General features: G+C 65.4%; 117 protein-coding genes and 1 pseudogene (1 of these 118 only partly in view). 65 read left to right on the forward strand and 53 right to left on the reverse strand.

The annotated features are described in order from the left end of the window. The first annotated feature begins 91 nt into the window (after positions 1–91). Positions 92–1,468, forward strand: a complete 1,377-nt coding sequence (locus E6C48_RS15510; protein ID WP_136358815.1) for an Nramp family divalent metal transporter — start codon at positions 92–94, stop codon at positions 1,466–1,468. Positions 1,469–1,475: 7 nt separating this feature from the next. Here E6C48_RS15510 and E6C48_RS15515 read toward each other — a convergent pair whose 3' ends face one another. Then, a complete protein-coding gene (locus tag E6C48_RS15515; protein WP_136358817.1) occupies positions 1,476–2,657 on the reverse strand; it encodes an MFS transporter in 1,182 nt (393 codons plus the stop codon). A gap of 208 nt (positions 2,658–2,865) precedes the next feature. On the opposite strand from E6C48_RS15515, the gene E6C48_RS15520 reads away from it, so the two are divergent. From E6C48_RS15520 to carB, 4 genes are all read left to right on the forward strand, one after another. Beyond that, entirely contained in the window at positions 2,866–3,201 is a 336-nt protein-coding gene (locus tag E6C48_RS15520; RefSeq protein WP_136358819.1) for an ArsR/SmtB family transcription factor, read from the forward strand. Between the two features lie 115 nt (positions 3,202–3,316). After that, the gene (locus E6C48_RS15525) at positions 3,317–3,973 is read left to right on the forward strand and encodes a dihydrofolate reductase family protein (RefSeq protein ID WP_136358821.1); all 657 of its coding nucleotides are present in this window, start codon (positions 3,317–3,319) and stop codon (positions 3,971–3,973) included. 215 nt (positions 3,974–4,188) lie between these two features. Further along, positions 4,189–5,139 (forward strand): SH3 domain-containing protein, encoded by a 951-nt coding sequence (locus E6C48_RS22710; RefSeq protein ID WP_206086514.1) that lies wholly within the window; start codon positions 4,189–4,191, stop codon positions 5,137–5,139. Positions 5,140–5,316: 177 nt separating this feature from the next. Continuing rightward, positions 5,317–8,802 carry a carbamoyl-phosphate synthase large subunit gene (carB, locus tag E6C48_RS15535; protein WP_136358823.1) on the forward strand — a complete coding sequence of 1,162 codons (3,486 nt, stop codon included), beginning with the start codon at positions 5,317–5,319 and terminating at the stop codon, positions 8,800–8,802. Positions 8,803–8,904: 102 nt separating this feature from the next. On the opposite strand, the gene E6C48_RS15540 is transcribed toward carB, so the two are convergent. From E6C48_RS15540 to E6C48_RS15550, 3 genes are all read right to left on the reverse strand, one after another. Continuing rightward, positions 8,905–9,675, reverse strand: coding sequence for a type I restriction enzyme HsdR N-terminal domain-containing protein (locus E6C48_RS15540; RefSeq protein ID WP_136358825.1), 771 nt, complete (start codon positions 9,673–9,675; stop codon positions 8,905–8,907). Between the two features lie 772 nt (positions 9,676–10,447). Continuing rightward, positions 10,448–10,966, reverse strand: coding sequence for a hypothetical protein (locus E6C48_RS15545; protein ID WP_136358827.1), 519 nt, complete (start codon positions 10,964–10,966; stop codon positions 10,448–10,450). Positions 10,967–11,096: 130 nt separating this feature from the next. Further along, positions 11,097–12,110, reverse strand: coding sequence for a lytic transglycosylase domain-containing protein (locus E6C48_RS15550; protein WP_230978792.1), 1,014 nt, complete (start codon positions 12,108–12,110; stop codon positions 11,097–11,099). Between the two features lie 160 nt (positions 12,111–12,270). Here E6C48_RS15550 and E6C48_RS15555 point away from each other — a divergent pair, with 160 nt between their 5' ends. Continuing rightward, positions 12,271–12,834 carry a methylated-DNA--[protein]-cysteine S-methyltransferase gene (locus E6C48_RS15555; RefSeq protein WP_168734551.1) on the forward strand — a complete coding sequence of 188 codons (564 nt, stop codon included), beginning with the start codon at positions 12,271–12,273 and terminating at the stop codon, positions 12,832–12,834. 21 nt (positions 12,835–12,855) lie between these two features. Here E6C48_RS15555 and E6C48_RS15560 read toward each other — a convergent pair whose 3' ends face one another. Then, the gene (locus E6C48_RS15560; protein ID WP_230978793.1) at positions 12,856–13,197 is read right to left on the reverse strand and encodes a hypothetical protein; all 342 of its coding nucleotides are present in this window, start codon (positions 13,195–13,197) and stop codon (positions 12,856–12,858) included. Between the two features lie 277 nt (positions 13,198–13,474). On the opposite strand from E6C48_RS15560, the gene E6C48_RS15565 reads away from it, so the two are divergent. Further along, entirely contained in the window at positions 13,475–13,687 is a 213-nt protein-coding gene (locus E6C48_RS15565; RefSeq protein WP_136358829.1) for a cold-shock protein, read from the forward strand. 237 nt (positions 13,688–13,924) lie between these two features. On the opposite strand, the pseudogene E6C48_RS15570 reads toward E6C48_RS15565, so the two are convergent. From E6C48_RS15570 to E6C48_RS15585, 4 genes and pseudogenes are all read right to left on the reverse strand, one after another. Beyond that, a pseudogene (locus E6C48_RS15570) lies at positions 13,925–14,062 on the reverse strand (glutathione S-transferase N-terminal domain-containing protein); the annotation flags it as partial. 43 nt (positions 14,063–14,105) lie between these two features. Then, on the reverse strand, positions 14,106–14,723 hold the full coding sequence (locus E6C48_RS15575; RefSeq protein ID WP_136358831.1) for a glutathione S-transferase family protein: 618 nt from the start codon (positions 14,721–14,723) through the stop codon (positions 14,106–14,108). Between the two features lie 93 nt (positions 14,724–14,816). Further along, the gene (locus tag E6C48_RS15580) at positions 14,817–15,686 is read right to left on the reverse strand and encodes an EAL domain-containing protein (protein ID WP_136358833.1); all 870 of its coding nucleotides are present in this window, start codon (positions 15,684–15,686) and stop codon (positions 14,817–14,819) included. Continuing rightward, entirely contained in the window at positions 15,683–16,582 is a 900-nt protein-coding gene (locus E6C48_RS15585; RefSeq protein WP_136358835.1) for an EAL domain-containing protein, read from the reverse strand. Before E6C48_RS15585 ends, E6C48_RS15580 begins: the two co-directional genes overlap by 4 nt. A 177-nt stretch (positions 16,583–16,759) precedes the next feature. Here E6C48_RS15585 and E6C48_RS15590 point away from each other — a divergent pair, with 177 nt between their 5' ends. Further along, positions 16,760–17,962 (forward strand): pyridoxal phosphate-dependent aminotransferase, encoded by a 1,203-nt coding sequence (locus tag E6C48_RS15590; RefSeq protein WP_136358837.1) that lies wholly within the window; start codon positions 16,760–16,762, stop codon positions 17,960–17,962. 90 nt (positions 17,963–18,052) lie between these two features. Here E6C48_RS15590 and E6C48_RS15595 read toward each other — a convergent pair whose 3' ends face one another. Further along, positions 18,053–18,496 (reverse strand): DUF2127 domain-containing protein, encoded by a 444-nt coding sequence (locus E6C48_RS15595; RefSeq protein WP_230978794.1) that lies wholly within the window; start codon positions 18,494–18,496, stop codon positions 18,053–18,055. 81 nt (positions 18,497–18,577) lie between these two features. Here E6C48_RS15595 and E6C48_RS15600 point away from each other — a divergent pair, with 81 nt between their 5' ends. Beyond that, positions 18,578–19,120, forward strand: coding sequence for a phosphatase PAP2 family protein (locus E6C48_RS15600; protein WP_136358839.1), 543 nt, complete (start codon positions 18,578–18,580; stop codon positions 19,118–19,120). Between the two features lie 51 nt (positions 19,121–19,171). Here the strand turns inward: E6C48_RS15600 and E6C48_RS15605 are convergent, their stop codons facing one another. Further along, a complete protein-coding gene (locus tag E6C48_RS15605) occupies positions 19,172–19,567 on the reverse strand; it encodes a (R)-mandelonitrile lyase (protein WP_136358841.1) in 396 nt (131 codons plus the stop codon). A gap of 234 nt (positions 19,568–19,801) precedes the next feature. Between E6C48_RS15605 and E6C48_RS15610 the strand changes: the two genes are divergently transcribed. Then, positions 19,802–21,853 (forward strand): elongation factor G, encoded by a 2,052-nt coding sequence (locus E6C48_RS15610; protein WP_136358844.1) that lies wholly within the window; start codon positions 19,802–19,804, stop codon positions 21,851–21,853. Between the two features lie 740 nt (positions 21,854–22,593). On the opposite strand, the gene E6C48_RS15615 is transcribed toward E6C48_RS15610, so the two are convergent. Further along, a complete protein-coding gene (locus E6C48_RS15615) occupies positions 22,594–23,490 on the reverse strand; it encodes a LysR family transcriptional regulator (protein ID WP_136358845.1) in 897 nt (298 codons plus the stop codon). A gap of 82 nt (positions 23,491–23,572) precedes the next feature. Continuing rightward, complete coding sequence (gene trxB / locus E6C48_RS15620) at positions 23,573–24,547, reverse strand: thioredoxin-disulfide reductase (protein ID WP_136358847.1); 975 nt, start codon at positions 24,545–24,547, stop codon at positions 23,573–23,575. Between the two features lie 228 nt (positions 24,548–24,775). Here trxB and E6C48_RS15625 point away from each other — a divergent pair, with 228 nt between their 5' ends. Continuing rightward, a complete protein-coding gene (locus tag E6C48_RS15625) occupies positions 24,776–25,252 on the forward strand; it encodes an Lrp/AsnC family transcriptional regulator (RefSeq protein ID WP_136358849.1) in 477 nt (158 codons plus the stop codon). Positions 25,253–25,351: 99 nt separating this feature from the next. Here E6C48_RS15625 and E6C48_RS15630 read toward each other — a convergent pair whose 3' ends face one another. The 4 genes from E6C48_RS15630 to E6C48_RS15645 all read right to left on the reverse strand — a co-directional run bounded on the left by E6C48_RS15630 (position 25,352) and on the right by E6C48_RS15645 (position 28,458). Beyond that, complete coding sequence (locus tag E6C48_RS15630) at positions 25,352–26,017, reverse strand: glycosyltransferase family 25 protein (RefSeq protein WP_136358851.1); 666 nt, start codon at positions 26,015–26,017, stop codon at positions 25,352–25,354. Positions 26,018–26,345: 328 nt separating this feature from the next. After that, complete coding sequence (locus E6C48_RS15635) at positions 26,346–27,416, reverse strand: glycosyltransferase family 4 protein (RefSeq protein ID WP_136358853.1); 1,071 nt, start codon at positions 27,414–27,416, stop codon at positions 26,346–26,348. Positions 27,417–27,450: 34 nt separating this feature from the next. Continuing rightward, positions 27,451–27,924: a transcription elongation factor GreA gene (greA, locus tag E6C48_RS15640; protein WP_136358855.1), complete on the reverse strand. Its 474-nt coding sequence runs from the start codon at positions 27,922–27,924 to the stop codon at positions 27,451–27,453. 183 nt (positions 27,925–28,107) lie between these two features. Beyond that, entirely contained in the window at positions 28,108–28,458 is a 351-nt protein-coding gene (locus E6C48_RS15645; protein WP_136358857.1) for a DMT family protein, read from the reverse strand. Between the two features lie 134 nt (positions 28,459–28,592). Between E6C48_RS15645 and E6C48_RS15650 the strand changes: the two genes are divergently transcribed. From E6C48_RS15650 to E6C48_RS15670, 5 genes are all read left to right on the forward strand, one after another. Then, complete coding sequence (locus tag E6C48_RS15650) at positions 28,593–29,018, forward strand: DUF3775 domain-containing protein (protein ID WP_136358859.1); 426 nt, start codon at positions 28,593–28,595, stop codon at positions 29,016–29,018. Positions 29,019–29,093: 75 nt separating this feature from the next. Then, the gene (locus tag E6C48_RS15655) at positions 29,094–29,990 is read left to right on the forward strand and encodes an extensin-like domain-containing protein (RefSeq protein ID WP_136358861.1); all 897 of its coding nucleotides are present in this window, start codon (positions 29,094–29,096) and stop codon (positions 29,988–29,990) included. Positions 29,991–30,094: 104 nt separating this feature from the next. Continuing rightward, positions 30,095–30,925: an extensin-like domain-containing protein gene (locus E6C48_RS15660; RefSeq protein ID WP_136358863.1), complete on the forward strand. Its 831-nt coding sequence runs from the start codon at positions 30,095–30,097 to the stop codon at positions 30,923–30,925. Positions 30,926–30,961: 36 nt separating this feature from the next. Beyond that, positions 30,962–31,663, forward strand: a complete 702-nt coding sequence (locus tag E6C48_RS15665; protein WP_136358865.1) for an LssY C-terminal domain-containing protein — start codon at positions 30,962–30,964, stop codon at positions 31,661–31,663. Between the two features lie 65 nt (positions 31,664–31,728). After that, positions 31,729–33,039 carry a hemolysin family protein gene (locus E6C48_RS15670; protein ID WP_136358867.1) on the forward strand — a complete coding sequence of 437 codons (1,311 nt, stop codon included), beginning with the start codon at positions 31,729–31,731 and terminating at the stop codon, positions 33,037–33,039. Between the two features lie 77 nt (positions 33,040–33,116). Here E6C48_RS15670 and E6C48_RS15675 read toward each other — a convergent pair whose 3' ends face one another. Next, positions 33,117–33,722, reverse strand: coding sequence for an NADPH-dependent FMN reductase (locus E6C48_RS15675; RefSeq protein WP_136358869.1), 606 nt, complete (start codon positions 33,720–33,722; stop codon positions 33,117–33,119). Between the two features lie 88 nt (positions 33,723–33,810). Between E6C48_RS15675 and E6C48_RS15680 the strand changes: the two genes are divergently transcribed. Further along, positions 33,811–34,182 (forward strand): winged helix-turn-helix transcriptional regulator, encoded by a 372-nt coding sequence (locus tag E6C48_RS15680; RefSeq protein ID WP_230978795.1) that lies wholly within the window; start codon positions 33,811–33,813, stop codon positions 34,180–34,182. A 2-nt stretch (positions 34,183–34,184) separates the two neighbouring features. Here E6C48_RS15680 and E6C48_RS15685 read toward each other — a convergent pair whose 3' ends face one another. After that, positions 34,185–34,583 (reverse strand): acyl-CoA thioesterase, encoded by a 399-nt coding sequence (locus E6C48_RS15685; RefSeq protein WP_136358873.1) that lies wholly within the window; start codon positions 34,581–34,583, stop codon positions 34,185–34,187. Positions 34,584–34,762: 179 nt separating this feature from the next. Between E6C48_RS15685 and E6C48_RS15690 the strand changes: the two genes are divergently transcribed. Further along, positions 34,763–36,379 carry a GMC family oxidoreductase gene (locus E6C48_RS15690; RefSeq protein ID WP_136358875.1) on the forward strand — a complete coding sequence of 539 codons (1,617 nt, stop codon included), beginning with the start codon at positions 34,763–34,765 and terminating at the stop codon, positions 36,377–36,379. Next, positions 36,376–37,587, forward strand: coding sequence for a mandelate racemase/muconate lactonizing enzyme family protein (locus E6C48_RS15695; RefSeq protein ID WP_136358877.1), 1,212 nt, complete (start codon positions 36,376–36,378; stop codon positions 37,585–37,587). Before E6C48_RS15690 ends, E6C48_RS15695 begins: the two co-directional genes overlap by 4 nt. A gap of 58 nt (positions 37,588–37,645) precedes the next feature. On the opposite strand, the gene E6C48_RS15700 is transcribed toward E6C48_RS15695, so the two are convergent. Continuing rightward, on the reverse strand, positions 37,646–38,578 hold the full coding sequence (locus tag E6C48_RS15700; RefSeq protein ID WP_136358879.1) for a diacylglycerol/lipid kinase family protein: 933 nt from the start codon (positions 38,576–38,578) through the stop codon (positions 37,646–37,648). Positions 38,579–39,229: 651 nt separating this feature from the next. On the opposite strand from E6C48_RS15700, the gene E6C48_RS15705 reads away from it, so the two are divergent. The 3 genes from E6C48_RS15705 (at position 39,230) to E6C48_RS15715 (ending at position 42,437) form a co-directional block, all read left to right on the forward strand. Then, on the forward strand, positions 39,230–39,664 hold the full coding sequence (locus E6C48_RS15705) for a DUF4383 domain-containing protein (protein ID WP_136358881.1): 435 nt from the start codon (positions 39,230–39,232) through the stop codon (positions 39,662–39,664). A gap of 6 nt (positions 39,665–39,670) precedes the next feature. Next, on the forward strand, positions 39,671–40,801 hold the full coding sequence (locus E6C48_RS15710; protein WP_136358883.1) for a hypothetical protein: 1,131 nt from the start codon (positions 39,671–39,673) through the stop codon (positions 40,799–40,801). Between the two features lie 262 nt (positions 40,802–41,063). Continuing rightward, positions 41,064–42,437, forward strand: coding sequence for a coiled-coil domain-containing protein (locus tag E6C48_RS15715; RefSeq protein ID WP_136358885.1), 1,374 nt, complete (start codon positions 41,064–41,066; stop codon positions 42,435–42,437). 73 nt (positions 42,438–42,510) lie between these two features. Here the strand turns inward: E6C48_RS15715 and E6C48_RS15720 are convergent, their stop codons facing one another. Further along, positions 42,511–43,137, reverse strand: coding sequence for a hypothetical protein (locus E6C48_RS15720; protein WP_230978796.1), 627 nt, complete (start codon positions 43,135–43,137; stop codon positions 42,511–42,513). Then, the gene (locus E6C48_RS15725) at positions 43,134–44,765 is read right to left on the reverse strand and encodes an FAD-binding oxidoreductase (protein ID WP_136358887.1); all 1,632 of its coding nucleotides are present in this window, start codon (positions 44,763–44,765) and stop codon (positions 43,134–43,136) included. Before E6C48_RS15725 ends, E6C48_RS15720 begins: the two co-directional genes overlap by 4 nt. Before the next feature lie 189 nt (positions 44,766–44,954). On the opposite strand from E6C48_RS15725, the gene E6C48_RS15730 reads away from it, so the two are divergent. Then, on the forward strand, positions 44,955–45,212 hold the full coding sequence (locus E6C48_RS15730; RefSeq protein WP_230978797.1) for a SemiSWEET family sugar transporter: 258 nt from the start codon (positions 44,955–44,957) through the stop codon (positions 45,210–45,212). A gap of 6 nt (positions 45,213–45,218) precedes the next feature. Here E6C48_RS15730 and E6C48_RS15735 read toward each other — a convergent pair whose 3' ends face one another. Continuing rightward, positions 45,219–46,394: a CapA family protein gene (locus E6C48_RS15735; protein WP_136358891.1), complete on the reverse strand. Its 1,176-nt coding sequence runs from the start codon at positions 46,392–46,394 to the stop codon at positions 45,219–45,221. Between the two features lie 190 nt (positions 46,395–46,584). Between E6C48_RS15735 and uvrB the strand changes: the two genes are divergently transcribed. The 4 genes from uvrB to E6C48_RS15755 all read left to right on the forward strand — a co-directional run bounded on the left by uvrB (position 46,585) and on the right by E6C48_RS15755 (position 51,195). Next, positions 46,585–49,638, forward strand: a complete 3,054-nt coding sequence (uvrB, locus tag E6C48_RS15740; protein WP_136358893.1) for an excinuclease ABC subunit UvrB — start codon at positions 46,585–46,587, stop codon at positions 49,636–49,638. A 26-nt stretch (positions 49,639–49,664) separates the two neighbouring features. After that, the gene (locus E6C48_RS15745) at positions 49,665–50,261 is read left to right on the forward strand and encodes a YdeI/OmpD-associated family protein (RefSeq protein ID WP_136358895.1); all 597 of its coding nucleotides are present in this window, start codon (positions 49,665–49,667) and stop codon (positions 50,259–50,261) included. Between the two features lie 146 nt (positions 50,262–50,407). Continuing rightward, on the forward strand, positions 50,408–50,830 hold the full coding sequence (locus E6C48_RS15750) for a VOC family protein (protein ID WP_136358897.1): 423 nt from the start codon (positions 50,408–50,410) through the stop codon (positions 50,828–50,830). Between the two features lie 11 nt (positions 50,831–50,841). Beyond that, positions 50,842–51,195, forward strand: coding sequence for a DUF1428 domain-containing protein (locus tag E6C48_RS15755; protein WP_136358899.1), 354 nt, complete (start codon positions 50,842–50,844; stop codon positions 51,193–51,195). A 34-nt stretch (positions 51,196–51,229) separates the two neighbouring features. On the opposite strand, the gene E6C48_RS15760 is transcribed toward E6C48_RS15755, so the two are convergent. Further along, entirely contained in the window at positions 51,230–52,864 is a 1,635-nt protein-coding gene (locus tag E6C48_RS15760; RefSeq protein ID WP_136358901.1) for a tetratricopeptide repeat-containing sulfotransferase family protein, read from the reverse strand. A gap of 548 nt (positions 52,865–53,412) precedes the next feature. On the opposite strand from E6C48_RS15760, the gene E6C48_RS15765 reads away from it, so the two are divergent. The 3 genes from E6C48_RS15765 to E6C48_RS15775 all read left to right on the forward strand — a co-directional run bounded on the left by E6C48_RS15765 (position 53,413) and on the right by E6C48_RS15775 (position 54,708). Then, the gene (locus E6C48_RS15765) at positions 53,413–53,625 is read left to right on the forward strand and encodes a cold-shock protein (RefSeq protein ID WP_136358903.1); all 213 of its coding nucleotides are present in this window, start codon (positions 53,413–53,415) and stop codon (positions 53,623–53,625) included. Positions 53,626–53,884: 259 nt separating this feature from the next. Beyond that, positions 53,885–54,097, forward strand: a complete 213-nt coding sequence (locus E6C48_RS15770) for a cold-shock protein (RefSeq protein WP_008877668.1) — start codon at positions 53,885–53,887, stop codon at positions 54,095–54,097. A gap of 182 nt (positions 54,098–54,279) precedes the next feature. Next, on the forward strand, positions 54,280–54,708 hold the full coding sequence (locus E6C48_RS15775) for a BA14K family protein (RefSeq protein WP_136358905.1): 429 nt from the start codon (positions 54,280–54,282) through the stop codon (positions 54,706–54,708). A 93-nt stretch (positions 54,709–54,801) separates the two neighbouring features. Here the strand turns inward: E6C48_RS15775 and E6C48_RS15780 are convergent, their stop codons facing one another. The 3 genes from E6C48_RS15780 to E6C48_RS15790 form a co-directional block, all read right to left on the reverse strand. Continuing rightward, positions 54,802–55,440, reverse strand: coding sequence for an MBL fold metallo-hydrolase (locus E6C48_RS15780; RefSeq protein ID WP_136358907.1), 639 nt, complete (start codon positions 55,438–55,440; stop codon positions 54,802–54,804). A 111-nt stretch (positions 55,441–55,551) separates the two neighbouring features. Next, the gene (locus E6C48_RS15785) at positions 55,552–55,854 is read right to left on the reverse strand and encodes a hypothetical protein (RefSeq protein ID WP_136358909.1); all 303 of its coding nucleotides are present in this window, start codon (positions 55,852–55,854) and stop codon (positions 55,552–55,554) included. A 144-nt stretch (positions 55,855–55,998) separates the two neighbouring features. Continuing rightward, entirely contained in the window at positions 55,999–56,889 is an 891-nt protein-coding gene (locus tag E6C48_RS15790; protein WP_136358911.1) for a branched-chain amino acid aminotransferase, read from the reverse strand. Positions 56,890–57,121: 232 nt separating this feature from the next. Here E6C48_RS15790 and E6C48_RS15795 point away from each other — a divergent pair, with 232 nt between their 5' ends. Genes E6C48_RS15795 through E6C48_RS15805 form a run of 3 tightly spaced genes read left to right on the forward strand, consistent with a single transcriptional unit; the run spans position 57,122 to position 59,839 of the window. Next, positions 57,122–57,646 carry a MarR family winged helix-turn-helix transcriptional regulator gene (locus tag E6C48_RS15795; RefSeq protein ID WP_136358913.1) on the forward strand — a complete coding sequence of 175 codons (525 nt, stop codon included), beginning with the start codon at positions 57,122–57,124 and terminating at the stop codon, positions 57,644–57,646. Between the two features lie 17 nt (positions 57,647–57,663). Next, a complete protein-coding gene (locus E6C48_RS15800; protein ID WP_136358915.1) occupies positions 57,664–58,383 on the forward strand; it encodes a response regulator in 720 nt (239 codons plus the stop codon). A 49-nt stretch (positions 58,384–58,432) separates the two neighbouring features. After that, positions 58,433–59,839, forward strand: a complete 1,407-nt coding sequence (locus E6C48_RS15805) for an ATP-binding protein (RefSeq protein ID WP_136358918.1) — start codon at positions 58,433–58,435, stop codon at positions 59,837–59,839. Positions 59,840–59,957: 118 nt separating this feature from the next. On the opposite strand, the gene E6C48_RS15810 is transcribed toward E6C48_RS15805, so the two are convergent. The 4 genes from E6C48_RS15810 to E6C48_RS15825 all read right to left on the reverse strand — a co-directional run bounded on the left by E6C48_RS15810 (position 59,958) and on the right by E6C48_RS15825 (position 62,433). Further along, positions 59,958–60,317, reverse strand: coding sequence for a tRNA-binding protein (locus E6C48_RS15810; protein WP_136358920.1), 360 nt, complete (start codon positions 60,315–60,317; stop codon positions 59,958–59,960). Between the two features lie 11 nt (positions 60,318–60,328). Beyond that, the gene (locus E6C48_RS15815) at positions 60,329–60,829 is read right to left on the reverse strand and encodes a type III secretion system chaperone family protein (RefSeq protein WP_136358922.1); all 501 of its coding nucleotides are present in this window, start codon (positions 60,827–60,829) and stop codon (positions 60,329–60,331) included. A gap of 314 nt (positions 60,830–61,143) precedes the next feature. Next, a complete protein-coding gene (locus E6C48_RS15820) occupies positions 61,144–61,443 on the reverse strand; it encodes an accessory factor UbiK family protein (RefSeq protein WP_136358924.1) in 300 nt (99 codons plus the stop codon). Positions 61,444–61,536: 93 nt separating this feature from the next. Further along, on the reverse strand, positions 61,537–62,433 hold the full coding sequence (locus tag E6C48_RS15825; RefSeq protein WP_136358926.1) for a GNAT family N-acetyltransferase: 897 nt from the start codon (positions 62,431–62,433) through the stop codon (positions 61,537–61,539). Positions 62,434–62,600: 167 nt separating this feature from the next. On the opposite strand from E6C48_RS15825, the gene lgt reads away from it, so the two are divergent. The 6 genes from lgt (at position 62,601) to E6C48_RS15855 (ending at position 68,191) form a co-directional block, all read left to right on the forward strand. After that, a complete protein-coding gene (lgt, locus tag E6C48_RS15830) occupies positions 62,601–63,452 on the forward strand; it encodes a prolipoprotein diacylglyceryl transferase (RefSeq protein ID WP_136358928.1) in 852 nt (283 codons plus the stop codon). Next, positions 63,449–64,528, forward strand: coding sequence for a class I SAM-dependent methyltransferase (locus E6C48_RS15835; RefSeq protein WP_136358930.1), 1,080 nt, complete (start codon positions 63,449–63,451; stop codon positions 64,526–64,528). Before lgt ends, E6C48_RS15835 begins: the two co-directional genes overlap by 4 nt. 72 nt (positions 64,529–64,600) lie before the next feature. Then, entirely contained in the window at positions 64,601–65,395 is a 795-nt protein-coding gene (pgeF, locus tag E6C48_RS15840) for a peptidoglycan editing factor PgeF (protein ID WP_136358932.1), read from the forward strand. Then, a complete protein-coding gene (locus tag E6C48_RS15845) occupies positions 65,395–66,546 on the forward strand; it encodes a M24 family metallopeptidase (RefSeq protein WP_136358934.1) in 1,152 nt (383 codons plus the stop codon). Before pgeF ends, E6C48_RS15845 begins: the two co-directional genes overlap by 1 nt. 44 nt (positions 66,547–66,590) lie before the next feature. Beyond that, positions 66,591–67,151, forward strand: coding sequence for a hypothetical protein (locus tag E6C48_RS15850; protein WP_136358936.1), 561 nt, complete (start codon positions 66,591–66,593; stop codon positions 67,149–67,151). Positions 67,152–67,255: 104 nt separating this feature from the next. Continuing rightward, positions 67,256–68,191: a ribose-phosphate pyrophosphokinase gene (locus E6C48_RS15855; protein ID WP_136358938.1), complete on the forward strand. Its 936-nt coding sequence runs from the start codon at positions 67,256–67,258 to the stop codon at positions 68,189–68,191. A 2-nt stretch (positions 68,192–68,193) separates the two neighbouring features. Here the strand turns inward: E6C48_RS15855 and E6C48_RS15860 are convergent, their stop codons facing one another. After that, positions 68,194–69,039 (reverse strand): AraC family transcriptional regulator, encoded by an 846-nt coding sequence (locus tag E6C48_RS15860; RefSeq protein ID WP_136358940.1) that lies wholly within the window; start codon positions 69,037–69,039, stop codon positions 68,194–68,196. A gap of 124 nt (positions 69,040–69,163) precedes the next feature. Here E6C48_RS15860 and E6C48_RS15865 point away from each other — a divergent pair, with 124 nt between their 5' ends. The 11 genes from E6C48_RS15865 to E6C48_RS15915 all read left to right on the forward strand — a co-directional run bounded on the left by E6C48_RS15865 (position 69,164) and on the right by E6C48_RS15915 (position 76,974). Continuing rightward, entirely contained in the window at positions 69,164–70,408 is a 1,245-nt protein-coding gene (locus E6C48_RS15865; RefSeq protein ID WP_136358942.1) for an MFS transporter, read from the forward strand. Positions 70,409–70,624: 216 nt separating this feature from the next. After that, positions 70,625–71,263: a 50S ribosomal protein L25/general stress protein Ctc gene (locus E6C48_RS15870; protein WP_136358944.1), complete on the forward strand. Its 639-nt coding sequence runs from the start codon at positions 70,625–70,627 to the stop codon at positions 71,261–71,263. Between the two features lie 25 nt (positions 71,264–71,288). Beyond that, positions 71,289–72,017 (forward strand): aminoacyl-tRNA hydrolase, encoded by a 729-nt coding sequence (gene pth, locus E6C48_RS15875; protein ID WP_136358946.1) that lies wholly within the window; start codon positions 71,289–71,291, stop codon positions 72,015–72,017. 79 nt (positions 72,018–72,096) lie between these two features. Next, on the forward strand, positions 72,097–72,351 hold the full coding sequence (locus E6C48_RS15880) for a hypothetical protein (RefSeq protein WP_136358948.1): 255 nt from the start codon (positions 72,097–72,099) through the stop codon (positions 72,349–72,351). After that, complete coding sequence (locus tag E6C48_RS15885) at positions 72,338–72,802, forward strand: PIN domain-containing protein (RefSeq protein ID WP_136358950.1); 465 nt, start codon at positions 72,338–72,340, stop codon at positions 72,800–72,802. The genes E6C48_RS15880 and E6C48_RS15885 overlap by 14 nt, the downstream gene beginning before the upstream one ends. 12 nt (positions 72,803–72,814) lie before the next feature. Continuing rightward, positions 72,815–73,918: a redox-regulated ATPase YchF gene (gene ychF, locus E6C48_RS15890; protein ID WP_136358952.1), complete on the forward strand. Its 1,104-nt coding sequence runs from the start codon at positions 72,815–72,817 to the stop codon at positions 73,916–73,918. 79 nt (positions 73,919–73,997) lie between these two features. Next, positions 73,998–74,246 (forward strand): DUF6074 family protein, encoded by a 249-nt coding sequence (locus E6C48_RS15895; RefSeq protein ID WP_136358954.1) that lies wholly within the window; start codon positions 73,998–74,000, stop codon positions 74,244–74,246. A gap of 148 nt (positions 74,247–74,394) precedes the next feature. Further along, entirely contained in the window at positions 74,395–74,706 is a 312-nt protein-coding gene (locus tag E6C48_RS15900; protein ID WP_136358955.1) for a YMGG-like glycine zipper-containing protein, read from the forward strand. Positions 74,707–74,845: 139 nt separating this feature from the next. After that, positions 74,846–75,307: a MaoC family dehydratase gene (locus E6C48_RS15905; RefSeq protein ID WP_136358957.1), complete on the forward strand. Its 462-nt coding sequence runs from the start codon at positions 74,846–74,848 to the stop codon at positions 75,305–75,307. Then, entirely contained in the window at positions 75,304–75,768 is a 465-nt protein-coding gene (locus E6C48_RS15910) for a MaoC family dehydratase (protein ID WP_136358959.1), read from the forward strand. Before E6C48_RS15905 ends, E6C48_RS15910 begins: the two co-directional genes overlap by 4 nt. A 573-nt stretch (positions 75,769–76,341) precedes the next feature. Beyond that, positions 76,342–76,974, forward strand: coding sequence for a LysE family translocator (locus tag E6C48_RS15915; RefSeq protein WP_136358961.1), 633 nt, complete (start codon positions 76,342–76,344; stop codon positions 76,972–76,974). A gap of 15 nt (positions 76,975–76,989) precedes the next feature. On the opposite strand, the gene E6C48_RS15920 is transcribed toward E6C48_RS15915, so the two are convergent. The 9 genes from E6C48_RS15920 to E6C48_RS15960 form a co-directional block, all read right to left on the reverse strand. Then, positions 76,990–77,535: an adenine phosphoribosyltransferase gene (locus tag E6C48_RS15920; protein WP_136358963.1), complete on the reverse strand. Its 546-nt coding sequence runs from the start codon at positions 77,533–77,535 to the stop codon at positions 76,990–76,992. 191 nt (positions 77,536–77,726) lie between these two features. Further along, positions 77,727–78,605, reverse strand: a complete 879-nt coding sequence (locus E6C48_RS15925; protein ID WP_136358965.1) for a cytochrome c1 — start codon at positions 78,603–78,605, stop codon at positions 77,727–77,729. A 22-nt stretch (positions 78,606–78,627) separates the two neighbouring features. Next, the gene (locus E6C48_RS15930) at positions 78,628–79,932 is read right to left on the reverse strand and encodes a cytochrome b (protein WP_136359119.1); all 1,305 of its coding nucleotides are present in this window, start codon (positions 79,930–79,932) and stop codon (positions 78,628–78,630) included. Positions 79,933–79,946: 14 nt separating this feature from the next. Next, positions 79,947–80,513, reverse strand: a complete 567-nt coding sequence (petA, locus tag E6C48_RS15935; RefSeq protein WP_269142564.1) for a ubiquinol-cytochrome c reductase iron-sulfur subunit — start codon at positions 80,511–80,513, stop codon at positions 79,947–79,949. Between the two features lie 259 nt (positions 80,514–80,772). Next, positions 80,773–81,108 carry a DUF6665 family protein gene (locus E6C48_RS15940; RefSeq protein WP_136358969.1) on the reverse strand — a complete coding sequence of 112 codons (336 nt, stop codon included), beginning with the start codon at positions 81,106–81,108 and terminating at the stop codon, positions 80,773–80,775. Between the two features lie 5 nt (positions 81,109–81,113). Beyond that, a complete protein-coding gene (locus tag E6C48_RS15945) occupies positions 81,114–83,006 on the reverse strand; it encodes an ABC transporter ATP-binding protein (RefSeq protein ID WP_407941004.1) in 1,893 nt (630 codons plus the stop codon). A 4-nt stretch (positions 83,007–83,010) separates the two neighbouring features. Continuing rightward, the gene (locus E6C48_RS15950; protein ID WP_136358971.1) at positions 83,011–83,313 is read right to left on the reverse strand and encodes an alkylphosphonate utilization protein; all 303 of its coding nucleotides are present in this window, start codon (positions 83,311–83,313) and stop codon (positions 83,011–83,013) included. 102 nt (positions 83,314–83,415) lie between these two features. After that, positions 83,416–85,302, reverse strand: coding sequence for an ABC transporter ATP-binding protein (locus E6C48_RS15955; protein WP_136358973.1), 1,887 nt, complete (start codon positions 85,300–85,302; stop codon positions 83,416–83,418). 33 nt (positions 85,303–85,335) lie between these two features. Continuing rightward, positions 85,336–85,830, reverse strand: a complete 495-nt coding sequence (locus E6C48_RS15960; RefSeq protein ID WP_230978798.1) for a hypothetical protein — start codon at positions 85,828–85,830, stop codon at positions 85,336–85,338. A gap of 306 nt (positions 85,831–86,136) precedes the next feature. On the opposite strand from E6C48_RS15960, the gene E6C48_RS15965 reads away from it, so the two are divergent. From E6C48_RS15965 to E6C48_RS15975, 3 genes are all read left to right on the forward strand, one after another. Then, on the forward strand, positions 86,137–86,595 hold the full coding sequence (locus E6C48_RS15965; protein WP_136358975.1) for a tRNA (cytidine(34)-2'-O)-methyltransferase: 459 nt from the start codon (positions 86,137–86,139) through the stop codon (positions 86,593–86,595). A gap of 176 nt (positions 86,596–86,771) precedes the next feature. Further along, the gene (gene soxR, locus E6C48_RS15970; RefSeq protein WP_136358977.1) at positions 86,772–87,224 is read left to right on the forward strand and encodes a redox-sensitive transcriptional activator SoxR; all 453 of its coding nucleotides are present in this window, start codon (positions 86,772–86,774) and stop codon (positions 87,222–87,224) included. Positions 87,225–87,357: 133 nt separating this feature from the next. After that, on the forward strand, positions 87,358–88,119 hold the full coding sequence (locus E6C48_RS15975) for a L,D-transpeptidase (RefSeq protein WP_230978799.1): 762 nt from the start codon (positions 87,358–87,360) through the stop codon (positions 88,117–88,119). A gap of 21 nt (positions 88,120–88,140) precedes the next feature. Here the strand turns inward: E6C48_RS15975 and E6C48_RS15980 are convergent, their stop codons facing one another. Beyond that, positions 88,141–88,398 (reverse strand): hypothetical protein, encoded by a 258-nt coding sequence (locus tag E6C48_RS15980; RefSeq protein ID WP_136358979.1) that lies wholly within the window; start codon positions 88,396–88,398, stop codon positions 88,141–88,143. A gap of 99 nt (positions 88,399–88,497) precedes the next feature. Here E6C48_RS15980 and hemF point away from each other — a divergent pair, with 99 nt between their 5' ends. Beyond that, entirely contained in the window at positions 88,498–89,412 is a 915-nt protein-coding gene (gene hemF / locus E6C48_RS15985; RefSeq protein WP_136358981.1) for an oxygen-dependent coproporphyrinogen oxidase, read from the forward strand. Between the two features lie 90 nt (positions 89,413–89,502). Then, entirely contained in the window at positions 89,503–89,688 is a 186-nt protein-coding gene (locus tag E6C48_RS15990; protein ID WP_136358983.1) for a DUF1059 domain-containing protein, read from the forward strand. 121 nt (positions 89,689–89,809) lie between these two features. Here the strand turns inward: E6C48_RS15990 and E6C48_RS15995 are convergent, their stop codons facing one another. From E6C48_RS15995 to E6C48_RS16005, 3 genes are read right to left on the reverse strand one after another with little or no spacing between them, the layout of a single operon-like run. Beyond that, entirely contained in the window at positions 89,810–91,078 is a 1,269-nt protein-coding gene (locus E6C48_RS15995; protein ID WP_136358985.1) for a CCA tRNA nucleotidyltransferase, read from the reverse strand. Beyond that, on the reverse strand, positions 91,075–91,710 hold the full coding sequence (locus E6C48_RS16000; protein ID WP_136359127.1) for a CoA pyrophosphatase: 636 nt from the start codon (positions 91,708–91,710) through the stop codon (positions 91,075–91,077). Before E6C48_RS16000 ends, E6C48_RS15995 begins: the two co-directional genes overlap by 4 nt. Further along, complete coding sequence (locus tag E6C48_RS16005; protein WP_136358987.1) at positions 91,710–92,333, reverse strand: DUF1285 domain-containing protein; 624 nt, start codon at positions 92,331–92,333, stop codon at positions 91,710–91,712. Before E6C48_RS16005 ends, E6C48_RS16000 begins: the two co-directional genes overlap by 1 nt. 137 nt (positions 92,334–92,470) lie before the next feature. Between E6C48_RS16005 and E6C48_RS16010 the strand changes: the two genes are divergently transcribed. The 4 genes from E6C48_RS16010 (at position 92,471) to E6C48_RS16025 (ending at position 99,427) form a co-directional block, all read left to right on the forward strand. Further along, the gene (locus E6C48_RS16010; RefSeq protein ID WP_136358989.1) at positions 92,471–93,478 is read left to right on the forward strand and encodes an AAA family ATPase; all 1,008 of its coding nucleotides are present in this window, start codon (positions 92,471–92,473) and stop codon (positions 93,476–93,478) included. Next, on the forward strand, positions 93,475–94,392 hold the full coding sequence (locus tag E6C48_RS16015) for a DUF58 domain-containing protein (protein WP_136358991.1): 918 nt from the start codon (positions 93,475–93,477) through the stop codon (positions 94,390–94,392). Before E6C48_RS16010 ends, E6C48_RS16015 begins: the two co-directional genes overlap by 4 nt. Next, positions 94,389–97,202 carry a DUF4159 domain-containing protein gene (locus E6C48_RS16020; RefSeq protein ID WP_136358993.1) on the forward strand — a complete coding sequence of 938 codons (2,814 nt, stop codon included), beginning with the start codon at positions 94,389–94,391 and terminating at the stop codon, positions 97,200–97,202. The genes E6C48_RS16015 and E6C48_RS16020 overlap by 4 nt, the downstream gene beginning before the upstream one ends. Before the next feature lie 146 nt (positions 97,203–97,348). Further along, positions 97,349–99,427: a hypothetical protein gene (locus E6C48_RS16025; protein ID WP_136358995.1), complete on the forward strand. Its 2,079-nt coding sequence runs from the start codon at positions 97,349–97,351 to the stop codon at positions 99,425–99,427. A gap of 190 nt (positions 99,428–99,617) precedes the next feature. On the opposite strand, the gene clpS is transcribed toward E6C48_RS16025, so the two are convergent. From clpS to E6C48_RS16045, 4 genes are all read right to left on the reverse strand, one after another. After that, a complete protein-coding gene (gene clpS / locus E6C48_RS16030) occupies positions 99,618–99,935 on the reverse strand; it encodes an ATP-dependent Clp protease adapter ClpS (RefSeq protein WP_136359129.1) in 318 nt (105 codons plus the stop codon). A 185-nt stretch (positions 99,936–100,120) separates the two neighbouring features. Then, positions 100,121–100,330 carry a hypothetical protein gene (locus E6C48_RS16035; RefSeq protein ID WP_136358997.1) on the reverse strand — a complete coding sequence of 70 codons (210 nt, stop codon included), beginning with the start codon at positions 100,328–100,330 and terminating at the stop codon, positions 100,121–100,123. A 132-nt stretch (positions 100,331–100,462) separates the two neighbouring features. Then, complete coding sequence (locus E6C48_RS16040) at positions 100,463–100,714, reverse strand: hypothetical protein (RefSeq protein ID WP_136358999.1); 252 nt, start codon at positions 100,712–100,714, stop codon at positions 100,463–100,465. A 32-nt stretch (positions 100,715–100,746) separates the two neighbouring features. Continuing rightward, positions 100,747–101,181, reverse strand: coding sequence for a hypothetical protein (locus tag E6C48_RS16045; RefSeq protein ID WP_330998616.1), 435 nt, complete (start codon positions 101,179–101,181; stop codon positions 100,747–100,749). A gap of 78 nt (positions 101,182–101,259) precedes the next feature. Here E6C48_RS16045 and E6C48_RS16050 point away from each other — a divergent pair, with 78 nt between their 5' ends. Continuing rightward, the gene (locus E6C48_RS16050) at positions 101,260–101,979 is read left to right on the forward strand and encodes a response regulator (protein ID WP_136359001.1); all 720 of its coding nucleotides are present in this window, start codon (positions 101,260–101,262) and stop codon (positions 101,977–101,979) included. Next, on the forward strand, positions 101,976–103,385 hold the full coding sequence (locus E6C48_RS16055; protein ID WP_136359004.1) for an ATP-binding protein: 1,410 nt from the start codon (positions 101,976–101,978) through the stop codon (positions 103,383–103,385). Before E6C48_RS16050 ends, E6C48_RS16055 begins: the two co-directional genes overlap by 4 nt. A 43-nt stretch (positions 103,386–103,428) precedes the next feature. Here E6C48_RS16055 and E6C48_RS16060 read toward each other — a convergent pair whose 3' ends face one another. The 4 genes from E6C48_RS16060 to choX all read right to left on the reverse strand — a co-directional run bounded on the left by E6C48_RS16060 (position 103,429) and on the right by choX (position 107,451). After that, complete coding sequence (locus E6C48_RS16060) at positions 103,429–104,052, reverse strand: alpha/beta family hydrolase (RefSeq protein ID WP_230978800.1); 624 nt, start codon at positions 104,050–104,052, stop codon at positions 103,429–103,431. A 142-nt stretch (positions 104,053–104,194) separates the two neighbouring features. After that, positions 104,195–105,376 carry a choline ABC transporter ATP-binding protein gene (gene choV, locus E6C48_RS16065; protein ID WP_136359008.1) on the reverse strand — a complete coding sequence of 394 codons (1,182 nt, stop codon included), beginning with the start codon at positions 105,374–105,376 and terminating at the stop codon, positions 104,195–104,197. After that, positions 105,373–106,227 (reverse strand): choline ABC transporter permease subunit, encoded by an 855-nt coding sequence (gene choW, locus E6C48_RS16070; protein WP_136359010.1) that lies wholly within the window; start codon positions 106,225–106,227, stop codon positions 105,373–105,375. Before choW ends, choV begins: the two co-directional genes overlap by 4 nt. Before the next feature lie 288 nt (positions 106,228–106,515). Then, the gene (gene choX, locus E6C48_RS16075; RefSeq protein WP_136359012.1) at positions 106,516–107,451 is read right to left on the reverse strand and encodes a choline ABC transporter substrate-binding protein; all 936 of its coding nucleotides are present in this window, start codon (positions 107,449–107,451) and stop codon (positions 106,516–106,518) included. A gap of 251 nt (positions 107,452–107,702) precedes the next feature. Between choX and E6C48_RS16080 the strand changes: the two genes are divergently transcribed. The 4 genes from E6C48_RS16080 to E6C48_RS16095 all read left to right on the forward strand — a co-directional run. Then, positions 107,703–108,314, forward strand: coding sequence for a thymidine kinase (locus E6C48_RS16080; protein ID WP_136359015.1), 612 nt, complete (start codon positions 107,703–107,705; stop codon positions 108,312–108,314). A 159-nt stretch (positions 108,315–108,473) separates the two neighbouring features. Beyond that, the gene (rpsU, locus tag E6C48_RS16085; RefSeq protein WP_180375650.1) at positions 108,474–108,755 is read left to right on the forward strand and encodes a 30S ribosomal protein S21; all 282 of its coding nucleotides are present in this window, start codon (positions 108,474–108,476) and stop codon (positions 108,753–108,755) included. Positions 108,756–108,904: 149 nt separating this feature from the next. Continuing rightward, positions 108,905–109,996: a hypothetical protein gene (locus tag E6C48_RS16090; protein WP_136359019.1), complete on the forward strand. Its 1,092-nt coding sequence runs from the start codon at positions 108,905–108,907 to the stop codon at positions 109,994–109,996. 19 nt (positions 109,997–110,015) lie between these two features. Continuing rightward, a protein-coding gene (locus E6C48_RS16095) for a hypothetical protein (protein ID WP_136359021.1) crosses the window boundary here: on the forward strand, positions 110,016–110,292 show its 5' end (the start). 869 nt of this gene lie beyond the right edge of the window; only the first 277 of its 1,146 coding nucleotides appear in the window; the start codon lies at positions 110,016–110,018; its stop codon lies beyond the right edge, outside the window.

The following is a 110,292-nucleotide window of genomic DNA, read 5'->3' on the forward strand; positions in this document are numbered from 1 at the left end:
CCACCAAAGAAGCACAGACAATGAAATATAGCCTATTGCATAATGATGAGCCTTTGCATAAATTGGCGTCGATAAGCCACGAGACGTGACCATGACCCCTCCGCCGTCCGAAGCCGAAGCCACCCTGCCTTCGCAGGAGCAATGGCGCTTCTTCCGCGACACCGGCGAAAACCGCCCCAGCCTGCCGGAGGTGAACGCCTCCGTGGCGGTGCCGAAAGGCGCCACTTGGCTGCGTCGGCTGTTCGCCTTCGCCGGCCCCGGCTACATGGTCTCGGTCGGCTACATGGACCCTGGCAACTGGGCCACCGATCTCGCCGGCGGCGCGCAGTTCGGCTACACGCTCCTGTTCGTTATCATGCTGTCGAACCTGATGGCGATTCTGTTGCAGGCGCTGTCGGCGCGCCTCGGCATCGCCACCGGCCGCGACCTCGCCCAGGCCTGCCGCGCCTACTATCCGCGCCCGGTCAACTTCGCGCTGTGGATCGCCTGCGAACTCGCCATCATCGCCTGCGACCTCGCCGAGGTCATCGGCACGGCCATCGCGCTTAATCTCCTGTTCGGCATCCCGCTGGTCGCCGGCGCCATCATCACGGCGCTCGACGCCTTCCTGCTGCTTTACCTGATGAACAAGGGCTTCCGTTTCCTGGAGGCCTTCGTCGTCGCGCTGCTGATCGTCATCTTCGGCTGCTTCGCCGCGCAGATCATCGCCGCCCAGCCTTCGGTCAGCGGCATTCTCGGCGGCATGTTCGTCCCCTCGCCCGAGATCGTCGCCAATCCGGCGATGCTCTACATCGCCATGGGCATCATCGGCGCCACCGTTATGCCGCACAATCTCTACCTGCACTCCTCCATCGTGCAGACCCGCGCCTATGAGCGCACCGAGGAGGGTCGGCGCGACGCCATCAAATGGGCGACCGCCGATTCCACCATCGCGCTGATGCTGGCGCTGTTCGTCAACGCCTCGATCCTCATCGTCGCCGCCGTCGCCTTCCACGGCACCGGCCATGAGGATGTGGCCGAGATCGGCCAGGCCTACGAACTCCTGTCGCCGCTGCTCGGCCTGTCCGTCGCCTCGATCCTGTTCGCGGTAGCGCTGCTCGCCTCCGGCATGAATTCGACGGTGACGGCGACGCTCGCCGGCCAGATCGTCATGGAAGGCTTCCTCCACCTGCGCATCCCGCAATGGGCGCGCCGGCTGATCACCCGCGGCATCGCCATCGTGCCGGTGGTCGTCGTCACCTGGCTTTATGGCGAGAAGGGCACGGCCGAGCTACTGGTGCTGTCGCAGGTCATCCTGTCGATGCAGCTTCCCTTCGCCGTCATCCCGCTCGTCCACTTCGTCTCGGACAGGAAGAAGATGGGCTCGCTGGCCATCGCGCGCTGGGTCAGCGTGCTTGCCTGGATCGTCGCCACCGTCATCGTCGCGCTCAACGTCAAGCTGCTCTATGACACCTTCGCCGGCCTGTAGGCGGCCGTCACTCGGCCGGCTGTGTGGCCAGCCGCCGCCGCGACAGCCTGCTGGCCAGCATGACGCCGAGTGCGGCCAGCGGCAGCGCGCCCGCCACAAGGCCGAGATCGGACGGCCTGGCGTATTCCAGCACGCGCCCGCCCACCACCGTTCCCAGCGCGACGCCGAAATAGATCGCCGAGGCGTTGAGCGACAGCGTCAGGTGCGCGACATCCGGCGCGTAACTCACCACCCGGCTCGCCTGCGCCGGCGGGAACGCCCAGCCGATGATGCCCCAGGGCAGCATCAGGCCGATCAGCAGCGGGCCGGACAGTTGGTGCGGCAAAAGCTTCAGATCGAGGGCGATCAGCAGGCACATGGTGATCGACAGGAGCAGCGACAGCACCACCACACGGCCGGCGCCGATGCGGTCGGCCAGGAAGCCGCTCGACAGATTGCCGATCACCGCGCCGATGCCGAAGGAAAGCAGCATGCCCGGCAGCGCCATTTTCGGCAGGCCGGCGCCCTGCATGGCGAGCGGCGCTAGATAGGAGATCACGACGAAGGCCCCGGTAAGGTAGAGCAATGTCACGAAAAGCGCGGCCGGCACACCGGGGCGCGTGACCGCAAGAAAACGCTCGCTTAATGTCAGTCGGGCGCCGCGCATGCCGCGCGGCAGCCGCCACCACAGCACCAGCGCCGTCAGGAAGCCGAGGCCGGCAACGGAGAGGAAGGTGCCGCGCCAGCCCCAGAAGGCGGCGATCAGCGAACCGAGCGGGGCGCCGAGCGCGACGGCGAACGTCGTGCCGCCGACGACCACCGAGATCGCCAGCGCCCGGTGCTCCGGCCCGGCCAGCGCCACGGCCGTCGCCTGTGCGGTTGCGGCGAACAGGCCGGCCGCCGCCCCCATCACCAGCTGCGCCGCCAGCAGCATGGCGAAGGACGTGCTGGTTGCCGCAAACGCATTGCCGGCGACGAACAGCAGCATCGCCGCCGTCAGCACCAGACGGCGGTCCATCGCGCCGGCGAAGGCGGAAAGCGTCGGTGCGCCGACCGCATAGGCCAGCGAGAAGGCGGTGATGAGATAGCCGGCGCTGGGGATGGAGATGTGCGTGTCGGCCGCGATCGACGGCAGCAGCGCGGAGAAGACGAAACCGACCGTGCTCATGGCGAACGAGCCGACCGACAGCCACAACAGGCGCTTGTCCATGGAAAATGCCTTTGTTCAAAATTCATTGAACAATTGGACTTCTGTTGGCCTTCTGTCAATTCTATGCCACAACGCTCCTGCCAGCCTCATGTCATGAGGCCATGTCCGCACGCGGCAACTTGCCGGTATCGCCGGGCCACGGCATTGCATCCCGCCCCGCCGCGCGGCAGGAACGGGACCCGACGCGAAAGGAAAGCAAGACCAGGCCATGAACCCGCAGCATCCCGATGTCGACCAGATCAGCCTTTCCAACGTGCTGGCCGCCCTCGGCGACCCGACGCGGCTGGCGATCGTGGCGGAGCTGGCGCGCAAGGGCGACGGGCCGGTGAGCTGCAGCCATTTCCTGATGTTCACGTCCAAGACCAATCTCAGCTACCACCTGGCCAAGCTGCGCGAGGCCGGCGTCACCCGCACGGAAGTCAGCGGCACTAGCCGCTTCACCACGCTGCGCCGCGCCGATCTCGACCAGCGCTTCCCCGACCTTCTGGCGTCGGTCATCACCGGCGCGTCGACCGCAGACGAATCCGAAGCGCAAACGACATAAGCCGCCGCACACGTCATTTTCCGTCTCATCGATGTCGGCATCGCCGCCGGCCGTCCGTCCTTGGCATATCGAGCGCGCCTGACCCTAGGCATGCGCAGGATCAAGGGAGAGTTTTATGAGAAAGATCGTTGCCGCCACCTTCGTCAGCCTCGACGGCGTCATGCAGGCCCCGGGCGGGCCGGAGGAAGACCCGACCGGCGGCTTCGCCTTCGGCGGCTGGACGTTTCCCTTCTGGGACGAGGCCTCGGGCGAGGCCGTGGGCGAGATCTTCGCCGAACCCTTCGACCTGCTGCTCGGCCGCCGCACCTACGATATCTTCGCCGCCTACTGGCCTTACGCGGACAAGGACGATTCGATAGCGAAAGCCTTCAATCCGGCGAGAAAATACGTCGCCACCCACCGTCCCGAAAGCCTGGCCTGGCAAAACAGCGAGGCGCTCGGCGCCGATATCGTCGCCGCCCTGCGCGCGCTGAAAGCGCAGGACGGGCCGCGCCTGCTGATCCAGGGCTCCAGCGACCTGATCCACCAGTTGCTCGCCGCCGAGTTGATCGACGAATTGCGGCTGATGATCTTCCCGCTGGTGCTGGGCAAGGGCAAGCGGCTGTTCGACGGCGGCACCCCGCCCCGGACCTTCCGCGTCGCCGGCGTCAGAACATTTTCGACCGGCGTGATCGCGGCGCGCTACGAGCCCGCCGGTGCGGTGGCCACCGGTTCCTTCGGGCACGAAAACCCGAGCGAGGCCGAAATCGAGCGGCGCCGGACCTTGCGCTGACGTTCCGTCATCTGTGCCGCCGATGCCACGGCCGGGAGCGGAAGCGGCACGGGCTCCGCATAACGAGACTTTCAATCGCCACACTGCTCGTGCAATCTGCGCGCCGGCCCCAAGGCGGAACATACGAGCGGACACGTTGACGATATCGAAACCGATACCAATCCCTTCGGTCGGGGCCCGGTCGCGCCCCGCCTGCCGCTGAAGGGAGCCGGCGGATGCTTCGACGCGCATTTCCTGCGCTGGCAATCCTGCTGCTCGCCGGCCAGGCATCGGCGGCGGCAGAGCCGCAGGCTTCGATGGCTGTCGTGCAAGGGCTTGCCGAAGGCGACATGCTCAACCTGCGCGCCAGCGCCTCCCCCACTGGCCGGGTCGCGGCCCGCGTGCCGAACGGCACGGCCCTGAAGAAATTCGGCTGCGACACCTTCAAGGGTTACGACTGGTGCGAGGTGCAGGACGTCGCCAATCCGCAGATGCGCGGCTGGGCGCCGGCACGCTACCTGCTCGACGCCGGGCCGGTGGACGACGCCGCCCCCGCGATGGCCACCGGCACGACGGGAAACCCGCAGGAAGGACAACTTGCCGTGCCGCCCAACCTCGCGGCTCGCTTCGGCGAGGCGCAACCGGCTCCCGCCGACGATGCCGAGGAAAAGTCGGCGGCGATCCGCAAGGCCATGCAGGACGCCTACGGAACCGCACCGGCTGCGGAAGACGACGATACCTCCTTGCTGGACGACGGGATTGAAGGCGTCGAAGCGGATTCAGACGCCGGCAGCGACGAAGCCACGACCGCCGACGTTCCCGTGCCCACGCCGCGGCCCGGCGAGGCGACCGATGCCGCGACCATGGTTGCGCGGACGGAGGAGCCGGCCCCGTCGGCAACGGGCTCGCCCGCGCCTGCCGGCGGCGACATTCCCTGCGCCCGCTATGTCGGCCAGCCGATGACCCGTTGCACGATCTCCGTGGCGCACAAGGGCGAAGGCGCTGCCGATGTCACCGTGACTTGGCCGGACGGCGGCACGCGCATCATCAATTTCCGTGACCGCAAGCCGGCCGGCTCGGATTCGACCGGCGAATTCCGCTTCACCCGCGAGGGTACGCTGAACATGATCCGGATCGGCCAGTCCGAGCGCTTCGAGATCACCGACACGCTGTCTTTCGGGAAGTGAACGGAGTTCCCGGGCCGGGGGTGAATTTCCAGCGGGAAATCGTGCATTTTCGGGGTTACATAGCCCCTCCTCCTCCCCTATAAGACCCGCCTAGCCACAGATCAGAATCCCCTTGCGCAGCGGCCGGGCCGAACCCCTGTCGTGCTTTTGCGCAGCCTGCCGAACGGACCGCCACACATGCCAAAACGCACCGATATCAAGTCGATCCTGATCATCGGGGCCGGCCCCATCGTCATCGGCCAGGCCTGCGAGTTCGACTACTCCGGCACGCAGGCCTGCAAGGCGCTGCGACAGGAGGGCTTCCGCGTCATCCTGGTCAATTCCAACCCGGCCACCATCATGACCGACCCGGAACTGGCCGACGCCACCTACATCGAGCCGATCACGCCGGAAGTGGTGGCGAAAATCATCGCCAAGGAGCGGCCGGACGCGCTGCTGCCGACCATGGGCGGCCAGACGGCGCTCAACACCGCCCTTTCGCTGCGCCGCATGGGCGTGCTGGAGCGCTACGGCGTCGAGATGATCGGTGCCGACGCGCATGCCATCGACAAGGCCGAGGACCGCGCGCTGTTCCGCGAGGCGATGAAGAAGATCGGCCTCGAAACGCCGAAGTCGATGCTCGCCAACGCGACCTCGGTGAAGGACGAGGACCGCAAGAAGCACGAGGCCGAGCGCGCCGCGCTGAAGGAGGCGAACGCCTCAGACACCGAACTCGACGCGCTCGAAACCCGCTGGAACCTCGGCGAAGGCGACCGCAAGCAGCGCTATATGGGCCACGCCATGGGCGTCGCCGCGACCGCGCTCGACCATGTCGGCCTGCCGGCGATCATCCGCCCGTCGTTTACGCTGGGCGGCACCGGCGGCGGCATCGCCTTCAACCGCGAGGAATTCTTCGCCATCGTCCAGTCCGGCCTCGACGCCTCGCCGACCACCGAAGTCCTCATCGAGGAATCGGTGCTCGGCTGGAAGGAATACGAGATGGAGGTCGTCCGCGATAAGGCGGACAACTGCATCATCGTCTGCTCCATCGAGAACATCGACCCGATGGGCGTGCACACCGGCGATTCCATCACAGTCGCGCCAGCGCTGACGCTGACCGACAAGGAATATCAGATGATGCGCAACGCCTCGATCGCGGTGCTGCGCGAGATCGGCGTGGAGACCGGCGGCTCCAACGTGCAGTTCGCCGTGAACCCGGCGGACGGCCGCCTCGTCGTCATCGAGATGAACCCGCGCGTGTCGCGCTCCTCCGCGCTCGCCTCCAAGGCGACCGGCTTCCCCATCGCCAAGATCGCCGCGAAACTGGCCGTCGGCTACACGCTGGACGAGCTTGAGAACGACATCACCGGCGGCGCCACGCCCGCCTCCTTCGAGCCATCCATCGACTACGTGGTGACGAAGATCCCGCGCTTCGCCTTCGAGAAATTCCCCGGCGCCGAACCGGTGCTGACCACCGCGATGAAGTCGGTCGGCGAAGTGATGGCGATCGGCCGTACCTTCCAGGAATCCTTGCAGAAGGCGCTTCGCGGCCTGGAAACCGGCCTCACCGGCCTCGACGAGATCGAGATTCCGGGGATGGAGGGCGGCGACGACAAGAACGCCATTCGCGCGGCCCTTGGCACGCCGACGCCGGATCGTCTCCGCATGGTGGCGCAGGCGATCCGCCTCGGCACCTCGCTGGAAGACGTGCATGCCATGTGCAAGATCGACCCGTGGTTCCTCGAGCAGATCGCCGGCATCATCGCAACGGAAGCCCGCATCCGCGAGCACGGCCTGCCTCAGGACGCCCAGAACCTGCGCACGTTGAAGGCCATGGGCTTCTCCGACGCCCGTCTCGCCTCGCTGACCGGCAAGACCGCCAAGGAAGTAGCGCATCTGCGCAACGCGCTGGACGTGCGCCCGGTCTACAAGCGCATCGACACCTGCGCGGCCGAATTCGCCTCGCCCACCGCCTACATGTATTCCACCTACGAGGTGCCGTTCGCCGGCCAGACGGCCAACGAGGCCGGCGTCTCGGACCGCAAGAAGGTGGTCATTCTCGGCGGTGGCCCTAACCGCATCGGCCAGGGCATCGAGTTCGACTACTGCTGCTGCCACGCCTGCTTCGCGCTCAACGAGGCCGGCTACGAATCGATCATGATCAACTGCAACCCGGAGACGGTCTCGACCGACTACGACACTTCCGACCGGCTCTATTTCGAGCCGCTGACGGCCGAGGACGTCATCGAGATCCTGAAGATGGAGCAGACGCGCGGCGAGCTGGTCGGCGTCATCGTCCAGTTCGGCGGCCAGACGCCGCTGAAGCTCGCCGAGGCGCTGGAGAAGAACGGCATCTCGATCCTCGGCACCTCGCCGGACGCCATCGACCTCGCCGAGGACCGCGACCGCTTCCAGAAGCTGTTGCAGAAGCTGGATCTCACCCAGCCGAAGAACGGCATCGCCTATTCGGTCGAGCAGGCGCGCACCGTCGCCTCCGAACTCGGCTTCCCGCTGGTGGTGCGTCCGTCCTACGTGCTGGGCGGCCGCGCCATGCAGATCATCCACGACGAGGGCCAGCTCCAGACCTACCTGCTCGACACCGTGCCCGGCCTGGTGCCGGAGGACATCAAGCAGAAATACCCCAACGACAAGACCGGTCAGATCAACACGCTGCTGGGCAAGAACCCGCTGCTGTTCGACACCTATCTGTCGGGCGCCATCGAGGTCGACGTCGACTGCCTGTGCGATGCGGCGGGAGGCGGCAAGGCCGTGTTCGTCTCCGGCATCATGGAGCACATCGAGGAGGCCGGCATCCATTCGGGCGACTCGGCCTGCTCGCTGCCTGTTCATTCGCTGTCGAAGGAGACGGTGGATGAGCTGGAGCGCCAGACCGCCGCCCTCGCCCGCGCGCTGAAAGTCGGCGGCCTGATGAACGTGCAGTACGCCATCAAGGACGGCACCATCTACGTGCTGGAAGTGAACCCACGCGCCAGCCGCACCGTGCCCTTCGTGGCGAAAACCGTCGGCAAGCCGATTGCCAAGGTCGCCGCCCGCATCATGGCAGGCGAGATGCTGGACGGCGCCTTCGCCCATTACGGCGCCAAGCCCGACCCGCGCACGCCCGGCCACATCGCGGTGAAGGAAGCCGTGTTCCCCTTCGCCCGCTTCCCCGGCGTCGACATCCTGCTCGGACCCGAGATGAAATCGACCGGCGAGGTGATGGGGCTGGACCGCGACTACGCCATGGCCTTCGCCAAGAGCCAGCTCGGCGCCGGCATCGACCTGCCGCGCTCGGGAACGCTGTTCGTGTCGGTGCGCGACGAGGACAAGGCCGGCATCCTGCCCGCCGTCAAGCGCCTCGCCGACCTCGGCTTCAGGGTGCTGGCGACCTCGGGCACCGCGCGCTTCCTCAAGGAGAACGGCGTCGAGGCGGAAAAGATCAACAAGGTGCTGGAAGGCCGCCCCCACATCGAGGACGCCATCCGCAACCGCCAGGTGCAGATCGTCTTCAACACCACGGACGGTCAGAAGGCGCTGTCGGACTCCAAATCGCTCCGCCGCGCCACGCTGATGCAGAAAGTGCCGTATTACACCACGCTGGCGGGTGCGGCGGCAGTGGCCGAAGCCATTGCCGCGCTGAAGGCGGGGAGCCTGGAAGTGCGGCCGCTGCAGGAGTATTTTTAAAAGCGCTCTCTATCTCCGCTTTGTGAAAGAGAAAGCGATTTCAGAGCCTGAGCGCAGTGTGCGGCGATAAAAGAATGACAAAACCTGGATTGCAGGTTTTTGTCACACGATCGCTGCCTCTTTCCGCTTCGCCCTCTCCATCTTCTTCAACGCCTTGTTGATCCGCGCAGACGCTTCCTTGGCTTTGTCGCCTTCAACCGCCTCACGCTTGATCACCTCTTCCGCAATCAGGGTAGCGAGATTTTCCGGCGCCACTTTCAAATCAGGAAACAACCTTCGCAATTCCCGCCGCACGACGGAGACAACAGGTTCCGAGCAAACGATTGCGGCAACGGTGAACTTGTTGAAGAGTTGCGCCTGTTGATGGAAGGCGTCCATCGCGTCGGTGGTCAGCCCTTCCTTGGCGAACGGAAACAATTGCTGAAGGTGATCCTGATTTTTGGGGCTGACGCCCGCGAGATCGAACCGGCACACCTCCTCGTGGCTGATCTGGTTCGCGACATAGATGCGGATCAGCCGCCATTCGACAGCATTCGTCAGGATTACCCAGTGAATGCCTTGATGTGCACCGTAATCGATGACCTGCCGCAAATGATTGTCAGCAAGGCTGCTTCCCGCTGACTTCACTTCTATCAACAGCCTCAACTTGCCGCCGATCTTAACCGCCAAGTCGCAATATGTGGCTTTTATCTGATGTTCCGAGGTCAGTTCCTCGTATTTGTCGTATCCGAAGATATCGGCAAGGATGTCCTTCACCAAAGTGACGGTGTCAGCTTCGGCAACATCGGCCTTTTGCTGTGCGGCAGCAATCTTCTGGTATTTTTTGAGATCAGCCATTATCCGCTCAACAAATTTTTTCGGTAGCTTGGTCATGTTACGTCCCCTCCCGGACCAATACTGCGCACGGAGAGGGATTCGGACAAGCTTTTTCGCTGAAGTTCGGGAATCTCGCAGCCGTCATCCCGGAAGCTGATCGCAGCGCAGCGAAGATCTGCTATCCGGGATCCATTCCGGAACATCGGCAAGGTTACGGATTGGATCCCGGCTCTGCGCTCGCAAGCTCGCTTGGCCGGGATGACGAAGTGGTGGTGGCTGCCCGGGCGAAAAATTCTCCGAAACTTATCCACCTCTCCCGCACCTCCCCCATACTCACTCCCAGCTTCCCGCGCGGGAACACCGGTCATGACGGTGATTGCGTGGCGGGGAGCCGGCGCCTCCGGTGGTTGCTCAACGTAAGCAACTGCCCGGGGAGGGTGAGAAGCCGGTTCGAGCGCAGCGAGAAAATCATGATGCCAGTGGCATCATGATAGGCGCCGAACGCCCTGAGCCGTAGCGAAGGGCCGGTGGGAAACCGCGCCGCATTTTTACACTCGGAAGGCACGGCATCCCACGCCCGCTTCCCGACCTTCTCCCCTCGGCGCGAGGGGAGCGTTCTTCGATCAATGGCCAGACGGACGAAAATCCGGGCGTGGCGATGAGGAGTGATGCGCATAGCGCACGAAAAGCCCCTGAATGGGCTTTTCGAACGACGAATGGTGAAAGACCGGTTCGCCCTCGGGTAATCGAAACGTCCGGTGGACGTTTTGAAGATCTTGAACGCCAGAAGGGTTGGGAGCCGTAGCCGAGGGCTGGAAGCGCGCCGCCCTCAATGCGCGGCGGCGGTCTTGCCCTTGTTCTTCGGCAGTTCCATGGCGCGCAGTTCGCCTTCGGTGACTTCCTGGCGCAGGAAGGTGCAGGATTTTTCCGTGGTCGCGGCGGCGCGGCGGGCGGCCGACTGCCACGACAGCGTGGCCAGCATGCCGTCTGCATGCGCCTCGGCGTCGCTCGCCGCCTTCAGCGCCGGCGCGTTCGCCACCCCGCAGCGCGGCGCGATCAGCACCGAAAGCGCATAGGTGTGGGTAAAGGAGGTCTCGGCGGCGAGTTCGGTCGAGATCGAGGACACCTGCATGGCGTCCTTGCCCTGCCCGCCCTCGCCGTCCGCCGCGCGGGCGACCGCGCCGGCCTCGGCGCCGGCCAGCAGCATCCAGCCGGCATAGCCGCCGCCGGCCAGGACGAGCGGCGCCAGCACCAGCAGCGCGAGCTTCAGCCCGGAGCGTTTCTTCGGTCCATCGCCTGCTTTTTTGGAGGGGGCGGGCTTGGCGGATCTGGCAGGCGATTTGGTCATGCGGCCTTCAAGCATACCGGCCGTTAGGAGCAGGTAAGCCGGATCGGTCGCAATTTATGTTTTCGGCTGCCGGCGGGCAGATGGTTAAGGGGTCTTGTCGCGACCGCACCGCCGCCGGTTGCGGCCGGTTTCAGCTCTCGGAGCCGACCGGAACCACCGGCGGATGCACGATTCCCTCGGGATCGAGCGTCACCTCCGCTCCGGCCCGGCGCCGCTTGCGGTCCTTGCCGAGGCCGGTCTCCTCCAGCATGCCCTTGCGCTTGGCCTCATAGTAATAACCGGTCTGGTACAGCCAGTCGGCGCGCTTGGCGTTGCGGCCGGAAACCAGCCAGGCGCCGCGCAGGTATTTCACCGCGTATTTCAGGTTGGTCTCGGCATCGAACAGGCCGCTGGCCGCGCCGCTGTAGCCCATGCCGCGCGCCGTCGCGTGCTTGATCTGCATCAGCCCCCAGTGGCCGTTATTGTAGGCCTTGGGATTGAAAGTGCTCTCGCGGTTGACGACATGGCGCACCAGTTCGACCGGGACTTCGTAGAGGGCGGCGTATTTGGAAATCAGCGTCTCGACGTCGGCGCGGCCGCGCACGGCGGTGCGCGGCAGGTCGCCGGCCGAGGGCTCGGTCTTCAGGACCGCCGGCGCAAGATAGGCCGGCACCGTCCCGCTATAGGCGATCGGCGTCACCGGCAGGCTCGATGCGGCCGAGGCGACGAGCACCGGCGCGGCCGGGAAGGTTTTCGTAAGGTCGGGCTTCGCCGCGTCGCTTGCGAATCGGGCGGTGTCTGGCTGCGCGGCGTCCTGCTTTGCCGCGGTCGTGGCGATCGCCGGCTGGGCCGCATCTGCTGCCGCGGCCTGCGCAGGAGCTGAGGCGACCGCGGGTGTCGCCCCTGCAAAGGCGGCCGGCTGCGTCTCGAGCGCCGCGGTCTGGACCGCCGCCAGCGCGGACGGTTCGGGCAGCACCGCCACCGTCTCCGGCAGGGCCAGCGCGAAGCCGGCGTCCGTCGTCCCCGACACCGTCGTTTCCGTCACCCCCACCGTCGGGCCGGCGAAACCCGGCGCCGGCGCAACGGTCGATGTCGAGGTGCAGCCGCCAAGGGCAGCGCCGCACAGGGCCATACCGATCAGGGTAAAGGGAGCTCTTGCTGGCAAGCCGCGGTCGAAGTCCGTTGGTCTGATTTGTTAACGGAGTCCTTACACCACAGGTTTTGCCGGGGCAACCGGGGCGGGTGGCGGTTTTCGGGTGGCGAGTCGTCCGTGAAAATGCGATATTGTTCGCGGTTTGTACCGAAGATGATTGCGAGGAATCGCCATGACGCACGCTGTCGGCCACATCATATTCGAGACGCAACTGGGCTTCATGGGCCTTGCCTGGAGTTCGGCCGGGCTGACGCGGCTCTGCCTGCCGCAATCGAGCCGCGAGGCGGTGGAGCGCCGGCTGCTGCGGCTGGACGACATTGCCGGCCCCGACAGCGAAACGCCGCCGCAATGGGTGGCTGACCTGATCGCCGCCATCCGCGCCTATGCCCAGGGCGAGACGGTCGACTTCTCCGACGTGCCGGTCGATCTGGCCGGTGTCGACGATTTCCGACTCGCCATCTACGACGCCGCCCGCAAGCTCGCCTTCGGCGAAACCGTCACCTACGGCGAACTGGCCAGCCGCGCCGGCCATACCGGCCTCGCCCGCGAAACCGGCGCAGCACTTGGCGCCAACCCGGTGCCGCTGGTCATTCCCTGCCACCGCATCCTTGCGGCCGGCGGCAAGATCGGCGGCTTCTCAGCACCCGGCGGCTCGGCCACCAAGGAAAAGATGCTCGGGCTGGAAGGCGTGCGCGTCGGCCCGCCGCCGGCGGCGCAAGCCTCGTTCGGTTTCTGAAGGTCCGGCCCGGACAACCCGTCAATCGAAGGGGAAGATGAGGCGGCGACGCCGGTCGTCGAAATCGACCCGCTGGCATTTGTAGACCGGGCAGGATTTCAGGTCCGCGCTCGGCACGTAGCTCCCTGCCCTCACCTCGTCGAAATTGCAAAATCGCCCGGACGCGACATAGCGGTCATAGAGCGTGAGCGAGGGATTGCGCGGCGAGCGGTAGCGCAGGATGACGGCGCCGTTTCTTTCGACGACGGCCTGGACCCGATCGCAACTCATGCGGGTCGGATCGTAGCGCGAGATCGCCCAGGCGTCGGCGGCAAGCAGGCCGAGGCACCCGGCAATCAGAAGGGCTTTCACGAGGATCTTCATGGCGCTTCTCCGCAGGTTCAGCCGTCCATGCCGCCGCAACGCCGGCCGCCGGCAACGGTTCCACAAGATTGAGGCCGCTTTTCGCTCCGGTACGCCACCGCGTTGAAATGGCCTTGTTTTCGACGCATACCGCCTCTATATACGGCACATTGATATTCGGCCGATCGATCCGGGCCTCGCGGTTTTCGCGTTCGCTGACGTCTTTCTGCAAAATCTCGATACCAAGCCGGGCTTCTGGCCCGACACGTCAACGTAAAGTGAACTTAAGGAAAATCGCATGGCTACCGGAACCGTCAAGTGGTTCAACTCGACCAAGGGCTACGGCTTCATCGCTCCCGACAATGGCGGCGCGGACGTTTTCGTCCACATCTCCGCCGTCGAGCGCGCCGGCATGACCTCGCTGGTCGAGGGACAGAAGATCAACTTCGAGATCGAGCAGGACCGCCGTACCGGCAAGTCGTCCGCTGGATCTCTGAGCAAGGCAGCCTGATTTGACGAAGGCGCGCGGCGGATAGCATCCGCAGCGCCCGGCAAGTCACGGATGTACTGGCGGCCGCGCGACAAGCGCGCCGGAGCGGGACGGACCCGACAAGTCGAAGCGGCGGATTGCCGCCGGCCCGGCCGAAACGTTCCCATCAGGCTACCGAGCATGGAAGGCGGGCTTTGTCCCGCCTTTTTTGTTGCCTGCCGCGCCCCGCTGCCCGTAGCGGGCGTATCAGGCCGGAGCGATCGGATTGTGGGCGCGGATCTGCCCGGCATCGCCGAAGGACGACCAGGGCCGGTGCTCGAACGGCAGGCCGTAGAGCGTCAGGGCGATGCCGACGCGCCGAACGAAAGAGGAATCGTATTGACCGATCAGGATCACGCGCGGATTTTCCGATTCATCTCGTCAATCGCCCTGCCGTCGATCAGGCGGCGGGCAGCCACTCGATCGGCACATGGCCCGGATCGGCCTCGACCCGCTTCAGCCATGTCGCGACGGCCGGATAGGCATCGATCTGGAAACCACCCTGCTCGGCCGTGTGGGTGTAGGCATAGAGTGCGATGTCGGCGACGCTGAGGGCCGTGCCGGCGAAGAAAGGGCTCTGCTCCAGCCGCTTGTTCATGACGCCGAGCGCCTTGTTGCCGCGCTCGAGCGTCAGCGCCAGCCGTTCGGGCGTGGCGTCCCTGGCACGCTCGGGGAAAGTCAGCAGCGCCTTGCGCACGGCAATGTAGGGTTCGTGGCTGTACTGCTCGAAAAACAGCCATTGATAGGCGAGAGCCCGTTCGTAGCGGTCGGCCGGCAGGAAGCGGGTCCCTTCGGCCAGATAAAGCAGGATGGCGTTGGATTCGGCGATGCGCCGGCCGTCGTCCAATTCCAGCAGCGGCACCATGGCGTTGGGATTCTTGGCGACATAGTCGGGCTTGCGGGTATCGCCGGTATGCGAGCTCACCTCGATATTGGTGAAGGCGACGCCAAGCTTGGCCATCAGCAGGCGCGGCTTGTAGCAATTGCCGCTGTCGGTCATGCCGTAAAGGATCGTCATCGTTCCACCTGTGTTGCGGCGGCAGCATGCTCCTCGGCCACCGATCCATCCAGTGATTTGTTTTCACCGTTGTCCATCAGCATCGATGATGGATCAGGTTCCGGTCTGGCCGAACAGCGGAATCACCTTGGCGCTTGGCCTGAGCAACGCATCGAGCGCCAGCGGCTTGTCGGGAAAGATCGTGCCGATCAGCGCCGGCTTCGCCATCAGGAAGCCTTGCAGGAGGTCGGCGCCGCCGTCCAGCGCCACGCGCAACTGCTCCGGCTGTTCGATGCCCTCGACAAGAACCTGCGCCCCATGGTCGTGCAGCAGCGAAAGCAGCGGCCTGAACAGCTTCTCGGCGGCGGCGTGACGGCACACTTCCGCGAACCAGCCGCCGTCGATCTTGACAATGTCCGGTTCGAGCAGGCGCAGTCGCTCCTCGGTCGAATGGCCGGCGCCGAAATCGTCGATGGCGATGCGCAATCCGTTGCGCCGCATTTCGGCGACCACGCGCTGCAGGACGGTCTCGTCGCTCGCCGCCTGCTCGGTGATCTCGCACACCAGCATGTCGCCCTTCAGGCCGAAGCTGCCGAGATGGCGGGCCATCATCCGGATCTCGGCCAAGGCCCGGCCCAAATGGTCGTTCACCTGGGGATTGTAATTGAAGAACAGGGTGAGCCCGTCGACGCCGAGGAACTGGAAATTGTGCAGGTGTAGCGCCCGGCAAAGGGACTCGACATAAAGCCTGTCCTTTGCCGGCACGCCTTCCAGGAACGTTCGCGGCGGCACCGGCTGTCCGCCGACCTGCGGCTGGATCAGCGCTTCTATGGCGACCGGCACCAGGCAGCCGCCGCGCGGCGCGAAGATCGGCTGATAGGCGCTGCGCAGCCGGTACTCGCCGTAGATGCCGTACTCCAGGCCGATCTCGTCGGCAAAGATCGATTGGCCGATATCGCGGCGCCGTTCGCGAACTGTAGTCATTGCGCCACCCGCCGGCCAAACGCCCTCGCGCGGCGGCCGTTCGCCGGCGCTGTCGCCGACTGGGCGCGCGGTTCTCCGGCCTCGACGGCTGCCGTCTCGGCCCCGTTCGGGCCGAATGCGCCAAAACTGGTCGGCACGACTTCCGGCCGCGCCAGCGCGTAGCCCTGCACCATCGAGGCGCCGGATTTCTCGGCGAGGTCGAGTTGCCAGCTCTCCTCGATGCCCTCGAAGACAGTGCGGATGTCCTGTTCCTCGAAAGTGCGCACCATGGTCGCCAGCAGCGCGAAACCGGGGCCGGAATCCATCAGCCGCGTCAGCCATTGCGCGTCGAACTTGACGATGTCGGGCTTCAGGTCCTTGATGCGGCCGATGTCGGAATCGTCGGCGCCGTAGTCGTCCACGGCGATGCGGAAGCCGCTGGCGCGCAGCGCGTCGACGAACTGGAAAAGCGTTTCCTGCGAAGTCGACCGTTGCTCGGTGACCTCGCACACCACGCGGCGCGGATCGATCCCCGCTTCGTGCAGCACGAGCCGCATGTCGCGCAGCGCCTGGTCGGAAATGGCGCGATCCACGAACACCGACGGGTCGAAATTGATGAACACCGCCGCCTCGACGGGCAGGCATGCGCCGGCGTTGAGAAGATGCAGCGTGCGCGTCAACGTCTCCACATGCAGCCGGTCCCGCGCCGGGCAGGTGGAGAAGAAATTTTGCGGCGATTGCGGCTCGCCGTCGCGGAACGGCCGGATCAGGCCCTCGAAGGCGGCGATCTCCAGCCTGCCGTCGTTGAAGGCGAAGATCGGCTGGAAGGCGCTCTTCAGTGCATAGACCCCCCACACACCGCTGGAGGTGCCGTCGTCATGGCGGATGATGTGGGCGAGCCCGATGCTGCGCGACAAGGCTCCCTCGCCGGATCGACCGAAACCGCGTCACTTTAGCCGATCAGGTTTTATCGCTCGTTAATGCGGCGCGGCGGCTCGCTGGCTCAGCCGTCCGTGCTTGCACTCGCGTTCCCGATGCGACAATAGAGGCGCGCGGCTGCTCCTGGCCGCGCGATCTTCTGGAGACGAACAGTCATGGCCTTCCTCGCCGACGCCCTTTCGCGCGTAAAGCCCTCCGCGACCATCGCGGTGACGCAGAAGGCGCGCGAGCTGAAAAACGCCGGACGCGACATCATCGGGCTTGGTGCCGGCGAGCCGGATTTCGATACGCCGGACAACGTCAAGAACGCGGCGATCGAAGCGATCCGCCGCGGCGAGACCAAGTATCCGCCGGTCTCCGGCATCGCGCCGCTGCGCGAGGCGATCGCGAAAAAATTCAAGCGCGAGAACAACCTCGACTACCAGCCTGCGCAGACCATCGTCGGCACCGGCGGCAAGCAGATCCTGTTCAACGCCTTCATGGCGACGCTGAACCCCGGCGACGAGGTCGTCATCCCCCGCCCCTACTGGGTCAGCTATCCCGAGATGGTGGCGCTCTGCGGCGGCACGGCGACCTTCGCCGAAACCTCCATCGCCAACGGCTTCAAGCTCACCGCCGAAGCGCTGGAAAAGGCGATCACGCCGAAGACGAAGTGGCTGGTGATGAACTCGCCGTCGAACCCCTCCGGCGCCGCCTACACGGAGGCCGAACTGCGCGCGCTGGCCGACGTGCTTTTGAAGCACCCGAACGTCTGGGTTCTGACCGACGACATGTACGAGCACCTGACCTATGGCGACTTCGTCTTCAAGACCATCGCCGAGGTCGAACCGAAGCTCTACGAACGCACGCTGACGATGAACGGCGTCTCCAAGGCCTATGCCATGACCGGCTGGCGCATCGGCTATGCCGCAGGCCCGCTGCCGCTCATCAAGGCGATGGACATGATCCAGGGCCAGCAGACGTCGGGCGCCTGCACGATCGCGCAATGGGCGGCGGTCGAAGCGCTCAACGGCCCGCAGGATTTCGTCAAGAAGAACAAGGCGATCTTCCAGGCTCGCCGCGACCTCGTCGTCTCCATGTTGAACCAGGCGCGCGGCATCACCTGTCCCTCGCCCGAGGGCGCATTCTACGTCTATCCCTCCTGCGAAGCGCTGATCGGCAAGAAGACGGCCGCCGGCACGGTCATCGACAGCGACGCCACCTTCTGCTCCGAATTGCTGGAAGCCGAGGGTGTGGCGGTGGTCTTCGGCTCGGCCTTCGGCCTCGGCCCCAACTTCCGCATCTCCTACGCGACGTCGGAGGCGCTGCTTGAGGAAGCCTGCACGCGCATCCAGCGCTTCACGGCCGGGCTCAATTGATCCGGCCAAGCGATTCCAAAGATTCGAGAAGCCCGGCCCTGCGCCGGGCTTTTCCGTTTGGAGGGCAAAGTCGAATCGCAACCCCGGCGATCATGGTCTCGCCTTGAGCGGATCGAGGTGCCGGACGACGCGATACTCGTGCCAGATCAGCCAGATCACGACGATGTCGAAGACGCTGAGCACGATCAGTCCCCAACCATGCGTGTAGGAGAAACGGTAGAACTGATAGACGATGAACAGGCCCATGACGACCAGCGATGCCGGAAAGGCCCACAGTCTGTTCCGCAGCAGCCCCGCCACCAGGAAGAGTTTCACCAGGCCGTAGCTCAGCAGATAAAACGCATAAAAATGTTTGGTCTCCACGGAAAAGCCTTGAGCCCAGGCCAACAGATGCGGGGCGAGAAAATCCTTCGGATCTTCGATCAGTTCCTCTTGCGTGAGCGTTTCGACCACCTTTGAGACCGTATCCGTACCAATCAGGCCGATCGCGATGCCGCCGGCGCATTCAAGCAGCGCGTGGAGGCCCTTGAGCACGATACTTACCCGGAAGACCCCGGTGAATCTGACGCTCTTCCATTGCCATTCTCTCGAACAACCCGTTGCGAAGTATTACCGATGGATCAGGAAATCACACGTTGGATCAATGCGCCGGCGGGCAGCCATGCGGCGCTGGACATGGCGATGATCGCTCTGACCCGATATGGCGTGCCGCTTCTCGTCCTGCTGGTCGTGGTGCAATGGTGGGGCCGGCGGGACCGCCTGCGGCTGCGCCATACCTGCATCGCCGCCGGGCTGTCCTTCCTGGCCGGCCTCGGCCTCAACCAGATCGTCCTGCTGTTCGTCCATCGCGTCAGGCCCTATGACGCAGGCGTCAGCCACCTGATCATCGAGCACAGCGCCGACTGGTCGTTTCCTTCCGACCACGCGACGGCTTCCTTCGCGATCGCGGCCGCCTTCCTGCTGCACGGCTTCAAGGGCCGCGGAAGCGCGTTTCTGGTCGCCGCGCTGGCCGTCTGCCTGTCCCGCGTCTATGTCGGAACGCACTACGCGACCGACATTCTGGGCGGCGCCGCGACCGGCATCTTCGCCGCCATTCTCGTGCGCCAGCTCTATCGGGCGGGCACCAGGATGGACAGGCTGGTGACCGGCCTGCTGTAACGCATTCATCCGGCAGGCTCGGCGGCATTCGGGCGCGCCGGCCCTGCCCCATCACTCGCCGTACTGCTCGTCCGAAACCTTCTCCAGCCAGTCGACGGGCGAGCCGTCGAGCGCCTCCTGCATGGCGATATGGGTCATGGCCGTCTTCGGTCCGGCGCCGTGCCAGTGCTTTTCGCCGGGCTCGAACCAGATCGTGTCGCCGGCCCTGATCTCCTGGATCGGCCCGCCCCAGACCTGGACGCGCCCGGCGCCCGAGACGACATGCAGCGTCTGGCCGAGCGGATGGGTGTGCCAGGCGGTGCGCGCGCCCGGCTCGAAGCTCACCGATGCGGCGCGCAGCCTGGCCGGGGCTTCGGTATCGATGATCGGATCGATGCGGACCCTGCCGGTGAAATAGCTGTCGGGTCCGGCAGCGCTCGGCTTGCTGCCGCAGGCAATGATCTTCATGGCGGTTCTCCTTGCTGTCCTCATGATGAGGCCACCACCGCGCTCCGCGCAAGGATGCGCCCGCTATTTCCCTTGCCCTGCCCGCGAACCCGTGTGACGATATCCTTGGCCATGCGCCGAGAGCCGCCTGGCCGCGACGGCCGCAGGCCGGCCGCCGCTCAACAAGAGTGCGGTCGGCGAAGCACGGCCCGTTTTGCTGGCAGCACCGCTGAGAAACGCGAGTGGAGGTCAGCCATGGGTAATCGCGCCGGAGGACGACGCACGGGACCGAAATGCATCGCCATCATCGGTCCCTTCGCAAGCGGTAAGACGACACTTCTAGAAGCCATCCTCGCCCGGACGGGCGCCATTCCCCGCCAGAACCCGGTTTCCTCCGGCAACACCGTATCGGACCATTCGGCCGAAGCGCGCGCCCACGCCATGAGCGTCGAGGCGACCTTCGCTACCACCGAATTCATGGGCGATACGCTGACCTTCGTCGACTGCCCCGGCTCCATCGAATTCGCCTTCGAGGCCGAGCCGGTTCTGGCCGCCTGCGATGTCGCGTTGGTCGTCGCCGAGGCCGACGAGAAGAAGATCCCGGCCCTGCAGCTCATCATGCGCAAGCTGGACGATCTCGGCGTGCCGCGCATCCTCTTCCTCAACAAGGTCGACAAGGCGATTTCGGGCGTTCGTGAGACGCTGAAGATGCTCCAGCACACCAGTTCCGTGCCGTTGCTGCTGCGCCAGATTCCGTTGCGCAAGGACGGCGTCGTCATCGGCTCCATCGACCTCGCGCTGGAGCGCGCCTACGTCTATCGCGAATATGCCGAGAGCGAAGTCATAGACATTCCCGGCGATGACAAGGCGCGCGAGACGGAAGCGCGCTTTTCCATGCTGGAGACGCTGGCCGATCACGACGACCAGCTGATGGAACAGTTGCTGGAGGAGATCGAGCCGCCGAAGGACGCGGTGTTCGACGACCTCTCCGCCGACTTGCGCGACGGCACCGTCACCCCGGTGCTGATCGGCACCGCCGAGAAGGGCAACGGCGTGCTGCGCCTCTTGAAGGCGATCCGCCACGACGCCCCGGATATCGAGGCGACCCGCAAGCGGCTCGGCGTCGCCGAAGACGGCGCCACGGTCGTGCAGGTGATGAAGACCGCCCACACCGCGCATGGCGGCAAGCTTTCGGTGTCGCGCATCCTGTCGGGCGAGGTGGCCGACGGCGCAGAACTTTATCTGTCCGACGGCGAGACCGCCAAGGTTTCCGGCATCTACCGCATGCTTGGCAAGGACCAGGCCAAGGTTTCCTCGGCAGCGGCCGGCGACACTATGGCGCTGGGCAAGCTGGATCGCGTGGCGACCTGCGATACGCTGACCTCGGCCAAGGGCGGCATGAAGCCGCTTGTGAGGCTGGAGCCGCCGGCGCCGGTCTATGCCGTCGCGCTGCGCCCCAAGGAGCGCAAGGACGACGTCAAGATGTCGGCGGCCATCCAGCGGCTGGCCGAGGAGGACCCGTCGCTGACCCTGACGCACAACCAGGACTCGGCCGAGACGGTGCTGTCGGGCCACGGCGAGATGCACCTGCGCGTCGTGCGCGAGCGCCTGGAAGGCAAGAACCAGATCGCCGTGGAGGGCCACGCGCCGGCCGTCCCCTATCGCGAGACCATTCGCAAGCCGGTGGAGCAGCGCGGCCGCCACAAGAAGCAATCGGGCGGCCACGGCCAGTTCGGCGACGTCGTCCTGCAGATCAAGCCGCTGCCACGCGGCTCCGGCTTCGAGTTCACCGACACCATCACCGGCGGCGTCGTGCCCAAGACCTACATCCAGTCCGTCGAGGCAGGCGTGCGCGACTATCTCAAGAACGGTCCGCTGGGCTTTCCCGTCGTCGACGTCGCGGTCAACCTGTCGGACGGTTCCTACCACTCGGTCGATTCCTCCGACATGGCCTTCCAGATGGCGGCCAAGCTCGGCATGAAGGAAGGCATGACGCAGTGCTCGCCGGTGCTATTGGAGCCGGTGATGAAAGTCACGATCGTCACACCCTCCGACGCCACCGCCAGGATCATCGCGCTGGTGCCGCAGCGGCGCGGCCAGATTCTCGGCTACGACGCCCGCGACGGCTGGCCGGGCTGGGACGTGGTGGAGGCGACGATGCCACAGGCCGAGATCGGCGACCTCATCATCGAGTTGCGCTCCGCCACCGCGGGCGTGGCGACCTACCAGGCGGCGTTCGACCACATGGCCGAACTCACCGGCCGGCTGGCCGACGCAGCCACCAACGCCGCCGGCAAGGCTGCGTAACGAATATCGAGTTGATCGAGAAAACGGCGCCCGGAAAAACCGGACGCCGTTCGTCGCGGACCGTTTCCGGGAGGAAAACGGCAGGTCCGCCGCACCGTATCGCCGGGTTCGCCTGAAGGAACCCCCGACAAGAAAAGGCTGGACGCGGTCGCCGCCTGAGCCCGGCTTTCCGAGTGATGCCCCCATCTCCCGGATCGCCACACCGCGTCCTATTTTTTCTTAGCCGGATAGAACGCGCATATGCACGTTACCTGATGTTACACGTCACCGTTACGCGCGGGAAAACCGCGCTCTCCCTGCCAGAAGCGAAAAACGGTGAGGGCGGCTTGTTCGATCTATCGACGAGAAGAAGCGGACGCCGACGGGTTCGCATCGGCCCTAGCGCAGGCAACAAAAAAGCCGGATCCAAGAAGATCCGGCTGAGTTGATGGAGTTGCCTATAAGGCTAAACCTCCAGAGGGGAACACTCGTGAGCGCTAATGGGAGGAGAACGCGCTCAGGAGATGATCTGTATATGGGCTTACCCTGCCCAGGAAACAAGCATCTATTTTGCAACGCACACATGCAAAAAGGCGAGACCTGTGGTCCAATGCACATTTTACGATCAGTAGGCCAGAATCCGGGCACTCAAACCGATTAGTTGTTTCCAGGACAGGCATATTGCATTGCGGGAGCAAGACCGCCCGTATCGCCGCCGGGCGCCAGTGCCGAAGATGCGTGCATGACTCGTGCCGCGACGCTCAGTAAGTCCAGTTGCGCGCCTTGGCGAACATGAAATCGCGGAAGACTTTCAGCTTGGCCTGGTTCTTCATCGCTTCGGGATAGACGAAGAAGGTATCGAAGGACGGTCCCTCGAGCTCGGACAGCACCGGCACCAGGCCGGAATCCTTGCCCGCCATATAATCGGGAAGCATGGCCAGGCCGACGCCGCGCCGCACCGCCCGCATGATCGACATCAGGTCGTTGATCTGCAGCACCGACGTGCGCCTCTGCCCCTCGGACTTGCCGACCGTCTCCAGCGCGTTGAGGCCGGCGAGATAATGCGGAACCGGTTCACCGAAGGTGACGAGGCGGTGATCGTCCAGATCGGCGACCGACTTCGGCGTGCCATGCTTGTCGAGATAGGCCTGTGCGGCGAAGACGTGCAGGTGCACCGTGAACAGCCGCCGCTGGATCAGGTCCGGCTGCGACGGCTCGCGCAGGCGCACCGCGCAGTCCGCCTGCCGCATGGTGAGATCCAGTTCCTCGTTGGTGAACACCAGTTGCAGGTTGATCTCCGGATAGAGGTCGAGGAATTCCTTAGACCGCTCGGTCAGCCAGCCGGTGCCGAGCCCCACCGTCGTCGTCACGCGCAGCACGCCGGACGGCCGGTCCTTGGTCTCGGCCAACCGGCTCTTGATCGATTCCAGCTTCATCAGCACGTCGTGGGCGGTGCGGAACAGCATCTCGCCCTGCTCGGTCAGCACCAGCCCGCGCGCGTGCCGGCTGAACAGCGGCACCCCGACGTCGTGCTCCAGCGCGCTCACCTGCCGCGAGATCGCCGACTGCGACAGATGCAGCGTCTCGGCGGCATGGGTGAACGACCCGGCCTCCGCCGCCGCGTGAAACACGCGCAACTTGTCCCAATCCAACGCCATGGTTTCCCCTCGTTATGGTTTTGGCGTCTTAATGCGGAATCAGGCTTTTACGCGACTTGCCTCGCCGCTTTCATGAGCCGCGTCATTCCGCCGCTTCGCGGTGCACCTCTACTCCCGCCAGATATTTTTCCGCCTCCAGCGCCGCCATGCAGCCCATGCCTGCCGCAGTCACCGCCTGGCGGTAGATGTCGTCGGTGACGTCGCCGGCGGCAAAGACGCCGGGAACGTCCGTGCGCGTCGAATCGGGCGCCGTCCACAGATAGCCGTTGGCCTTCTGCTTCAGCTTGCCGGTGAACAACTCGACCGCCGGCGCATGGCCGATGGCGACAAAGACGCCGTCCACCTTGAGCAGGCTTTCCTGGCCGGTCGCGACATTGCGCAGCTTCAAGCCCTCGACCGAGGGCGGCAGCGGTGCCTTGCCCGGCCGGCCGGTGATCTCGTCCACCACCGTGTCCCAGATGACGCGGACGTTTTCCTTGGCGAGCAGCCGCTCGCGCAGGATGCGCTCGGCGCGGAATTCGCTGCGGCGATGGATGACGGTGACGCTTTTCGCCAGGTTGGCGAGATAAAGCGCTTCCTCGACCGCCGAATTGCCGCCGCCCACCACCGCGACGTCCTTGCCGCGATAGAAAAAGCCGTCGCAGGTGGCGCAGGCCGACACGCCGAAGCCCATGAAGGTCTGCTCGGAGGGAATGCCAAGCCACTTCGCCTGCGCGCCGGTGGCGATGATCAGCGCGTCTGCGGTGTAGACGGTGCCCGAATCGCCGCGCGCCACGAACGGCCGCACGTCGAGGTCGACTTCCGTGATGATGTCGTTGACGATCTCGGTGCCGACATGCTCGGCTTGCTTCTGCATCTCGCCCATCAGCCACGGCCCCTGCACGGGGTCGGCGAAGCCCGGATAGTTCTCGACATCGGTGGTGATCATCAATTGCCCGCCCTGTTGCAGGCCGGCGACCAGCATCGGCTTCAGCATGGCGCGGGCGGCATAGATCGCCGCCGTATAGCCGGCCGGGCCGGAACCGATGATGAGGACTGGCGCGTGCTTGGTGGTCATGGAGCCCCACAGAAAACAACCGCCGGACGCGGCGGAACATGGCATCGGGCGGTAATGTAAGGGCTGCCCGCCACCCCAGCAAGGACGCATGCGCAGTGTCCCCGGAAAGCTGCATCGGGCTGACAGGCCGGACAGACCACAGAATCCCGCATGCCGGGGACTGGCGCGCAGCCAAAAGTCGTTTAATGACTAGGGCGCGAAAGAATCTTGCGCACGGAAAAGGCGCCCATGCTGCAAAAGGCCGATCTCGACGCCATCGACTGGAAAATCCTGCGCGAACTCCAGGAAGATGGCCGCATGACCAATGTCGAACTGTCGCGCCGGGTCGGCATTTCCGCGCCGCCCTGCCTGCGCCGGGTACGGCGGCTGGAGGAGACCGGCATCATCCGCGGCTATCGTGCGCTCCTCAATGCGCCGGCGCTGGGCATGGACGTGGTGGCCTTTTGCCTGATCGGCCTCAAGCACCAGTCGGAAACGGAACTGAAGGTGTTCGCCGACCTCACGCGCGGCTGGCCGATCGTGCGCGGTGCCTGGATGGTATCGGGAGAATCGGACTTCCTCCTGCACTGCGTCGCTTCAGACCTCGCCACCTTCCAGAGCTTCGTCATCGAGGCCCTGACCTCGACGCCCAACGTCGACACGGTGCGCACCGCGCTGACCATCCGCAAGGTCAAGGACGAAGGGCTGGTGGAGATTCCTGCCTGAACCGGCGAGGCGATATGCGCTGAGTCGGGAAATGGCGACGACCTTGTCTTCGAACAACCGTCTATGCTTGGCGAATTGATAGTACCATCTGCGTTCACGCTACCCCCGGCTCCTGCCGGCCGCATAAATCAGACTGCCGAACGCAGCGTCCGTGAACGGCGCCGGCCAGAGCGCATAGCCATGACCATGTCGCGTCAGCCAGTGGCGAAAGAAATTGTCGACCGGCGCGAAAATCTTGTCGTGCCCGGCAAGGAAGGCCTCGGCGCCGCGACGCGACCATAGGATCGCGCGCGTCAACACCGGGAAGTAGTGGGCAGCCTGTAAGGTGCTTGTGAATGTGCCGACCGTGAAGCTCGAAACGCGGGTCCCGAAGAGTGTCCTGTGGGCGCCGAGGTTGGCGAGAATCCACTGTCGGTCGAGCGCATCCAGCACAGGCGCCATCTGCGTAAGCAACTGCCGGGGATCGCATAACGGCACGACGTCGTCCTCGAGCACCAACCCGTAGTCGGCTCCCGATGCGACGAACCGGGCGGCGGCGGCAAGATGGCTGCGGTAGCAGCCAATCTCCGCCCCGATGAGCGCGCGCCCCATATAGCGCTCGGCGCGGCTATCGTCGTAATCCTCCAGCATGGACAGGTCGAGCTTGCGCCCATCGACCGCCGGCACGCGCTCGAACTCGACGCCGAATGCCCCGAGCCGCTCAGCGATTGCGGCAAGGCGATCGGCACTTCCGTCGAGATTGATGACATAGACGCCGAGGCTCATGACTTCAGCATCCTCAGGCCGATATCGAAATCCGCCCTGACAGGCGGAACGACATACGGGCCCTGCGGGGAACAGACGATCAGGTGGTGACCACTCGACAGGCAGGAAAGCGCACTGACCTGCTCGATCGGACCCAGCGCGCGTCCTGTCCAGAACGACGCAAGCGTCCGGCTTACCTCGATGCCCAAAATTCCCCCATTCCGGCAGCCCCCGCTGCCGTCGCCCAAAAGAAGAGCAGATTCGGTTTCCTTGAAACCGAAAACTACTCTATCTCTCTACTTCAAAAATAATCTTGAATGCAATTCTTCTTTATGCGGAAAATCCTCTATTACCCGCCGTTCAGCTGACGATAGATATCGATCAGCTTGCCAGCCTCCCCCTTCAAGGGAAAGGTCTCGCGCACAAGAGTCAGGGCGTCTGCGGACGCTTGCCTGCGTTCCGGTTCGGCATCCATCCATCGCCCCGTCGCATCGATCATCGCGCCAGGATCGTTGCGTGGAATAAGCGTGCCTGTCGCGCCATCCTCGATCAACTCGGAAAAAGCGCCGACATCGGTCGCCACCACCGGAACGCCGCTCGCCATCGCCTCCAGCGGCGTCAGGCCGAAGCCTTCCCAGCGCTGCGGCGCCACGAACAGCGACAGTGCCCGGTACCAGCGCTCGATATCCTTGTGCTCACCGACGAACAGGATGCGGTCGGCAAGCCTTGCCTTCTCAACCCGCTGCTTCAGTTCCGCCTCGAAACCCTTGTGTTCGGCCGTGGCACGACCGGCGACGATCGCCGACCAGCCGGGCCGCGAGGGCAGCAGAGAGATCATCGCGTCGACGAACAGGTCGGTGCCCTTCTGGTGCCGGACCCGGCCGAAGCAGCCGACATAGGTTTGCGCCGGATCGAGGCCGAGGTCCGCCTTCGCCGCCGCGCCGTCGGCCGGCGGATGGAAACGGTCCAGGTCGATGCCGTGCATGATGACGGTGTTGGGCACTTCCAGATAGGCGGCGGTCTTGCGGCTGGTGGCGATGACCGCGTCCATCCGCCGGATGAGGAACTTCGTCCAGCGCTTGTGCCGCCGCTGCGAAGCGGAGGTGAAGACGAGCTTCAGCGGCGCGCGCAGGACGTTGCGCAGCACCACGCCTGCCAGCATCTCGACGTTGCGGCGGGCATGCCAGATCCGGTGGCGGCCGCCGGCCGGCCGGCGCAACAGGCTGGGAACCTGCCACCAGCGCATTTTCGGCAGGCCGTCCGGCAGGCCCGGCCCCAGTGTCGCGATGCCGATCTCCGCCGCCTGCAACGGCACAAGCTGGATGATGGTACTGGTGACGCCGGAGAGGCGGCGCTTGAAATTCGGCGCCACCACCTCGACCTTGCGCATGTCGACGCCGGGGCCTTTGCCAGCGGCCATGCCGCCCTGCTCCTGCGCCCCCACGCCCGGCCCCTTACCGGAACTGCACTTCCACGATCTCGTAGCCGCGCGCGCCGCCCGGCGCGTTGACCTCGATGGCGTCGCCGACTTCCTTGCCGATCAGCGCCCGCGCGATCGGCGAGGAGATGGAGATGCGGCCGGACTTCACGTCGGCCTCCTGGTCGCCGACGATCTGGTAGGTCTTCTGCTCTTCCGTGTCCTCGTCGACGAGGACCACCGTTGCACCGAACTTGACCTTGTCGCCCGACAGCTTGGTGACGTCGATGACCTCGGCGCGCGCGATCAGGTCCTCCAGCTCGGCGACGCGGCCCTCGTTGAGGCTCTGCGCTTCCTTGGCGGCATGGTACTCGGCGTTCTCGGAAAGGTCGCCGTGCGAGCGCGCCTCGGAGATCGCCTCGATGATGCGCGGCCGCTCTTCCTGCTGGCGCCAGCGCAGCTCCTCCTTCAGCGTCGAAAACCCGTTCGCGGTCATCGGGACCTTGTTCATGATCTCAGTCTCGCCTTTCCTGCCGCCCTCCCGGCATTTTGGGGAGGGAAACATCCTCTTTGAGTCAAAAAGAAAACGGCCCGCCAGCCATAGGCTGGTGGAACCGCAGACCTTCCAACTCATGAATATAGCAAGCTTTGCAGGTTTTTCACGCTCAAAAAGCGAAAATCCCCATTCTCCCGGTCAGCCCTTGAAGATGAAAGCCGCGCCGCCGGCGATCAACGCGAAGCCGATGGCGTGGTTCCAGGTCAGCGACTCCTTCAGGTAGAGCACCGAGAAGACGGCAAACACGCTGAGCGTGACCACCTCCTGGATCGTCTTCAGCTCCGCCGCCGAATAGGCCTGGCTGCCGATGCGGTTGGCAGGCACGGCCAGCCAATATTCGAAGAAGGCGATCATCCAGCTGGCGACAACCGCCATCCAGATCGGCGAGGTCTTGAATTTCAGGTGCCCGTACCAAGCGAACGTCATGAAGACGTTGGAGGCGACGAGCATCAGCACGGGCAGGACCCTGGCGGAAAGAAGCGTGTCCATGACGGGAACCGGAACTGGAAGGAACGAGGATGCGGCGGCGACGCCGCCGATTCCATTATCCCGACTGGCGCAAACTGCAAGTGGTGACGAACGGCGCCAATCCGCTATCATCGCCCCAGCAAGGAGGCTCGGCGGTGAAACGGCATCGCGACAAGGAATGGGAACTGGCCATCGGCCCCGACACGGTGCGCCTGTTCATCCTCAAGGCCAAGGCGCTGAGCGCGGCCGTCAACGACGATTACGCCGACGGCACCGAGCATGAGGTCGAGTTCGACGGCGACCGTCACGACCGGCACGGCCACGACGGGCTTGCCGAGGAAAAGACCGAAGACCTGACCGAGAAGGAACTGCGCGAGCTGATCGGCGACCTCAATGTCGACGAGGCGGCCGAACTGGTCGCGCTGGCCTGGATTGGGCGCGGCGACTACGACGCGTCGGAATGGGCCGACGCTCTTGCGGCGGCCCGCGAGCGGCCGCATCGCCGCACCGCGAAATACCTGCTCGGCATGCCGACGCTGGCCGACTGGCTGGAAGAAGGGCTGGAAGCGATCGGCGCGTGACAGTCCCGTAACCGAGATTGATCGGCCGCCGGCCTTGCCGAGGCAACCCGTGCGCTACCCTACCGTTTAGGCGGCATGAGGGAAATCCGTTTCGCAACAATCGCCGTCCTGGCCTTCGCCGCACTGACCTGGTCCGGCGGCCAGCCATGGGCAAAGACACCGAAACTGCCGCCGACCGCCCCGCTGCCCGCTCCGAGCGAAGCCGCGCCGGCCAAGCCGCAGACGCCGGCTGCGCCGCCGGCCGAAGCGCCGGTGCCGGCTCCCCGCCCGGCCGAGGCTCCGGGCACCGACAAGGCAGAGCCTCCAACCGTCGCGCCGGCTCCGCCCGAAAAGCCGGAACTGCCGCCGGACGCGCAGGACAAAGCTGCGGAACCGGAGAAACCGAAGCTCAAGCCCGATCCGCGCTCGGACGAGACGGCCGCCGACACCTTGCCGGCCGGGGAAATCGCCTGCCGCATGAGGCTGCAAGCCCTCGGCGTCGCCTTCGAGAACCGCAAGGCGGAGCATGACGCCGCCATCGGCTGCTCGATGCCCTACCCCGTTGCCGTCAAGAAACTGGACACCGCCGGGCTCTCTCCGGACGCCGAGATGAACTGCGCGATGGCTGAAGCGGCCGCCCGCTTCCTGGCCGACGTGGTTGAGCCCGCAGCCAGGGTCGAGCTCGGCAGCGGGTTGAAATCGGTCGAGCAAGCCTCGGCCTTTGTCTGCCGACCGCGCCACAACGGCCAAAAACTGTCCGAACACGCTTTCGGCAATGCGCTGGACATTTCCGCCTTCGTCCTCGACGACGGCACCCGTATCGAGATCGGCCCTGCCCCGCCAGAAAAGCAGGCGAAATTCCTCGCCAGGGTGCGGCAGGCCGCCTGCGGGCCGTTCAAGACGGTGCTCGGCCCCGGCAGCGATGCCGACCATGCACGGCACTTTCATCTCGACCTCGAACCGCGTCGCAACGGCGGTACCTTCTGCCAGTGAGGCCGCCCTCGCCGCATTTGCGCCGCACGAGTGAACGGCTGTGCTGATCTTTCCTTTACCGATGCATCCTATCCTCGGTCGTTCAAGGGACCGGGACCTTCCAGATGGCAAAATCTCCTGCCGCTGCATCGGCCGCGCGCCGCCCGCGGCGCCTGCGCATCACGGGCTGGCTGCTTGCGCTTTCGGCGGCCGGCGCGATCTCGGCCTGCACCAGCAGCGGCGTGCTCGACCTACAGCCGCCGGTCGATGTCGGCACGCAGACGGCCGCCGTTCCCTCTTATTCCGTCGCCACCGTCGTGCAGCCGCCGATCTCCAGCCCGGCGCCGATCTCCAGCCCGACCATGACGATCGGATATCCGCGCGTGGAAGAACCGGCCTTCGGGCCGGAACCGATGCCGGCCGACGAAGTCGACTGCCGCAAGGAACTGAAGCGCCTCGGCGTCGCCTTCACCGAAGTCGAGCCGATCCATGAAGGCCAATGCGGCATCGACCATCCCGTCAAGGTCTCCGCCATCGGCTCGGTCAGGATGAAGCCGGCCGCGACGCTGACCTGCAACATGGCGGCCACCTTCGCCGCCTGGACCAAAAGCGAACTCGTTCCCGCCGCGCGCTGGCGGTACTGGTCGGGCGTCAAGACCATCCGCCAGGGATCGAGCTATTCCTGCCGCAACATCGCCGGCGAAGGCGTGCTGTCCGAACACGGCAAGGGCAATGCGCTCGACGTCATGAGCATCGAACTCACCAATGGCGAGGAGATCGACGTGCGCAAGCCCGGCCTGTTCGCTTTCCGCACGCGCGGCTTCCTCAACACGGTGCGCGCCGACGGCTGCCAGTATTTCACCACCGTGCTCGGCCCCGGCTACAATTACGACCACCGCAACCATTTCCATTTCGACGTGAAGAACCGCCGCAGCGGCTATCGCGCCTGCCGCTGAAAAGCATAGAATAGCCGGTCTCGCACGGGGGTGCACATGAGCCGGCGAAGGCGCCTGCGACGAGTCTCGAACTGGTTCGCCATCCTATGCGGGCTCTATCTCGGGCTCGCCTACTTCGCCTTGCCAGCCCTTTGGGAATTGCGCGAGCGCGGCGCAGCCGTGCGCGAGATGGTGACGCGCACGCCGCAAGGCATTGCCGGCGACCCCATCAATGTCGGCCTTGTCGGCAGCCGGGCGAACGTCATCCGCGCCTTCGGCCTTGCGAAATGGGATACCGCCGACGCGGTGACGCTGAAGACCGCCGTCGAGATCGGCGAGAGCGTTCTGTTCGACCATCCCTATCCCGACGCACCGGTGAGCACGCTGCTGTTCGATGGACGGCCGCAGGATCTCGCCTTCGAGAAGCCGGTAGGCGGCAGCGCCGACCAGCGCCACCACGTACGCCTTTGGCGGACGGCGGAAACGGACCCGGAAGGCCAGTCGCTCTGGCTGGGCTCGGCGAGCTTCGATCGCGGCGTCGGCCTGAGCCATGACACCGGCGCCATCACCCACCACATCGCGCCCGACATCGATGCCGAGCGCGCCTTCCTGATCGGTGATCTCACCAGGGCGGGCGTCCTCGCCTCCACCGTCGAGATCGACGGCGTCGGCGCAACGCAGAACGGCCGCAACGGCGAAGGCGATCCTTATTTCACCGACGGCAAGGCGGTCGTCGGCCTGCTGCGGGCCACACCCTGACCGCGCATCCGGGATCGCGCATTTGGTCGCTTCCGGGATGGCGGTCCGGATGCTAAGGACTCGCCATGCTTTACATCGAAATCGCCATCGTGGTCGCGCTCATCCTGGTGAACGGTCTTCTGGCGATGTCCGAACTCGCCATCGTCTCGGCACGGCCGGCGCGGCTGAAGACGATGATCGACCGGGGCGTCGGCGGCGCGGCCAAGGCGCTGGCGCTCGGCGCCGATCCAGGAAAATTCCTGTCTTCGGTACAGATCGGCATCACGCTGGTCGGCGTGCTGTCCGGCGCCTTCTCCGGCGCCACGCTGGGCGAGCGGCTGGCCGGATTCCTGGCGACGCAAGGTGTGGCTGACAGCGTCGCCCACCCGCTCGGCGTCGGCATCGTGGTGGCGCTGATCACCTACGGCTCGCTCATCATCGGCGAACTGGTGCCCAAGCAGATCGCCCTGCGCAATCCCGAGAAGGTGGCGGCGCGCGCGGCCCCGTTCATGGCCGCCCTGGCGAAGATCGCGGCGCCGCTGGTCTTCCTGCTCGATTTTTCCGGCCGATTCGTGCTGTGGCTGCTCGGCCAGCGCGGCGAAAGCGAGGAAAAGGTCACCGACGACGAGATCAAGATGCTGGTGGCGGAAGCCGAGCATCACGGCACCATCGAATCGGACGAGCGGCGCATGATCGCCGGCGTCATGCGGCTGGGCGACCGCGCCGTGCGCGCGGTGATGACGCCGCGCACCGACGTCGACTGGATCAACCTGCAGGCCGACGAGGCCGCCAACCGCAGGCTTCTGATGGAAACGCAGCATTCGCGCCTGCCGGCTGGCGACGGCGTCGATGCCATGATCGGCGTTGTCCAGACCCGCGACGTGCTGGCTGCCCTGCTCGCCGGCAAGGCGCTCGACCCGCGCAAATACGTCCGCGCCGCTCCCATCGTCCACGACCAGGCGGACGCGCTCGACGTTTTGGCCAGGCTGAAGGAGGCGGACATGCCGATGGCCCTCGTCCACGACGAGTACGGCCACTTCGAGGGCGTGGTCACTCCGGCGGACATCCTTGAGGCGATCACCGGTGTCTTCCGCTCCGATCTCGATGCCGACGACGAGAAGGACAGCGCCGTGCAGCGCGAGGACGGTTCCTGGCTGCTCGCCGGCTACATGCCGGCCGACGAGATGGCCGACATCCTCGGCATCGAAGTGCCCGAGAACCGCGACTACGAGACGGTGGCGGGCTATGTGCTGTCCCACCTCGCCCATCTGCCCGGCACCGGCGAGACGGTCGACGCGCAAGGATGGCGATTCGAGGTGGTGGACATGGACGGCCGCCGCATCGACAAGGTCATCGCCGCCCGCCTGCCCGCCGGCCATCGCGAGATCGTCCGGTAAAAGCGGAACGATCCGTCGCGACAAAAAAGGGCGACATCGCTGCCGCCCCTTCGTCCTGGGAGGAATCTCTGGACCGCTCAGGCGGCTTCGGCTTCCGCCTCCACCACCTCGGCATCGCGCGCCTTCTTCAGCGCCGAGGCCCACCAGACAATGTCATTGACCAGTGCATGTGCCGCCTGGTTGAGGTGATCGATTTCCTCGAGCTTCTTCTCGCCCTGGCGAACGGCGAGGAAATCGCCCAAGGTGATGTGCACGGCCGACTTCACCGGCGCCATCTGCAATTCGACCGAAATCTGACGCAGTTGCTCGATGGCGCGCGCACCACCAACGCCGCCGTAGCCCACGAAGCCGGCCGGCTTCTTGTTCCATTCGGTATAGGCATAGTCGAGGGCGTTCTTCAGCACGCCGGTCGGCGCATGGTTGTATTCGGCGGCGGTAAAGATGAAACCGTCGAATCCGGCGACTTTCTTCTGCCAGCGCTGCGCCACCTCGTTCTCCGAGGGCACCCATGCGGAAGAGGCGACCTCTTCGAAGAACGGCATCGGGAAATCGCGCAGGTCGACGACCTCGACCTCGATATCGGCATGCTGGCGGGCTATCTTGGCGATCCATTCGACCGGTGCGTCGGCGAAGCGCGCCGCACGCGTCGAGCCGACGACGATGGCGATTCTGGGTTTGGACATTTTGGGCTCTCCTTTAGAAACTCTGGTATCCATCAGATACCGACGCTATATGAGAGACCGGTCCAGCGAATTACAAGGAGGCACTTTTTTGAAATCGGGTCACCTTCATGCAACCGAGGACTGCCGCGCCGTTTCGGAAATCCTCCAGCGTATCGGCGACAAGTGGTCGCTGCTTGTGGTGCGCCGGCTGGGCGACGGGCCGATGCGCTTCAACGAACTGCGCGCCGCCGTCGGCGGCATCTCGCAAAAGATGCTGACTGTCACGCTGCGCACCCTGGAGCGCGACGGCTTCGTCACGCGCACCGTCTTCCCCACCATCCCACCGCGCGTCGACTACGAACTGACCGATCTCGGCCGGGAACTGGAAATACCGGTGCGAGGCCTCGCCGAATGGGCGATCGCCAACAGCGGCCGCATCAACGAGGCGCGGGCACGCTTCGATACGGCCGCGGCTGCCTGAGTTCAGCCTTCTGGCGGCACCGGCGTCGGCTTGCCGCCCTTGTCCAGCGCCACCATGACGAAATCGGCGTCGGTGACCTTTTCCATCAGGTCGGAAAGGTAGCGCTGCGCCCACGCCTCGACCTTGAGCACCATCGAGGTGCGGCCGACATGGGCGATGTGGGAGTAGATGCACAGCGTGTCGCCGATCTTCATCGGCTTGGCGAAGGCCATCTCCTTCACCGCCGCCGTCACCACGCGCCCCTTGGCGCGTTCGGCGGCGCGGATGCCGCAGGCAAGGTCCATCTGCGCCATCACCCAGCCGCCGAAGATGTCGCCTGCGGCATTGGCGTCGGAAGGCATGGCCAGCGTCCTCAGCGTCAGTTCGCCATGCGGCTTCGTGCCGTCCACGTAGTGCACCATACCGCCGAACCTCCCCTGCTGATTGTCTTCATGCCGTAGCCCTGTGACGAGGGGGCGTCAACGCCCGCTTCCTGACAGAAAGATCGTCGTATTTTTCACAAGCGGCGACGCAACCGCCGGTGACGCTGTGCGGCACCGTGTCTAGGCTGGCCGAAACCTCCGGAGCCGCCGTCGCGACCATGCAGACCTATGATTTCATCGTTGTCGGCTCCGGCTCGGCTGGCTCGGTGCTGGCCGAGCGGCTGTCGGCCTCGGGCCGCTTTTCGGTGCTGGTGCTGGAGGCCGGCGGCAGCGACCGGCGCTTCTATGTGCAGATGCCACTCGGCTACGGCAAGTGCTTCTTCGATCCTGCCGTCAACTGGAACTACAAGACCGAACCGGACCCCGGCCTGGCCGGCAACGCCGATCACTGGCCGCGCGGCAAAGTGCTGGGGGGGTCCTCTTCCATCAACGCCATGGTGTGGATCAGAGGCGCGCGCGAGGACTATGACGACTGGGCCGCCGAAGGCAATCCCGGCTGGGGCTGGGCCGACGTTCTGCCCGCCTTCAAGGCGATCGAGGACAATGCGACCGGTGCCGACGCCTGGCGCGGCGCCGGCGGACCGGTTCACGTCAGCCATTGCGAGAGCAATGTCCACCCGCTGACGAAACGCTACCTCGCCGCCGCTGAGCAGGCCGGCCTGCCGCTCAATCCCGATTTCAACGGCGCAGCACAGGAAGGCGTCGGCGTCTACCAGATCAACACCAAGGACGGCCGCCGCATGTCGGCGGCGCGCGCGTTCCTGCGGCCGGCGATGAAGCGCAGGAACGTCCGTGTCGAGACGAACGCGCTGGCGACGAAAATCCTGTTCGAGGGCAAGCGCGCCGTCGGCATCGAATATGAGCAGAACGGCAGGACGCATACCGCCCGAGCCGGCCGCGAGGTCATCCTCGCCGCCGGCTCGATCAACTCGCCGCAACTCCTGCAACTGTCCGGCATCGGGCCCGCCCCTCTCCTGCAAGGGCTGGGCATTCCGATGGTGCATGCCAACGCCAATGTCGGCGCCAATCTACAGGACCATGTCGGCATCAACTACACCTTCAAGGGCCGCACGGCGACGCTGAACCAGATCCTGCGTCCCTGGTGGGGCAAGGCGCTGGTCGGCGCGCAATATCTGCTGCTGCGCTCCGGCCCGTTGTCGCTGTCGATGAACAATGCCGGCGGCTTTTTCCGCACCGATCCGGGTCAGACGCGGCCGAACATGCAGCTCTATTTCCAGGCCTTCTCGACCGTCATCCCGAAGAATGGCGAGCGGCCGATTCTCTCGCCGGACCCGTGGCCGGGCTTCTCCATCGGCCTCTCCAACTGCCGGCCGTCGAGCCGCGGCGAGATCATGATCCGCACGAACAATCCGCGCGATTATCCGAGAATCGTCGCCAACGCGCTCTCCACCAACTCCGATGTCGAGGAGATGCTGGCGGCGGTGAAGTTCGTCCGCAGGATCGCCGCCATGCCGGCCATGGCCGACTACATCGTGGAGGAAATTCTGCCCGGTCCGTCAGTGACTTCCGACGACGACCTGATTCAGGATTTCAGGAAGCGCTCCGGCACCGTCTACCATCCGGTCTCGACCTGCCGCATGGGACCGGACGCCGGGCGCGCGGTGGTGGATGCGCGCCTGCGCGTGCACGGGCTCGAAGGCCTGCGCGTCATCGACGCCTCGGTCTTCCCCGGAAACATCACCGGCAACACCAACGCCCCGACGATCATGGTAGGCTGGAAGGGAGCCGAGATGGTGCTGGAGGACAATTCATGAAAATCACCGACGTCAAAACCTGGGTGGTCGGCAACCCGCCACCCGGCATCGGCGGCAAGTATTTCATCTTCGTCAGGTTGATGACAGATTCAAACGTCGTCGGCTATGGCGAGGCCTACAACGCCACCTTCTCCGCTCACGTCACCGCCCGCATGATCGAGGACATGGCCGAGCGCTATTTCGTCGGCCACGATCCGCACGCCATCGAGACCTTCTTCCGCCGCTGCTATTCCTCCGGCTTCACCCAGCGGCCGGATGTTTCCGCCATGGGCTGCTTCTCGGCGCTGGAAATGGCCTGCTGGGACATCATCGGCAAGGAGGCCGGCCAGCCCGTCTATCAACTGCTGGGTGGCAAGGTGCACGAAACGCTGCGCTCCTACACCTATCTCTACCCGCACACCGGCTCGGTCCACACCGAGGACGTCAGCGGCAAGAACGTCTACAACGATCCCGATCTCGCCGCCGAATGCGCTGCCCTTTACGTCGAGCAAGGTTTTAACGCGGTGAAACTCGATCCGGCCGGCCCCTATACCGCCTTCGACGGCCACCAGCCGCGCCTGATCGACATAGATCTGTCGGCCCGCATGCTGAAGGCGATTCGCGCGGCGGTCGGCACGAAGGCGGACATATTGTTCGGCACGCACGGCCAGTTCACGGCGTCGGGCGCGCTGCGCATGGCGCGGGCCATCGAACCCTACGATCCGCTTTGGTTCGAGGAACCGGTGCCACCGGATATGCCGGAAGTCATGGCCGAGGTCGCGCGGGGCACGAAAATCCCGATCGCCACCGGCGAGCGGCTGACGACGAAATTCGAATTCGCCCGCGTCATCGAGAGCCGTGCCGCCACCATCCTGCAACCCGACCTCGGCCGCTCCGGCGGTATCCTCGAAACCAAGAAGATCGCCGCCATGGCCGAGGCCTGGCACATCCAGGTCGCACCGCACTGCTATTGCGGCCCGATCGTCGGCGCGGCCAACATCCAGCTCGCCGCGACGCTGCCGAACTTCCTGATCCTCGAATCGCTGAAGCAGTGGGACGGCTTTCACGCCACGCTGCTGAAGAAAAAGATCGAGTGGCAGGACGGCCATGTCATTCCCTCGAAGGAGCCGGGCCTTGGCGTCGAACTCAATGAGGCCGTGTGCGAGGCGCATCCCTATGACGGCAAGGCCTTGCATCTGGAGATGATGCAGATGCCGCTGTTTCCTTGAAGCCAGCCATTTCAATGGCTTAGGCGGCGGTGCGGAATCGCGTCCGCAACGCCCTGAATCAATATCTGAGCATCAGCGCGCCGGGCAGCATCTCAAATGTCGCCGGGATTCGGCCGGGCGACTCGCCGTCGATATCGATCAGCGTCGCATCGCCGCCGCCAGCCGGTTCGACCACCACCTTTTTGCCGCGCAGGATGGTGATGGCCGGATGGTTGCGGTGCCGTCCGCCATAGACCAGCCTGAGGTCCCAGATCAGCTTCGCCTTGTTGGCGGCGCGCAGGATGACGATATCGAACTGGCCATCATGCAGATCGGCATCCGGCGCCACCATCATGCCGCCGCCGAAGAATTTTCCGTTGGCGACCGCCACCAATGCCACTCGGGCCTCGATCGGTTCGGTATCGTCGACCGTGATGCGAACGCTCCGGAACCGGTAGCGCACGAACTCCGCCACCGTGCGCCAGTAGAACAGTGCTTTCGCGCTGACGCGGCCCTTGCGCCTGTCGGCGTTGACCGCGCGGTCGGTGGCGCCCGACAGGCCGGCGCTGGCGATGTTGATGAAATGGCGGCTGGCCAGCGCGCCGTGATCGTCGATATAGGAAATGCGGCCGGCGTCGACCGCCCTGCCCTTTGCCATGGCAATGCGCTCGATCAGCGCGTCCAACTCGCGCGGCAGGCCGAGCCCGCGGGCGAAATCGATGCCGGTGCCGCAGGGCAACAGCGCCAGTTCGGCCGTGCGGCCCAGTTCGTCGACCGCCTGCAACAGGCCGTCCGCCGCCTCGCTGGCGGTGCCGTCGCCGCCAGCCGCGATCACCAGGTCGCAGCCTTGCGCGGCGAGGTCGAGCGCCAGCCGTTCCGCATCGCCCTCGGCCTGCGTCTCGCGCAGGTCGAAAGCGCCGAAATGCTTTTTCAGCGCGGCGGCGACCAGCGGCCACTCCCGCTTCAGCCTGCCGCCCCCGGCCACAGGGTTGAGAACGACCCCGACTTTCACCCGCGCCTTCCCCCGAGACCGCTCGCCATCTTTTGTCCCTGCGTCGGCGAAACCGCTCCGTTTATCCGAGATTCTGCGATTTACCACCGGATATGCCCGATAACCACTGTATCCACAGGCGCTCGCCGGTTTCCTCACGCGCTTCCGCAGCGTAACCTTCAACCATCTCAGGCGGCCACGGATCGCCCCGTCGCAAGACGGAAGACCACGAGGAACGCTTGAGCCCGTACGGCACGACGGAAAGCAGGCTTGCCTGCCGGAAGACGGAGCCGGGACCTGCGGGGCCGCTGAAAGCGTGCGAACGCCGATGGCGGGCCGATGAGAGCCATGAAGGCCGGTCAAGTCCTTCGATGGCGCGTTGTGGAAGCCCGCAAGGGCCGAAGCGGCGCGATCCGGACCGGAAACCGTCTTCGGACGGCATCCGCAAGGATCGTCAACATCAGGATCGCAATGGCGCGGACTCTTCGGACGACGCCGACAGACCGATCCGAATGTGACAGGGAGGCACCGGGAGCGATCCCGGTGCCGACTGTCTTTTGCGGCAGGCATCCGCCGATCCTCCCCCTTCCCCGCCGCAACCTGTGATAGGCGATGCCTTCACGAATCCGTGAAATCGGCTAGTATCCTCGGCACCCGCAGCGAGGATTCGCCATGACGCTCATCCAGAAACTCGCCGTCGCCTATGGCGTGCTGTTCTTCGCGGTCGTCGCTGTCGGCTACGTGCCGGCCTTCAACGACGCCTCCGGCAACCTGTTCGGGCTGTTCTCGCTGCAATGGTACGACGACCTGCTGCACGCTTTCTCCGGCGTCTGGGCGCTGGTCGCTGCTATGCTATCGCATCGCCAGTCGGTGTTCTATTTCAGGCTGTTCGGCTCGGTCTACCTGTTCGACGGCATCCTCGGCCTCGTCACCGGGTCGGGCTGTCTCGACGGCGGCATCTTCATCAACGGCTTCCGTTCCTTCGACGACATCGAGTTCCCGGTGCGGGTCTTCGCCAACCTGCCGCATATCGTCATCGGCGGCTTCGCGGTGTGGGTCGGCTTCGTGCTGGCCAAGCGGGTCGGCGATCGGCTCGCCGCGGCCTGAGCGGCGATGGTCCTGTTCCGCTGGCTCTGGCGCCTCGTCAAGCTGGCCATTTGGCTGGCGATCATCGTCGTGCTCATCCCGGTCGTCGGGCTGGGCTACGGTTTCCTGACCACGGGGTCTCCGGACGCGACGCCCCTTCCCGGCCTCGCCGACGGAGCGCCGCCCAAGGCGCTGGCAGCAAAGGTACGTGCCGAAATACCGGGCTACCAACGGCCGGAGGAATCGACCTACCTGACCTATCCGGAATGGGCCATCGTCTACGCCGCGCGCGAATACGCCGGCTACGTCCATGACAACCAACCGAGCGGTTTCCCCTACTGGTCCTACATCGGCCGCTTCTGGCAGGACTACGCCGCGGTGATCCGCGCCAGTTCGGCCTACCCGTTCAATTTCCAGAACCATCAGATGCTGGCCGTCATCGGCACCAGCCACACCATCGAACATGCAATCCAGTGGGCCTATGAGAACACCGTCGGCCGCGTCACCGAGCTGGCCGCCGGCCGCCGCACGGCGGCGGACACCTATCAGGCCAAGGTTGCCGCCGACTATGCCGCCTTCCTCGACCAGGTGCCGTGGTACGAGTTCCCCTACGCCGAAAAACGCGCGGGCCTGTTCGCCGTCGAACCCGCCGCCGGCGACGGCAGCGTGCGGCCGGGCGAGCGCAAGCTTGCCTTCGGCCTCGCCGACACCATCAAGCAGGGCTACGCCGACCTGATCAAGTCGGCGCTCGCCGCCACCGCCGACCCCGCCTTTCTCGATATCCACGTTTGGGCCACAGGACCTGTCGGCGAAGCCATCCGCAACGAGCCCGACACCGCGCTGGAGCGCGACCTTGGCGCCGACGGCGCCGTCTTCGTGACGAAACGCTACCAGGTCTTCACCGAGATGATCCCGCGCCTCATCGACAAAGGCGTTTCCTTCGTCGAGATCGGCGGCAACGACGTGATCATGGTAACAGTGCTCTCGGCCGACGCGATAGCCGTGCCGGAAGGCGCGCGCCAGCTTTTCGCCTATCGGCTTCCGGCCGATCCCGACCGCCGCCGCACCGGCATGGTCGTTGCCGTGCGCCGGCTGCATACGGTGCTGCCGGCGCTGGCCAAGGCCGGCGCGAGGCTGGAACACGTCTACGACTACTGAAGCGACATCCGCCCGCCGTAAGCGGCCAACCTCGCTCCGCGCTGACCTTCAGTATTACGAGTATATCTGGAAGAAACGGCAAAGACGCTGATGTAATGAGAGCGGCTCGGGCAGCCCGCCTTCTGGCGCTTACATTAGCGTCATTTACTATAACCGCAAGTCGTCGCGGCACCCCATTTCCAACCCATTGAAAGCATGTATGATTTATTAACAAATTATGAACGCCGGCGTTGCGACCGGTTGAAACAGGCAGGGCAGCGCGATGAATCTCGCCAACATCCTCACCCGCAAGAGCACCATGAAACGTGCCTTCGTCGCGCTCGAAAGCGACATGGACGACATACTGAAGGAGGAGTTCCTTTTGCCGGCGGAGATGGAGGAATCCCCCGCCGCCAGCGAGGACGCCGTAGCCGAATCCGTCGAGGATGCCGGCTGGAAGATGGCACACGAGGCCGAGCCCACCAACGGGGATGAAGGCCGCCCGAGCGAGGACGCTCCCCAGGAACGCATGACCGCCCATGCCCAGGCGCGCATTGCCGACATCGCCGCCTTCGAGGAGGCGCGCAGCGCCATGCAGGAACAGCTAGACGCCATCGGCGCCGCGCTGACCAAGATGCAGTCGTCGCACCGCCTCGACCGCGAATTCCTCGACGACTGCTATGCCGACGTGCGGCGCGCCAACGAGCTCGAACACGCGGCGGCGGCCCTGTCCTCCGAGAACCGCAAGCTCACCGACCGGCTGGACAAGCTGGAGAAGCTGCGCGGCCGCTACGAGCAGCTGGCCGAGGTGCTGAAGCGGCGCGAGGCCAAGGCGCTGGCCGAGGCCGAGCAGATGCGCGAGGAGCTCGCTTCCGCCCGCATCGAGGCGATCGACGCCCGCGGCGTCGCTTCGCGCGCCGAGATGGCGCAAAGCGACATGCACACCGCGCTCGCCGCCAAGAACAGCGAAGCCGAACGCTTCATGCGCGAGAACGAACTGTTGCGCGAGAAGAACGTCAGCCTGTCGCTCGACCTCGACAAGGCCTTGCAGCGGCAGGCCGAGACGCGTCGCAAGTTCGAGGACCTGTCATCGCTGCATGCGGGCGAGTCCGCGCGCATGGCCAAGATGGCCGCCCGGCTCGCCAGCGAGGAAAAGGAAGCGAACCGACTGCAGCAGTTCGCCGATTCGCTGGAGCAGAAGCTGATAGAGGCCAACGAGGCCGCCACCCGCCTCAACCGCGAAATGGACGAGCGCGAGGATATCTACCAGAGCGAGTTGCATGCCTTGCGCGCGGAGATCCAGAGCCTCGTCTCCCGTGTCCAGGCCGGAGTCTCCGACCAGAACGAGACGACGGCGGAGATCGCCGCGCTGAACGCCAGGCTGACGGAATCGGACACGCAGCGGGCATTCGCCGAACGCAAGCTGGCCGACACCATCGCCGAGACGCAGACCGAGAAGGCCCGGCAGTCGAGCCTGCACGAACGGCAGGTCAAGGAAATGCTGGCCAAGATCGAGACGTTGAACCGCACCGTTGCCTCGCTGAGGCAGCAGCGCACGGAAACGACCAACGGCAAGGGCGACCTGCCCGAGCCTTACGCGCCACGCTCGCGAGCCCGCGCCGCCGCCGGCCGCAAGCGCGCTCGCGCTTCCGTCTGACGTCTCCGGCGTCGGGTTCGACGTGGTCCCGACGCCCGGATATCGCGCGGTCGCCCCGGGAAGCCGCTTCGCTTTAGAAATCGATCGTCAGGCTTTGCCAGAACCGGTCGATCACCTGCTGGTCGGTGCTGGCGTTGTCGGCGTCGATGCGCGTGATGACCATCACGCCCTGATCGATCCCGCCATAGCCGAGAACCTCGTAGTCGACGCTCTCCGTGCGCGTCTTCACCGTCGCCTTGAGGCCGATCAGTTCCTTGCCGTCGGCCAGCCTGCGGCTCGCCTTTTGTTGCGTCAGTTCACCGCCGGCCTGCACCGTTTCCTTGGTCATTTCCTGCAGCATGAGCTGGTCGAGCGAGACGGGATTGACCGCGGCATAGTCCTGCACCACCACGACCGTGCCGACCGCCGTTGCCAGCAGGTGCTGGACGATAGTGTCCGATAGCTGCGTCTTCGTCACCGCCATCGTGCTCGGATGGACGAAGGAGAAGCGCTCGCCCGCATAAGTGGCGAATTCGTTGCGCTCCAACCGCGCCGTCACCTTGCGTCCGTCGGGCAGCGTGATCTCGGTGCTTTCGCCGGCATCGATATCGGCAGCAATCCCATCGACGGTCAGCCGATAGCCTTTCAGTGTATCGGCCTGTGCCGCCGACAGGCAGCAAGCGGCGGAGAGAAGAAAAGGAGCCAGCTTCATCCGCATCATGCGTTTCCCTTTCCGCCGCTGAGCGCTTTCAGGGCGCGATAGAAGGTCGAGGTGAACAGCTCGTCCGGGTCGATTTCCTTCTTCCTCGCCAGGAAGGCCGGCAGTTCCGGATAGGAGGCCAGAAGCTGCGCGCCGGTATAGTGGATCTGGTAGGGCAGGAAGAAGCGGCCGCGGTGCTTCAAGGTCGCGTCGATCAGAGCGCGGGTCAGCGCCCGCATTTGCCGGTTTCCTTCGTCGGTTGCCGGCTGGTTGATGTAGAGCACCAGCGAGAAGGCCGGCTCCGGTGCATAGGTCAGCGCCACGTCCTCCCTGTGGACGACGCGGATCGAGGCGTTGAGCAGTTGCAGGGGCTGCCCACGCAGGATTTCGCGCGCCTCGGCGATATAGGCGCCGTAGGCGGCGCGCGGCACGTAGTATTCGTGCAGGATGTCGGTGTCGCCGGCGAGATCGTTGAACAGGTAGGGCACGGAATCATGCATCGGGTTGTTGCGGGTGACGAGGCAAGCCTCGCCCTCGCCCATCGCCTCGGTGCGCGCCACCGTGCAGGCCTCGAAGCGCGGCTCGAGCGTCTTTTCGGTGAACCATTTCAGTTCCTGGAACAGCCCGCCCCATTTTGCCATGTTCATGATGAGGCGCTTGATGCCGACCGCGCCCGGCTCGCCGATCGGCGGCTGGTCGGCGGGCGGCTCGTCCGCGACCTTGTCGTAGCGATAGACGATCATGTCTTCGAGGAGGTTGCCCGGCGCGGTGGACAGATGGCCGTAGAACAGGCCGGTATCCCTGTCGGGCTCCAGCACGTCGGCGAAAAAGGCGGGAAAATCGTCGGATCGGATGATCTCGCGCGAGGTGCGGTAGACGGTGTTCTCGACGATATCCAGCGTCGCCTCCAGCACGACGCCGAACAGGCCGTAGCCGCCGACCACATGGCGGAACAGGTCGCCGTTCTCGTCACGCGAGCAGGTCGTTACCGAGCCGTTGGCCAGCATCACCTTGAGCGAACGGATCGACCCTGCCACCGATCCCGCCTGATGATCCATGCCATGCGCGTTGACGGACAGCGAGCCGCCGACGGAAAAGATATCGGTCGATTGCATCGCCTTCACCGCGAAGCGCGGATGCAACAGGTTCTGGATGTCGTGCCAGGTGGCGCCGGGCTGCACCGTCATGGCCATGGCATCGGCATCGACCGTCACGGCGTTGAAGGCGCGCATGTCGAGCACCAGCGCGTTGTCGTCGAAGGCCTGGCCGCCCATCGAGTGGCGCACCGCTGCAATCGAGACTTTCAGGCCGTTGGCGCGGGCGAAGGCGAGCGCCTGCGCGACATGCTCCTCGCTCGAAACCTCGATCACGCCGTAGACCGGCGTGCGGGACAGGCCGCTGGCGTCGTTGAGCATGCCGCCCTTGGCCAGCCATGGCAGCGACGGGTCGTAGGTGGGCTGAGCATCCAGCGGCTTGAGGGCCAGCGTCACGCCGTCGGCATCCAGGACGCGGCCGGCATCCTTGGCACCGGAAGGCCCGCGCATCAGCCGCGCCACCGTGTTGCCGCCCCACAGCACCGCGCCGCCCACCACGGTGGTCCCCAGAAGCATACGCCGGGACAGGCGGAAACGCTCGTGTTCCTCGATCATGCGGTCCCCTCGTGGAAGCCAATCGATAGCGCGCGCTTCCGCCAAAGGCCAGACCGCCCCGCCGGCCGCCGGGCCGTGAGAACCGGCCCGGTTCGATTGGGCCAGCACAAGCGTTGCCGCTTCACAGCGACGGGCAAATCTGGCATATCACGCGCCGCGCGGATGCGTGCCTTTCAGAAAGTCGCTGCCTTGAATCCCCTGTACGAACTCGTCGGCTCCCTCGCCGCGTGCATCACCACCCTTGCGTGGCTGCCACAGATCGTAAAAATCCTGCGTGAGCGACAGGCAAAGGACATTTCACTGGTCACCACCGCCGCGCTGGCCTCCGGCGTCTTCCTGTGGATCGTCTACGGCCTCGCCATCGGCTCGCTGCCGGTGATCCTCGCCAACACCGTCTCCTTCCTGTTCATCGCGGCCATCGTCGGCCTGAAGCTGCGCTTCGGCTAAAACGGCCTACGCCGCATCTTCGGCACCCATGACCGCCGCAAGCCGACGGACGACCTTGTCGCGCAACCGCACGTCCAGCGCCTCGACCGGCACCAGCCGCTCGCGCCCCGTCTCGCACAGACGAAAGAAGGGATGCATCCGGTAGCCGGCGATCCGGCCGCGCGTCGCCTCGTCGAGGCTGATGTCCACGGCAAGCACGGCGCCGATCCGCCCCGGCCAAGGCTGCCGCGCGAAGGCCGTGCCGAGGAGGTCGCCCAGCCCGTAGGCGACGAGCGCGCCGCCGATGCGCTCCAGCGGCTGCACGACATGGGCATGGCCGCCGACGATCAGTCCGGCGCCGGCTTGCGCCAGACGCCGCGCCAAAGCGCGGGTTTCGGCGCGGGGAAAGTGGCGGAACTCCCAGTCCCAGTGCGGCACCGCGCAGAGCAGGTCGCAGGCCTGCATGGTTTCGCGCGGCCATGAGGCCGGATCGGCCGTCACGTTGACGCGTCCTGCGAAATCGCTTTCCCCTGCATTACGCCATTGCGTGAAAGCCATAAATCCAACCGTCAGCGTCCCCCCACCCCTAGCCCCTCCCCGCAAGGGGGAGGGGGACTTGGGCGCGGCAGCTTCCCCTCCCCCTTGCGGGGAGGGGTTAGGGGTGGGGGTGCCTCGACGATATTGACCCTGGAACGATGCTGAGAGAAGGACGACCCTCGCCACCGGCTCGCCGGCCAAACCGATGGTGCGGATGCCCAGCCCGGCGAGCGCCTCCAGCGTCTCCCTAAATCCCTCCACGCCCTGATCCAGAGCGTGATTGTTGGCAATCGACAACACCAGCCTTTCGCGCACGATGCCCACGGCTTCCAAGGCCTCGCGGAGAAACCGCGCGGTCATGGCATGGCGGATGCCCAGCCGCGTGCCGAGCCCGAAGCGCGGCCGCTCGACCACCGGGCTCTCGCAATTGCCGACGACGAGATCGGCCGAGGCGAACAGGTCGCGAAGTGCCGGATCGACGGTCGGCGCCGTACGGTTCGCCACCGCGGAAAGGTCGCCGGCGAACAACAGCCGTGCCGTATGGCGGGGCACCGGCTCGATCCATTCGGCCTGGCGTGCCGCAAAGCCCTTCCGGTCGCCGGCCAGCGACGGGCTCAAAAAGCGCGGCAGCCAGGAAAGCTTGTAGGAAAGCGGAAAATTCGACACGAAGCGCCCGGGTTTTTGCCTGTGTTAAACCGTCGCCGGTCGGTGGTGAAGCAGGCCGCGACAGATTCAGTGACCGCCCCCAAACTTGCCGCCTCTTCCTGACAGCCTGCTGTCAGGAAGAGGCGCGGCGCTGCCCCGGCCGATCCACTCGGCTCTTTCCATTTGCTCGGACTCCACCCATATTCGGCGCATGGCCAAATCTCCCGAGAAGACGACGCGCCCGGCGCAGGACGATCGCATGCCACCGCGCAAGCGCGGCAACGCCGTGACCGACTATCTGGACGCCTCCGAGCCGCTGGAGCGCAAGGGCTTCGCCGAAGCGCGGCAGGCCGAGTTCACCGGCGCCCCGCTGTCCGGCTCGATTTCGGATTGGGCCGAGCAGATTTCGCGCGAAGCCGAGCGGGACGGGCAGGTGGTCGAAGAGCGTCCATCCAAGGCGAAGCCTTCGAAGAAAGTCCCCGAACGCTCCGCCTCCCCTACCCGCACCGCGCGCGGTACCTCCATGGGCGGCGCGGCTTCGGCCAAGGAGCGCGCGGCCGCGGGGCTGAACCCCGTCGCCGGCCTCGATATTGCGCTGGAAGACGCCGAGACGCTTTCCAACACCGGCGTCACCGCCACGGTGAAGGCGCTGGCCGACCTGATCGAGAGCGGCAACCCGCTGCACAAGAACGGCGTGTTGTGGACGCCGCATCGCCCCGAGCGTCCGGAGAAATCCGAAGGCGGCATCGCCATCAGGATGGAGTCGGATTTCCAGCCGGCTGGCGACCAGCCAACCGCCATCAAAGACCTCGTCGAGGGCGTCGCCAACGAGGACCGCACGCAGGTGCTGCTCGGCGTCACCGGCTCGGGCAAGACCTTCACCATGGCCAAGGTGATCGAGGAGACGCAGCGCCCTGCCCTGATCCTCGCGCCGAACAAGACGCTGGCCGCCCAGCTCTATGCCGAATTCAAGAAATTCTTCCCGAACAACGCGGTCGAGTATTTCGTCTCGTACTACGACTACTACCAGCCGGAAGCCTACGTCCCGCGCACCGACACCTATATCGAGAAGGAATCCTCCATCAACGAGCAGATCGACCGCATGCGCCATTCGGCGACGCGCTCGCTGCTGGAGCGCGACGACGTCATCATCGTCGCCTCGGTATCGTGCATCTACGGTATCGGCTCGGTCGAGACCTATACGGCGATGACCTTCCAGATGACCATCGGCGACCGCCTCGACCAGCGGCAACTGCTCGCCGACCTCGTCGCCCAGCAGTACAAGCGCCAAGACGCCAATTTCGTGCGCGGCTCGTTCCGGGTGCGCGGCGACACCATTGAGATATTCCCGGCCCACCTCGAGGATCGCGCCTGGCGCATCTCGATGTTCGGCGACGAGATCGAGCAGATCACCGAGTTCGACCCATTGACCGGCCAGAAGACCGGCGACCTGAAGTCGGTCAAGATCTACGCCAATTCGCACTACGTGACGCCGCGCCCGACGTTGAATCAGGCCATCAAGTCCATCAAGGAAGAATTGCAGCACCGCCTGCAAGAGCTTGAAAAGGCTGGCCGCCTGTTGGAGGCACAGCGGCTGGAGCAGCGCACCCGCTTCGACCTGGAGATGTTGGAGGCGACCGGCTCCTGCGCCGGCATCGAGAACTATTCGCGCTATCTCACCGGCCGCAATCCCGGCGATCCGCCGCCGACGCTTTTCGAGTACGTGCCGGACAACGCGCTGATCTTCGTCGACGAAAGCCACGTCACCATCCCGCAGATCGGTGGCATGTACCGGGGCGACTTCCGCCGCAAGGCGACGCTGGCCGAATACGGCTTCCGCCTGCCCTCCTGCATGGACAACAGGCCGTTGCGCTTCGAGGAATGGGACGCCATGCGCCCGCTCACCGTCGGGGTGTCGGCGACGCCCGGCGGCTGGGAACTGGAGCAATCCGGCGGCGTCTTCGCCGAGCAGGTCATCCGCCCGACCGGCCTGATCGACCCGCCGGTCGAGGTGCGCCCGGCCAAGAGCCAGGTGGACGACGTCGTCGGCGAGATCCGCGAGACAACGAAGAAGGGTTATCGCACGCTCTGCACGGTGCTGACCAAGCGCATGGCCGAGGACCTGACCGAATACCTGCATGAGCAGGGCATCCGCGTGCGCTATATGCACTCCGACATCGACACGCTGGAGCGCATCGAGATTTTGCGCGACCTGCGCCTCGGCGCGTTCGACGTGCTGGTCGGCATCAACCTCTTGCGCGAGGGCCTCGACATTCCCGAGTGCGGCTTCGTCGCCATCCTCGACGCCGACAAGGAAGGATTTCTCCGCTCCGAAACCTCGCTGATCCAGACCATCGGCCGCGCCGCGCGCAACGTCGACGGCAAGGTCATCCTCTACGCCGACCAGATCACCGGCTCGATGGAGCGGGCCATGGCGGAGACCAACCGCCGGCGAGAAAAGCAGCTCGAATACAACGAGGCCAACGGCATCACGCCGGAAAGCGTGAAGTCGCGCATCGCCGACATCCTGGACTCGGTCTACGAAAAGGATCACGTCCGCGCCGACATCTCGCAGTTCACCGACGATGCCGGCCAGATGATGGGCAACAACCTCAAGGCGCATCTGGAGCACCTCAACAAGAAGATGCGCGACGCCGCCGCCGACCTCAATTTCGAGGAAGCCGCGCGCCTGCGCGACGAGATCAAGCGGCTCACCGAACTGGAATTGCAGATTTCAGACGATCCGCTGGCGAAATACGCCGAGAGCGAAAGCCCGGTTTCCGGCCGCGAGAAGGGCAAGCACAACAAGGGCCGCGAGCGGCACCGGACAGTGGACGACAGCGCGACCGACGCCTCTCTTTTCCGCAAGCCGCAGCTAGACGAAATGGGCGCGGACGGCGCCAAGCCACTCGGCAAATCGCTGTTCCAGAAGCCGCATATCGACCACATGGGTCCCGGCACCGACATGCCGACGCCGGCCGGCGCGGTCTCGCGCTCGCTGTTCAAGAAGCAGTCGGCACAGGAGGCGCATGGTTCGGACTACGGAGTGCCCGGCGAAAACAAACCCTCGCTGTTCCGCAAGAACTCGCTGGACGAAATGACCGTGCGACGCACGGAAAAGCCGGTCGAAGGCGTGAAGCCGGCGAAGCCGGAAGACGTCAAGCCGATCAAGCGCGAGCGCGCCGGCGTCGGCTCCTACGAAGACGCCGGCGACCAGCGCCGGCAGACCCGCCGGCCGAAGAAGAGCGGTCGGCCCGGCCATTGATCCGATTGCGCGGAAAGTCACCGTCCATGGCGCCTGTCAAGGTCGATCCATCCAGGATTCATGAATTTGCCGACGCTGCCGCGTTTTATGCCTGGCTCGGCAAGCACCATCACAGCGAAGACGAAGTCTGGATCAAGATTCACAAGGTGGGTTCAGGCCTCGAATCCATCAGCCCGATGGAGGCCATCGAGGTCGCGCTGTGCTGGGGATGGATCGACGCCATCCGCAAGGGGCATGACGAGAAGAGTTTCCTGCAACGCTACACGCCGCGCGGCAAGAAGAGCACCTGGAGCCAGATCAACGTCGACAACGTCGCCCGTCTTATCGAAGAAGGCAGGATGACGGAGCATGGCTTGCGGCAGGTCGAAGCCGCCAAGGCCGACGGGCGCTGGGATCGCGCCTACAACAGCAAGACCATGACGATTCCCGACGATCTTCAGGCCGCGATCGACGCAGAGCCGGACGCAAGCGCGATGCTCGCCACTTTGAGCGCACAGAACCGCTTCGCGCTTGCCTTCCGCATGCATCAGACAAAGACCGAAGCGGGCCGAAGCAAGAAGATTACCGCCTTCGTCGACATGCTGAAGCGCGGCGAGACGATCTATCCGCAGGGAAAGAAATAGCCGGATAGTCCTTGTGCAGTCGGATATTGCCTGCCGGATTCGGCTTTCGGCGGGGGCATCGACTCGAAAATTTTTCGGCCGCCTTGTCGGCATGCCGCTTCGTCGTTCGTCCTTTGCACGCAACCGCGACAAGAGAGGAACAGACAATGACCGAACAGTCCCCCCAGGCCGCGCAGGTTCTCGGCGGCTTGACGCCCTATCTCGGCATCGACGGCGCGACGAAAGCAGCCGCCTTCTATGAAAAGGCTTTCGGCGCTGACCGGGTCTTCGCCTATCCGCCCGACGAGCAGGGCCGCACCATGCACATCCACCTTCACGTCAACGGCTCCAGCCTGATGCTCGGCGATTTCTATCCCGAGCACGGCCACCCGGTGAAGGCCGTGCAGGCCTGTACCATGCAGCTTCACCTGACCGAGGAAAACATCGACGAATGGTGGCAGCGCGCCGTCGACGCCGGTTGCGAGGTCACCACGCCGCTCCAGGTGATGTTCTGGGGCGACCGCTGGGGCGCGCTGCGCGATCCCTTCGGCGTCGAATGGGCCATGAACGCGCCCGTCAAGGCCAAGTGAGGAGAAGACAGATGTCCTATGTCGATGGATTCCTGATCGCGCTGCCCAAGGCGAATATTGAGGCTTACAGGAAGATGGCCGAGCTCGGTCGCGAGGTCTGGATGAGCCATGGCGCGCTCGCCTATGCCGAATGCCTGGCCGACGACGTCTCCTATGGGGAATTGACCTCGTTCCCGCGCGCCGTCCAGGCGAAAGAGGACGAGACGGTCGTGTTCTCGTGGATCGTCTATCGCGACCGCGCGCACCGGGACGATGTCAACAGCAAGGTGATGAACGACCCGCGTATGGCCGGGGCTATGAATGATGCGCCCTTCGACGGCAAGCGCATGATCTTTGGCGGTTTCGAGATGGTCGTGGAATCATAGGCCTTCGTCCCTTCCTGTGGGGAGGGAACCGAACCTACTTCAGCCGCCCGATCAGCGGCTGAAGGCTGTCGCCGTACTGCTTCCACAGGTCGACCGAGCCCTTGTACATCGGCTGGCGCACCTGCGCGGCGGAAGCCGTGCGCACCTGGCGGTCAGCCTTGTGGAAGGCAAGCACGGCATCGTCCCACGGCAGGCCGAGCCAGTCGATCAGCGCCCGCGACTGGCCTTCCTGGTCGGCGACGAAATCCTCGTAGCGCACGTCATGGACGACGCCGGGCAGCACCGTGCGCCAGTGCTCCATCAGGTCCACGTAGAGGTTGTGGAAGTCGGCCAGTTCGGCGAGATCGTAGCCGTAGCGATGCCCGTCGCCACGGAAGTTGGTCTTGAAGATCGACAGGCAGGTCGCCACCGCATTGCGGGCGCAGTGCACGATCTTCGCTTTCGGCAACATCATGTGCAGGAACCCGACCAGGAGGAAGTTGCCCGGCATCTTGTCGGTGACGTGCCGATAGCCCGGATAGCGTTTGGTCAGCATGTCGAGATAGTCGTGGCCGGCATCGGCGAAAGCCTTGTCCGGCATCGTGGCGATACCGGCCGGAAAGCCGCCCTTCATGTCGAGCGGAAAGCCCTTGCCCACCGCCGATCGCAGAATTGTCAGCTCGCCCGCACCGAAAACCTGCGGATGACTGGCGATGATCTGCTCGATCAGGGTCGTGCCGGACCGCGGCATGCCAACGACGAAGATCGGCGTGTCGTCGGAAATGGCGCTCGGCTTGCGCCGGTCGAAGAAATCCTTCGTGAAGGTCGCCTTCATGGCCGCGAATTCGGCCCGTGTCCGGTCACCGTCGTAAGCCATCTCCTTGCGGCGGATCGCATTGCCCTCGAGGAAGAACCCGAAAGCCCGGCCGTAATCCTTCAGGTCGTCATGCGCCTTGCCGAGGCCGAAGGAAAGCTGCATGCGCGCCTGGCTGTCGGCCGGTGCCTTGTCGTGCGCGGCCGTCATCGCACTCAGCTCGCCGTCGCCTTCTCGCTGCGGCTTGACCTGCGCCAGCAACTGCCAGGACACCGCACGCGTGGCGTCGACGGCAAGCGCGGCGCGGAAATGCTCGGCAGCGCCGGCAAGGTCGCCCTTCTCCATCAGCGCGACGCCCATGCCGTGCAGCACTTCCGCATCCTTCGGCCGGATCGACAGCGCTTCGCGGAAAACCGCCAGCGCCTCGTCGATATGACCGGTTTCCTGCAACGTGTCGGCGAGACCGATCCGCGCCCGGATATGGAAAGGGTGGCGGCCGATCGTCGCCCGCAACACCTCCTTGGCGGCATCGAAGCGGCCAAGCTGTCTTTCGACCGAAGCGAGATTGTCGCGCGCCGCCAGGTTGTCCGGTTTGAGAGCGACCGCCTTGCGGAACTGGTCGGCGGCGGCGTTCGTATGGCCGAGGTCGCGTAGGACCGTGCCCAGATTGTTGAGGAAGTCGGCGTTGCCCGGCTGCGCGCGCACCGAGCGCTGCATGAGCGCCAATCCATCGGCGCTGCGCCCGCTCTGATGCAGCAGCAAGCCGAGGAAATGCAGCGCCGGCGCATGACCGGCGCGCGCATCGAGCACCTTACGGTACAGCGCCTCGGCTTCCGTCAGGCGGCCGGCCTGGTGCAGAGCCAGGGCCTGCCGCACGTGTTGGTCGAGATCGCCGCCGCGCGGCGGCTGCCCGCCCGCCCGCCCTGCTCCGCCCTGCCTTTGCGATATCCTGCTGATGGCACACCTGCCTGGACTTGTTTGCGCTGATGCGGCGTAAGACAAGGCGCGAGACGATGCAAGGCCGCAGGCCGACCTCGCGTCCTTCGGCAAGGCCCACCGTGCGGGTAAAGCGCGCCCGGAAAGCAGGCCTGTACCTATCCTTGCCATGCCCGTGGCCGATGACCCGCGCCTCGGTCGGGCGTATCGCCCGGTATAGCGTTGGGCGGCGCTTGAATGCGCGTCTGCGAGGGTTGTCTTGCCACGCTCACATTTCCGTGCAATAAATTCAGTGTTCGGGCATTTGCGACCCGGAGACTGGAACGTTTGAACGCCCCTTTCCCCGATATGTGTGAATCTCTGACGGCCCCGTCTTTCGGCGGGGGGTTTGACCGTGCGCGAATGCACGACCGCCGAAGCCACCACCGGACCTGCCGCAAGCCAGGCGCCAGGACCACCAGACTGAACGGGTGAAGGAGTTCCCCCAGATGGCCCAGACCGGCACCGTAAAATTCTTCAACACCACCAAAGGCTTCGGCTTCATCACGCCGGACGATGGCGCGAAGGACGTGTTCGTCCACATCTCCGCCATCGAGGCTTCGGGCCTGCGCACCCTGATCGACGGCCAGAAGGTGACCTTCGACGTCGAGCCGGATCGCATGGGCAAGGGCCCCAAGGCGGTCAATCTGCGCGCGGCGTAATTCCGCCCGGACCTGCATGAGTTTCGGAAAGGCGCGGCGGCTTCGTCGCGCCTTTTTGCTTGCCATGACCGGCAGCGTCGCCACCGCGCCGGATCGCCATGGGCGTCCGCCGTGTTCTGGCAACCCGCCCTGATCCGCCGTCGAGCTGGAGCGAATCGCAAAAGTTTTTCTTGCCGAGCCCGTCAAAATAAACGACAAATTTCCCCTTCGGGTTTTTCGGGACCCGGAAAGATGACTGATGGGATCAGAGGAGCTTCCCATGCCGCAGACCGGCACCGTCAAATTCTTCAATCATGCCAAGGGTTTCGGTTTCATCACGCCGGACGATGGAGCCAAGGACGTCTTCGTCCACATCTCGGCTGTACAGGCGTCAGGGCTTCCCGGTCTGGAAGATGGACAGAAGGTGACCTTCGACACCGAGCCGGACAAGCGCGGCAAAGGCCCCAAGGCGGTCAACCTGTCCGTCGGCTGACCGGCCGCTCCGAACAGCCGTCGAAAACGCCGCCGCCGGCGCAATCGACACCGGCGCCGGACACCGGCCCCCGTTTCGTTCAGCCACCGTTCAGCCACGGTCTCCTATTACATTCGTGTAGAAACCGGCCGCGACCTGCCTGCCCCATCAGGCATCGGCGAGCCGGCACGAAGGAGACTGTCATGAACGGATTTGCCAAAACCGCAGTGGTGTCCGTGGCCCTCGCGGCGACGGCCATGGCCACGCTTCCTGCACAAGCCGGCGACTGGCGTTGGCGTCATCATCATCACGGCGGCGGTGACGCGGTCGCTGCCGGCATCGTCGGCCTTGCCGCTGGCGCGCTGATCGGCGGCGCGCTCGCATCGCAGCCGCCTCCGCCGCGCGACTATTACTATGACGACTATGGCGAACCGGCCTATGTGGTGCGCCGCCGGCCCGTCCTGCGCCCCGCCCCGGTCCGCAACTATCCGATCGTCACCTATCGCGGCGGCATCGAGCCGTGGACCCGCAGCTGGTACGAATACTGCTCGGATCGCTATCGCAGCTTCGACGCCCGCACCGGCACCTTCACCGGTTACGACGGCGAGCAGCATTTCTGCGTCGCCAACTGACAGGGCGCATCGACGCCGGAGGTTCCCTGCCTCAAGAAAAGCGCCGTCTTCCCGACGGCGTTTTTTCGTTCCGGCCTGCGGTTTCGCCGGACCTCACACCAGGAACGGATTGCCGCGCCGTTCCTCGCCGAAACGCCCGCCCGGCCCGTGCCCGCACAGGAAGCCGATATCGTCGCCGAGCGGCAGGAGCTTTTCCTTGATCGAGGCCATCAACGCCGCATGGTCGCCGCCCGGCAGGTCGGTGCGCCCGACCGATCCATGGAAAAGCACGTCGCCGACATGCGCGAAACCGGCGGCGCGGTTGTAGAAGACGACATGGCCCGGCGCGTGACCAGGGCAGTGCAGCACCTCGAAGACATGGTCGCCGAAGGAAACCGTCTCGCCTTCCGAAAGGAACCGGTCGGGCACGCAATTGCGCACGCCCGCCATGCCGTAGCGGCTCGCCTGCGTCTCGAGGTTGTCGAGCAGGAACTTGTCGGCCTCGTGCGGGCCGACGATGTCGACGCCGAGCGCCTCCTTCAGTTCCATCGCCCCGCCCGCATGGTCGATATGACCATGGGTGATCCAGATCGCCTCGGCGGTGATGCCGTTGTCCTTGAGTGCGGCCAGGATGCGCTCGACGTCCCCACCCGGATCGACGACGACGCCGCGCTTGGTCTCGGCGTCGAACAGGATGGCGCAATTCTGCTGGAATAGCGTGACCGGCACGATGCCGGCGTTGAGCTGACCCATGATGACCTTTCACCGTTTCCCCGGTGATGTAGCCGCGACTGCGGCCGGAAACCAGAGCCGAAACGAAAATGGGCGGCCGAAGCCGCCCATGCCGCATCGAGTTGTGATCGCTTACTTCTTCATGGAGTTCATGACCGCACCGACGATGGCGGTCAGAATGGCACCGCCGCCGAGACCACCGACGATGTTCTCGACGTTGAACGAGCCGCCGCTGACCGCGCCGGCAACCGCAGCCGGGTCGATACCGGCGTTCATGAGCTTGCCGAGGATCGCGCCGCCGGCGACACCGCCGATCGCGCCGCTGAGAATCTTCGGAAGCTGGCTCATCGCCGCCTGCTTGATGGCCGCTCCGACGGCCTGGCCGCCGATGATGCCGGTGACGACCTGCACAATGATGGGAAGTAGCGTTTCCATGATCGTAGTCCCTCCAAAGCCGCCAGCCTCCCTGGCGATGCGCACATGAGACGCCGAATTCGTCGAAAGTCAAATGTCGAAACGATGAAACAGGAAAGGCGGCCGAAGGGCCGCCTTATCCAACTGAAAAATCGAAGTTTTCTGCTATTCCGCGGCGATCGCGTGCTTCGGCTGCACCGCTGCCGTATAGTCGTTCATCAGCGTCTTGGCGATCTCGCCGACCTCGAATCGATACGGCCCGATCTCCGACACCGGCGTGACCTCGGCCGCCGTGCCGGTCAGGAAGCACTGCTCGAAGCCTTCCAGTTCCTCCGGCATGATCGCCCGCTCGACCACGTCCAGGCCGCGCGCCTTCGCCAGGCCGATCACCGTGCGCCGCGTGATGCCGTCGAGGAAGCAGTCCGGTGTCGGCGTGTGCACCTTGCCGTCCTTGACGAAGAAGATGTTGGCGCCGGTCGCCTCGGCGACCTGGCCGCGCCAGTCCAGCATCATGGCGTCCGCATAGCCCTTGGCCTCGGCGGCATGCTTGGAGATGGTGCAGATCATGTAGAGGCCTGCGGCCTTCGACTTCGACGGCGCGGTGCGCGGGTCGGGCCGGCGGTACTCGGCGAGATCGAGCCGGATGCCCTTGAGCTTCTGCGCCGGGTCGAAATAGCTCGGCCACTGCCAGATGGCGATGGCGACGTTGATGCGGTTGTTCTGCGCCGAAACGCCCATCTGTTCGCTGCCGCGGAAGGCGATGGGGCGCACATAGGCGTCCTTGAAGCCCTGCTTCTTGAGCAGTTCGCGGCAGGCGTCGTCGATTTCGGCGACCGAATAGGGAACGGTGAAACCGAGGATGCGCGCCGATTCATGCAGGCGCTCGGTATGCTCGGTGAGCTTGAAGATCTCGCCGCCGTAAGCGCGCTCGCCCTCGAACACGGCGCTGGCATAGTGCAGGCCATGCGTGAGCACATGAATCTTGGCGTCCGCCCATTTGACGAACTCGCCGTTCATCCAGATGAAACCTTCAAGCTGGTCGAAGGAAACTGCCATTTTTACCTCCCGCGGGAGCCGCCCGCTTGCCATGGTGTTACGTTCAGTCGCGTCGAGCGGCCGGAAAGAGCGTAGGCCCGGATTGGCGGCGTGGCAAACTCAGGAAACGTCGAAAATCCCGCGCCGCCTTGCCTTTTCGTTCACAATCGGCCCTAAAGCTTGTCAAAAATTATCACCGCCGGCGAATTACGTCAATAGTGCTGACATAATTTGCTGCTCAAATGGAACTCCCATGACCGCCAGCATGTCAGAAGCCATAGAACCGATCCGGACCGCCGTCGTCGACGAGGACGGCATCGACTTCGCTCTGATCGAGCTTTTCTTCTTCGCCTATCGCGACTTCACCTCGGACCCCGACGAGATCCTGGCCGACTACGGCTTCGGCCGCGCCCATCACCGCGTGCTGCACTTCGTCAACCGGCGTCCCGGCCTGACGGTCGCCGAACTGCTGGACGTCCTCAAGATCACCAAGCAGTCGCTGGCGCGCGTGCTGAAGCAGCTCATCGACACCGGCCACATCGTTCAGGTGCAGGGGCCGCGCGACCGCCGCCAGCGCGAACTCTATCCCACCGCCAAGGGCCGTGCGCTTGCCCTCGACCTCGCGCGGCCACAGTCGCGCCGCATCGCTCAGGCATTGCAGGATTCCGGACAGGGCTTCGACGTCTCCGAAAGGGCTTGCGTGGAGCGTTTCCTGAAAGCGATGGTCAATCCGGAACTAAGAGCGCAGATTGACATTCTGCCCCATGAATCACGATGAACGACCGGGATACTGCCATGGAAAGCAATGAAAGCGCCGAGCGCTCGACCGCACCGGATGACGACGCCCCGCACCTTCTCGTGGTCGACGACGACACCCGCATCCGCAACCTCTTGAAGCAATACCTGACCGAGAACGGCTTCCGCGTCACCGTCGCCGGCAATTCCGACGAGGCGCGCCGCAAGCTTGTCGGACTGGATTTCGACATGCTGATCCTCGACGTCATGATGCCGGGCGAGAGCGGCGTCGAGCTGACGAAGGCGCTGCGGGCGCAGAAGGACGTGCCGATCCTCATGCTGACGGCCCTGTCGGAAACGGACAGTCGCGTCACCGGGCTGGAAGCGGGAGCCGACGACTACCTGCCCAAGCCTTTCGATCCGCGCGAACTGATCCTGCGCATCAACAACATCCTGCGCCGCGGCGGCCCGGCGGCGACGCCCAAGGTCGAGCAGCTCGTTTTCGGCCCCTATACCTTCCAGATCGCCAAGCGCGAACTGAAGCGCGGCGGCGAAGCGCTGAAGCTGACCGACCGCGAGCAGGAGATTCTTGCCATCTTTGCCGCCCGCGCCGGGGAGACCATCCCGCGCCACGAACTGGTGGGCGACGATTCGGAAGTCGGCGAACGCACTATCGACGTGCAGATCAACCGGCTGCGCCGCAAGATCGAGCGCGATCCGTCCAATCCGGTCTGGCTGCAGACCGTGCGCGGTATTGGGTATCGGCTGAGCGTGGAATAGAATGGGCGCCGGCGGCGGGACCGTTCCCGTCCGCATGAACGACACATTGATGGCAGCCACCGATTTGCAGCAGCCGAAATCGCCAAGCGTCGAGACACCGGGCGCGGTCGATACCATGCGGCACGCCTGGCGCCGCTTCTGGCGGCGGGTATCGCTTTACATGCCGAAGCGGCTCTACGCCCGCTCGCTGATCATCGTCATCGCGCCGATGTTCCTGCTGCAATCCGTCGTCGCCTTCGTCTTCATGGAGAGAAACTGGCAAACGGTCACGCTGCTCCTGTCGCAGTCGGTGGTGCGCGACATCGCCGCCATCATCGATGTGATGGAGACGTACCCGCACGACGCCGACTATGCCAACATCATCCGGATCGCGCAGGATCGCATGCAGCTGAAGGTCGACCTGCTGCCGCCCGATCCATTGCCGCCGCCCGGCCCAAAACCCTTCTTCTCGACGCTCGACGAACCGCTGTCGTCCGAGATCACCCGGCAGATCAACCGGCCGTTCTGGATCGATACGGTCGGCAACTCGAAGATCATCGAGGTCCGCATCCAGTTGGAAAACAAGGTCCTGCGCGTCTTCGTGCGCCGCAGCCAGGCCTATGCCTCGAACATGCAGGTGTTCCTGCTGTGGATGATCGGTACCTCCGTGGTGCTTCTGATGATCGCCATCCCGTTCCTGCGCAACCAGATCAAGCCGATCCTGACGTTGGCCGAGGCGGCGGAGAGCTTCGGCAAGGGGCGGCCGATGCCGCAGGATTTCCGCCCGCGCGGCGCCGAGGAAGTGCGCCGGGCCGGCTTCGCCTTCATCCAGATGCGCGAGCGCATCGAGCGTCAGATCGAGCAGCGCACGGCCATGCTGACCGGCGTCAGCCACGACCTCAGGACCATCCTCACCCGTTTCAAGCTGCAACTGGCGCTGACCGGCAAGAAGGGTGACATCGAAGCGATGAACCAGGACATCGACGACATGCAGTCGATGCTGGAAGGCTACATCGCCTTTGCCCGCGGCGAGGCCGCCGAGGACACCGGAAGGTTCGACCTGAACGCGTGCCTGAACAAGCTCACCGAAGAAGCGGCGCTGCGCAAACGCACCATCACCACCTCGCTGACCGGCGACAGCAACGTTCTGGTGCGGCCCAAGGCCTTCGCCCGCCTGCTGTCCAACATCGTCGGCAACGCCTTCCGCTACGCCAGGACGGTCGAGGTGAAAGCCGTCCATGGCAAAGGCTCGCTGGTCGTCACGGTGGATGACGACGGGCCGGGCATTGCGCCGGCCAAGCGCGAGGAGGTGTTCAAGCCGTTCGTCCGGCTCGACCAGGCGCGCAACCTCGATTCCAGCGGCACCGGCCTCGGCCTGGCCATCGCCCGCGACATCGCCCGCAGCCACGGCGGCGACATAACGCTGGAAGACAGCCCGCTGGGCGGCCTGCGCGCGGTGATCAGGATACCGGCCTGAACAGAGTTGGAAGCGCCTGGAGCATTTTGCAGCCAGACGGAATCGCCTAGCGTCGCACAAATGCGGCTAAAACAAAGAGGTAGATCGTTGCGCCGTTTCCGTGAAACGGTGAAACGCTCTAGAACAGCCTGCCGCCGTCCGGCACCTTGCGCTCGATGGCGCCGAGCACCACGTCGCCCTCTTCGTCCGGGAAGCCGAGCGTCAGCACTTCGGACATGAACGGGCCGATCTGGCGCGGCGGGAAATTCACCACCGCGAAGACCTGCCGGCCGACCAGCGTATCGGGCGCATAGTATTTGGTGATCTGCGCCGACGACTTCTTGACACCGATCTCCGGGCCGAAATCGATCCTGAGCTTGATCGCCGGCTTGCGCGCCTCCGGAAACGGTTCGGCGGCTACGATGGTGCCGGCCCTAATGTCGACCTTGTCGAAATCGGCGAAGCCGATCTCCGCCTTGCGCGCGCTGCCTGCACTCATGACCGGCTCGCTCAGGCGTTGCCGTGGGTTTCGAACAGGACGCTGGACAGCGCGTCCTTGGCCGAAGTGCCGGACCAGACGACGAACTGGAACGCCTGGAAATAGCATTCGCAGGCTTCCAGCGCCGACGACAGCAAGACCTCGACCTGCTGGCTGGAGGGCTCGACGCCGCCGGCGAGCAGCAGCGACTGCCTGAACATGATGGCGCCTTCCTGTTCCCACAGGTCGAAATGGCCGAACAGCATCTGCTCGTTGATGAGCGACAGCAGCCGCATCACCTCCAGCGCGCGCGATTCCGGCACCTTGATGTCGAAGGCACAAGCCAGGTGCAGCGCCTCGAAGTCCTCCATCCACGAGAAGGAGACGTGATAGTCCGTCCAGGTGCCGGCCACCGAGATGGAGATTTCATCGTCACCGGCGCGCTCGAAGGACCAGTCGTTGTTGTGGGCCACCTGCTCGATGACATCCACGGGATGAATTTCGCGGGAAATGTCGAGTTCCAGAAGTTCCATGATGCTTCCTGTCGTTCGAAGGAGCGCCGCCACGCTCCGTGGGAGGCACGCAACGAACACGTTTTAAGAACCCGGACGGTCATGACTGCGCGACGCAACAACCCATGACCGGAACCACACCGCCCGGCTGCAGGACCCGCTCCGAATCATGCAGCAAATTCAGTCTATTGATCGGGAGTCGCGTGACCAGCCCAATTTTTCGCGCTGCGTCATACGGGTGTGGAAAGCGCTGTCGCGCAGATTCATGCAATGCCGTTAAGCGATTCACGGCAAAGCGCTTTTCCCGAATCTAGCGTTGTGGAAAAGTTTAGCGATTATTTCCGCGCGCGGGGCTTGGCGCCGCCGCCGGCGGGGGTTCCGGCATCGCCGGCGAGCTTCGCTTCCAGCGCTTCGATGCGTGCCGTCAGCTGCGCGTTTTCCTCGCGCGCCTTCGTCGCCATCTCGCGCACCGCCTCGAATTCCTCGCGCTGCACGATGTCCATCGTGCCCAGGATACGTTCGGCCTGCGCCCGGAAGGCCGTCTCGACCTCGCGGCGCACGCCCTGCGCGGCGCCGGCCGCATCGGTCATCAGCTTGGCGAATTCGTCGAGAATGCGGTTCGGTCCGGTCGACATGGCAAAACCTCGCGTGGTCGATCTGACCTAGTGAGCATTGCTGCGGAATGCAAGCAGGCAGGCTGTTTTCAGGGCAGCTGCCGCCGCCTGCGGTCACATAAACCCGGGATTCCGGGGAAGGTATTGCGACCAGTTGCCGAAGGCTCGCGTCGACATCAGAACCATCGGAAAGGTGATGCGCATCCCATGCTCCATGGCCGTGGTCAGCGCCGGCTCGGCCACGCCCGGAACGAAGGCCGAGACCTGGGGCAAACCGCCCTCGCCGGCCAGCCGCAACGCGGTTCTGAAGGCGGCATCGAGATGATCGGGCCGCGTGACCGCCAGCGGCCCGATATGGCCGGTTTCGCTGATATAGGCGTAGCCAACGCAATCCTGCGCGACGTAGAGGCCGAAGCCTCGGGTCGCGCTGTCGCCGATCAGATAGCGGTGATGCTTTAGTCGCGACACACCCAGCGCTTCGATGTCGATCCGCACAAGGTCGGGAAGATGCGTTTCCTCCAGGGGACGACAATCCAGTTGCGGGCCGCGCAACCGGCTCGACACCCCTTCCCCGGCCGCGCTGACGATGTAGATGGGGAACCGCGGAAACATGCCGTGCCGCAGGTAAAGGCCTTGCGACACCGTGTTGAAGGTAAACGTGATCAAGGCCTTGCTGGCGGCACCCGACAGTCGGGCATGGTCCAGCGTCCTTTTCAGCAGCTCGTTGCCGATGCCGCTGCCTTGCCGGCCCGGCGACACGAACAATTGCGCCAGAAACCACAGGTCGCCGCTGACCCAGCTCCAGGCGAAGCCGACGATATTGGCGGCCTCCTCCGCTACCCACAGCCCGCCGGCATCGTCGTTCAGGGAAAAAAGCTGGAAACTGGGCGGCCGGGGCACCGCCATCGGACCGAAGCCGTGGCGACCGGTAAGATCGTTGATGCTGGCGACAACAAGAGCGTCGGCGCGCTCCAGATCTTGCGCACGGGCGGGTCGATAGAGGACTGGCATGGTGCCCTCCGCACAACGCCTCGAGGACAGGATATGCCTGCGACAGGTGAAGTCAAATGATGTCGTCCATGGCCGACGCCTTGCCTTGACCCTGCCAAAACCCTGCCGCATGGTCCGCCGCACGCTCCGGCCGCAATGCCGGACCTACCCCGTTCGAGAGACCGACCTTGCCGCTTGCAATCCTGCCCTTCCCGAACATCGACCCGATCATCGTGCAGATCGGGCCGCTGGCGATCCACTGGTACGGCGTCGGCTACATCGTCGGCATCCTGTTCGCCTGGTGGTACGCCAAGCGCCTCGCCTCGAACCCCCGCCTATGGCCTGATGGCACCCTGCCGATGAAACCGCAGGATCTCGACGACTTCATCGTCTGGGCGGCGGTTGGCGTGGTCCTCGGCGGCCGTACCGGCTACGTGCTGTTCTACGACCTGCCGCGCTACCTCGCCCATCCGCTCGACATCTTCGCCGTCTGGCAGGGCGGCATGTCCTTCCATGGCGGCTTCCTAGGCGTCGTCGTCGCCATGATCCTGTTCGCGCGCTCGCGCGGCATCCGCGCCTGGACCCTGTTCGACGTCGTCGCCGCCGGCGTGCCGGTGGGGCTCGGCCTCGTGCGCGTCGCCAACTTTATCAATTCGGAGCTGTGGGGCAGGCTCACCGACGTGCCATGGGCGATCGAATTTCCCAATGGCGGCCCCTTTCCGCGCCATCCGAGCCAGCTCTACGAGGCCCTGCTGGAAGGGCTCGTGCTGTTCCTGGTGCTCCGCTTCCTCACCCACTCCCGGCTGAAGCTGACGCGCCCCGGCTTCATCGCCGGCGCCTTCGTCTGCGGCTACGGCCTGTCGCGCATCTTCGTCGAGTTCTTCCGCGAACCGGACCAGCAGCTCGGCTATCTGCTCGGCACCGGCTGGCTGACCATGGGCATGGTGCTGTCCACGCCGATGGTGCTGGCCGGCATATGGGCGATGGCGAGGGCGAAACGGACTGCTGCGCCCCAGCCAGCGGACGCGCCGCCCGCATGACGCCGCTCAGCAAACGCATCGCCGGGCTGATCGAGGCGCTCGGACCGATCTCAGTCAGCGAATACATGGCGCTGTGCCTGTCCGATCCCGACTACGGTTATTACACGACGCGCCAGCCCTTCGGACGCGACGGCGATTTCACCACCGCGCCGGAAATCAGCCAAATGTTCGGTGAGCTGGTCGGTGTCTGGCTGGCATCCGCCTGGCAGGCGCTCGACCGTCCCGCCGGCGCCATGGTGGTCGAGATCGGCCCCGGCCGCGGCACGCTGATGAAGGACATCGCCCGCACGCTTACCCGTGCCGCACCCGTCCTGCGTGACGGCGCGACTTTCCACCTGATCGAAACCAGCCCTGGCCTGCGCGATATGCAGGCGGCGACGCTGGCCGACAGCGGTAGCTTCGCCTGGCACGCCGATATCGCGGAGCTGCCCAATCGCCCCCTCTTCATCGTCGGCAACGAACTGTTCGATGCCCTGCCCGTCCACCAGTATGTGCTTGCAGCCAACGGCTGGCGCGAACGGGTCGTGGGCCTGGATGACGACGATGCGCTGCACTTCTACGCCGGCGCAGGCTCCGTCGATCCCTCGCTCCTGCCCCGCGATGCCGATGCCGCCCCGGAAGGCGCCATCGTCGAAATTTCCCCTGCCCGCGCCGCCCTCATGCATAAAATCGCCGGGCGCATCGCCGCCCGCTCCGGCGCAGGCCTGTTCATCGACTACGGCTATGCCGTGCCGGCCGTCGGCGACACGTTGCAAGCCGTGCTGAAGCACGCCTACGACGATCCGCTCGCTCACCCCGGCGAAGCGGACCTCACCGCGCATGTCGATTTCTCCGCATTGGCGCAAACCGCCCGGCAAACAGGCCTCGAAACCCATCTCCTGAGGCAGGGCGAATTCCTGCTCGGAATGGGGCTTCTGGAACGTGCCGGCCAGCTCGGCGCCCGTGCCGACGCAGCGACGCGCGAGCGCATTTCCGGCGAGGTCGAACGTCTCGCCGGCCCCGAGGCGATGGGGACCCTCTTCAAGGCGCTGGCAGTCCTGCCGCCGGGCGTCGCGGTGGAACCGTTCCGTCGCTGATCCGGAAAGCCGGCAAAGCACGGCAGCTATCCGCGCTTGACGAAACCGCCTCCGGGAGAGGACAAAGCGGCAATGCTGAATCAAGTCACTTTGGACCCCATCCGGTCCCCCGAGCTCGACGCGGCGCGCGCCAGGGGCGTCCGCCACGGCTATTTCACCCGCGTCGGCGGCGTCTCGACGGGCATCTATGAAGGCCTCAACACCGGCCCGGGCTCGGCCGACGACCCGGCGCATATCGGCGAGAACCGCCGCCGCGTCGCCACCTGGATGGGCGTGGCGCCGAGTCATCTGCTCAATGTCCACCAGATTCATTCGCCGGACGTCATCGTCGCCCGCGAGCCGTTCGCCGGCTCGCGTCCCAAGGCGGACGCCATCGTCACCGACCGGCCCGGCATCGCCGTCGCCGCCTCGAGCGCCGATTGCGGCCCCGTCCTGTTCGCCGATGTGGAGGCGCGCGTCATCGGTGCCGCGCACGCCGGCTGGAAGGGCGCCTTCACCGGCATTCTGGAAAACACCGTCGCCACCATGGAGACGCTCGGCGCCCGCCGCGACCGCATTGTCGCCGTGCTCGGCCCCTCCATCGGCCCGAAGAATTATGAGGTCGGCCCGGAATTCGTCGCTCGCTTCGTCGAGGCCGACGCCGGCAACGCCGCCTATTTCGCGCCGTCCGCCAAGGCCGGCCACGCCATGTTCGACCTGAACCGCTACACGGTGGACCGCCTGGCAAGGGCCGGCGTCGAGGCGCACGGCCTCGGCCGCTGCACCTACGCGGAGGGCGACCTGTTCTTTTCCTACCGCCGCTCAACCCATCGCAACGAGCCCGACTATGGCCGGCAGGTGTCGGCGATCGTCCTGGAGGACAACTGATGGCCCTGCATTTCGAGCGCTCCGAGTTCGATGCCCGCCGCGACCGGCTGATGATCGAGATGGCCGAGAAGAAGCTGGACGCTGTCCTCCTGTTCGCGCAGGAGAGCATGTACTGGCTGACCGGCTACGACACGTTCGGCTTCTGCTTCTTCCAGTGCCTGATCGTGAAGGCCGACGGCTCGATGGTGCTGCTCACCCGCTCGGCCGACCTGCGCCAGGCCCGCCAGACCTCGACCATCGAGAACATCGTCGTGTGGACCGACCGCGCCGACGCCAATCCGGCGATCGACCTGCGCAATCTCCTGAACGACCTGGACCTTCTCGGCGCCCGCATCGGCGTCGAATACGACACGCACGGGCTGACCGCCTATAACGGCCGCCGGCTGGACGAGCAGTTGCAGACCTTCGGCCAGATCGCCGACGCGTCGGGCATCGTCGGGCGGCTGCGCCTGTTCAAGAGCCCGGCCGAGATCGCCAAGGTCGAGAAGGCGGCAAGCCTGTCGGACGACGCACTGGACGCCGCCCTTCCGCTCATCAAGCAGGGCGGCGATGAGGCCGCCATCCTCGCCGCCATGCAGGGCACGATCTTCGCCGGCGGCGGCGACTATCCGGCCAACGAATTCATCATCGGCTCCGGCGCCGACGCGCTCCTGTGCCGCTATCACGCCGGCCGCCGCAAGCTGACCAAGAACGACCAGCTGACGCTGGAATGGGCGGGCGTATTCCATCACTACCACGCGCCGATGATGCGCACGATCCTCACCGGCAAGGCCTCCAAGCGCCATCAGGAACTGTTCGAGGCCTCGCGCGACGCGCTGCTCGCCGTCGAGAAGGCGATGACGCCCGGCAACACCTTCGGCGACGTCTTCGACGCGCATGCCCGCACCATGGAAGCACACGGCCTGACCCGCCACCGCCTCAACGCCTGCGGCTATTCCGTCGGCGCCCGCTTCACGCCGTCCTGGATGGACATGCCGATGTTCTATCAGGCCAATCCCGAGCCGATCGCGCCCAACATGACGCTGTTCGCGCACATGATCATCATGGATTCCGAGACGGAAACCGCCATGACGCTCGGCCGCACCTATCTCACCACCGAAACCGCGCCCAAGGCGCTCTCGCGCCATGATCTCGACTTGATCGTGCGGTGATTTCGATGCGAGGGGGCGTTCGCCGACGAAGAGTTTCCGGACCGATGAAGCGCCTCCATGCCACGGCCGTATCGCTGCTCGCCGCAGCCGCCCTGTCGGCCTGCAACACCAGCGACGTGCTCCAGCCGACCGCAACCCCGCAGCCTGCTGCCTCGGCCGCTGCCGGCCCGGCGACCGCGACCCAGCCGGCGCTGGCTCCCGCGCAGCTCTCGGCGGAGGCCAAGGCGGCGATCGCCAGGATGCGCCTCCAGATCGCGCCGATGGTCGGCACCACGGTGGAAGCGGCCGGCCCCCTGACCGAGCAGCTCAATCTGCGCGCCCGCGAGCGCGGCATCCAGCTCGCCGGCAGCACCGACAGCAACGCAACCCATGTGCTGAAAGGTTATTTCTCGCTGCTGAGCGAAGGCAAGGACACCACCGTCATCTATGTCTGGGACGTCTACGATCCCGCCGGGAACCGGCTGCACCGGATCAACGGCCAGCAGAAGGTGGAGCAGCCGGGCAGCGGCGAGGGCTGGGCGGCGGTGCCGCCGCAAACCATGCAGGCGATCGCTGACGCTACAATGAACCAGCTCGTCGCCTGGCTGGCCGGCACTCCCGGCTAAACGACGCCTTTGTTGGGATTATCCGGCCAAATCGCGTTTGCAGCGCTTGCAATACGGGAAATGACCGTTAAAAGCCCGGGTGACTTCTCCTTCAGGTACAGCGCATGAAACTCTTCGCGGGCAATTCCAATCGGGTGCTGGCTGAAGCGGTCGCCCGCTATCTCAACATTCCGCTCGGCAAGGCCAGCGTCCGGCGCTTCGCCGATCAGGAAATCTTCGTCGAAATCCAGGAAAACGTGCGCGGCGAGGACGTCTTCGTTCTCCAGTCCACCTCCTTCCCGACCAACGATCACCTGATGGAACTGCTCATCATGATCGACGCCTTCATGCGCTCCTCGGCGCGGCGCATCACGGCGGTCATCCCCTATTTCGGCTATGCAAGGCAGGATCGCCGCGCATCCGGCCGCACGCCGATCTCGGCCAAGCTGGTCGCCAACATGATCGCCCGCGCCGGCGCCAGCCGCGTCCTGACGCTCGATCTTCATGCCGGCCAGATCCAGGGCTTCTTCGATATCCCGACCGACAACCTGTTCTCGGTGCCGGTCATGGCGCGCGACGTGAAGGCCAAGTACAAGCAGATCGGCAACGTCATGGTGGTGTCGCCCGACACCGGCGGCGTGGTGCGCGCCCGGGCGCTGGCCAAGCGCATCGACGGCCAGCTCGCCATCGTCGACAAGCGCCGCGAACGGCCCGGCGAATCCGAGGTCATGAACGTCATCGGCGACGTCGCCGGCAAGGACTGCCTGCTGTTCGACGACATCGTCGATTCCGGCGGCACGCTGTGCAACGCCGCCGACGCGCTGCTCGCCAAGGGCGCCACCAGCGTCACTGCCTACATCACCCACGGCGTGCTGTCGGGCGGGGCGATTGCCCGCATCACCGGCTCCCAGCTTCAGGAACTGGTCATCACCGATTCCATTCAGCCGACCCAGGCCGTCATCGACGCGCCGAACATCCGAGTCGTCTCCATCGGCGACCTGATCGGCGAGGCGATCTCGCGCACCGCGACGGAAGAATCCGTCTCCAGCCTGTTCGACTAGCCTTAAGCCGAAATCTTTTCGGATTCGCGCGCGCCGCGCAGGTAGCCGCGCGGCGCGGTTCCCAGCATGCGCCTGAACATGGTGGTGAAGGCCGGAACGCTGTCATAGCCGAGATCGAGCGCCACGCGCGTGATCGGCTCGCCGTCCGTCAGCCGCGGCAAGGCGGCGAACAGCAGCGCCTGCTGGCGCCATGTCGACAGCGACAATCCAGTCTGCCTCTGGAAGGTGCGCGTGAAGGTGCGGCGGCTCATGCCGGCCAGCGCCGCCCATTCGTCGATCGTGGCGCGCGGCGAGGGCTGCGCGAGAAAACGGCGGCAAACCGCTGCGATCTTCGCGTCCGTGGGAAAAGGCAATCCCAGCGGCCGCTCGGGCATCGCCGGTATCTCGTGCAGGAGCAGCGCGAGCACGAGCCTGGCGCGCGGCGAAGGCTCCACCTCGTCCGGCAGCGACACCGCTTCGACGATCAGGCTGCGCATCAGGTCGCTGACGCCGACGACCCGCAGCCTTGCCGGCAGGCCGGCGATGGCGTCGGGCACCACATAGAGCGAGCGCATCGAGACATTGCCCAGCATGTCGACCGAGTGCTCGATGCCGGCCGGGATCCACATGGCGTGGTCCGGCGGCACCATCCAGCGGCCTGATTGCGTGCTGACCAGCACGACCCCGGTCAGCGCATGGAGAAGCTGGCTGCGGCTGTGGCGGTGGCCGGGCACATGATAACTGTCGGGATATTCCGACGGCAGCGCCACGATCGACCCGGCGGCTTTTTCCAGCCAGTCCAGCCGCTCGCGATGCAACCGGAACAGCTCGGTGGCCGGCGCATGCAGATAGGAAACCGAATTCGGCATGAAACTTGGCCCACTTGCGAAGATAATGGATCAAACCACGAAAGAAGTCGTTGCACAACCGGACTATAAGCGCTGCCGCGATCCGGGACCGACTCGCAATGACGGTCGGCCCGGGACGGCAAGCATGAAGACGGAGCAGATCGTGACCGACACCACCACAACAGCCCCCTCCCCGTCCGCGCCGGTCAGCGCCACGGCGACGGCGTTCACGGTCATCCTGGCGGTAAGCCTCTGCCACGGCATCAACGACATCATGCAGTCGCTTCTGGCCGCCATCTATCCGCTGCTGAAGGACAACTATCATCTCGATTTCTGGCAGATCGGCCTGCTGACCTTCACTTTCCAGCTCACCGCCTCGCTGCTCCAGCCGGTCGTCGGCCTTGTCACCGACAAGCGCCCCATGCCCTATTCCCTGCCCTGGGGCATGGCCTCCTCGCTGGTCGGCCTGATCGTGCTCGCCTATGCCGGACACTACTGGATCCTGCTTGCCGGCGCCTCGCTGATCGGCATCGGCTCGGCCGTATTCCACCCCGAATCCTCGCGCATCGCCCGTCTGGCGTCCGGCGGCAGGCACGGGCTCGCCCAGTCGCTGTTCCAGGTCGGCGGCAATGCCGGCCAGGCTGTCGGCCCGCTGCTGGCGGCGTTCATCGTCGTGCCGTTCGGCCAGTCCAGCATCGCCTGGTTCGCGATCGCCTCGCTGATCGGCATCGTCGTTCTGTGGAAGGTCGGCAACTGGTACAACAGCGTCCGCGCCAACACGGCACGCAAGACGGCGGCGTTCGTCTCGCCGTTCACGCAGCGCCGCGTGTTCTGGGCGCTGGTCGTGCTGGCGCTGCTGACCTTCTCCAAGAACGCCTACATGGCGAGCCTCTCCAGCTACTACACCTTCTACACCATCGAGAAGTTCGGCGTTTCGGTGTCGGTCTCGCAGGTATTGCTGTTCGTCTTCCTCGGCGCCAACGCGCTCGGCATCCTGCTCGGCGGTCCCTTTGGCGACCGCTACGGCCAGAAGGCGATGATCTGGTTCTCCATCGTCGGCGTGCTGCCCTTCACGCTCGCCTTGCCCTACGCCAACCTCGAATGGACGATCGTCTTGACCATCGTGATCGGCCTGATCCTGTCGTCGGCCTTCTCCAACATCGTCGTCCTGGCGCAGGAACTGGTGCCCGGCCGTGTCGGCATGGTCGCCGGCATCTTCTTCGGCTTCGCCTTCGGCATGGGCGGCATCGCCGCTGCGGCGCTCGGCGTCGTCGCCGACGCAAAGGGCATCGACTATGTCTACAAGCTCTGCTCGTACCTGCCGCTGGTCGGATTGCTGACCGTCTTCCTGCCCAACATGCGCAAGGGCAGGCAGGCGATCGCCCACTGAACCGGCGCCTTGCGCCGGGCGACGGCATCGGTTATAGCACCGCCACCCGCGTAGACACCCTTGGAGGCAACGCGGGCGAGGGCCGCCAGGCTCGCATGATCCCAAAAAGTGGATTCCGGTTTTTGGGCCAGGTCATGCGCAAAGATGGCGGCTTTCGACGTTTCCGGACCCGGCTCCGCCGATCCGCAGACGCTCCACAACACGAAAGGAAAAGCCATGAGCCAAGCTTCTTACGAGCTCAAGGCCGAAGCGCGCGAACAGGTCGGTAAGGGGTCCGCCCGTGCAGTCCGCCGCAACGGTAAAGTACCCGCCGTCATCTACGGCGAAAAGCAGCCTCCCCTGGCGATCGCCCTGTCCTACAAGGAAATCTTCTACAAGATCCACGGCGGCGGTTTCCTGACCACCGTGGCGACGATCGACGTCGACGGCAAGAAGATCCAGGTCCTGCCGAAGGATTACCAACTCGACCCGGTCAAGGACTTCCCCCTGCATGTCGACTTCCTGCGCGTCGGCAAGGACACCGTCGTCAACGTCAACGTGCCGGTCCACTTCATCAACGAAGAGAAGTCGCCCGGCATCAAGCGTGGCGGCGTTCTGAACGTCGTGCGCCATGAGGTGGAGTTCCACTGCCCGGCCAACGCCATTCCGGATTCCATCACCGTTGACCTGTCGGGCGCCGAGATCGGCGACTCCATCCACATCTCGGCGGTGACGCTGCCGGCCGGCGTCAAGCCGGTCATTTCGGATCGCGACTTCACCATTGCCACCATCGCCGGCACCGCTGCCGCCAAGCCCGAGACGGACGAAGCCGCCGCGCCGGCCGCCGCTGCCGAGGACGAAGCGGAAGAGAAGTAATTTTGTCGCCCGGAGGACAGGAGCCATGCAGATTCTTGCAGGTCTTGGCAATCCGGGCGCGAAATACGCCAACAACCGGCACAATGTCGGCTTCATGGCGGCGGACGCTATCGCTCGCCGCCATTCCTTTTCGCCGTGGTCAAAGAAGTTCCAGGCCGAGATCGCCGAAGGCAGGCTCGGCGGCGACAAGGTGCTGCTCATAAAACCGCAGACCTTCATGAACCTGTCCGGCCAGGCTGTCGGCGAGGCGCTGCGCTTCTACAAGCTCGATCCTTCCGCCGTCACCGTCCTCTACGACGAGATCGACCTTGCACCGGGCAAGATCAGGATCAAGGTCGGCGGCGGCTCGGGCGGCCACAACGGCATCCGTTCGCTCGACCAGCATATCAGCCAGAACTACCGCCGCGTGCGCATCGGCGTCGGCCACCCCGGCGTCAGGGAGATGGTGCACGGCCATGTGCTGGGCGATTTCTCCAAGGCCGACCGCGAATGGCTGGACGTGCTCCTGGACTCCATCGCCGGCGCCGCCGACATGCTCGCCAGGGGCGACGACAGCGGCTTCATGAACCGTGTGACGCTGGACCTGCGCGAAAAGCTCCAGCCGACCGGCGAGGACGACGCGCCGCCACCTAAAAAAAAAGCGCCTAAGGCCCAGAGCCACATCCGCCAGGCGCGTCCGCAGCAACCGATGGCCAAGCTGCCGGAAACCGGCCCCATGGCCGCCATGCTGAAGAAGCTGCTCGGTAAGGATTGAGCCTATCCGACGGCACCTTGATGCCGGAAGCATTGGGTATTAAATTACACGAACTTCGTGTTTTCGTGAGATTGCAACCATGAAAAACGTGACGATTTCAATGGACGACGACTTGGCGCATTTGACCCGCATTGCGGCGGCAAAGGCGGGCAAGAGCGTTTCCAGATATCTGGCGGAAGCGGCCCGCGAAAAGCTCATGGCGGACGATGCCGGTATCGCGCCGCCACGCAATCGACAGAAAGAGGCGCTGGAGCGCATTCTGGCCGGGCCGAAATGGGACGTAATGGAAAACGGCCGGATGCCGACATCGGAAGAGCGTAATGCGCGTCGGTGAGGTTTTCATCGACACCAATATCCTGCTTTACATCCATGATCGCGACGGCGCTGCAAAAGGCGAGCAGGCTCTCGCATGGCTGAGCCTCCTGACCGACAGGCAGCTTGCACGCACGAACCTCCAGGTGCTGAACGAAGTTGCCCATGTCTTTCTGCGAAAGAAGTGGTTCACCTCGGCAGAGGAGGCTTTGTCGATCTTGGACCGGCTTTCCGTGTTCGGAGACCGCCCCCTCACGCGAGCTGAAATCGACCGGGCACGTCGCCTCCATCTCCGCTACGGCTACTCCTGGTGGGACTGCCTGTTGCTCGCCTCCGGGCTCGAACTCGGCTGCACGCATTTTCTGTCCGAGGACCTGCAGGACGGCCAGATCATAGACGATCGCGACGGCAAGAGCTTGACGATCCTCTCCCCTTTCGCCCATAGCCCTGAGCAATTCTTCTCTTCCTTGTAGGACCGTATCATCATGGGTTTCAAATGCGGCATCGTCGGCCTGCCGAACGTCGGCAAGTCGACGCTCTTCAACGCCTTGACGCGCACCGCCGCCGCGCAGGCCGCCAACTATCCCTTCTGCACCATCGAGCCGAACACCGGCGAGGTTGCCGTGCCCGACCCGCGCCTGCGCAAGATCGCGGCGGTCGCCAAGTCCAAGGAGATCATCCCCACCCGCATCTCCTTCGTCGACATCGCCGGCCTGGTGCGCGGCGCCTCGAAAGGCGAGGGCCTCGGCAACCAGTTCCTCGCCAACATCCGCGAGGTCGACGCCATCGTGCATGTGCTGCGCTGTTTCGAGGACGACGACATCACCCATGTCGAGGGCCGCATCGATCCCGTCGCCGACGCCGAGACGGTCGAGACCGAACTGATGCTGGCCGACCTCGAAAGCCTCGACCGCCGCATCGTCCAGATCCGCAAGCGCGCGCAGGGCAAGGACAAGGAAGCGACGGCCGCCCTGCCGATGATGGAGAAGGCGCTGGCGCTGCTGCAGGAAGGCAAGCCGACGCGCGTGCTCCTGAACGGCATCGATCCCGAGGACCTGAAGGCGCTGCAAGGGCTGAACCTGCTCACCTCGCATCCCGTCCTTTATGTCTGCAACGTCGCCGAGGCGGACGCCGCCACCGGCAACGCCCACACCGAGGCGGTGGAGAAGATGGCCACCGCTCAAGGGGCACGCACGGTCGTCATCTCGGCCGCCATCGAAGCCGAAGTGGCCCAGCTTCCCGACGATGAGGAACACGAATTCCTCGCCGCCATGGGACTGGAGGAACCGGGCCTGGACAGGCTTATCCGTGCCGGCTACGAGCTGCTGCACCTCATCACCTATTTCACCGCCGGGCCGAAGGAGACGCGCGCCTGGACGATCGAGAAGGGCACCAAGGCCCCGCAGGCGGCCGGCGTCATCCATTCCGATTTCGAGCGCGGCTTCATCCGCGCCCAGACCATCGCCTATGACGACTTCGTCACGCTGGGCGGCGAAGTGGCGGCCAAGGAAGCCGGCAAGGCGCGCGACGAAGGCAAGGAATATGTCGTGCAGGACGGCGACGTGCTGCTGTTCAAGTTCAACACCTGACTTCGGCGCACGCCTGCTCGCGGCAAGGACGGCGATCGAATTTACCGCTGCTCAACGATTGCCGGCGATCTTGCCGCGTATGGCAAAAGTGATTCCTTTCCCGATCCGCGCACGGCAAGACCTGATCCGATCGATGGTCGACGGACTGGAGTGCATCCATGGCGCAGCCGCCAACGCGTTCTGGCGGCAGCGGATCGGCGAAATCGTCTCTGACATGAAAGCCAAGGGGATCGAGGTGGACGCCATCGGCCGGGCGATCCACGATTTGCAGCATGGCATCCACGCGGAACTGCAAAAACGCGCCCTCGCCCAAGGCGCGACGGGATAGTGCCAACCGGTCGATAGCCGGACGCTGGCCCGCTGCGGCCTGTCCGGCGACGGCGCTGCCGCCCCGGCGTTTTCAGCCGCGCCCATCTTCCGCCGTAATGGCGCTGCAATTGACCGCTCAAGGGACATCAAAGGAGAGGATCCGAGATATGAAAGCCAACCGATTGATCGTCGCGGCCCTCGCCGCCCTGACGCTGGCGGGCTGCCAGACGGAATCGCAGCAGCGGGCCGGCACCGGCGCGCTGATCGGTGGCGCCGGCGGCGCGCTGGTCGGCCAGGCCATTGGCGGCAACACCGAAAGCACGCTGATCGGCGCCGCCGGCGGCGCGCTGCTGGGCGCCGTCGTGGGCTCGTCCACCGCCCCGAAGCGGCGCGGCGAGGAAATGTGCCGCTACCGCGACCGCCGCGGCCGCGAATACGTCGCGCCCTGCGACGATCGCTACTACAACGGCGACTACTGACCTGAACGCGCCGGAGGCATCCCGCCTCCGGCGCTCCTCGTCTCGGCCACCAAACTTTTGGACCAGCCCCGGCATCGTCTTGTTCCGGGCGCCGCCAGGGTTCATGGTGATCGTACAGTCTTGAACAGGATTGCACGGCATGCCGAAGACATGGAGCTATGACGATTTCGTCGAGGGCGACTGCCTCGACCTCGGCTCGAAACGCGTGACGGCCGAGGAGATCGTCGCCTTCGCCTCCGAATTCGATCCACAGCCTATGCATCTGGACGAGGAGGCTGGGCGCGCCAGCATTCTCGGCGGCCTTTCGGCGTCCGGCTGGCACACCTGCGCCATGTTCATGCGCATGCTGTGCGACGCTTTCCTGCTGGATTCGACCTCGCAGGGATCGCCGGGCATCGATTCCGTCAAATGGAAAAATCCCGTGCTGGCCGGCGATACGCTGAGCGGTCGGGTCACCATACGCGCCAAGCGCATATCGAAATCCCGCCCCGGCCTCGGCTTTGTCAGCATGCGCAGCGAACTGGCTAACCAGCGCGGCGAAACCGTGTTCGAACTGGAGAACACCGGCATGTTCTTGACACGGGAGGCGGCGGGTCGATGAGCCTGGACGACTTCTTCCGCATCGGCGTCACCGTGCCGATCGGCTCCCACAGGTTCGAACCTGAAGCGATCGTCGCCTTTGCCGGCAAATACGACCCGCAGCCGTTTCATCTCAGCGAGGAAACGGCAAAGGGCAGCGTGTTCGGCAGGCTTTGCGCCTCCGGCTGGCACACGGCCGCCGCCTGGATGAAATGCAATCTTGCCGCCCGCATCGGGATGGGGCCGTGGGACGGCACCGGACCGGCGCCGGAATTCGGCCCCTCGCCCGGTTTCAGCAACCTGAAATGGCTGAAGCCGGTCTATGCCGGCGAAACGGTCTCCTACACCCGCACCGCCATCGGCCACCGAGCCCTCGCCTCGCGCCCCGGCTGGCGCATACTGACGCTGCGGGGCGAAGGATTCGATTCCACCGGCGACAAGGTGATCGAGTTCGACAGCGCCGTGCTGGTGAAAACCGGATAATCGCCCCGGCACGCTTCATCGCTGCCACGCTGCCTTTCGGCCCTGGCCATTGTCAAAGAGCGGACCTCTTATGTTTGAGGTCGGGAAGCGGGCGCGGGAGCGTGCCTGCTAAGTAGGTATATGGCGCGGCATCCCGCGCCCGCCGGTGTTCTTGCCTCCCCGAGGAGTGAGGAGCGGTCCGCAAGGCGGACGAAAAGCCCCCGAATGGGCTTTTCGAGCGACGAACGCCCCGAGCCGTAGCGAGGGGCCGCCCCAGCCAGGGACCCGTTGCCTGCGGCAACTCCCTGGCGTTCGAAACCTTTGAAAGGTCCACCGGACCTTTCAATTTGCTGCGCAAACCGGCTTCTCACCCCGGTTCGCGACCCGCGTTCCCGCACAGGAAATGGCGGCAAGTATGGAGCGGGTGAAAAGGACGGGGATAGATTTTCTTCGCAAAAAAGCGATGGCGCGCCCCCGCCGCTGCACAAGGGTCATTGTCCTGACGCCATGATGTCAGCAGCGATCGGATATCGGGTGGCGCGGAACTGCGGTGCAAGGCATTCCGCCACCAGGAACCATCCGACAGGACTACCGATGTACGCCGCAGCCCTCTGGCTCTATTTCGTCCTGCTGGTCGGCATCATCGTCGTGCCGGGCATGGACATGTTCTTCGTGCTGGCCAACGCGCTGACCGGCGGCCGCCAGGCGGGACTGGCCGCGACCGCCGGCATCATGCTCGGCGGCATCTGCCACACGCTGTTCGGCACAGTCTTCGTCGTCGGCCTGTCAAATGTCGTGCCTGTCCTTTCTAAGGCAATGCTGGTCGTCGGATCGCTCTACATGGCCTGGATCGGCATTTCGCTGCTGCGCTCCACCATCGAGGTCCGCTCGGTCGGAACCGCGGCGCGCCGCCCGCCGGCCGGGATTTTCCTGCAGGGCCTGCTGACCTGCATCCTCAACCCGAAGGCCTGGCTGTTCGTGCTTGCCGTCTTTCCGCAGTTCATGAAGCCTGAATACGGCCCGATCGGACTACAGGCCCTTGTCATGGGAACCATGACTGTCACGGTGCAGTTGGCGGTCTATGGCGGATTGGCGCTTGCGGCGGGACAAAGCCGTGAGGCGCTGACCGGCCATCCGGCGGCGACGGTCCTGCTTGGGCGCGGCGCCGGCGCCCTTCTGGTCTCGGCCGCAGGCTTCGCCCTTTGGGAGGCGTTGCAGGCGGCCTGATACGCTGGGCCGGTTTCAGTGTCCCTCGAAGTCGATCAGCACGTGCACCGGCACGCCGAGCGCTTCCAGCTTGGCGCGGCCGCCGAGATCCGGCAGGTCGATGACGAAGCAGGCGGCGATGATGTCGGCGCCGATCTGCCTGAGCAGCTTCACCGCCGCTTCCGCCGTGCCGCCGGTGGCGATCAGGTCGTCGATGAGGATCACCTTCTCGCCGGGCGCCACGCCGTCCTTGTGCATCTCCATCTCGTCCAGCCCGTATTCCAGGCTGTAGGCGACGCGCACGGTCTCGTGCGGCAGCTTGCCCTTCTTGCGGATCGGGACGAAGCCGGCGGACAGCTGATGCGCCACCGCCCCGCCAAGGATGAAGCCGCGCGCCTCGATGCCTGCGATCTTGTCCACCTTCTGCCCGGCATAGGGATGCACCAGCTCGTCGACGGCGCGGCGGAAGGCGCGCGCATTGCCGAGCAGCGTGGTGATATCGCGAAACAGGATGCCGGGCTTCGGATAGTCCGGGATCGTGCGGATCGCGGCAAGCAGCGTGTCTTCGAGCGTGGATTTCATCAGCGGCGTCTCGTTGCCCGACAGTTTTGCCGGCTCCGTCGGTAAAAGAAAAGGGCGAAGTTCGGGTTCATCAAGGTGAATTGAAGGGCACGGCCGACCGTTCGATCGAAGAAGAGCGTCAGAGGCGAAACCGAGGGCCGAACATCAAAAAGGGCGCCGGAGGCGCCCTTTGTCGAAGCGATCCGCGCCGCTCAATGCGCGACGTCGGCCCAGACCTTGCGCTTGGTGAGGTACATCAGCCCGCCGAACAGCAGCATGAAGATGACCACGCGGAAGCCGGTCTTCTTGCGGTCTTCCATATGCGGCTCGGCAGCCCACATCAGGAAGGCCGACACGTCGCGCGAATACTGCTCGACCGTCTGCGGAGAGCCGTCGCTGTAGGTCACCTGGTCGTCCGACAGGGGCTTGGGCATCTTCAGGGACACGCCCGCATTGAAATACGGGTTGTAGTGGGTGCCCTCGGGGATGACCATGCCGGCCGGCGGCTGCTCGTCGTAACCGGTGAGCAGCGAATGGATGTAGTCCGGGCCGCTCTCGGCATACTGGGTGAAGATGTCGAAGATGAACTGCGGGAAGCCGCGCTCGATGCCGCGCGCCTTGGCCAGCAGCGACATGTCCGGCGGCGCCGCGCCCCCGTTGCCGGCCGCCGCGGCCTGCTCGTTCGGGAACGGCGAAGGGAAATAATCGGACGGCTTGCCCGGCCGGTCGAACATGTCGCCGTCGTCGTTGGGGCCGTCATGGATGGTGTATTCGGCGGCCAGCGACTTGATCTGCGCCTCGTTATAGCCGAGGTCTTCAAGCGTGCGGAAGGCCACCATGTGCATCGAATGGCAGGCCGAGCACACTTCCTTGTAGACCTGGAAGCCACGCTGGAGCTGCGCCTTGTCGTAGGTGCCGAACGGCCCGGCGAAGGACCACGACATCTCCTTCGGTTCCTTGATCGGGAAGTGCGTCGGGTTGGCCTCGCTGTGACCTTCGGTCTTGGCGGGTTCCTGCTCCTGCGCGATCACGGCTGCGGCGCCGGCCAGGACAAGGCAGGCCGCGGCGAGCGAGACGAGTATCTTTTTCATGCGAAGTCCCCTGCTCTCTCGCTCAGCCCTTGGTTTCCGGCGCCGCCGTGGCGCCCGCCGGATGCCCGCTGCCCGAGCCCTTGTTCTTCTCCAGCACCGCCTCGGTGATCGAATTGGGCAGGCGCCGCGGCGTCTCGATGAGGCCAAGCACCGGCATGACGATCAGGAAGAAGGCGAAGTAGAACAGCGTGGCAAGCTGCGCCATCAGCACGTAGGAGCCTTCCGCCGGGCGCGAGCCGAGCCAGCCGAGCAGGATGGCGTCGGCCGCGAACAGCCAGAAGAACAGCTTGTACCAGGGCCGGTAGACGGCCGAGCGCACCTTGGACGTGTCGAGCCACGGCACCACGAACAGCACCGCGATGGCGCCGAACATGGCCAGCACGCCGCCGAGCTTGGAGTTGATCGGCCCGATGTTGAAGGTGATGGCGCGCAGGATGGCGTAGAACGGCAGGAAGTACCATTCCGGCACGATGTGCGCGGGCGTCTTCAGCGGGTTGGCGATCGTGTAATTGTCCGGGTGGCCGAGATAGTTCGGCAGGTAGAAGACGAAATAGGCGTAGACCAGCAGGAACACCACCATGCCCATCGCGTCCTTGATGGTCGCATAGGGCGTGAAGGGAACGGTGTCGGTCTTCGACTTCACCTCGATGCCGGTCGGGTTGTTCTGGCCGGTGACGTGCAGCGCCCAGACGTGCAGCACCACGACGCCGGCGATCATGAACGGCAGCAGGTAATGCAGCGCGAAGAAGCGGTTCAGCGTCGGGTTGTCGACGGCGAAGCCGCCGAGCAGGAGTTGCTGGATCCAGTCGCCGACCAGCGGAATGGCCGTGAAGAAGCCGGTGATGACGGTGGCGCCCCAGAAGGACATCTGGCCCCACGGCAGCACGTAGCCCATGAAGCCGGTCGCCATCATCAACAGGTAGATGATGCAGCCGAGAATCCACAGAAGCTCGCGCGGCGCCTTGTAGGAACCGTAATAGAGGCCACGGAAGATGTGGATGTAGACGGCGACGAAGAAGAACGACGCGCCGTTGGAGTGCAGGTAGCGCAGCAACCAGCCGTGGTTGACGTCGCGCATGATCTTCTCGACCGAATCGAAGGCGAGCCCCGTATCGTCGGTGTAGTGCATGGCGAGCACGATACCCGTGAGGATCTGCGCCACCAGCATAACCGACAGGATGCCGCCGAACGCCCAGAAGTAGTTCAGGTTACGCGGCACCGGATAGGCGATGAAGCTGTTGTAGACGAGCCTCGGCAGCGGCATGCGGGCGTCGACCCAGCGGCCGATGCCGGTCTTCGGCGTGTAGGTGGAGTGTCCCTCGTGCATCATGTCCCCCTGCCTCAGCCGATGCGGATCTTGGTATCGGAGATGAATGAAAAGACCGGCACGGCCATATTCTCCGGCGCAGGCCCGTGGCGGATGCGCCCGGCGGTATCGTAGACCGAACCGTGGCACGGGCAGAACCAGCCGCCGTACTCGCCCTGCTGGCCGAGCGGGATGCAGCCCAGATGCGTGCACACGCCCACCATCACCAGCCAGTTTTCCTTGTCCTTGCCAGCCGAGCGGTCGATGTCGGCGGCGGTGGCGTCGGCGGGAAGGTTGGCGTTGCGGGCCAGCGGGTCCTTCAGCTCTTCCAGCTTGACATCCTGTGCCGCCTTGACCTCTTCGGGCGTGCGGTTGCGCACGAAAACGGGCTTGCCGCGCCACTTGACCGTCAGCGACATGCCCGGCGTCAGCGACGAGACGTCCACCTCGACGGTCGACAGCGCCAGCGTCGAGGCGTCCGGGCGCATCTGGTCGATGAACGGCCAGGCGACGGCGGCCGCGCCCACCACGCCGGCCATGCCGGTGGCGATGTAAAGAAAATCACGGCGATTGGGATCGTGTGTGTCGTCGGTTGCGCTCACGGGTGCCTGGTCCTTTCGCCTCTTCCGTGCCGCAGGGCGAGTCCTTGTCCCCACTCGCATGCCAGCCCGACAGCGCATGGCAACAGGCTAGCGAATTCCTCCGGCATTTGGATTTCGGTTTATGCGTGACGACTGTTTTTGTCCAGACGGGTGAAGCAACCATGGCAGATTGTCGCAAGGCTTTTGCGCCCTGGCCCATTCTGCCGGGCACGGCAACGCCTTTTCCATGGTTTTGACGGGTGCAACGGCAGCCGCGGTGCTATTTCGCGCCGAGCCTCGCCAGCACCTCGCGCGGAATGCCGAGTTCGCGGATCACTGCATCGTGGCGGCGCAGGCCGCACAGTTCGCGCTGGATGAAGAAGGCGTAGACGGCTTCGGCCGCATCCTTGAGCAGTTCCCTGCGCCGCGAATCGGTTGCGGGCCTTTGCCCGTCCGCTCCGTCATGCGCACGCAGGCGAGCCAGGCATGTCGCGGCTCGCTCGCCCGCGCGACCGAGCGCCGACGCCTTCTCCGCCAGAATCTCGTGGCCGAGCGCATCGAACAGGACCTCCGAGACGGAAGCGTTGCCGAGGTTGGAGGGCGGCCTGACCGACATCGCGCCTATTCCGCCGGGCGCGTTTCTTCCAGCGCGCTTTCCTCGTTGAACAGGAAGCCGCCCGACTGGCGCTTCCACAGCCTTGCATAGAGCCCGTCCAGCGCCACCAGTTCCTCGTGCGTGCCTTCTTCCACGATGCGCCCCTCGTCCAGCACCACCAGCCGGTCGAGCATGGCGATGGTGGAAAGCCTGTGCGCGATGGCGATGACGGTCTTGTCCTGCATCAGCGCGTGCAGGTTTTCCTGGATCGCTGCCTCGACGTCGGAATCGAGCGCCGAGGTCGCCTCGTCCAGCACCAGGATCGGCGCGTCCTTCAAGAAGACACGGGCGATCGCCACGCGCTGCCGCTGGCCGCCGGAAAGCTTGACGCCGCGCTCGCCGACATAAGCGTCGTAGCCGGCCCGGTCCTTGTTGTCGCGTAGGCCGAGGATGAATTCGTGCGCCTCCGCCCGACGCGCCGCCGCCATCACCTCACGGTCGGTGGCGTCGGGCTTGCCCAGCCTGATGTTGTCGCGCAGCGAGCGGTGGAAAAGCGCGGTGTCCTGGCTGACCACGCCGATGGCGCCGCGCAGTGACGTCTGCGTGATTTTGGCCACGTCCTGCCCGTCGATGCGGATTTCACCGCCCTCGAGGTCGTAGAGGCGCAGGATGAGGTTCACCAGCGTCGTCTTGCCGGCGCCGGAGGGACCGACCAGCCCAACCTTTTCGCCCGGCCGGATGGTCAGGTCGATGCCGTCCAGCACGCCGCCGCCCTTGCCGTAGTGGAAGACGACGCCGTCCATGTCGATCCGCCCGCCACTTACGGCCAGGTCCTTCGCATCCGGCGCGTCGGTCAGGCCGAGCGGCTGCGAGATCAGCGCCTTGGAGTTCTCCAGCACGCCGAGATTGCGCAGGATGCCGTTCAACTGCATCATCAGCCGGCCGAGCAGCATGTTGAGGCGCAGCACCAGCGACAGCGTGAAGGCGACCGCGCCGACGGTGATCGCGCCTTCCACCCACAGGTCCACGGCAAAGCAGGCGATAACGGTGATCATGACGCCCGACAGCGCCGTCAGCGCGATGCGCACGCCGGTGAGGCGCCGGGTGAACGGCCTGAGCGCACCGAGATAGATGTCGAAGCCGGAGCGGATGTAGCGGTCGTCGCCGTCGGCCGAGAACAGTTTCAGCGTCTGGATGTTGGAGTAGGAATCGACGATGCGGCCGTTGATCATCGAGCCCGCCTCGGCGGTCGCCTCCGCGTGCTTGCGGATCGACGGCAGGTAGAACTTCGCCAGCCAGCCGAAGGCGGCGATCCAGATCACCACCAGTGCCGCTAGCCGCCAGTCCAGCCCCGCCACCAGCGCTAGCGTGGTGACGGTGTAGACGATCATGAACCAGACCACCTCGATGAAGCTTTCCATCAGGTCGCCGGTCGCCTGGCCCGCCTGCCACACCTTGGTGGCGATGCGGCCGGCGAAATCGTTCTGGAAGAAGGCGTAGGACTGCCGCGACACATGCCGGTGCGCCTGCCAGCGCACAAGGTTGAAGAAGCCCGGCACGATGGTCTGCTCGTCCACCAGCGCGGACAAGCCGACGATAATCGTGCGGACGACGAGCACGACCACGATCATGAAGACCAGTTCCCGGCCGGCCGCGTTCCACAGCGCCTCCCAGTTCCGCTCGCCGGCGGGCAACTGGTCGAGGATATCGACCAGCCGGCCGACGAAATAGAACAGCCCCGCCTCCACCAGCGGCGCGATGCCGCCGATGACCAGCATGGCGAAGAAAGCGAGCCGCGCCTGCCCGACATAATGCCAGATGAAGCCGGCGACCGTTGACGGCGGGCGCAGGTTCGCCGGCTCGCGGAACGGGGAAACCCAGTCCTCGAAGCGGCGATAGAGGGGATCGAGCAGGCTCACGGGCTCAGCGCTTGCGCACGAACTCGGTGCGCAGAACCAGTCCCTTGATCGCTTCGTGACGGCAATCGATCTCTTCGGGATCGTCGGTCAGGCGAATGGACTTGATGACGGTACCCTGCTTGAGCGTCTGCGTGGTCCCCTTCACCTTGAGATCCTTGATGAGCGTGACGGAATCGCCGTCGGCCAGCACGTTGCCGGCCGAATCCCGCACGGTCGCCGGAGTGGCATCTTGCGCTCCGGTAAGATCCGACGCGGGAAGCCATTCGCCGCTGGCCTCGTCATACACGTACTCGTCGTCGCCGGTCATACGAACTCCTGAATCTTGCGGTTCTGCCGTCTTCTTCGGTAGCACAAATGCGGCCGGAACAAGGACATAGCGGTCCGGTTGCGCCGAACAAGGGCCGATCCCTCACTCCGCCGCTTCCTCCGCCACCTCCAGCTTCATTCGCGCCGCCGGCTCGTGCGGGTCGTCGTGCAGCAGGAAGCCGCCGGACTGGCGTTGCCAGAGCTGCGCGTAGAGGCCGCCCAGCGCGATCAGCTCATCGTGCGTGCCCTCCTCGATGATGCGGCCTCGGTCCATGACGATCAGCCGGTCCATCGCCGCAATCGTTGAGAGCCGGTGGGCGATGGCGATGACGGTCTTGCCCTGCATCAGCCTGTAGAGGTTCTCCTGGATCGCGGCCTCGACCTCCGAATCGAGCGCCGAGGTCGCTTCGTCGAGGATGAGGATCGGCGCGTCCTTCAGCATGACGCGGGCGATGGCGATGCGCTGCCGCTGGCCGCCCGACAGCTTGACACCGCGTTCGCCGACATGCGCGTCGAAGCCCGTTCGGCCCTTGGCGTCGGCCAGCCCGTCGATGAAGCCGGAAGCTTCCGCCCGCCGCACCGCCTCGACCATGGCATCCTCGCCGGCGTCGGGGCGGCCGTAGAGCACGTTGTCGCGCACCGAGCGGTGCAGCAGCGAGGTGTCCTGCGTGACCATGCCGATCGCCGCGCGCAGCGAATCCTGCGTGACGCCGGCGATGTCCTGCCCGTCGATCAGGATGCGCCCGCCCTCCACGTCGTAGAAGCGGAGCAGAAGGTTGACCAGCGTCGACTTGCCGGCTCCCGAGCGGCCGACGATGCCGACCTTCTCGCCCGGACGAATGGTCAACGCCAGGTCGTCCAGCACGCCCTTGCCCTTGCCGTAGTGGAAGCGCACGGCGTCGAAGCGGATCTCGCCCTTGTCGACGGCGATGGGACGCGCATCGGGCCGGTCCTCGACCAGACGCGGCAGCGAGATCGAGGCGATGCCATCCTGCACCGTGCCGATGTTCTCGAACAGGGCCGACACCTCCCACATGATCCATTGCGACATGCCGTAGAGGCGCAGCACGAGGCCGACGGCCACCGCCACCGCCCCGACCGTCACCACTTCCTCCAGCCACAGGCCGATCGCCAGCGCGCCGACGCCGAGAAGAAGAGCCGAATTCAGCGCATAGACGACGATGTAGAACTGGCTGATCAGCCGCCCCTGCGCATAGGCCGTCCGCATGAAGTCGGCCATGCCCTCGCGGGCATAGTCGGATTCGCGTCGGCCATGCGAGAACAGCTTGACGGTCTGGATGTTGGTGTAGCTGTCGACGATGCGTCCCGTCATCACCGAGCGCGCGTCGGCCTGCGCCTGCGAAACCGAGCCCAGCCGCGGGACGAAGTAGCGCAACGCCACCAGATAGCCGACGAGCCACAGCGCCATCGGCGCCGCCAGCCGCCAGTCGGACGAGCCGACGATGATCAGGATGCCGATGAAATAGACGATGACGTAGTTCAGCACCTCGGCGAACTTGATCACCGTCTCGCGCACGGCGAGCGCGGTCTGCATCAGCTTGGTGGCGATGCGGCCGGCGAACTCGTCCTGGTAGAAGGCCATCGACTGCTTGATCAGGTAGCGGTGCACCTGCCAGCGGATGCGCATCGGATAGTTGCCGAACAGCGTCTGATAGGTGTTGAGCGACGACAGCAGCACCGCGCCCGGCAGGAAGACGGCGACCACCAGCACCATGCCGGCCAGCTTCCACCATTCCGTTTGCAGGAACGTCTCGCGGTTCTGCGCCGACAGCCAGTCGACGATGTGGCCGAGGAAGCCGAACATCCACACTTCCATGATGGCGATCAGCGCCATCAGCACGGCTGCCAGAAGCACGAACGGCCAGGCCGGCCTGGTGAAATGCCAGCAGAAAGCCAGAAGCGTGCGCGGCGGCTCGACCGGCTCCGCGGCCGGAAACGGGTCGAGTCGCTTTTCAAACCAAGAAAACATCGTCCTGCTCATTGTGTCCGCGCCGGCGCCCGCTCAGGCCGCCCGCGCATGAATTACGTCACGACCAGCCGCCCCGGACGAATCGTCCGGGGCGACTGGTCTGTCCCGGCCAATATAGGAGACCGGCGGCGTTTCGCCGACCTCTGGCCCATGCGCTTCGGCGCCGGTGCCGCCGCGCCGGATCAGCCGCGCGAGCCGCCTCACCAGCGAGGGCCGGCTGTAGTCCGGCACGGCGCGGGAAAAATCGACATCCGGCAGCATGCCGCGATGCGGCCGGCGGCGAGTTTCGCCATGCGCGGCGGACGAATGCGTCTCGCCGATCAGCAGCGCCCAGGTCGCCACTTTGCGTTCGTGCAGGCTCCGCGAGCCTGGTATTTTACAGGGATCGAACATCGGTCCGTCCTCCAGTGAAAAAGATGAATGAAACGGTGGCTGCACACGTCCCGCGCCGAGGGAAGCGCAGGACGAAGGCGGCAACGGAAACGCTTTGGATGGGGCACGGCGCCCCTTGGACAGATAGAAAAACATGGCAGGAATCCTTCGAAACCGGGATCAGGTCTCGGCGGAATCCGCGTCGCGCGTGCTCAGGAACTCAAAAAGAAAGCGTCGAACCGGTTTCCGCCGTCTAGGCGGCGAGCCCAAATCTTGGACGGAGCCAAGCGGAAGGGCGGTGGATATCTACGGTCATCATGTGTCCCATGCCGTCCTCCTTCGGTTCGAGTTGACAATGGGCGCCTCATACACGCATTCGCGGGTGATGACCATACGGAAGCCCGCCACTCCTGACAGCCACCGACGCCCTGTGGCCGATCTGCCACGCCAGGGCACGCGGACATGAAGCGCGATGTCCGCATCGCCCTCTACCAGCCCGATATCGCCGGCAACACCGGCACCATCCTGCGTTTCGCCGCCTGCATGGGGCTGGCCGTCGATATCGTCGAGCCGGCCGGCTTCGACCTCTCCGACCGCAACCTCAGGCGCGCCGGGATGGACTATCTCGAAATGGCGGCCCTGACCCGGCATGTCGACTGGGACAGCTTCGAGCAATGGCGGCTGGGTGCTACCCGCCGGCTGGTGCTTCTCACCACCGCGGCCACCCTGCCCTATACGGACTTCGCCTTCGCCAAAGGCGACGTGCTGCTCTTCGGCCGCGAATCCGCAGGCGCGCCGGACAAGGTCCATGAAGCGGCGGATGCGCGATTGCTGATCCCGATGCCCGGCGGCGGCCGCAGCCTCAACGTCGCGCTGTCGGTCGCCATGGTCGCCGGCGAAGCGATGCGGCAGATCAGCTAGCTCCGCCGCCTCGCATACGAAGAAACCAAATCCCTCCAGCCTCGCGAAGGCGGGTCCGTATCCCTGATGGCGGTCGTGTCGCGGCATGGCGCCCTCCCCGGTTGTCGAGTGAAGGCTTCTTCGATAAAACCTCAACTTACATTGAGGTCAAGCGGAAATCCGGAAGGTGAAAGCCGATGGCTATCGCCAAGGAACTGACGGTCGGACAGGTGGCGATGCGCGCCGGCGTCGCGGTCTCGGCGCTGCACTTCTACGAGGCGCGCGGCCTGATCCGCTCGCATCGCACCGCCGGCAACCAGCGCCGCTACGGCCGCGATGTGCTGAGGCGCGTCGCCATCATCCGCATCGCACAGGAGGTCGGCATCTCGCTGGCCGACATCGCCGCCGCCCTCGATTCGCTGCCTGAAGGCCGCACGCCGACGCGGGCCGATTGGAATCTGCTTTCAAGCACCTGGCGCGACGACCTCGACCGTCGCATCAACCAGTTGAAGAAGCTGCGCGACGGGCTGACCGACTGCATCGGCTGCGGCTGCATGTCGATCGACCGCTGCCCGCTGAGGAACCGCGAGGACCGGCTGGCGAAACAGGGAGCCGGCGCAAGACGCCTGCTCGTCAAGCCGGCAAGCTGACCGGAGGCTTTGCCGATCGCATCGCTCGTGCGGAAAGGGGCCGTGGTGCCACAGCCTGTTGCATTCGCGCCACAGCGCCGAACTTTGGCCGCTTCCGGCGCCGGTTGGACACACGCCGGCCCGGATTGACGCTATGAGCGGCCTGACCGGCGGCTTGCCGCTTCAACTCTCGCTTTCACAGTATCCGTTCTCAAAAATGACGTTCCAGTTTTCCCGCCGCTCGATCCTGATCGGCTCATCTCTCGTCGCCGCTTCCGCATTGGCGGGCTGCACCAGCGTTCCGGCCCCCTCCCTGCAAGCCGAGGCAGCGCCGCGCTTTCCGCCGCCGCCCGCCCTGCCCGAACCTCCGCCGCCGAGCGACCACGCAGCGATGTATGCGGCGGTGGAAGATGGCGGCTACGCGCTGCCGGCCATCCCCTACACTAAGGTGGACGCCCGTTTCCTGCGCCAGACGGTGCCGAACCCGACCGGCGAGCCGGCAGGCACCCTGGTCGTCAACACCGCCGAAAAATTCCTCTATTTCGTGCAGAAGGACGGGACGGCGCGCCGCTACGGCGTCGGTCTCGGCCGCCAGGGCTATTCCTGGAAGGGCCGCGCCGTGGTGCAACGGAAGCGCAAATGGCCGACATGGACCCCGCCGGACGCCATGATCAAGCGCGACCCCAAGCTGGAGAAGTGGCGCCAGGGCATGCCGCCCGGACTGGACAACCCGCTCGGTTCGCGCGCGCTCTACATCTTCAAGGACGGGCAGGACACGCTCTACCGCATCCACGGATCGCCGCAATGGCGCACCATCGGCAAGTCGGCATCGTCCGGCTGCGTGCGCATGTTCAACCAGGATGTGATGGATCTCTACGAGCGCGTGCCAAGCAAGACGCCCTTGCTCGTCATCTGAGCGCGGCGGCCTTCGCCGCTCTCAATCCGCCGCCGGCAGTCGCCGTATGGTGAACTCGATGACGTCGCCCGGCCGTTCGAACCAGCTCTCGATCTCGGTCCAGTAGGCCTGCTTCGGCCAACGCTCGAACCACTCCCTGGCTTTCCGCCGCGCATCGGTGCGCGGCAGCACGAAGGTCTCGCGCAGGAAGCCGTCCCGCGGCATGCGCGCCTTCTCGGCGCGGCTGCGATCGAGCCGCTTCTTCAGGTCGTTCAGCGGTGGACGTGCCGGAGTACGCACGAAAGAACTCCTTGACCTGTCTCAAAGACAGACTACGGATCGCGCCCGCAAAAGACGAGTCATTTGTCGGGCATGGGGTCCGAGCGCGGAGAACCTGTTTTGGAACGACCGGACATTGAGGCGGGCTTGCCCGCCGACATCGAAAGCAAGAAGGCGACGGCGAAAGCCTGGTTCGAGGCATTGCGCGACCGCATCTGCGCGGCGTTCGAAGAGATCGAGGACGCTTTGTCCGGGCCGCAGGCTTCGTGGGAACCCGGCCGTTTCGACAAAACCCCCTGGCTGCGCGACGAGGGCACCGGCGGTGGCGGCACCATGTCGGTCATGCACGGCCGCGTCTTCGAGAAGGTCGGCGTGCACACGTCCACCGTCCATGGCGAGTTCTCGCCCGAATTCCGCAAGCAGATCCCGGGCGCCGAGGAAGACCCGCGCTTCTGGGCCAGCGGCATCTCGCTGATCGCCCATCCGTGGAACCCGAACGTGCCGGCCGTGCACATGAACACCCGCATGGTGGCCACCACGCGCCACTGGTTTGGCGGCGGCGCCGACCTGACGCCGGTGCTTGACCGGCGCCGCACGCAGGACGATCCCGACAGCCTCGCCTTCCATCGCGCCATGCGCTTCGCATGCGAGAAGAACGCGGCCGTCGCCGACTACGACCGCTTCAAGACTTGGTGCGACGAGTATTTCTTCCTGCCTCACCGCAACGAGCCGCGCGGCATCGGCGGCATCTTCTTCGACTGGCAGCATTCGCCCGACGACAGGGGCGGCTGGGATGCCGACTTCGCCTTCGTGCAGGATGTCGGCCGCGCCTTCCTGGTCGTCTACCAGCATCTTCTGCGCGCCAACCTCGACACCAACTGGACCGACGCCGATCGCGAGGAGCAGCTGGTGCGGCGCGGCCGCTATGCCGAGTTCAACCTGCTCTACGACCGAGGCACCATTTTCGGGCTGAAGACCGGCGGCAACGTCGCCTCCATCCTGTCGTCGCTGCCCCCGGCTGCGAAATGGCCGTGACGATCACGATTCGCCCTTCGGCGATTTCCGATGCAACCTCGTCCGCCCTTTCGTGTTAAGCTGGGCCAGAACGAGGAAAGGAGGAAAGCCATGAAGGAATTCTATTGTGGCTCGCTCGTCCCCGGCTGCGAGTGGCATACGCGCGCGGAGGACGAGGCCGAGGTCATGCGCCGTGCCGTGGAGCACATGCGCGAGACCCATGGCGAAACCATCATCCGCGAGACGATGATCGAAGCGATCCGCTCGCGTATCGAGAAAGCGCGCGACGCGGCGTAGGCGTCACAAACCCTTTTCCTTCTCCCCGCTAACGGGGAGAAGGTGGCCGAAAGGCCGGATGAAGACGGCGCGTGCCTTATAAAGAAATAAAAAATTCAAGGATTTAGGCGAAAAACCGGAATCAGTTTCCGATCTCGCCTCGTGCGCGTTCCAGCAACGCTTCCCGGCCGAGCGCAAAACCCGATTCGATCCACACCGTCTCCAGCGCCTTGAGCGTTTCGCCGAGTTTCGGCCCCGATGCCATGCCCAGCGCGGCAAGGTCCGCGCCCTTCACCGGAAACACCGGCCGCTGCCATTTTCCAGCGAAGGCGAGCAGCCGCGACAGCCCGCCGGCCTCCATCATCGCGGCGTCGTCTCCGGCGGCGCGTGCCCGCGCGGCGGCGAGCGACAGGCGCAGGCGGTCCTCGATGCCGCGCGGATCGCCGCGATAGAGCGCCTTGGCCAGCACCGTTTCCGTCGTCGTGGCGGCGACGGGCTCGGTCAACGCCCAGCGCTGCAGGCGGTTCGATTCGGCCGTGGACAATTTCAGCCGCTCGGCCAGCGCCTTCATGCGTGCCGCGTCCGGCGGCACCGTCGCTTCGAGCCTGAGCAACGCGTCCGGCATCCAGCCGAGGCCATGCTCCGTCCTGACCAGGCCGTGAATGGCGTCGATGCCCCACTTCTCGCTTTCCGGCAGGATGCGCGAGAGCACGCCGGCCTGCCGCGCCCACAACAGCGCGCGCGACGGGTCGGGCGCCGACAGCAGTTTCTTCAATTCCATCCAGACGCGTTCGGCCGACAGCCGGTCGAGCCCGTCCTTCAGCCGCGCGCAGGCTTTCAGGCCCTCGGCGTCCGGCCGGCCGTCGCCGTACCAGGCGAAGAAGCGGAAGAAACGCAGGATGCGCAGGAAATCTTCGCGGATGCGTGCCTCCGCATCGCCGATGAAGCGCAGTCGCCTTGCTTCCAGGTCTGCCACGCCGCCGACGAGGTCGATCACCGTGCCGTCCGCCTCGGCATAGAGCGCGTTGATGGTGAAGTCGCGCCGCTCGGCGTCCGCCGTCCAGTCGCGCCCGAAGGACACTTTCGCGTGCCGTCCGTCGGTTTCGACATCGGCGCGCAGCGTCGTTATCTCGAACGGGTGCCCCCCGGCCACCACCGTCACCGTGCCGTGCTCGATGCCGGTCGGCACCACCTTGAACCCCGCCGCCTCCGCACGCCGCACGGTTTCCTCGGGCAAGGTCGTGGTGGCGATGTCGACATCCGCCACCTTCTGGCCGAGCAGCGCGTTGCGCACCGCGCCGCCGGCGATGCGCGCCTGCTCGCCGCCTTCGCAAAGCACCGCCAGCAGGTGTTGCAGGTGCCTGTCCCGCAGCCAGTCGGCCTTGCCGGCGATCGAGATCGGCGCGCTCACGCGTAAAGCCTTTCATACAGCGTACGGATGATGCCGGCCGTCACGCCCCAGATGCGGTTGCCGCCATAGGGCATCTCGTAGAAGAACCATTCGAGATCGTTCCAGAACCGGCTGTCGCGGCGATGGTTGGCAGGGTTCATGAGAAAGGAAAGCGGCACCTCGAAGGCGGTGTCCACCTCGTCGGGATTGAGATGAAGGTGGAAGCCGGGCCTGACCACCGACAGCACCGGGGCGATGCGGTAGCCGGTGCCCGAAACGTAATCCGGCATGCGGCCGATCACGTCGACGAATCCCGATTCCAGCCCGACCTCCTCGTCGGCCTCGCGCAGCGCCGCCGCTGCCGGCGAGACATCCGTGGCGTCGATCCGCCCGCCCGGAAAAGCCACCTGGCCGGTATGGCTGCGCAGCGTCTCGGCGCGTTTCGTCAACAGAAGCGTCGCGTCGGCGCCGCGATCTATCACCGGGATCAGCACGGCCGCGTCCACCAGCGGCCCGTCGCGCAGGTAAAGCCGCGGATGGCCGGGGTTGAAACGATGGTCGCCGTAGAGCTCGGACGTGTCGAACGCCTGCTGGCGCGCCGCGCGGGCGCGGAAATCCTCAGCCGAGAACGGCGTGGCGGCCTTCTGGTCCATCACGCGCTCAGCCTCGCCAGCCGCTCGGCCGGCATGATCGGAAAGACCGCGCCGCGCGAGCGCACGGCAAACATCGCCGTTCCGTCCACGTCGATCTCCTCGCCGTGGCCGACCAGCTCGTACATCACCGGCCGCGCCACCAGCGCCTCCAGCCGGCCGCGCACCAGGACATACGGCTTCAGGCCGCCCGTCTCGGCCTCGTCGACGAAGCGCAGCGGATGGTCCGGCCCCGCCTCGACCACGTCGCCGACATTGGTGCGGAAGGTGACGACCTGCTCGTCGCCCTGGCCGGAGACGTTGACTTCCACCGCGACGAACGGCGCGTCGACGACGCGGATGCCGACCCGCTCCACCGGCGTCACCAGATAGGTGTTGCCGTCCTCGTCCTTGCGCAGCACGGTGGAGAAAAGCTGCACCAGCGGCGCCCGGCCGATCGGCGTGCCCATGTAGAACCAGGTGCCGTCCGGCCTGATTTCCATGTCGATGTCGCCGCAGAACGGCGGATTCCAGCGCTCCACCGGCGGCAGGCCCTTGCCGGCGCGCGCCGCGCGCGAAATCAGCGCTTCCAGCCCGCGCGCATCGGCGGCGGCGGTCAGGCTGTCATTGTCCTGTCGATCGGCCATCGTCACGAAATAGTCACTGTTGACGCGCTTGTCAGCCGGGGTCCGTGATTTAAGTTCTGCGGTAAACTAAGGTCCATTGTGGAGCCGAGCGGAGCCGATTCGCAGACAGGCGCAAACCAAAACGAGGTTGATGCTGGATGAGCGTTATCGTCAAGGAAAGCCCGATCAGCGAAAAAGACATGGTGGCCGAGGCCGAGCGGGCGTTGGCCGACATTTCGCGCATCCGCGACGGCGTCGGCCGCGTCATCTTCGGCCAGGAAAGCGTGGTGGAACGCACCCTTGTAGCGTTGCTGGCCGGCGGCCACGCGCTGCTGGTCGGCGTGCCTGGACTGGCCAAGACCAAGCTGGTGGAGACGCTGGGCATCGTGCTGGGGCTCGACGCCCGCCGCATCCAGTTCACGCCGGACCTGATGCCGTCCGACATCCTCGGCTCCGAGGTGATGGAGCAGGACGAAACAGGCAAGCGGTCCTTCCGCTTCATCCGCGGGCCGATCTTCGCGCAGCTCCTGATGGCCGACGAGATCAACCGCGCCTCGCCGCGCACGCAGTCGGCGCTGCTGCAATCCATGCAGGAATACCACGTCACCGTCGCCGGCGCCCGTCACGACCTTCCTTCGCCCTTCCATGTGCTCGCCACCCAGAACCCGCTGGAGCAGGAAGGCACCTATCCGCTGCCCGAAGCGCAACTCGACCGTTTCCTGATGCAGGTCGACATCCTTTATCCCGACATCGAGGCCGAGCGGCGCATCCTGCTCGAAACCACCGGTGTCGACGAAGCCAAGGCGCTCAACGTCGTGCAGCCCGAGCGGCTGAAGGAAATCCAGACGCTGATCCGGCGTATGCCGATGCCCGAAAGCGTCGTCGAGGCGATCCTTGCGCTGGTCCGCTCGGCGCGCCCCGGCCGGGGGCATGAGGAGACCGACAAGCACGTCGCCTGGGGCCCCGGCCCGCGCGCCAGCCAGGCGCTGACGCTGTGCGCCCGCGCCCGCGCCCTCTACGACGGACGCCTCGCCCCTTCCATCGACGACGTGCGCGCGCTGGCCGAACCGGTGTTGCAGCACCGCATGGCGCTGACGTTTGCCGCGCGCGCCGAAGGCATGAGCGTGCGCGACGTCGTCGCGAAACTTGTGAAAGGCCTTGGATGACCCGTATCGGCGAGGCGCAGGCACCGGTCGCTGTCCGCGACGCGCTCGCCCGTGGCCGGCAGCGGGCCGCCTATGTGCCGGACCTGCTGGTCGAGGCGCGCCGCATCGTCAACACCGTGATTTCCGGCTGGCACGGCCGTCGCAAGCAGGGCATCGGCGAGAATTTCTGGCAGTTCCGGCCCTATTCCGAGGGTGAATCGGTCAGTCGCATCGACTGGCGCCGCTCCGCCCGCGACGACCATACCTATGTGCGCGACCGCGAATGGGAGGCCGCCCACACGGTCTGGCTGTGGGCCGATCCTTCGCCCTCGATGCTCTACAAATCCGCCGGCGCCGGCGTTTCCAAGGAATCGCGCGCTCTGGTGCTGGCGCTCGCCCTGGCCGAGCTTCTGTCGCGTTCGGGCGAGCGCATCGCCTGGCCGGGCCTCACCGATCCCTTCACCAGCCGCAACGGCGCCGAGCGCATCGCCGCCCACCTGATGCACGCCACCGCATTGCCCGCGCGACCCGACCTTTCCGCCATCCGCCGCTTTGCCGACGTCGTCCTGATCTCCGATTTCCTCGACCCGGCCGAGGAAACCATCGCCTGGCTGGACGTGCTCGCCCGTCACGGCGCCCGCGCCCACCTGATCGAGATCGCCGACCCGGCGGAGGAGAATTTCCCCTATGCCGGGCGCACGGAATTCACCGACCCCGAGACCGGCGAAAAGCTGACCGCCGGCCGTGCCGAACGGCTGGCCGACGACTACCGCGCCCTCTATCGCGCCCGCCGCGCCGAACTGACCGGCTGGTGCAAGCGGCTGGGCTGGAGCTTCACCACCAACCACACCGACCGCCTGGCCTCGGACGCGCTGGTGCGCGTGCATATGGCGATGGGTGACGACGGCGGCTACGGCGGGAAGGTCGTGGCATGAGCTGGCTGCCGCTCTCCTTCGGGGCACCGATGGTGCTGTGGGGGCTGATCGCCCTGCCGGTGATCTGGTGGCTGCTCAGGCTCACGCCGCCGCGCCCACAGACGGAGGTGTTCCCGCCGCTGAAGATTCTCGCGCGCGTGCTGCGCCGTGAGGAAACGCCCCAGCAGAGCCCGTGGTGGCTCACCCTGTTGCGCCTGTTGCTGGCCGCACTCGTCATCGCCGCGCTTGCCGAGCCTGTCTGGAATCCGCGCGAGAAACTGCCGACCGGCGGGGCGGCCCTTGCGCTGGTCATCGACAACGACTGGGCTGCCGCCCCCGACTGGGACAAGCGCGTCGCCACCGCCGAGCGGCTCATCAACGACGCCGACCAGACCGGCGTGCCTGTGGTGATCGCCTTCACCGCCGAGAAGCCGAATGCCGAGATCGGTCCTTTCGACGCTGCGGGCGCGCTCGACAAATTGCGCGCCACCAAGCCGCGCCCGATCCCGACCGACCGTCCGGCCGTCTTCGCCCGCGTCGCCGAAGCGCTGAAAAGCCTGCCCGGCGCCAGCGTCGCGGTGCTGGCCGACGGGCTGGCGGCAAAAGACGACGAAGCGGCCTTCCGCGCGCTGCTCGGCGAGAACATCGGCCATGTCCTGTGGGCGGTGCCGGACCGCATCCCGGCAATAGGCCTCACCGCCACCGAAAACGACGTCGACGGCTTTCGCCTGACCGCCATCCGCGCGCCCGGCGATCCGGCGCCCGCGCAGGCAACGGCCGGCGCCTTCGACGACAAGGGCCGCCGCATCGCCGACGCGACGCTGACCTTCGGCCCCGGCGAGACGGTAGCCACCGGCGACATGAAGGTGCCGTTCGAGCTGCGCAACGACTTTTCCTCCGTCGCGCTCGACGGCGAACGGCAGGCGGCGGCCGTGCGCGTGCTGGACGAAAGCTCGAAGCGCCGCCGCGTCGGCCTCCTGTCGCAGACCGAGGCCGACCAGGCGCAACCGCTGCTGTCGCCGCTCTATTACATCCGCCGTGCGCTCTCGCCTTTCGCCGATCTCGTCGAGCCGTCGAATGCCGACCTGGCCGACGCCATCCCGCAGATCCTCGACCAGAAGCCGGCGATGATCGTCATGGCCGACATCGGCACCATCCCCGAGCAGGTGCGGCCACGGCTGACCGAATGGGTGGACAACGGCGGCACGCTGCTACGCTTCGCCGGGGCACGGATGGCCGCCGCCAGCGGCGACGACGACCTTTTGCCGGTGCGCCTACGCACCGGCGAGCGCAACCTCGGCGGCGCCCTGTCGTGGACGACGCCGCAGCCGGTGGCGGAGTTCCCCAAGACCGGCCCCTTCGGCGACCTGACGCCGCCCAACGAGGTGACCGTCTCGCGCCAGGTGCTGGCCGAGCCGGCGCCCGACATCGTCGACCGCACCTGGGCCAACCTCGCCGACGGCACACCGCTGGTCACGGGCCTGAAGAAGGGCAAGGGCACGCTGGTGCTGTTCCACATCACGCCCGAGGCGACTTGGTCGAACCTGCCGATCTCCGGCTCCTTCGTCGAGATGCTGCGCCGCATCGTGCAGCTGTCGCATAACCAGGGCAGCATCGCCGCCCCCGCCGGGCAGGCGGCGGCAGCCCTTGCCCCCTACCGCATGATCGATGCCAGCGGCACGCTGGTGCCGCCGACGCCGGACGCACGGCCGCTGACGCCCGCCGCGAACGCGCCCGTCACGCTGGAGAACCCGCCCGGCCTCTATGGCTCCGAGGCCGGCGTCGTCGCCCACAACCTGCTTGCCGCCGACGCGACGTTCGCGCCGCTGGCGCGGCCCGCCTTTTCCGTGCCGGTGACCGACGTCCGCTACGCCTTCGACGAGCAGCAGCACCTGAAGGGTCCGCTGGTGGCCGCCGCTCTGGCACTGCTGCTCATCGACACGCTGGCGGTGTTCTGGATGGGCGGCGTCTTTGCCCGCCGCCGTCGCGCCGCAGCAGCGACAACGGCAGCGCTGGCCCTCGTCGGCCTCTGCTTGTTCGGCGCCGTCGATCCCGCCCGTGCCGACGATTCGAAACCGGGCGACTACGCGGCCATCGCGGCGGTGGAGAAAACCCGGCTCGCTTATGTGCTGACCGGCGTGCCGGGCGACGATTCCATCAGCCGCGCCGGGCTCGAAGGCCTGACCCGCTTCCTCGTCGAGAAGACCGCGCTGGAGCCGGGCGAACCGGCCGGAGTCGACATCGACAAGGATGAACTTGCCTTCTATCCGCTGATCTACTGGCCGATCGACCCGGCCGCTCCGATGCCCGACCAGGCGGCCATCGCCCGCATCGACGCCTACATGAAGCAGGGCGGCACGGTGCTGTTCGACACCCGCGACCAGTATTCCACCGGTCTCGACGCCGGCTCCTCCAGCCCGGCCACGGAGCGGCTGCGCGATATCCTTGCCAACCTCAACGTGCCGCCGCTGGAACCGGTGCCGGCCGACCATGTGCTGACCAAATCCTTCTACATCCTCCCCGAGTTCCCCGGCCGTTTCAACGGCAGCCCGCTGTGGGTGGAAGCCTCCCTCGACGCTTCCAACGCCGACAACCGGCCGGTGCGCACCGGCGACGGCGTGACGCCGATCATGATCACCGCCAACGACTTCGCCGGCGCCTGGGCCGTCGACGCCAACGGCGACCCGCTGCTGCCGACCGTGCCCCCGGACCCCGACCAGCGCGTCTACGCGCTGCGTGCCGGCGTCAACATCGTCATGTACATGCTGACCGGCAACTACAAGTCCGACCAGGTGCATGTGCCCATCCTGCTGGAAAGGCTGGGGCAGTAGATGACTGAGGCTTTTGCAATCCGTCATACCCCCACCCCTAGCCCCTCCCCTCAAGGGGGAGGGGGATTCGGGCGCGGCAGCTTCCCCTCCCCCTTGAGGGGAGGGGCTAGGGGTGGGGGTGCAGCGCCTTACCCGAAGGGTACGCCATGAACTGGTCCGTCTCCTTCGAACCGCTGTTTTCCTGGCCGCTGGTGGTCGCCGGGCTGGTGCCGCTCGCCCTTTTGGCAGTTGTCGGCCTTTGGCTTCGCCAGCGCGGCGCCTGGTTCCGGCTGGCAGCCCTTGCAGCGCTGGCGCTGGCGCTGGTCAATCCCGTCTTCCTCGACGAGCAGCGCGAACCGCTGAAAAGCGTCGTCGCGGTCGTCGTGGACCGCAGCCAGAGCCAGGACATCGGCGACCGCGCCAAACAGACCGACGAGGCCCTTGCCGGCCTGAAGCAGCGGCTGGCGCGCTTCCCGCAATTCGACGTGCGGGTGGTGGAAGCCGGCAAGGCCGAGGCCGCCGAGGACCGCACCGAGACGCGCCTGTTTTCCGCCCTCAATGGCGCCTTCCGCGACGTGCCGCCGTCGCGCATCGGCGGTGCGGTGATGATCACCGACGGCCAGGTGCATGATGCCCCCGCCGGAACGCCGGAGTTCGCCGCCCCGCTGCATGCGCTGATCACCGGCCACCAGCAGGAAAAGGACCGCCGCATCCGCTTCGAGAAGGCGCCGCGCTTCGGCCTCGTCGGTAAGCCGCTCGACATGACCTACCGCGTCATCGCCTCGGACGGCCAGACCGGCCCCGTCGAGGTGCGTGTCTCCGTCAACGGCGAGCAGGTGGCGCTGGAGCGCGCCTTCATCGGCCAGGAAATGCCCCTGCAGGTGACGATACCGAATGCCGGCCGCAACATCATTGAACTCGCCATCCCGAAGGAGGAAGGCGAGCTGACCGAGGCCAACAACCGGGCGATCGCACTGGTCGACGGCATCCGCGAGAACCTGCGGGTGCTGCTGGTTTCCGGCGAGCCGCATGCCGGCGAGCGGACCTGGCGCAACCTGTTGAAATCCGACGCCTCGGTCGACCTCGTCCACTTCACCATTCTCAGGCCGCCGGAAAAGCAGGACGGCACGCCGATCAACGAACTGTCGCTGATCGCCTTTCCGACGCGCGAGTTGTTCGTGGAGAAGATCGACCAGTTCGATCTCATCATCTTCGACCGCTACCAGCACCGCGACGTATTGCCGATCCTCTACTACGACTACATCGCCGAATATGTCGAAAAGGGCGGCGCATTGCTGATCGCGGCCGGGCCAGAATATGCCGGCCAGCAGACGATTGCCCGCACGCCGCTGATGTCGGCGCTGCCGGCGCTTCCCGACGGTAACGTCATCGACAAGGCCTTCTATCCGCGCCTGACCGACCTCGGCAAACGCCATCCGGTGACGCGCGGCCTCGACGGCTCGGCCAGCGAACCGCCGCACTGGAGCCGCTGGTTCCGCACCATCGGCGTCGAGAACCCGGAAGGCGAAGTGGTCATGAAGGGCGCCGACGACCGGCCGCTGCTTCTTCTCGACCGCAAGGGCGAGGGCCGCGTCGGCATGCTTCTGTCCGACCAGGGCTGGCTGTGGGCGCGCGGCTATGAAGGCGGTGGCCCGCATGTGCAGCTCTATCGCCGCATCGCCCACTGGCTGATGAAGGAACCGGAACTGGAAGAGGAGCGGTTGACCGCCGACGGCCGCGGCATGGTGCTGGAAGTGCGCCGCCAGACGATGAGCGACGATCCGGGTGCCGCGCAAGTCATCACGCCGTCCGGCAAGGCGCTGACGGTAAAGCTCGCGCAATCCGAGCCCGGCGTCTTCACCGGCTCGGTCGAAGTGCCCGAAATCGGCCTCTATCAGGTCGCCAACGGCGATCTCACCGCGCTCGCCCATGTCGGCCCGGTCAACGCGCCGGAATTCGCCGACGTCGTCTCGACCGGCAGCAGGCTGAAGCCTGCGACCGACGCCACCGGCGGCAGCGTGCGCCGGCTGGCGCGCGAGGGCTTGACCGGCAGTTCCGTCGCGCTGCCCGCCATCGTGCCCGTGCGCGCGGCGGCGCAAGCCTCCGGCGACGACTGGATCGGGCTGAGGACCACCGACGACAGCGTGCTGAAAGCGGTCAGCCGCGTGCCGCTGTTCGGCGGCTTCCTCGGCCTCGGCCTGCTGCTGCTGGCGCTTGGGTCGATGTGGTACAGGGAAGGCAGGTAGGGCAATAGGTGAGTAAGGCAGTAGGGGAATAGGGAATAGGGAATAGGGAATAGGGAATAGGGAATAGGGAATAGGGCTGCGAACTGATCGTATGTCGCTATTCAAGAGCGAAAATCACTTCCGCATTGATTCCCTTATTCCCTTATTCCCCTACTCACTTACTCACTTACTGCCCTATTCACCTACTGCCCTACTCCTCCGGCTCCACCGTGAACATCAGCGGATAGCCGGCCGCCTTGCCGGCGTCGGTGGCGCGGGTGGCCTTGGTTTCGGCGACGTCTTTCGTGAAGACGGCGACCACGCACACGCCGCGCCGGTGCGCGGTGATCATGACGCGATGCGCCTGGTCCTCGCTCATGCGAAACTCGGCCTTGAGCACCCGCACGACGAATTCGCGCGGCGTGAAGTCGTCGTTGAGCAGGATGACCTTGTAGAGTTTCGGCCGCTCGACCTTCGGCTTGCTGCGCACGCGCGGCTTGACGACGGTGTCGCCGCCCTCGCCTGCCATGCGTGCAAAATCACTGCTCACGATCCGATCCGGTTTCCGCCGGCAAAAAGTCGCCCGGCCACGGCTGGATCATAGCATAATTCGACGACGGCTTTGGGGTTCCCGGCCAGGCCGATCGCATGCGGGCAAAGCAAAAGGCCGGCCCGACGACGGACCGGCCTTTGCCTCGCAGCGAGGTGGTGCGATCAGTACTTGGGAGCGCTGGCGTGCTTCTTGTGATGCATGATCTTCTTGTGGTGCACGACGTGATGGGTCTTGCGATGCGCGACATGATGGACCTTGTGGTGATGCACGATGGGGTGCTTGTGGTGCAACATGGCGGCATCCGCGCTGGCAATCGGCGAAAGCGCGAAAGCGACGGCGAGGCCCAAAGCGGGCAGAATGATCTTCTTCATGGCTCGGTTCCTGTCTGTCTTGGTCGATAATGAGGGCGGAGGGGCGCGGGTCAGGGAGGCAAGGCGCGGCGGGTCGGCCGCCGCGCCTGGTTGTGTCGCGGAGCTTCCATGCGCCGCGATGCAGGCGGCTGCCTACATCGTCTTCTTGGCGTCGGTCTTCTTCGGAGCGGCCTTCTTGATGATCTTCTTGTGCGCCGGGGCGCGCTTGTGGATCTTCTTCTTCACCACCTTCTTGACCGGCGTCGCAGCAGCGGCGGTGTTGGCCGTCGTCGTGCTGGAGGAGGTGGCGGCGCTGGTGGCGGCCGCGTTGGCGGTGCTCACCATCGGCACCGAGAAAGCCATGGCGACGGCGAGGCCGAGGGCGGAAAGCAGGGTCTTGTTCATGGGTTCGTTCCTTTCGCGCAGGCTGAAGGGGATCACCGGTCGGGATCGACCGGCGTCACCCCAAGGAGCTTCAGCGCATTGGCGAACATCCTGATTCCCTGTGCCTGCTTTCTTTCGGCACAGTAACGGACCGCCTTCTTCTGAAGCGCCTTCGCCTCGGCGGCCTGCACCGCCTTGGCATGGGTTTCGATGGCTTCGTCGACCTGTCGACTGAGCCGACTGCAGAGCTCGTTCCGGGTGAGGCTGACCTTGGTGTGCGACTGCACGGGCGCGGCGATGGCGAACGACGTGGCGACAAGCATTCCCATCAGGACGACCGAAATTGCACGCATGGCCGGTTTCCAAAGTCCGGAACGATTTGCCGCGACCGCTCGTCTGACCGCGACGGCACCGTTATGCCGTTGATTCTTTTCGCTGGTTTTTCCGGTTTGTTGAATTTTGTTTCTGGATTGTTTCTGCCGCGCCAATGGCGCGCGAGCGGCCTAAAATATGCCCGAAATGCGGCGGCAAGGACAGTTGCGCAACGGAGCCGCACAGCTGCCTCGATGAAAGCAGAACCGCATATTCTGGTCGTGGACGACGACAAGGGCATCCGCGACCTCTTGCAGGAATTCTTCCGCAAGCGCGGGCTCACCGCCTCCGTTGCCGGCGACGGCGCCGAGATGGAGGCCGTCATGCGCCGGGCCACGATCGATCTCGTCGTGCTCGACGTCATGCTGCCCGGCAGGAGCGGACTGGACCTGTGCCGGGAGCTGAGGGCGCGCAACGCCTCGATCCCCATCATCATGCTGACGGCGGTCAACGAAACCACCGACCGGGTCGTCGGGCTGGAAATGGGCGCCGACGACTACGTGCCGAAGCCCTTCGATCCGCGCGAACTGCTCGCCCGCATCCGCGCCGTGTTGAGGCGCAATGGCGGCGGCGAAGCCAAACGCCTGCCGCAACGCCAGATCTGGCGCTTCGCCGGCTGGACGATGGACTGCTCACGCCGTCGGCTGGTTGCGCCCGGCGACGTGCGCGTGGACCTGACGGCGGCGGAGTTCAACCTGCTCGCCACCTTCGTGCGCAGCGCCCAGCGCGTGCTCACCCGCGACCAGCTGATCGAATTGTCCGGCGGCGACGGCGCCATCAGCTACGACCGCTCGATCGACATCCTCGTCAGCCGCCTGCGGCGCAAGATGGAGGATGATCCGAAATCGCCGAAGCTGATCCAGACCGTGCGCAGCGGCGGCTACCAGTTCATCCCCGAAGCGGTCGCCGAATGAGACGCTTCCTGCCGCAGACCCTGCCCGCCTGGGTGCTGCTCATCGTCATCGCCGGCCTGCTCGCCGGACAGGTCGCAACCCTCTACATCGTGGCGCAGGACCGCGCCGCCTCCAGCGACGTGGTCAACTACTACCGGCTGAACGAGCGCGCCTTCTCCATCGTACAACTCATGCGGCAGCTGCCGCCGGAAGAGCGCCGGCAGATGGCTTTCGGCATGTCCAACCCCGACTATGCGCTGGCCGTCGCCGACCAGCCGGCAGTGGCCTCGCCGATCGCCCAGGACGACCAGCTGGCCGAACTGGAGGACATATTGGTGGGACGGCTGTCGAAGTTCGGCGTCACCCAGGCGAGGGTTCGGCGCGATCCCGCCACGTTGGACGACAAGGTGCCACATCACCGCCCCGAAGACTCCGAGATCGGCGAAGTCGAGGGCGAATTGCTGGCGCTCGCCGCCGGCTTCGCCCGCAGCGACAAGCTGACCGCCTCCATCCAGTTCGCGGACGGGCAGTGGCTGAACTTTACCGAGCCGATCATTCCGCCCGGACCGGTGCTGTCGCTCGCGAGCCTGCCGCTCTATGCGGTGGTGGCGGCACTCGTCGCCGCGATGGCCGTATGGGCGATCAGGAGACTGACAGCGCCTTACCGTATCATGGAAAGCGCCGTCCGCCGCATCGGCGACGACCTGAAAAGTCAACCCCTCGACGAGACCGGCAGCCGCGAAATCCGTAGCGCCGCGCACGCCATCAACACCATGCAGGCGAGGCTGCGCGCCTATGTCGAAGACCGCGAGCAGCTTGCCGCGGCACTCGCCCACGACCTGCGAACGCCGCTGACGCGCATGCGGCTCAGGCTGTCGCTGCTGCGCAGTTCCGGCGTGCGGACGGCCCTTGCCGCCGATCTTGCCGACGTCGAAGCCATCGCCAGCTCGGTCATCGATTTCGCCACATTCGAGGTGGCCGAGGAAGCCAGCGAACGCGTCGACCTCCTGTCGCTGGTGGAATCGGTGGCGGACGGCTACCGGCAGGCGACGCTGGAAGACGGCGCCGTGCAAGCGCGCGAACTGGTCTGCGAAGCGCGTCCCATCGCGCTGAAACGCTGCATCGCCAATCTGGTGCAGAACGCCATCGCCTACGGCAAGCAGGCCGAGATCGGCCTTGCCCGGTCGGGGGATTTCGCCGTCGTTTCGGTCCGCGACGCCGGCCCCGGCATTCCGCAGGCACGGCTGGACGCCGTGTTTTCGCCCTTCGTGCGGCTGGAGGCCTCGCGCAACCGCGAAACCGGCGGGCTCGGCCTCGGCCTCACCATCGCCCGCAACATCGCCCGCGCCGCCGGCGGCGAGATCGTGCTCGCCAATCATCCCGAAGGCGGCTTGCTGGCGGAACTGCGGCTGCCGCTGGCGGCATGACGAGGCTTCCTTCTCCCCGCTTACGGGGGAGAAGAAGATAGCCTCACGCGCCCGTCCAATCGGCAACGGCCGATGCCGCCTGCCCGAGATTGTCGTCCAGCGTCACACCGTCCGCCTTCCGCGGCTTCAGGTCATGGTCACCCTCGAACCAGTGCAACGCGATGGCCGCCGAGAGATCATAACCGGCCACTTCCTCGCGCGTGCCGAACGGATCGCGCGTGCCCTGGCAGATCAGCGCCGGACAGCGCAGTGTCTCGAGATGCGCGGTGCGAAGCTTTTCAGGTGAGCCCGGCGGGTGGAAGGGATAGCCGAGGCAGACCAGCCCGGCGATCTTGCCCGCCCGGTGGAGGTCGTCTGCGACCATCGAGGCGACGCGCCCTCCCAGCGACTTGCCGCCGATCAGCAGCCTGCCTTGCGGCGCCAGGGCGTCGACGACCGCGCGATATTCGTCCAGAAGCTTCTCGGCGCGCGGCGGCGGCTTGCGCTGGCCGGTCCGCCGCGCCGCCATGTAGGCGAACTCGAAGCGGGCGACCCGGATGCCCTGCCCGGCCAGCTTCGCAGCCATGGTGTTCATCCAGTCCGAATCCATCGGCGCGCCGGCGCCATGGGCAAGCAGCAGCGTGGTCGAGGCGTCGCGCGGATCGCTGAAAAGGAAATCATGCATCACGGCTCCCCTTTCCTTCTCCCCGTTCACGGGGAGAAGGTGTCACGAAGTGACGGATGAGGGGCAGCGCCAACATCGCAGAACTTGGCGCCGCCCCTCACCTGCCTGCCGGCATCCTCTCCCCGTAAACGGGCGAGGACAGCTGTCACCGTCGCAGCACCGCCGACAGCACGTCCCTCACCCCGATGGCGCCGACGAAGCGCGACTGGTCATCGAACAGCGCCACCGGCGCGGTCTGCGAGCGATGGATCGCCAGCATCACCGTCTTGAGCGAGGTGCCGGGCGTCGCCCAGAACACCTGGCCGTCGTCCGACGGCCGCTGCTCTATGTCCTCGCAGGACACCCAGTCGACCGGCTTGCCCTCGCGCTCGGCCGCAGCCACGAGACCATGCTCGTCCAGCCGGAAACGGGTCGTCTGGCGCCGGTCGAGCCAGATCCAGCCGTCCCCGTCCTTCTCCAGCTCATGCTGGGCGCGCATCACGTTCCAGGCGGTCAGCACCGACAGCGGGTTCACGTTGGCGATGAATTCGCGCACGTAGTCGTTGGCGGGCCGAAGCACGATATCCTCGGGCGCACCGGTCTGGACGATACGCCCGCCCTCCATGATGGTGATGTGGGAGCCGATCTTCAGTGCTTCCTCCAGATCGTGGCTGACGAAGACAATGGTCTTCTTCAACTCCGATTGCAGTTGCAGCAACTCGTCCTGCAGCTTGGTGCGGATCAGCGGGTCGAGCGCCGAGAACGGCTCGTCCATGAGCAGGATCGGCGCTTCCGTGGCGAAGGCGCGCGCCAGCCCGACGCGCTGCTGCATGCCGCCGGAAAGCTCGTGCGCGTATTTCTTCGCCCACTGGTCGAGATTGACCAGCTTCAGCTGGCGCGCCACGCGTTCCTTGCGCTCGGCGTCCGGCACGCCGGCCAGTTCCAGCCCGAAGCCGACATTCTCCTCCACCGTGCGCCATGGCAAAAGGCCGAACTGCTGGAACACCATCGCCACCTGCTTCTGGCGCAGCCGCCGCAAGGTGGCGTCGTCGCAGGAGACGACGTCGACGCTTCTGTCGCCGTCCTTCACCAGCACCTGTCCGCGGCTGACGATGTTCAGCCGGTTGACCGCGCGCAGCAGCGTCGACTTGCCCGAGCCGGACAGGCCCATCAGCACCGAAATCTCGCCCTCGTGGACGGTGAGGTTGGCCCCCGCGCAACCCAGCACGTTGCCGGTCTTTTCGAGGATTTCGGCGCGCGTGGCGCCCGCATCCACCATCGCCAGCGCCTCGCGCGGGTCGGAGCCGAAGATGATATCGACGTTCTTGAAATCGACCGCGACGTTCATTTCTTGCCCCCCACGCCGATGCGCGTCATACGGTCGAGCACGATCGCGAGCACCACGATGGCAAGCCCGGATTCAAGCCCGAGGTCGATGCGGCGCGAACCCAGCGCCCGGTTGATTTCGGTGCCGAGGCCGCCGGCGCCGATCAGGGCTGCGAACACCACCATCGACAGCGACAGCATGATGCATTGGGTGAGGCCGGTCATGATGGTGGGCAGAGCCGAGGGCAGCTCGACCTTCCACAGGAGTTGCCGCCTCGTCGCGCCGAACGCCTCGCCGGCCTCGATGATCGATTTCGGCACCGAGGTGATGCCGAGATGGGTAAGCCTGACCGCCGTCGGGATGACGAAGATGATGGTGACGACGAGGCCCGGCGCGTTGCCGAGGCCGAACAAGGTGAGCACCGGGATCAGATAGACGAAGGTCGGCAGCGTCTGCATCATGTCGAGGATCGGCTGCATGACGCGATAGACCTTGGGCTTGTGGCCGGCCCAGATGCCGAGCGGCACGCCGATCAGCATCGAGAAGAACGTCGCCGCCACCACCAGCACCAGCGTCTCGACCGTCTGCTTCCAGAGGTTCTGGTTGAGGATGAAGATCAGGCCGATGAAGACGCCGATCGCCAGCGGCTTGGAGCGTTGCAGGAACCAGGCAAGCAAGGCGATGACCAGGGCCAGCAGCACCGGCGGCACCGTCAGCAGCAGATCCACCGCGCCGCCGAGCACGAAATTCAGGCCGCGGGAGAAGCCGCGGAAGACGGTGTCGAAATTGTCGGTGAGGAAGGTGAAGAAGTCTTTTCCCCACCGCCCGATGGGAATTTTCCATTCCGTCAGGAATTTCGAAACCGGATCCATCACGCTCCCCTCATACGTCCTCCCACCCATGGCACCGGGCGGCGGTCAACGCATGCTTTCCCAAAACGGGAACCGAGCCGGGACAAGGCCATGCGTTGAATCAAAACCTAAAGCATGTCTCCCGAACGTGGGAACCGGTTTTCGGAAAGACATGCGAAAAATCAGGAATCCAAAGCGCACGAGGCGAATCCGGAAGATCGCGATGCGCTTTGGCTCCGCGCGAAACGAAAAGGGGCGGCCCGACCGCGAGCCGCCCCCTTTTTCGGATCACGCAACAGGCATGCCGGTTCAGCCGCCGAGCGCGGTCTTGACCGCCGCGGCCGCGTCGCTGCCATCGAAAGCGGTGACCCCGTCGAGCCACGGGCCGACCACGTCCGGATGCTTCTTGAGATAGTCGGTCGCGACCGTATTGGCGTCGCCGCCCTTCAGGATGGCGTCCATCATCTCGCCTTCCATGTCGAGATTGAACTTGAGGTTCTTGACGAACTTGCCGACGTTCGGGCACTCGTCGAGATAGCCCTTGCGCACGTTGGTGCTGACGGTCGCCGCGCCGAAGCCGGAATCGCCCATGCCGTCGAGATAGGTGATCTTCATGGCGCCCATCACCGGATGCGGGGTCCAGCCGAGGAAGGCGATCCACTCGTTGTTCTTCATCGACTGCTCGGCCTGCGTGAGCATGCCGGCCTCGGAGGATTCGACCAGTTCGAAGCCGGCGAGGTTGTCGGCCGGATTCTTGATCATGTCGAGGATGATGCGGTTGCCGTCGTTGCCGGCCTCGATGCCGTAGATCTTGTGGTCGAACTTGTCGGCGAACTTGCCGATGTCGGTCAGCGTCTTGACGCCGGCGTCCGCCACATAGGTCGGCACGACGATGCCGTAGCCGGCGCCTGTCAGGTTCTCGCTGATCGTCTCGACCGAACCGTCGGCGGTGTAGTCCTTGATGTCGTTGGTCATCGACGGCATCCAGTTGCCGAGGAAGACGTCGAGGTCCTTGTTCTTCAGCGACGCATAGGTGACCGGCACCGAGAGCTGGATGACCTGCGGCTCGTAGCCGAGCGCGGTGAGCAGCACCGAGGCGACACCGGTGGTGGCCTGGATGTCGGTCCAGCCGACGTCGGAAAGACGCACCGTCTTGCAGCTGTCGGCGTCACCGGCGAAGGCGGCGCCCGTGGACAAAAAAGTCGCCAGGCCGAGGCCGGCGACGATTGCTTTCATACGCGACATGTATTCCTCCCATTGCGGCCCGGCAGCGGACCTTCGCGGTACGCACAGCCGAAGCGTCTCCCTCGGCTTTTGCCAAGCCAAACATCATTTTCGTTTGGGTTCAAGCACCAACACATGACCGGCGGCGGCGCGCTCTGGTCGATCAGCGACACTGTGTTTCGTTTTTCGGGTTTCGTTTTCGGGTTTCGTTTTTGGTGGATGGCGCCTGCCCGCCCCTCCCGGCCCACAGGCGGTTCGGCTTAAAAGAGCGAATGGCCAAGCTCTACTTCCACTATGCGACGATGAACGCCGGCAAGACGACCATGCTTTTGCAGGCGTCCTACAACTATCGCGAAAGCGGCATGACGACGATGCTGTTCGTCGCCGGCCACTACCGGCATGGCGACACCGGCCTGATCTCCTCGCGCATCGGGCTGGAATCGGAAGCCGAGATGTTCCGCGACGGCGACGATCTCTATGCCCGCATCGCCGACCATCACGAGCACACCACCGTGCACTGCGTCTTCGTCGACGAGGCGCAGTTTCTGGAAGAGGAGCAGGTCTGGCAGCTTGCCCGCGTCGCCGACCGGCTGGGCATCCCGGTCATGTGCTACGGCCTGCGCACCGACTTCCAGGGCAATCTCTTCACCGGCTCGCGCGCGCTGCTGGCGATTGCCGACGACCTGCGCGAGGTGCGCACCATCTGCCGCTGCGGCCGCAAGGCGACGATGGTGGTGCGCCTCGGCGCCGACGGCAAGGTGGCCAGGCAGGGCGAGCAGGTGGCGATCGGCAAGGATATCTACGTCTCGCTCTGCCGCCGCCACTGGGAGGAGGAAATGGGCCGCTTCGAGGCCGACGATTTCATCGGCTTCGTCTCGCCCTGACGCGCCCGAAACCCGTGATCCGTTCGCGGACATTCGGGGGTGCATTGTGCGCACAACCTGTTAGAAGGGGTGCCGTCACCCTATATGTCGGGTCAGGCGCGGTCGCGGTTTCGCGGCCGGTCGCCGCTATTTTCAACACAAACGACAGAAGGAAGTCCATTGCAGGTACTTGTACGCGACAACAACATCGAACAGGCCATGAGGGTCCTGAAAAAGAAATTGCAGCGTGAAGGCGTCTTCCGCGAGATGAAGGCGCGCCGCGCCTACGAGAAGCCTTCCGAGCGCCGCGCCCGCGAAAAGGGCGAAGCCGTGCGGCGCAACCGCAAGGCGGCACGCAAGCTCGCCATCCGCGAAGGGCTGATCGCCGCGCCGCCGAAGAAGGCCCCGCCGCCGCGCCGGCCGGCCGCTTCCGCCGCCGCGCCTTCCACGCCGCGGACCTGATTCGCCTGATCGGGCAGACCCGGTTGCTTCCGCAAGGCCGGAAGACCGGGGCTGCCGGCACACTCTTCTGCCTTCCCTTCCCCAAAAGCGACACATATATTCGCCGCTGCGCGCCGCGCGCGGGGTGATGGGTCCAACGGAGAGATACCATGGCGACGTTGCAGAATTTCGATGCCGAGATCGCGAAGACCAAAAAGGTCGTCGAGGACATGCGCTCCAGGATCGACCAGTCGGGCACCGTGCTCGACACGCTGGCCAAGGCCGACAAGAAGATCGGCGATGCCAATTTCGACATCGAGAACGCCCGCATCGAGGACGTGCTGAAACAACAGAAGGTGATGGAAGGCAACATCGCCGACCTGATCATCGGACTGGAAGACGCCACCAACGTCTTCGGCGCCGAGTTCGAATCGATGAAGAACTACACGGGCTGGGAAAAGTTCATCGGCATCTTCTCCAAGCAGCGCCAGCAGCGCATGCGTTCCGATCGCGTGCGCAACATGTCGCTGGCCGGCAACCTGCAGGAGTTGCTCTCCAAGTCCGACACCATCGTCGGCATCCTGAAGGCGCAGAAGGGTATCCTCGACCAGCGCTACAAGACCTCCGAGACCAGCCTTGGCCAGGTGATCGAGCGCCGCAAGGCGACCATCGAGAACCTGACGGCGACACAGAAGCGCATCGAGGAACTGAACCCGCTGCTGCTCGACATCGAAAACAAGATCGCCTCCTCCACCAGCCAGACCGAGCGCACCAAGCTGGAGGGCGAGCGCTCCAAGATGGCGACGGAGTACAACGAGAAGCAGGCCAAGGAGCAGGAGCTGCTGGCCGAGAGCCAGACGCTGGAACGCTACACCTCCATGTTCCAGACCTTCGTCGATTCGCTCAACAACCAGATCGCCGCGCAGTCGACGCTCATCAACAAGCTGACCATCGATACCGAACAGCGCATCGTGCTTTACAAGGCGCTGGAGGACTCGTTGAAGACCGCCGCCCAGCAGGACGTGGCGCACAAGATCAACACGCTGGGCTCCAAGGTCGACACCACGGCCGAAGAGACGATGGCCGGCATCGGCGCCGCCTCGCAGAAGCACATCGGCGACCTGCTCGAACTGCACGAGAAGAACATGGTGGCGTCGGCCGACATCCAGCGCCGCAAGAAGCTGGCCGACGACGCCTTCGCGCGCCGCTTCGAGGAGGTGCTGAGGAAGCACAACGCCGCGGACTACGTGCAGCAGTCGTAGCCGGCGCGCACCCTTCCTCATGACCCCTGCCGACGATCCAGCCGAGCGCTATTTCACCGCCATCACGGCGGCGCTGTCCGGCCTCGAGATCTTCATGCGCGACGACCGCTCGCCGCTCTACCGGCACGGCATCGTGGCGAAAATCGTCGCCGAATACATCGCCCGCCTGGACAAGTCCTTCGCCTGCTGGCGCAACCGGCTGGGCTTCCAGGACACGTTCCGCATCTCGCGCGCCGAAAGCGGCTATCCCGTCTTCCAGACCGTGCTGGAACTGGAGAACGACCGCCGCTCGGCCG

This window comes from Ollibium composti, assembly GCF_004801285.1.
GTDB classification, from domain to species: Bacteria; Pseudomonadota; Alphaproteobacteria; order Rhizobiales; family Rhizobiaceae; genus Mesorhizobium; species Mesorhizobium composti.

What these genes read in the sequence shown, in the direction of transcription:
- E6C48_RS15510 (WP_136358815.1), top strand. Translation starts at nt 92, where the DNA reads ATGACCCCTCCGCCGTCCGAAGCCGAAGCCACCCTGCCTTCGCAGGAG.
- E6C48_RS15515 (WP_136358817.1), bottom strand. Translation starts at nt 2,657, where the DNA reads ATGGACAAGCGCCTGTTGTGGCTGTCGGTCGGCTCGTTCGCCATGAGC.
- E6C48_RS15520 (WP_136358819.1), top strand. Translation starts at nt 2,866, where the DNA reads ATGAACCCGCAGCATCCCGATGTCGACCAGATCAGCCTTTCCAACGTG.
- E6C48_RS15525 (WP_136358821.1), top strand. Translation starts at nt 3,317, where the DNA reads ATGAGAAAGATCGTTGCCGCCACCTTCGTCAGCCTCGACGGCGTCATG.
- E6C48_RS22710 (WP_206086514.1), top strand. Translation starts at nt 4,189, where the DNA reads ATGCTTCGACGCGCATTTCCTGCGCTGGCAATCCTGCTGCTCGCCGGC.
- carB (WP_136358823.1), top strand. Translation starts at nt 5,317, where the DNA reads ATGCCAAAACGCACCGATATCAAGTCGATCCTGATCATCGGGGCCGGC.
- E6C48_RS15540 (WP_136358825.1), bottom strand. Translation starts at nt 9,675, where the DNA reads ATGACCAAGCTACCGAAAAAATTTGTTGAGCGGATAATGGCTGATCTC.
- E6C48_RS15545 (WP_136358827.1), bottom strand. Translation starts at nt 10,966, where the DNA reads ATGACCAAATCGCCTGCCAGATCCGCCAAGCCCGCCCCCTCCAAAAAA.
- E6C48_RS15555 (WP_168734551.1), top strand. Translation starts at nt 12,271, where the DNA reads ATGACGCACGCTGTCGGCCACATCATATTCGAGACGCAACTGGGCTTC.
- E6C48_RS15560 (WP_230978793.1), bottom strand. Translation starts at nt 13,197, where the DNA reads ATGAAGATCCTCGTGAAAGCCCTTCTGATTGCCGGGTGCCTCGGCCTG.
- E6C48_RS15565 (WP_136358829.1), top strand. Translation starts at nt 13,475, where the DNA reads ATGGCTACCGGAACCGTCAAGTGGTTCAACTCGACCAAGGGCTACGGC.
- E6C48_RS15575 (WP_136358831.1), bottom strand. Translation starts at nt 14,723, where the DNA reads ATGACGATCCTTTACGGCATGACCGACAGCGGCAATTGCTACAAGCCG.
- E6C48_RS15580 (WP_136358833.1), bottom strand. Translation starts at nt 15,686, where the DNA reads ATGACTACAGTTCGCGAACGGCGCCGCGATATCGGCCAATCGATCTTT.
- E6C48_RS15590 (WP_136358837.1), top strand. Translation starts at nt 16,760, where the DNA reads ATGGCCTTCCTCGCCGACGCCCTTTCGCGCGTAAAGCCCTCCGCGACC.
- E6C48_RS15600 (WP_136358839.1), top strand. Translation starts at nt 18,578, where the DNA reads ATGGATCAGGAAATCACACGTTGGATCAATGCGCCGGCGGGCAGCCAT.
- E6C48_RS15605 (WP_136358841.1), bottom strand. Translation starts at nt 19,567, where the DNA reads ATGAAGATCATTGCCTGCGGCAGCAAGCCGAGCGCTGCCGGACCCGAC.
- E6C48_RS15610 (WP_136358844.1), top strand. Translation starts at nt 19,802, where the DNA reads ATGGGTAATCGCGCCGGAGGACGACGCACGGGACCGAAATGCATCGCC.
- E6C48_RS15615 (WP_136358845.1), bottom strand. Translation starts at nt 23,490, where the DNA reads ATGGCGTTGGATTGGGACAAGTTGCGCGTGTTTCACGCGGCGGCGGAG.
- trxB (WP_136358847.1), bottom strand. Translation starts at nt 24,547, where the DNA reads ATGACCACCAAGCACGCGCCAGTCCTCATCATCGGTTCCGGCCCGGCC.
- E6C48_RS15625 (WP_136358849.1), top strand. Translation starts at nt 24,776, where the DNA reads ATGCTGCAAAAGGCCGATCTCGACGCCATCGACTGGAAAATCCTGCGC.
- E6C48_RS15630 (WP_136358851.1), bottom strand. Translation starts at nt 26,017, where the DNA reads ATGAGCCTCGGCGTCTATGTCATCAATCTCGACGGAAGTGCCGATCGC.
- E6C48_RS15635 (WP_136358853.1), bottom strand. Translation starts at nt 27,416, where the DNA reads ATGGCCGCTGGCAAAGGCCCCGGCGTCGACATGCGCAAGGTCGAGGTG.
- greA (WP_136358855.1), bottom strand. Translation starts at nt 27,924, where the DNA reads ATGAACAAGGTCCCGATGACCGCGAACGGGTTTTCGACGCTGAAGGAG.
- E6C48_RS15645 (WP_136358857.1), bottom strand. Translation starts at nt 28,458, where the DNA reads ATGGACACGCTTCTTTCCGCCAGGGTCCTGCCCGTGCTGATGCTCGTC.
- E6C48_RS15655 (WP_136358861.1), top strand. Translation starts at nt 29,094, where the DNA reads ATGAGGGAAATCCGTTTCGCAACAATCGCCGTCCTGGCCTTCGCCGCA.
- E6C48_RS15660 (WP_136358863.1), top strand. Translation starts at nt 30,095, where the DNA reads ATGGCAAAATCTCCTGCCGCTGCATCGGCCGCGCGCCGCCCGCGGCGC.
- E6C48_RS15665 (WP_136358865.1), top strand. Translation starts at nt 30,962, where the DNA reads ATGAGCCGGCGAAGGCGCCTGCGACGAGTCTCGAACTGGTTCGCCATC.
- E6C48_RS15670 (WP_136358867.1), top strand. Translation starts at nt 31,729, where the DNA reads ATGCTTTACATCGAAATCGCCATCGTGGTCGCGCTCATCCTGGTGAAC.
- E6C48_RS15675 (WP_136358869.1), bottom strand. Translation starts at nt 33,722, where the DNA reads ATGTCCAAACCCAGAATCGCCATCGTCGTCGGCTCGACGCGTGCGGCG.
- E6C48_RS15685 (WP_136358873.1), bottom strand. Translation starts at nt 34,583, where the DNA reads ATGGTGCACTACGTGGACGGCACGAAGCCGCATGGCGAACTGACGCTG.
- E6C48_RS15690 (WP_136358875.1), top strand. Translation starts at nt 34,763, where the DNA reads ATGCAGACCTATGATTTCATCGTTGTCGGCTCCGGCTCGGCTGGCTCG.
- E6C48_RS15695 (WP_136358877.1), top strand. Translation starts at nt 36,376, where the DNA reads ATGAAAATCACCGACGTCAAAACCTGGGTGGTCGGCAACCCGCCACCC.
- E6C48_RS15705 (WP_136358881.1), top strand. Translation starts at nt 39,230, where the DNA reads ATGACGCTCATCCAGAAACTCGCCGTCGCCTATGGCGTGCTGTTCTTC.
- E6C48_RS15710 (WP_136358883.1), top strand. Translation starts at nt 39,671, where the DNA reads ATGGTCCTGTTCCGCTGGCTCTGGCGCCTCGTCAAGCTGGCCATTTGG.
- E6C48_RS15715 (WP_136358885.1), top strand. Translation starts at nt 41,064, where the DNA reads ATGAATCTCGCCAACATCCTCACCCGCAAGAGCACCATGAAACGTGCC.
- E6C48_RS15720 (WP_230978796.1), bottom strand. Translation starts at nt 43,137, where the DNA reads ATGATGCGGATGAAGCTGGCTCCTTTTCTTCTCTCCGCCGCTTGCTGC.
- E6C48_RS15725 (WP_136358887.1), bottom strand. Translation starts at nt 44,765, where the DNA reads ATGATCGAGGAACACGAGCGTTTCCGCCTGTCCCGGCGTATGCTTCTG.
- uvrB (WP_136358893.1), top strand. Translation starts at nt 46,585, where the DNA reads ATGGCCAAATCTCCCGAGAAGACGACGCGCCCGGCGCAGGACGATCGC.
- E6C48_RS15745 (WP_136358895.1), top strand. Translation starts at nt 49,665, where the DNA reads ATGGCGCCTGTCAAGGTCGATCCATCCAGGATTCATGAATTTGCCGAC.
- E6C48_RS15750 (WP_136358897.1), top strand. Translation starts at nt 50,408, where the DNA reads ATGACCGAACAGTCCCCCCAGGCCGCGCAGGTTCTCGGCGGCTTGACG.
- E6C48_RS15755 (WP_136358899.1), top strand. Translation starts at nt 50,842, where the DNA reads ATGTCCTATGTCGATGGATTCCTGATCGCGCTGCCCAAGGCGAATATT.
- E6C48_RS15765 (WP_136358903.1), top strand. Translation starts at nt 53,413, where the DNA reads ATGGCCCAGACCGGCACCGTAAAATTCTTCAACACCACCAAAGGCTTC.
- E6C48_RS15770 (WP_008877668.1), top strand. Translation starts at nt 53,885, where the DNA reads ATGCCGCAGACCGGCACCGTCAAATTCTTCAATCATGCCAAGGGTTTC.
- E6C48_RS15775 (WP_136358905.1), top strand. Translation starts at nt 54,280, where the DNA reads ATGAACGGATTTGCCAAAACCGCAGTGGTGTCCGTGGCCCTCGCGGCG.
- E6C48_RS15780 (WP_136358907.1), bottom strand. Translation starts at nt 55,440, where the DNA reads ATGGGTCAGCTCAACGCCGGCATCGTGCCGGTCACGCTATTCCAGCAG.
- E6C48_RS15785 (WP_136358909.1), bottom strand. Translation starts at nt 55,854, where the DNA reads ATGGAAACGCTACTTCCCATCATTGTGCAGGTCGTCACCGGCATCATC.
- E6C48_RS15790 (WP_136358911.1), bottom strand. Translation starts at nt 56,889, where the DNA reads ATGGCAGTTTCCTTCGACCAGCTTGAAGGTTTCATCTGGATGAACGGC.
- E6C48_RS15795 (WP_136358913.1), top strand. Translation starts at nt 57,122, where the DNA reads ATGACCGCCAGCATGTCAGAAGCCATAGAACCGATCCGGACCGCCGTC.
- E6C48_RS15800 (WP_136358915.1), top strand. Translation starts at nt 57,664, where the DNA reads ATGGAAAGCAATGAAAGCGCCGAGCGCTCGACCGCACCGGATGACGAC.
- E6C48_RS15805 (WP_136358918.1), top strand. Translation starts at nt 58,433, where the DNA reads ATGGCAGCCACCGATTTGCAGCAGCCGAAATCGCCAAGCGTCGAGACA.
- E6C48_RS15810 (WP_136358920.1), bottom strand. Translation starts at nt 60,317, where the DNA reads ATGAGTGCAGGCAGCGCGCGCAAGGCGGAGATCGGCTTCGCCGATTTC.
- E6C48_RS15815 (WP_136358922.1), bottom strand. Translation starts at nt 60,829, where the DNA reads ATGGAACTTCTGGAACTCGACATTTCCCGCGAAATTCATCCCGTGGAT.
- E6C48_RS15820 (WP_136358924.1), bottom strand. Translation starts at nt 61,443, where the DNA reads ATGTCGACCGGACCGAACCGCATTCTCGACGAATTCGCCAAGCTGATG.
- E6C48_RS15825 (WP_136358926.1), bottom strand. Translation starts at nt 62,433, where the DNA reads ATGCCAGTCCTCTATCGACCCGCCCGTGCGCAAGATCTGGAGCGCGCC.
- E6C48_RS15835 (WP_136358930.1), top strand. Translation starts at nt 63,449, where the DNA reads ATGACGCCGCTCAGCAAACGCATCGCCGGGCTGATCGAGGCGCTCGGA.
- pgeF (WP_136358932.1), top strand. Translation starts at nt 64,601, where the DNA reads ATGCTGAATCAAGTCACTTTGGACCCCATCCGGTCCCCCGAGCTCGAC.
- E6C48_RS15845 (WP_136358934.1), top strand. Translation starts at nt 65,395, where the DNA reads ATGGCCCTGCATTTCGAGCGCTCCGAGTTCGATGCCCGCCGCGACCGG.
- E6C48_RS15850 (WP_136358936.1), top strand. Translation starts at nt 66,591, where the DNA reads ATGAAGCGCCTCCATGCCACGGCCGTATCGCTGCTCGCCGCAGCCGCC.
- E6C48_RS15855 (WP_136358938.1), top strand. Translation starts at nt 67,256, where the DNA reads ATGAAACTCTTCGCGGGCAATTCCAATCGGGTGCTGGCTGAAGCGGTC.
- E6C48_RS15860 (WP_136358940.1), bottom strand. Translation starts at nt 69,039, where the DNA reads ATGCCGAATTCGGTTTCCTATCTGCATGCGCCGGCCACCGAGCTGTTC.
- E6C48_RS15865 (WP_136358942.1), top strand. Translation starts at nt 69,164, where the DNA reads ATGAAGACGGAGCAGATCGTGACCGACACCACCACAACAGCCCCCTCC.
- E6C48_RS15870 (WP_136358944.1), top strand. Translation starts at nt 70,625, where the DNA reads ATGAGCCAAGCTTCTTACGAGCTCAAGGCCGAAGCGCGCGAACAGGTC.
- pth (WP_136358946.1), top strand. Translation starts at nt 71,289, where the DNA reads ATGCAGATTCTTGCAGGTCTTGGCAATCCGGGCGCGAAATACGCCAAC.
- E6C48_RS15880 (WP_136358948.1), top strand. Translation starts at nt 72,097, where the DNA reads ATGAAAAACGTGACGATTTCAATGGACGACGACTTGGCGCATTTGACC.
- E6C48_RS15885 (WP_136358950.1), top strand. Translation starts at nt 72,338, where the DNA reads ATGCGCGTCGGTGAGGTTTTCATCGACACCAATATCCTGCTTTACATC.
- ychF (WP_136358952.1), top strand. Translation starts at nt 72,815, where the DNA reads ATGGGTTTCAAATGCGGCATCGTCGGCCTGCCGAACGTCGGCAAGTCG.
- E6C48_RS15895 (WP_136358954.1), top strand. Translation starts at nt 73,998, where the DNA reads ATGGCAAAAGTGATTCCTTTCCCGATCCGCGCACGGCAAGACCTGATC.
- E6C48_RS15900 (WP_136358955.1), top strand. Translation starts at nt 74,395, where the DNA reads ATGAAAGCCAACCGATTGATCGTCGCGGCCCTCGCCGCCCTGACGCTG.
- E6C48_RS15905 (WP_136358957.1), top strand. Translation starts at nt 74,846, where the DNA reads ATGCCGAAGACATGGAGCTATGACGATTTCGTCGAGGGCGACTGCCTC.
- E6C48_RS15910 (WP_136358959.1), top strand. Translation starts at nt 75,304, where the DNA reads ATGAGCCTGGACGACTTCTTCCGCATCGGCGTCACCGTGCCGATCGGC.
- E6C48_RS15915 (WP_136358961.1), top strand. Translation starts at nt 76,342, where the DNA reads ATGTACGCCGCAGCCCTCTGGCTCTATTTCGTCCTGCTGGTCGGCATC.
- E6C48_RS15920 (WP_136358963.1), bottom strand. Translation starts at nt 77,535, where the DNA reads ATGAAATCCACGCTCGAAGACACGCTGCTTGCCGCGATCCGCACGATC.
- E6C48_RS15925 (WP_136358965.1), bottom strand. Translation starts at nt 78,605, where the DNA reads ATGAAAAAGATACTCGTCTCGCTCGCCGCGGCCTGCCTTGTCCTGGCC.
- E6C48_RS15930 (WP_136359119.1), bottom strand. Translation starts at nt 79,932, where the DNA reads ATGCACGAGGGACACTCCACCTACACGCCGAAGACCGGCATCGGCCGC.
- E6C48_RS15940 (WP_136358969.1), bottom strand. Translation starts at nt 81,108, where the DNA reads ATGTCGGTCAGGCCGCCCTCCAACCTCGGCAACGCTTCCGTCTCGGAG.
- E6C48_RS15950 (WP_136358971.1), bottom strand. Translation starts at nt 83,313, where the DNA reads ATGACCGGCGACGACGAGTACGTGTATGACGAGGCCAGCGGCGAATGG.
- E6C48_RS15955 (WP_136358973.1), bottom strand. Translation starts at nt 85,302, where the DNA reads ATGTTTTCTTGGTTTGAAAAGCGACTCGACCCGTTTCCGGCCGCGGAG.
- E6C48_RS15960 (WP_230978798.1), bottom strand. Translation starts at nt 85,830, where the DNA reads ATGTTTTTCTATCTGTCCAAGGGGCGCCGTGCCCCATCCAAAGCGTTT.
- E6C48_RS15965 (WP_136358975.1), top strand. Translation starts at nt 86,137, where the DNA reads ATGAAGCGCGATGTCCGCATCGCCCTCTACCAGCCCGATATCGCCGGC.
- soxR (WP_136358977.1), top strand. Translation starts at nt 86,772, where the DNA reads ATGGCTATCGCCAAGGAACTGACGGTCGGACAGGTGGCGATGCGCGCC.
- E6C48_RS15975 (WP_230978799.1), top strand. Translation starts at nt 87,358, where the DNA reads ATGAGCGGCCTGACCGGCGGCTTGCCGCTTCAACTCTCGCTTTCACAG.
- E6C48_RS15990 (WP_136358983.1), top strand. Translation starts at nt 89,503, where the DNA reads ATGAAGGAATTCTATTGTGGCTCGCTCGTCCCCGGCTGCGAGTGGCAT.
- E6C48_RS16000 (WP_136359127.1), bottom strand. Translation starts at nt 91,710, where the DNA reads ATGGACCAGAAGGCCGCCACGCCGTTCTCGGCTGAGGATTTCCGCGCC.
- E6C48_RS16005 (WP_136358987.1), bottom strand. Translation starts at nt 92,333, where the DNA reads ATGGCCGATCGACAGGACAATGACAGCCTGACCGCCGCCGCCGATGCG.
- E6C48_RS16010 (WP_136358989.1), top strand. Translation starts at nt 92,471, where the DNA reads ATGAGCGTTATCGTCAAGGAAAGCCCGATCAGCGAAAAAGACATGGTG.
- E6C48_RS16015 (WP_136358991.1), top strand. Translation starts at nt 93,475, where the DNA reads ATGACCCGTATCGGCGAGGCGCAGGCACCGGTCGCTGTCCGCGACGCG.
- E6C48_RS16020 (WP_136358993.1), top strand. Translation starts at nt 94,389, where the DNA reads ATGAGCTGGCTGCCGCTCTCCTTCGGGGCACCGATGGTGCTGTGGGGG.
- E6C48_RS16025 (WP_136358995.1), top strand. Translation starts at nt 97,349, where the DNA reads ATGAACTGGTCCGTCTCCTTCGAACCGCTGTTTTCCTGGCCGCTGGTG.
- clpS (WP_136359129.1), bottom strand. Translation starts at nt 99,935, where the DNA reads ATGGCAGGCGAGGGCGGCGACACCGTCGTCAAGCCGCGCGTGCGCAGC.
- E6C48_RS16035 (WP_136358997.1), bottom strand. Translation starts at nt 100,330, where the DNA reads ATGAAGAAGATCATTCTGCCCGCTTTGGGCCTCGCCGTCGCTTTCGCG.
- E6C48_RS16040 (WP_136358999.1), bottom strand. Translation starts at nt 100,714, where the DNA reads ATGAACAAGACCCTGCTTTCCGCCCTCGGCCTCGCCGTCGCCATGGCT.
- E6C48_RS16050 (WP_136359001.1), top strand. Translation starts at nt 101,260, where the DNA reads ATGAAAGCAGAACCGCATATTCTGGTCGTGGACGACGACAAGGGCATC.
- E6C48_RS16055 (WP_136359004.1), top strand. Translation starts at nt 101,976, where the DNA reads ATGAGACGCTTCCTGCCGCAGACCCTGCCCGCCTGGGTGCTGCTCATC.
- choV (WP_136359008.1), bottom strand. Translation starts at nt 105,376, where the DNA reads ATGAACGTCGCGGTCGATTTCAAGAACGTCGATATCATCTTCGGCTCC.
- choW (WP_136359010.1), bottom strand. Translation starts at nt 106,227, where the DNA reads ATGGATCCGGTTTCGAAATTCCTGACGGAATGGAAAATTCCCATCGGG.
- choX (WP_136359012.1), bottom strand. Translation starts at nt 107,451, where the DNA reads ATGTCGCGTATGAAAGCAATCGTCGCCGGCCTCGGCCTGGCGACTTTT.
- E6C48_RS16080 (WP_136359015.1), top strand. Translation starts at nt 107,703, where the DNA reads ATGGCCAAGCTCTACTTCCACTATGCGACGATGAACGCCGGCAAGACG.
- E6C48_RS16090 (WP_136359019.1), top strand. Translation starts at nt 108,905, where the DNA reads ATGGCGACGTTGCAGAATTTCGATGCCGAGATCGCGAAGACCAAAAAG.